Origin of the sequence: Stenotrophomonas sp. 364 (assembly GCF_009832905.1) — a bacterium.
In the GTDB taxonomy this organism is placed as follows: domain Bacteria; phylum Pseudomonadota; class Gammaproteobacteria; order Xanthomonadales; family Xanthomonadaceae; genus Stenotrophomonas; species Stenotrophomonas maltophilia_AP.
In genome coordinates, this window is sequence record NZ_CP047135.1 from 2,599,082 (window position 1) to 2,714,424 (window position 115,343).

General features: G+C 67.5%; 96 protein-coding genes and 2 tRNA genes (1 of these 98 cut by a window edge). 47 read left to right on the forward strand and 51 right to left on the reverse strand.

Annotation, left to right across the window (positions count from 1 at the left end; genetic code table 11):
• Positions 1-52: 52 nt before the first annotated feature.
• Positions 53-991: an RluA family pseudouridine synthase gene (locus GQ674_RS11835; RefSeq protein WP_159497237.1), complete on the reverse strand. Its 939-nt coding sequence runs from the start codon at positions 989-991 to the stop codon at positions 53-55.
• A 444-nt stretch (positions 992-1,435) separates the two neighbouring features.
• On the opposite strand from GQ674_RS11835, the gene GQ674_RS11840 reads away from it, so the two are divergent.
• Together GQ674_RS11840 and GQ674_RS11845 are read left to right on the forward strand one after the other, a co-directional pair.
• Complete coding sequence (locus GQ674_RS11840; protein ID WP_159497238.1) at positions 1,436-4,978, forward strand: Rne/Rng family ribonuclease; 3,543 nt, start codon at positions 1,436-1,438, stop codon at positions 4,976-4,978.
• Positions 4,979-5,069: 91 nt separating this feature from the next.
• Positions 5,070-5,501 (forward strand): hypothetical protein, encoded by a 432-nt coding sequence (locus GQ674_RS11845; protein WP_159497239.1) that lies wholly within the window; start codon positions 5,070-5,072, stop codon positions 5,499-5,501.
• Between the two features lie 62 nt (positions 5,502-5,563).
• Here the strand turns inward: GQ674_RS11845 and GQ674_RS11850 are convergent, their stop codons facing one another.
• The 10 genes from GQ674_RS11850 to GQ674_RS11895 all read right to left on the reverse strand — a co-directional run bounded on the left by GQ674_RS11850 (position 5,564) and on the right by GQ674_RS11895 (position 19,510).
• Positions 5,564-6,445 (reverse strand): endonuclease/exonuclease/phosphatase family protein, encoded by an 882-nt coding sequence (locus GQ674_RS11850; protein WP_159499422.1) that lies wholly within the window; start codon positions 6,443-6,445, stop codon positions 5,564-5,566.
• Positions 6,446-6,483: 38 nt separating this feature from the next.
• Positions 6,484-9,618, reverse strand: a complete 3,135-nt coding sequence (locus tag GQ674_RS11855) for a discoidin domain-containing protein (protein WP_236546301.1) — start codon at positions 9,616-9,618, stop codon at positions 6,484-6,486.
• A 47-nt stretch (positions 9,619-9,665) separates the two neighbouring features.
• A complete protein-coding gene (locus tag GQ674_RS11860; RefSeq protein WP_159497241.1) occupies positions 9,666-10,502 on the reverse strand; it encodes a carbohydrate ABC transporter permease in 837 nt (278 codons plus the stop codon).
• On the reverse strand, positions 10,499-11,380 hold the full coding sequence (locus tag GQ674_RS11865; protein WP_038687498.1) for a sugar ABC transporter permease: 882 nt from the start codon (positions 11,378-11,380) through the stop codon (positions 10,499-10,501). Before GQ674_RS11865 ends, GQ674_RS11860 begins: the two co-directional genes overlap by 4 nt.
• Positions 11,377-12,690, reverse strand: coding sequence for a sugar ABC transporter substrate-binding protein (locus GQ674_RS11870; protein WP_159497242.1), 1,314 nt, complete (start codon positions 12,688-12,690; stop codon positions 11,377-11,379). The genes GQ674_RS11865 and GQ674_RS11870 overlap by 4 nt, the downstream gene beginning before the upstream one ends.
• 33 nt (positions 12,691-12,723) lie before the next feature.
• Positions 12,724-14,337, reverse strand: coding sequence for a glucoamylase family protein (locus tag GQ674_RS11875; RefSeq protein WP_159497243.1), 1,614 nt, complete (start codon positions 14,335-14,337; stop codon positions 12,724-12,726).
• A gap of 255 nt (positions 14,338-14,592) precedes the next feature.
• On the reverse strand, positions 14,593-17,652 hold the full coding sequence (locus tag GQ674_RS11880; protein WP_159497244.1) for a TonB-dependent receptor: 3,060 nt from the start codon (positions 17,650-17,652) through the stop codon (positions 14,593-14,595).
• Positions 17,653-17,742: 90 nt separating this feature from the next.
• Entirely contained in the window at positions 17,743-18,795 is a 1,053-nt protein-coding gene (locus GQ674_RS11885) for a LacI family DNA-binding transcriptional regulator (RefSeq protein WP_159497245.1), read from the reverse strand.
• A 149-nt stretch (positions 18,796-18,944) separates the two neighbouring features.
• Positions 18,945-19,214, reverse strand: a complete 270-nt coding sequence (locus tag GQ674_RS11890; protein ID WP_038687490.1) for a BolA family protein — start codon at positions 19,212-19,214, stop codon at positions 18,945-18,947.
• Positions 19,211-19,510 (reverse strand): YciI family protein, encoded by a 300-nt coding sequence (locus tag GQ674_RS11895; RefSeq protein WP_128097741.1) that lies wholly within the window; start codon positions 19,508-19,510, stop codon positions 19,211-19,213. Before GQ674_RS11895 ends, GQ674_RS11890 begins: the two co-directional genes overlap by 4 nt.
• 345 nt (positions 19,511-19,855) lie before the next feature.
• On the opposite strand from GQ674_RS11895, the gene GQ674_RS11900 reads away from it, so the two are divergent.
• The 3 genes from GQ674_RS11900 to GQ674_RS11910 are packed head-to-tail and all read left to right on the forward strand — an operon-like array spanning position 19,856 to position 23,534.
• Entirely contained in the window at positions 19,856-20,761 is a 906-nt protein-coding gene (locus GQ674_RS11900) for a ScpA family protein (RefSeq protein WP_159497246.1), read from the forward strand.
• 15 nt (positions 20,762-20,776) lie between these two features.
• Entirely contained in the window at positions 20,777-21,712 is a 936-nt protein-coding gene (scpB, locus tag GQ674_RS11905) for an SMC-Scp complex subunit ScpB (protein WP_159497247.1), read from the forward strand.
• Positions 21,705-23,534 carry a pseudouridine synthase gene (locus tag GQ674_RS11910; protein ID WP_159497248.1) on the forward strand — a complete coding sequence of 610 codons (1,830 nt, stop codon included), beginning with the start codon at positions 21,705-21,707 and terminating at the stop codon, positions 23,532-23,534. The genes scpB and GQ674_RS11910 overlap by 8 nt, the downstream gene beginning before the upstream one ends.
• 158 nt (positions 23,535-23,692) lie before the next feature.
• Here GQ674_RS11910 and GQ674_RS11915 read toward each other — a convergent pair whose 3' ends face one another.
• The 3 genes from GQ674_RS11915 to GQ674_RS11925 form a co-directional block, all read right to left on the reverse strand.
• Positions 23,693-24,127, reverse strand: coding sequence for a hypothetical protein (locus GQ674_RS11915; protein WP_038687479.1), 435 nt, complete (start codon positions 24,125-24,127; stop codon positions 23,693-23,695).
• A 92-nt stretch (positions 24,128-24,219) separates the two neighbouring features.
• Positions 24,220-25,053 (reverse strand): amidohydrolase, encoded by an 834-nt coding sequence (locus GQ674_RS11920; protein WP_159497249.1) that lies wholly within the window; start codon positions 25,051-25,053, stop codon positions 24,220-24,222.
• Positions 25,053-26,201, reverse strand: coding sequence for a pyridoxal phosphate-dependent aminotransferase (locus GQ674_RS11925; RefSeq protein ID WP_159497250.1), 1,149 nt, complete (start codon positions 26,199-26,201; stop codon positions 25,053-25,055). The genes GQ674_RS11920 and GQ674_RS11925 overlap by 1 nt, the downstream gene beginning before the upstream one ends.
• A gap of 86 nt (positions 26,202-26,287) precedes the next feature.
• Between GQ674_RS11925 and ccmA the strand changes: the two genes are divergently transcribed.
• The 12 genes from ccmA to GQ674_RS11985 all read left to right on the forward strand — a co-directional run bounded on the left by ccmA (position 26,288) and on the right by GQ674_RS11985 (position 35,888).
• Positions 26,288-26,968 (forward strand): heme ABC exporter ATP-binding protein CcmA, encoded by a 681-nt coding sequence (ccmA, locus tag GQ674_RS11930; RefSeq protein ID WP_236546067.1) that lies wholly within the window; start codon positions 26,288-26,290, stop codon positions 26,966-26,968.
• Complete coding sequence (gene ccmB / locus GQ674_RS11935; RefSeq protein ID WP_038687473.1) at positions 26,965-27,660, forward strand: heme exporter protein CcmB; 696 nt, start codon at positions 26,965-26,967, stop codon at positions 27,658-27,660. The genes ccmA and ccmB overlap by 4 nt, the downstream gene beginning before the upstream one ends.
• Positions 27,661-27,756: 96 nt before the next feature.
• Positions 27,757-28,533, forward strand: a complete 777-nt coding sequence (ccmC, locus tag GQ674_RS11940; protein WP_159497251.1) for a heme ABC transporter permease CcmC — start codon at positions 27,757-27,759, stop codon at positions 28,531-28,533.
• The gene (gene ccmD, locus GQ674_RS11945) at positions 28,530-28,715 is read left to right on the forward strand and encodes a heme exporter protein CcmD (RefSeq protein ID WP_159497252.1); all 186 of its coding nucleotides are present in this window, start codon (positions 28,530-28,532) and stop codon (positions 28,713-28,715) included. Before ccmC ends, ccmD begins: the two co-directional genes overlap by 4 nt.
• The gene (gene ccmE, locus GQ674_RS11950) at positions 28,712-29,173 is read left to right on the forward strand and encodes a cytochrome c maturation protein CcmE (RefSeq protein ID WP_159497253.1); all 462 of its coding nucleotides are present in this window, start codon (positions 28,712-28,714) and stop codon (positions 29,171-29,173) included. The genes ccmD and ccmE overlap by 4 nt, the downstream gene beginning before the upstream one ends.
• On the forward strand, positions 29,174-31,087 hold the full coding sequence (locus tag GQ674_RS11955; RefSeq protein ID WP_159497254.1) for a heme lyase CcmF/NrfE family subunit: 1,914 nt from the start codon (positions 29,174-29,176) through the stop codon (positions 31,085-31,087).
• 16 nt (positions 31,088-31,103) lie between these two features.
• A complete protein-coding gene (locus GQ674_RS11960; RefSeq protein ID WP_159497255.1) occupies positions 31,104-31,715 on the forward strand; it encodes a DsbE family thiol:disulfide interchange protein in 612 nt (203 codons plus the stop codon).
• Positions 31,678-32,163 (forward strand): cytochrome c-type biogenesis protein, encoded by a 486-nt coding sequence (locus GQ674_RS11965; protein WP_236546068.1) that lies wholly within the window; start codon positions 31,678-31,680, stop codon positions 32,161-32,163. Before GQ674_RS11960 ends, GQ674_RS11965 begins: the two co-directional genes overlap by 38 nt.
• A complete protein-coding gene (locus tag GQ674_RS11970) occupies positions 32,160-33,176 on the forward strand; it encodes a tetratricopeptide repeat protein (protein ID WP_159497256.1) in 1,017 nt (338 codons plus the stop codon). The genes GQ674_RS11965 and GQ674_RS11970 overlap by 4 nt, the downstream gene beginning before the upstream one ends.
• 70 nt (positions 33,177-33,246) lie before the next feature.
• Positions 33,247-34,359: a homoserine O-acetyltransferase gene (locus tag GQ674_RS11975; protein ID WP_159497257.1), complete on the forward strand. Its 1,113-nt coding sequence runs from the start codon at positions 33,247-33,249 to the stop codon at positions 34,357-34,359.
• An 8-nt stretch (positions 34,360-34,367) separates the two neighbouring features.
• Positions 34,368-34,970: a cold shock and DUF1294 domain-containing protein gene (locus GQ674_RS11980; RefSeq protein WP_159497258.1), complete on the forward strand. Its 603-nt coding sequence runs from the start codon at positions 34,368-34,370 to the stop codon at positions 34,968-34,970.
• Between the two features lie 9 nt (positions 34,971-34,979).
• A complete protein-coding gene (locus GQ674_RS11985) occupies positions 34,980-35,888 on the forward strand; it encodes a hypothetical protein (protein WP_159497259.1) in 909 nt (302 codons plus the stop codon).
• Positions 35,889-36,241: 353 nt separating this feature from the next.
• On the opposite strand, the gene GQ674_RS11990 is transcribed toward GQ674_RS11985, so the two are convergent.
• The 3 genes from GQ674_RS11990 to GQ674_RS12000 all read right to left on the reverse strand — a co-directional run bounded on the left by GQ674_RS11990 (position 36,242) and on the right by GQ674_RS12000 (position 38,676).
• Positions 36,242-37,090: a trypsin-like serine protease gene (locus tag GQ674_RS11990; protein ID WP_159497260.1), complete on the reverse strand. Its 849-nt coding sequence runs from the start codon at positions 37,088-37,090 to the stop codon at positions 36,242-36,244.
• Positions 37,091-37,579: 489 nt separating this feature from the next.
• Complete coding sequence (locus GQ674_RS11995) at positions 37,580-37,948, reverse strand: antibiotic biosynthesis monooxygenase family protein (RefSeq protein ID WP_159499426.1); 369 nt, start codon at positions 37,946-37,948, stop codon at positions 37,580-37,582.
• 59 nt (positions 37,949-38,007) lie between these two features.
• On the reverse strand, positions 38,008-38,676 hold the full coding sequence (locus GQ674_RS12000; protein ID WP_159497261.1) for a carboxymuconolactone decarboxylase family protein: 669 nt from the start codon (positions 38,674-38,676) through the stop codon (positions 38,008-38,010).
• Between the two features lie 196 nt (positions 38,677-38,872).
• Between GQ674_RS12000 and GQ674_RS12005 the strand changes: the two genes are divergently transcribed.
• The 3 genes from GQ674_RS12005 (at position 38,873) to GQ674_RS12015 (ending at position 41,180) form a co-directional block, all read left to right on the forward strand.
• Positions 38,873-39,763 carry a LysR family transcriptional regulator gene (locus tag GQ674_RS12005; RefSeq protein WP_159497262.1) on the forward strand — a complete coding sequence of 297 codons (891 nt, stop codon included), beginning with the start codon at positions 38,873-38,875 and terminating at the stop codon, positions 39,761-39,763.
• A gap of 930 nt (positions 39,764-40,693) precedes the next feature.
• The gene (locus GQ674_RS12010; protein WP_159497263.1) at positions 40,694-40,855 is read left to right on the forward strand and encodes a hypothetical protein; all 162 of its coding nucleotides are present in this window, start codon (positions 40,694-40,696) and stop codon (positions 40,853-40,855) included.
• A 13-nt stretch (positions 40,856-40,868) separates the two neighbouring features.
• The gene (locus tag GQ674_RS12015; protein WP_159497264.1) at positions 40,869-41,180 is read left to right on the forward strand and encodes a CPBP family intramembrane glutamic endopeptidase; all 312 of its coding nucleotides are present in this window, start codon (positions 40,869-40,871) and stop codon (positions 41,178-41,180) included.
• Between the two features lie 50 nt (positions 41,181-41,230).
• On the opposite strand, the gene cydC is transcribed toward GQ674_RS12015, so the two are convergent.
• Positions 41,231-42,901: a thiol reductant ABC exporter subunit CydC gene (gene cydC / locus GQ674_RS12020; RefSeq protein ID WP_159497265.1), complete on the reverse strand. Its 1,671-nt coding sequence runs from the start codon at positions 42,899-42,901 to the stop codon at positions 41,231-41,233.
• Complete coding sequence (gene cydD, locus GQ674_RS12025; protein ID WP_236546303.1) at positions 42,898-44,586, reverse strand: thiol reductant ABC exporter subunit CydD; 1,689 nt, start codon at positions 44,584-44,586, stop codon at positions 42,898-42,900. The genes cydC and cydD overlap by 4 nt, the downstream gene beginning before the upstream one ends.
• Before the next feature lie 271 nt (positions 44,587-44,857).
• Between cydD and GQ674_RS12030 the strand changes: the two genes are divergently transcribed.
• From GQ674_RS12030 to pgaD, 10 genes are all read left to right on the forward strand, one after another.
• Positions 44,858-46,441: a cytochrome ubiquinol oxidase subunit I gene (locus GQ674_RS12030; RefSeq protein ID WP_159497267.1), complete on the forward strand. Its 1,584-nt coding sequence runs from the start codon at positions 44,858-44,860 to the stop codon at positions 46,439-46,441.
• Positions 46,442-46,456: 15 nt separating this feature from the next.
• Entirely contained in the window at positions 46,457-47,611 is a 1,155-nt protein-coding gene (gene cydB, locus GQ674_RS12035; RefSeq protein ID WP_128097677.1) for a cytochrome d ubiquinol oxidase subunit II, read from the forward strand.
• 58 nt (positions 47,612-47,669) lie between these two features.
• A complete protein-coding gene (cydX, locus tag GQ674_RS12040) occupies positions 47,670-47,783 on the forward strand; it encodes a cytochrome bd-I oxidase subunit CydX (protein ID WP_038687448.1) in 114 nt (37 codons plus the stop codon).
• Positions 47,784-47,839: 56 nt separating this feature from the next.
• Positions 47,840-47,916 (forward strand) — tRNA-Pro (locus GQ674_RS12045).
• 138 nt (positions 47,917-48,054) lie between these two features.
• Positions 48,055-48,131, forward strand: a tRNA-Pro gene (locus tag GQ674_RS12050).
• 504 nt (positions 48,132-48,635) lie between these two features.
• A complete protein-coding gene (locus tag GQ674_RS12055) occupies positions 48,636-49,847 on the forward strand; it encodes an MFS transporter (protein ID WP_159497268.1) in 1,212 nt (403 codons plus the stop codon).
• Between the two features lie 335 nt (positions 49,848-50,182).
• Entirely contained in the window at positions 50,183-52,216 is a 2,034-nt protein-coding gene (gene pgaA, locus GQ674_RS12060) for a poly-beta-1,6 N-acetyl-D-glucosamine export porin PgaA (RefSeq protein WP_159497269.1), read from the forward strand.
• 10 nt (positions 52,217-52,226) lie between these two features.
• Positions 52,227-54,122, forward strand: a complete 1,896-nt coding sequence (gene pgaB / locus GQ674_RS12065) for a poly-beta-1,6-N-acetyl-D-glucosamine N-deacetylase PgaB (protein WP_159497270.1) — start codon at positions 52,227-52,229, stop codon at positions 54,120-54,122.
• Positions 54,123-54,129: 7 nt separating this feature from the next.
• Positions 54,130-55,377, forward strand: coding sequence for a poly-beta-1,6-N-acetyl-D-glucosamine synthase (gene pgaC / locus GQ674_RS12070; protein WP_128097680.1), 1,248 nt, complete (start codon positions 54,130-54,132; stop codon positions 55,375-55,377).
• Entirely contained in the window at positions 55,374-55,844 is a 471-nt protein-coding gene (gene pgaD / locus GQ674_RS12075; protein ID WP_159497271.1) for a poly-beta-1,6-N-acetyl-D-glucosamine biosynthesis protein PgaD, read from the forward strand. The genes pgaC and pgaD overlap by 4 nt, the downstream gene beginning before the upstream one ends.
• 543 nt (positions 55,845-56,387) lie before the next feature.
• Here the strand turns inward: pgaD and GQ674_RS12080 are convergent.
• From GQ674_RS12080 to GQ674_RS12130, 11 genes are all read right to left on the reverse strand, one after another.
• Positions 56,388-57,689, reverse strand: a complete 1,302-nt coding sequence (locus GQ674_RS12080) for a glutamate-5-semialdehyde dehydrogenase (RefSeq protein WP_159497272.1) — start codon at positions 57,687-57,689, stop codon at positions 56,388-56,390.
• A 73-nt stretch (positions 57,690-57,762) separates the two neighbouring features.
• Positions 57,763-58,914: a glutamate 5-kinase gene (proB, locus tag GQ674_RS12085; RefSeq protein ID WP_159497273.1), complete on the reverse strand. Its 1,152-nt coding sequence runs from the start codon at positions 58,912-58,914 to the stop codon at positions 57,763-57,765.
• 11 nt (positions 58,915-58,925) lie between these two features.
• Entirely contained in the window at positions 58,926-59,234 is a 309-nt protein-coding gene (locus GQ674_RS12090) for a YciI family protein (RefSeq protein ID WP_328803775.1), read from the reverse strand.
• 29 nt (positions 59,235-59,263) lie between these two features.
• On the reverse strand, positions 59,264-60,559 hold the full coding sequence (locus GQ674_RS12095; RefSeq protein ID WP_159497274.1) for an argininosuccinate lyase: 1,296 nt from the start codon (positions 60,557-60,559) through the stop codon (positions 59,264-59,266).
• Between the two features lie 71 nt (positions 60,560-60,630).
• A complete protein-coding gene (gene argC, locus GQ674_RS12100; RefSeq protein WP_128097837.1) occupies positions 60,631-61,587 on the reverse strand; it encodes an N-acetyl-gamma-glutamyl-phosphate reductase in 957 nt (318 codons plus the stop codon).
• The gene (locus GQ674_RS12105) at positions 61,584-62,183 is read right to left on the reverse strand and encodes a GNAT family protein (RefSeq protein WP_159497275.1); all 600 of its coding nucleotides are present in this window, start codon (positions 62,181-62,183) and stop codon (positions 61,584-61,586) included. The genes argC and GQ674_RS12105 overlap by 4 nt, the downstream gene beginning before the upstream one ends.
• 5 nt (positions 62,184-62,188) lie before the next feature.
• Complete coding sequence (locus tag GQ674_RS12110; protein ID WP_159497276.1) at positions 62,189-63,514, reverse strand: acetylglutamate kinase; 1,326 nt, start codon at positions 63,512-63,514, stop codon at positions 62,189-62,191.
• 73 nt (positions 63,515-63,587) lie between these two features.
• Entirely contained in the window at positions 63,588-64,676 is a 1,089-nt protein-coding gene (locus GQ674_RS12115; protein WP_159497277.1) for an acetylornithine deacetylase, read from the reverse strand.
• Positions 64,677-64,819: 143 nt separating this feature from the next.
• A complete protein-coding gene (locus GQ674_RS12120; protein WP_141059262.1) occupies positions 64,820-66,013 on the reverse strand; it encodes an argininosuccinate synthase in 1,194 nt (397 codons plus the stop codon).
• A gap of 83 nt (positions 66,014-66,096) precedes the next feature.
• Positions 66,097-67,107, reverse strand: a complete 1,011-nt coding sequence (locus GQ674_RS12125; RefSeq protein WP_159497278.1) for an N-acetylornithine carbamoyltransferase — start codon at positions 67,105-67,107, stop codon at positions 66,097-66,099.
• 394 nt (positions 67,108-67,501) lie between these two features.
• Complete coding sequence (locus GQ674_RS12130) at positions 67,502-68,065, reverse strand: hypothetical protein (protein WP_159497279.1); 564 nt, start codon at positions 68,063-68,065, stop codon at positions 67,502-67,504.
• Between the two features lie 190 nt (positions 68,066-68,255).
• Here GQ674_RS12130 and cysS point away from each other — a divergent pair, with 190 nt between their 5' ends.
• From cysS to GQ674_RS12145, 3 genes are all read left to right on the forward strand, one after another.
• Positions 68,256-69,626, forward strand: a complete 1,371-nt coding sequence (cysS, locus tag GQ674_RS12135; protein WP_159497280.1) for a cysteine--tRNA ligase — start codon at positions 68,256-68,258, stop codon at positions 69,624-69,626.
• Between the two features lie 122 nt (positions 69,627-69,748).
• On the forward strand, positions 69,749-70,198 hold the full coding sequence (locus GQ674_RS12140; RefSeq protein WP_128096867.1) for a SufE family protein: 450 nt from the start codon (positions 69,749-69,751) through the stop codon (positions 70,196-70,198).
• On the forward strand, positions 70,195-71,448 hold the full coding sequence (locus GQ674_RS12145; protein WP_159497281.1) for an MFS transporter: 1,254 nt from the start codon (positions 70,195-70,197) through the stop codon (positions 71,446-71,448). The genes GQ674_RS12140 and GQ674_RS12145 overlap by 4 nt, the downstream gene beginning before the upstream one ends.
• Positions 71,449-71,674: 226 nt before the next feature.
• Here the strand turns inward: GQ674_RS12145 and dksA are convergent, their stop codons facing one another.
• Positions 71,675-72,913: an RNA polymerase-binding protein DksA gene (dksA, locus tag GQ674_RS12150; protein WP_159497282.1), complete on the reverse strand. Its 1,239-nt coding sequence runs from the start codon at positions 72,911-72,913 to the stop codon at positions 71,675-71,677.
• A gap of 271 nt (positions 72,914-73,184) precedes the next feature.
• Between dksA and yidD the strand changes: the two genes are divergently transcribed.
• The 3 genes from yidD to GQ674_RS12165 are packed head-to-tail and all read left to right on the forward strand — an operon-like array spanning position 73,185 to position 75,635.
• Complete coding sequence (yidD, locus tag GQ674_RS12155; RefSeq protein ID WP_159497283.1) at positions 73,185-73,442, forward strand: membrane protein insertion efficiency factor YidD; 258 nt, start codon at positions 73,185-73,187, stop codon at positions 73,440-73,442.
• Between the two features lies 1 nt (position 73,443).
• The gene (locus tag GQ674_RS12160) at positions 73,444-74,790 is read left to right on the forward strand and encodes a dihydroorotase (protein ID WP_159497284.1); all 1,347 of its coding nucleotides are present in this window, start codon (positions 73,444-73,446) and stop codon (positions 74,788-74,790) included.
• Positions 74,790-75,635, forward strand: a complete 846-nt coding sequence (locus GQ674_RS12165; RefSeq protein WP_201290154.1) for a M23 family metallopeptidase — start codon at positions 74,790-74,792, stop codon at positions 75,633-75,635. The genes GQ674_RS12160 and GQ674_RS12165 overlap by 1 nt, the downstream gene beginning before the upstream one ends.
• A gap of 89 nt (positions 75,636-75,724) precedes the next feature.
• On the opposite strand, the gene GQ674_RS12170 is transcribed toward GQ674_RS12165, so the two are convergent.
• The 5 genes from GQ674_RS12170 to efp form a co-directional block, all read right to left on the reverse strand.
• Positions 75,725-76,432, reverse strand: a complete 708-nt coding sequence (locus tag GQ674_RS12170; protein ID WP_159497286.1) for a squalene/phytoene synthase family protein — start codon at positions 76,430-76,432, stop codon at positions 75,725-75,727.
• A 125-nt stretch (positions 76,433-76,557) separates the two neighbouring features.
• Positions 76,558-77,238 carry a phosphoglycolate phosphatase gene (locus tag GQ674_RS12175; RefSeq protein ID WP_236546070.1) on the reverse strand — a complete coding sequence of 227 codons (681 nt, stop codon included), beginning with the start codon at positions 77,236-77,238 and terminating at the stop codon, positions 76,558-76,560.
• The gene (ubiG, locus tag GQ674_RS12180) at positions 77,231-77,962 is read right to left on the reverse strand and encodes a bifunctional 2-polyprenyl-6-hydroxyphenol methylase/3-demethylubiquinol 3-O-methyltransferase UbiG (RefSeq protein ID WP_159497288.1); all 732 of its coding nucleotides are present in this window, start codon (positions 77,960-77,962) and stop codon (positions 77,231-77,233) included. Before ubiG ends, GQ674_RS12175 begins: the two co-directional genes overlap by 8 nt.
• Before the next feature lie 16 nt (positions 77,963-77,978).
• Positions 77,979-79,322: a TRZ/ATZ family hydrolase gene (locus GQ674_RS12185; RefSeq protein WP_159497289.1), complete on the reverse strand. Its 1,344-nt coding sequence runs from the start codon at positions 79,320-79,322 to the stop codon at positions 77,979-77,981.
• Positions 79,323-79,643: 321 nt separating this feature from the next.
• On the reverse strand, positions 79,644-80,213 hold the full coding sequence (gene efp, locus GQ674_RS12190) for an elongation factor P (protein ID WP_128097720.1): 570 nt from the start codon (positions 80,211-80,213) through the stop codon (positions 79,644-79,646).
• Positions 80,214-80,313: 100 nt separating this feature from the next.
• Here efp and epmB point away from each other — a divergent pair, with 100 nt between their 5' ends.
• Positions 80,314-81,342 carry an EF-P beta-lysylation protein EpmB gene (epmB, locus tag GQ674_RS12195; protein ID WP_159497290.1) on the forward strand — a complete coding sequence of 343 codons (1,029 nt, stop codon included), beginning with the start codon at positions 80,314-80,316 and terminating at the stop codon, positions 81,340-81,342.
• A gap of 184 nt (positions 81,343-81,526) precedes the next feature.
• Here the strand turns inward: epmB and GQ674_RS12200 are convergent, their stop codons facing one another.
• From GQ674_RS12200 to GQ674_RS12210, 3 genes are read right to left on the reverse strand one after another with little or no spacing between them, the layout of a single operon-like run.
• Positions 81,527-83,653 carry an EAL domain-containing protein gene (locus GQ674_RS12200; RefSeq protein ID WP_159497291.1) on the reverse strand — a complete coding sequence of 709 codons (2,127 nt, stop codon included), beginning with the start codon at positions 83,651-83,653 and terminating at the stop codon, positions 81,527-81,529.
• Entirely contained in the window at positions 83,650-84,582 is a 933-nt protein-coding gene (locus GQ674_RS12205) for a phosphate/phosphite/phosphonate ABC transporter substrate-binding protein (protein WP_159497292.1), read from the reverse strand. The genes GQ674_RS12200 and GQ674_RS12205 overlap by 4 nt, the downstream gene beginning before the upstream one ends.
• 52 nt (positions 84,583-84,634) lie before the next feature.
• Complete coding sequence (locus GQ674_RS12210; protein WP_159497293.1) at positions 84,635-85,402, reverse strand: RNA methyltransferase; 768 nt, start codon at positions 85,400-85,402, stop codon at positions 84,635-84,637.
• A gap of 122 nt (positions 85,403-85,524) precedes the next feature.
• Between GQ674_RS12210 and GQ674_RS12215 the strand changes: the two genes are divergently transcribed.
• The gene (locus GQ674_RS12215; protein WP_038687391.1) at positions 85,525-86,352 is read left to right on the forward strand and encodes an inositol monophosphatase family protein; all 828 of its coding nucleotides are present in this window, start codon (positions 85,525-85,527) and stop codon (positions 86,350-86,352) included.
• Positions 86,353-86,766: 414 nt separating this feature from the next.
• Here the strand turns inward: GQ674_RS12215 and htpX are convergent, their stop codons facing one another.
• The gene (htpX, locus tag GQ674_RS12220; RefSeq protein WP_159497294.1) at positions 86,767-87,633 is read right to left on the reverse strand and encodes a protease HtpX; all 867 of its coding nucleotides are present in this window, start codon (positions 87,631-87,633) and stop codon (positions 86,767-86,769) included.
• A gap of 93 nt (positions 87,634-87,726) precedes the next feature.
• Here htpX and gluQRS point away from each other — a divergent pair, with 93 nt between their 5' ends.
• The 3 genes from gluQRS (at position 87,727) to phaR (ending at position 90,366) form a co-directional block, all read left to right on the forward strand.
• The gene (gluQRS, locus tag GQ674_RS12225; protein ID WP_159497295.1) at positions 87,727-88,611 is read left to right on the forward strand and encodes a tRNA glutamyl-Q(34) synthetase GluQRS; all 885 of its coding nucleotides are present in this window, start codon (positions 87,727-87,729) and stop codon (positions 88,609-88,611) included.
• A gap of 73 nt (positions 88,612-88,684) precedes the next feature.
• Positions 88,685-89,425, forward strand: a complete 741-nt coding sequence (gene phbB, locus GQ674_RS12230; protein ID WP_159497296.1) for an acetoacetyl-CoA reductase — start codon at positions 88,685-88,687, stop codon at positions 89,423-89,425.
• Between the two features lie 422 nt (positions 89,426-89,847).
• A complete protein-coding gene (gene phaR, locus GQ674_RS12235; protein WP_159497297.1) occupies positions 89,848-90,366 on the forward strand; it encodes a polyhydroxyalkanoate synthesis repressor PhaR in 519 nt (172 codons plus the stop codon).
• A gap of 74 nt (positions 90,367-90,440) precedes the next feature.
• On the opposite strand, the gene GQ674_RS12240 is transcribed toward phaR, so the two are convergent.
• From GQ674_RS12240 to GQ674_RS12265, 6 genes are all read right to left on the reverse strand, one after another.
• Entirely contained in the window at positions 90,441-91,352 is a 912-nt protein-coding gene (locus GQ674_RS12240; protein WP_236546305.1) for a TraB/GumN family protein, read from the reverse strand.
• 39 nt (positions 91,353-91,391) lie between these two features.
• A complete protein-coding gene (locus GQ674_RS12245; RefSeq protein ID WP_159497299.1) occupies positions 91,392-92,330 on the reverse strand; it encodes a DUF1684 domain-containing protein in 939 nt (312 codons plus the stop codon).
• A gap of 11 nt (positions 92,331-92,341) precedes the next feature.
• Positions 92,342-94,207, reverse strand: a complete 1,866-nt coding sequence (gene mutL / locus GQ674_RS12250) for a DNA mismatch repair endonuclease MutL (RefSeq protein WP_159497300.1) — start codon at positions 94,205-94,207, stop codon at positions 92,342-92,344.
• 826 nt (positions 94,208-95,033) lie between these two features.
• A complete protein-coding gene (locus GQ674_RS12255) occupies positions 95,034-96,596 on the reverse strand; it encodes an N-acetylmuramoyl-L-alanine amidase (RefSeq protein ID WP_159497301.1) in 1,563 nt (520 codons plus the stop codon).
• Positions 96,597-96,684: 88 nt separating this feature from the next.
• The gene (tsaE, locus tag GQ674_RS12260; RefSeq protein WP_159497302.1) at positions 96,685-97,167 is read right to left on the reverse strand and encodes a tRNA (adenosine(37)-N6)-threonylcarbamoyltransferase complex ATPase subunit type 1 TsaE; all 483 of its coding nucleotides are present in this window, start codon (positions 97,165-97,167) and stop codon (positions 96,685-96,687) included.
• On the reverse strand, positions 97,164-98,651 hold the full coding sequence (locus tag GQ674_RS12265; RefSeq protein WP_159497303.1) for an NAD(P)H-hydrate dehydratase: 1,488 nt from the start codon (positions 98,649-98,651) through the stop codon (positions 97,164-97,166). The genes tsaE and GQ674_RS12265 overlap by 4 nt, the downstream gene beginning before the upstream one ends.
• 23 nt (positions 98,652-98,674) lie before the next feature.
• On the opposite strand from GQ674_RS12265, the gene queG reads away from it, so the two are divergent.
• Positions 98,675-99,763: a tRNA epoxyqueuosine(34) reductase QueG gene (gene queG, locus GQ674_RS12270; protein WP_159497304.1), complete on the forward strand. Its 1,089-nt coding sequence runs from the start codon at positions 98,675-98,677 to the stop codon at positions 99,761-99,763.
• A 45-nt stretch (positions 99,764-99,808) separates the two neighbouring features.
• Entirely contained in the window at positions 99,809-101,146 is a 1,338-nt protein-coding gene (gene xseA, locus GQ674_RS12275; protein WP_159497305.1) for an exodeoxyribonuclease VII large subunit, read from the forward strand.
• Between the two features lie 613 nt (positions 101,147-101,759).
• Here xseA and GQ674_RS12280 read toward each other — a convergent pair.
• Together GQ674_RS12280 and GQ674_RS12285 are read right to left on the reverse strand one after the other, a co-directional pair.
• Positions 101,760-102,662 carry a M48 family metallopeptidase gene (locus GQ674_RS12280; protein ID WP_038687367.1) on the reverse strand — a complete coding sequence of 301 codons (903 nt, stop codon included), beginning with the start codon at positions 102,660-102,662 and terminating at the stop codon, positions 101,760-101,762.
• A 103-nt stretch (positions 102,663-102,765) separates the two neighbouring features.
• The gene (locus tag GQ674_RS12285; protein WP_159497306.1) at positions 102,766-104,637 is read right to left on the reverse strand and encodes a formylglycine-generating enzyme family protein; all 1,872 of its coding nucleotides are present in this window, start codon (positions 104,635-104,637) and stop codon (positions 102,766-102,768) included.
• A 164-nt stretch (positions 104,638-104,801) separates the two neighbouring features.
• On the opposite strand from GQ674_RS12285, the gene rnd reads away from it, so the two are divergent.
• The 4 genes from rnd to GQ674_RS12305 all read left to right on the forward strand — a co-directional run bounded on the left by rnd (position 104,802) and on the right by GQ674_RS12305 (position 110,103).
• Positions 104,802-105,881, forward strand: coding sequence for a ribonuclease D (rnd, locus tag GQ674_RS12290; protein WP_159497307.1), 1,080 nt, complete (start codon positions 104,802-104,804; stop codon positions 105,879-105,881).
• A 138-nt stretch (positions 105,882-106,019) separates the two neighbouring features.
• A complete protein-coding gene (locus tag GQ674_RS12295) occupies positions 106,020-106,592 on the forward strand; it encodes a hypothetical protein (protein ID WP_159497308.1) in 573 nt (190 codons plus the stop codon).
• A 150-nt stretch (positions 106,593-106,742) separates the two neighbouring features.
• A complete protein-coding gene (locus GQ674_RS12300) occupies positions 106,743-107,918 on the forward strand; it encodes a serine hydrolase domain-containing protein (protein ID WP_159497309.1) in 1,176 nt (391 codons plus the stop codon).
• A gap of 118 nt (positions 107,919-108,036) precedes the next feature.
• Positions 108,037-110,103, forward strand: coding sequence for a DUF4034 domain-containing protein (locus GQ674_RS12305; protein ID WP_159497310.1), 2,067 nt, complete (start codon positions 108,037-108,039; stop codon positions 110,101-110,103).
• Positions 110,104-110,148: 45 nt separating this feature from the next.
• Here GQ674_RS12305 and GQ674_RS12310 read toward each other — a convergent pair whose 3' ends face one another.
• From GQ674_RS12310 to GQ674_RS12320, 3 genes are all read right to left on the reverse strand, one after another.
• Positions 110,149-111,282: a hypothetical protein gene (locus tag GQ674_RS12310; RefSeq protein ID WP_159497311.1), complete on the reverse strand. Its 1,134-nt coding sequence runs from the start codon at positions 111,280-111,282 to the stop codon at positions 110,149-110,151.
• A gap of 162 nt (positions 111,283-111,444) precedes the next feature.
• Positions 111,445-113,772 carry a TonB-dependent receptor gene (locus tag GQ674_RS12315; RefSeq protein WP_159497312.1) on the reverse strand — a complete coding sequence of 776 codons (2,328 nt, stop codon included), beginning with the start codon at positions 113,770-113,772 and terminating at the stop codon, positions 111,445-111,447.
• A gap of 289 nt (positions 113,773-114,061) precedes the next feature.
• A protein-coding gene (locus GQ674_RS12320; protein ID WP_159497313.1) for a Cache 3/Cache 2 fusion domain-containing protein crosses the window boundary here: on the reverse strand, positions 114,062-115,343 show its 3' portion. Its footprint extends 1,268 nt past the window's final position; only the last 1,282 of its 2,550 coding nucleotides appear in the window; its start codon lies off the right edge, out of view — the gene reads right to left on this strand; it ends in the stop codon at positions 114,062-114,064.

Consider the following 115,343-nt stretch of genomic DNA (forward strand, 5'->3'; position numbering starts at 1 on the left):
GCCATGACCGTCGGTCATGGCCCCCGGAGGACCTGCCGGGAGGTGCGCCGGTTTACTTCAACCGGTTCAGCACCTCGGTCAGCTCCTCGGCCAGCGGCGCGTTGAGCAGGTACGGGGTCTTGCCGGCATCCAGGGCGAACTCCAGCGAGGCGGCGTGCAGGAACAGGCGCTTGAGCCCGATCTGCTCACGAAGCCGCTTGTTGACGTCCGGATCGCCGTACTTGTCGTCACCGGCGACCGGATGACCCAGGTGCTGTGCATGCACGCGGATCTGGTGGGTGCGTCCGGTTTCGATGCGGACCTCGCAGTACGAATGCCCGCCCTTGCGTTCCAGCACCCTGAAGTGACTGATCGACTCCTTGCCGATCGGGTTGACCTGCACATGCCGCTCCCCGCCCTGGCGCAGCCCCACATGCAGCGGCGCATCCACGGTCATGGTGCCGTCGGGCATGCGCCCGACCAGCAGCGTCAGGTAGTGCTTGCGGATGCCCGAGCCGTGGTCTTCGCGCAGCAGCGCCTGCAGCTCGCTCAGCGCCGAACGCTTCTTGGCCACGATCAGCAGGCCCGACGTGTCGCGGTCCAGCCGGTGCACCAGTTCCAGGGTCTTGCCTGGGCGCAGCGCCCGCAGCGTCTCGATCGCGCCGAAGCTGATCCCACTGCCGCCGTGGCTGGCCACGCCCGACGGCTTGTTCAGCGCCAGCAACCGATCGTCTTCGAACACGATGGCATCTTCCAGCCGTTTCATGAACGCGGCGGGCGGGCCTGCCTTGTCGCCCTCCTCGGTGAGACGGACCGGCGGCACCCGGACCTCATCGCCCGGCTCCAGCTTGCGCTCGGCCTTGGCGCGGCCGCCGTTGATCCGGACCTGGCCACTGCGCACCAGCTTGTAGATCAGGCTGCGGGGCGCACCCTTGAGCTGGCCGAGCAGGAAGTTGTCCAGGCGCTGCCCGGCGCGGTCGGCCGGGACGGTGATGATACGTACGCTGGTCATGGCTTCAGCGGCTTTGGGGGTGGGCTCGGTAACGGTCATTGGCCTTTTATTCTGTTACACTCGGCATGCGAGATAAGGGATTGATTTCGTTGGAAGTTGCTCTGGGCCAGAAGCCCGACTTCCCGCGATTCCGGCACAGTGCGCAGCCACCGCCCCCGGGGCGGCCATGTTAGCGGCTCACCGGCGGTCCCGGCCATCGCCGGATGCCTGACAAGCGTCTGTGCTGAAAAACATGTCCCTGTGGCGCTCCAGCCTGGCTGACAGCTGCCTCCGGCCCGTAACACCCAAACCAAAACAAATGAAGCGCTCCCGCGGGCTGCCGTGGTGTTGTAGCGCTGGAAACCCAAGCCGCCCTCCCCGCGCCTGCGCGATGGGCGTCGAAGCGTGACCAGAAGCGAAACCCCATGGTGTTCCGCGCGGTAGCAGCGCGCGAGGAACCCAACAATGAAGCGAATGCTGATCAATGCCACGCAGGCTGAAGAGCTGCGGGTAGCCATCGTGGATGGCCAGACGCTGTACGACATCGACATCGAACAGCCGTCCAAGGAACAGAAGAAGTCGAACATCTACAAGGGTCGCATCACGCGCCTTGAACCGTCGCTGGAAGCGGCCTTCGTCGAATACGGCGGTGAACGCCACGGCTTCCTGCCGCTGAAGGAAATCTCGCGCGATTACTTCGCTGCGGGCGTGGACCACAACAAGGCCGGCATCCGCGAACTGCTGCGTGAAGGCCAGGAAGTGGTTGTCCAGGTCGACAAGGAAGAGCGTGGCAACAAGGGCGCCGCCCTGACCACGTTCATCTCCCTGGCGGGCCGCTACATGGTCCTGATGCCGAACTCGCCCACCGCCGGCGGCGTGTCGCGTCGCATCGAGGGCGAAGACCGTGCCGCGCTGAAGGAAGCGCTGGACAAGCTGAACATCCCCGACGACATGGGCGTGATCATCCGCACCGCCGGCGTCGGCCGCGATGCCGAAGAGCTGCAGTGGGATCTGGATTACCTGCTGCAGGTGTGGAAGTCGATCGCCGAAGCGGCGCTGACCAAGCCGGCCTCCTTCCTGATCTACCAGGAGTCGCGCCTGATCGTGCGCGCCCTGCGTGACTACCTGCGCGCCGACGTCGGCGAGATCCTGGTGGACACCCAGGAACTGTACGAGACCGCCCGCGAGTTCATGCAGCAGGTGATGCCGCAGACCCTGCGCAAGCTCAAGCACTACACCGACGACATCCCGCTGTTCAACCGCTTCCAGATCGAATCGCAGATCGAAGGCGCGTATGAGCGCAACGTGCGCCTGCCCTCCGGCGGCTCGATCGTGGTCGACCAGACCGAAGCGCTGACCGCCATCGACGTCAACTCCTCGCGCGCCACCAAGGGCAGCGATATCGAGGACACCGCGTTCCAGACCAACCTGGAAGCGGCCGAAGAAGTGGCCCGCCAGCTGCGCCTGCGCGACCTGGGCGGCCTGGTGGTCATCGATTTCATCGACATGGCCTCCAACAAGCACCAGCGCGAAGTTGAAAACCGCCTGCAGAACGCGCTCAAGTACGACCGTGCGCGCGTGCAGCTGGGCCGCATCTCGCGCTTTGGCCTGATGGAAATGAGCCGCCAGCGCCTGCGCCCGAGCCTGGGCGAATCCAGCCAGATCGTGTGCCCGCGTTGCGACGGCCATGGCCGCATGCGCAGCGTCGAGTCGCTGTCGCTGTCGATCATCCGCGTGGCTGAAGAGCATGCGATGAAGGAGAACACCGGGCAGGTGCTGGTCCAGGCCCCGGTCGAGATCGCCAACTACCTGCTCAATGAAAAGCGCAGCGCCCTGCGCGAAATCGAACAGCGCCATGACGCGCCGATCGTGATCGTCGCCGACGAACAGCTGCACACCCCGCATTACGAAGTGACCCGCCTGCGCGACAACGAGCTGGGCGAAGAAAGCGGCAAGCCGAGCTACCAGCGCGGCACCCCGCGCAAGCTGCCGGTGCATGCGCTGACCAAGGCCCAGCTGAACATTCCGGTGGCCCCGGCGGTGACCCAGGTCAAGCACAGCCAGCCGGCGCCGATCCGCGAAGCCCCGGAACCGGAAGCCGCACCCGCACCGGTCGCTGCCCCGGCCCCGGTGGCCGCACCGGCCGCCACTGGCGTGGTGGGCTGGCTCAAGCGCATCTTCGGTGGCGAGCCGGCCCCGGCCACTGCCCCGCCGGCGAACGCACGCCCGGCCCAGGACGGCAACCGCACCAACCGCAACAAGGATCGCAACAAGGACCGCACTGGCGGCCGCCGCGATGAACGCGGTGGCGAGCGCAACGGCAATGGCGGCGCACAGGCGCAGGGCCAGGGTCGTGGCAAGGACCGCGGTGAACGTGGCGAGCGTGGCGAACGCGGTGGCAAGAACGAGCGTCGTGACGAGCGCCGCCAGGACGTCGCCGCACCGGTGGCCGGCAATGCCGCACAGGTGCAGGCACCGGGCCAGGCCAAGCCGCGCAACGAACAGCAGCCCAAGCAGCCGCGCAATGAGCAGCAGCCGAAGCTGAAGCAGAAGCAGAACCCGCAGCAGCCCAAGCCGCAGCAGGGCGATGCCGACAAGGCCGGGGCCAGCGACAAGCCGGCACGCCAGCCGCAGGCCGATGCGCCGAAGCCGGGCAACACGACCGCGCCGGTTGCCGATGCCGCACTGGTGGCCGCCGCTGCCGTGGGCGTGGCCGACGCCGCCGCCCCGTACGCCGCCGCGCAGGACAGCGCACACACCGCGGCCGCCGTGGACGAGGCGCAGGTTGCCACCGGCGAGAACGGTGAACAGGCCGATGCCCCGGGCACCGGCGATGACGCCAATGGCGAAGGCGGCTCGCGCCGTCGTCGCGGCCGTCGCGGTGGCCGTCGTCGTCGTCGTGGCAATGGCGAGCAGGCTGCCGGCAGCGATGGCCTGAACGATGACGCCGGTCTGGATGATGACGGCGACAGCGATGACCAGGAGGGCGACCAGGAGGGTGGCGACACCGCCCAGGCCCCGCGTCCGGCGGCCGGCAATGGCCAGCCGCAGCCGGAGTTCGAGTTCGACGACGAAACCGCTGCTGCGCCCGCCGCGGCACCGGTCCGTGCGCCGCGCCCGGCACCCGTCGCTGCGCCGGTGGCCGCTGTGGCCGCCGCCGAACCGGTGGCCGTGGTCAGCAGCCCGGTCGTGACCGCCGGTCACAGCGAGGCCGCCCCGGTGGCCCCGCAGGTGCCGGCCGAGAAGCCTGCCCCGTCCTACACCGACCGCGTGCCGTTCGTGGAATCGCCGATGCCGGCACCGCCGGTGGTCGACGTTGCCAAGCCGACCCAGGTTGCGCCGGTGGTCGAGGCACCGAAGGCAGTTGAAGCGGCTCCGGTGGTTGAAGCACCGAAGGCTGTGGAAGCCGCTCCGGTCGCAGCAGCACCGAAGGCTGTTGAAGCTGCCCCGGTGGTCGAAGCACCGAAGGCCGTTGAAGCCGCTCCGGTCGCCGCAGCGCCGAAGGCTGCTGAAGCTGCCCCGGTGGTTGAAGCACCGAAGGCCGTTGAAGCCGCTCCGGTCGCCGCAGCGCCGAAGGCTGTTGAAGCTGCCCCGGTGGTTGAAGCACCGAAGGCCGTTGAGGCCGCCCCGGTTGCCGCGGCACCGAAGGCGGTTGAAGCTGCCCCGGTGGTCGAAGCACCGAAGCCGGTGGACACCGCTCCGGCCGCCGTGACCGCCGATGAACGCCAGGACGCGCGTCCGGTGCAGTCCAGCATGCTGGAGGTCGACCCGACCCAGCCGGCACCGGAGAAGGCCGCACCGGCCCCGGTCGCCCGCGTCGAGGCCGCCCCGGCGGCCCCGGTCGTGCATAACGGCCAGCTGTTCGGCAATGCGGGCAGCGACACCCCCGCCAGCACCGACGCTGCCGCACAGGCTGCCCAGGCCGAAGCCCGCGAGGACATCCCCACCGATGTCGCGCAGGCCGAAGAAGCCGGCACGCCGGATCAGGACAAGCACGACAAGGCCTGATCCCGCGCCAGTGGGACCGTAGTAAACAGACAGCGGCCTTCGGGCCGCTGTCTGCATTTGGGCCCTCGGTGGGCTGTGGCATGCTCGGCGCATGAATCGACGCCCTCGCCTCACACCCTGCGCCGCGCTGCTGGTGCTGCTGGTGCTGCTGTCGGCCTGCCAGCCCGCCCCGCCTGCTCCGCTCAGCAAGGCCGCCATCGCGGTCCGCGATGCCGCGCCGGAGGACCTGTTCGTGGGCCGGCTGCAGGGCGTGGACATCGAACTGCTGGTGCAGGACTGCAAGGTCTTCCAGGTCACGCGTGGGCCCGAACAGGCCGTCGCCCTCACCGAAGTGCTGGCACCGCCGCCCTACCCGTTCTTCACCGACTGCCAGCGGCAATCACTGCGCCACGAAGAGGACGCGGTGATTGCGGTGCTGGGGCGCATGGCGTTGGGTGCCGGCGGGTGCTGCGCCACCGGCGGCACCTGGCGCACGCGCGACGGCCAGACGTGGGAGAAGATCAGCGAGCAGGCCATTCCGTAGCGGCAGGTACCCACCGTTGGTGGGTATGGGGCAGCCACGCATGGCGTGGCTCCACCTTCCGCTCAGGGCGTGGTGGCGGCCGGGCTGCCCGGGCTGGGCGCGAACTGCAGGCGCGTCCATACGCCGTAATGGTCCGAGGCCCAGCGCCCTTCGGCGTACGGCTGGTCGAACAGGATCCGCGCCTCACGCGCGAGCAGGCGGTCCTGCTGGAAGAAGATATGGTCGATGCGCAGCGGCGCGTCGAAGTAGTGCCGGTTGAGGGTACTGACCTGCGCCAGTTCGTTGTTGACGTGCACGCTGCCGAAGCTGTCACCGTAGTGATTGCGCAATGCACTGAGGTCGCCCGCATCCACCAGTGCGTTGAAGTCGCCGGCGATCACCACCGGGGCGTCGCCAGCGGTGTCGGCGATGAACTTCAGCAGGTCGGCCACCTGCTCGCCACGGATGCGACTGCCACTCTCGTCCGCGCGCTCGTTCAGGTGCGTGGCATAGACGTTCACCGGCTGGCCGTCCACATCGATGCGCAGGTGCGCCACCGTGCGGTAGTCGCCCAACGGCGCCAGCAGGTGGTCATTGCGCGCCAGCACCGGGCGCCGGGTCAACAGTGCGTTGCCATAGCGCTTGAAGCGACCGGGCGGGTCGGTGGAGACGAACTGGTAGTCGTAGCCGAGCTTGCGCGCCAGCCACGCGGCCTGGTTGCGCACGTGCGGCTTCTGGATCACTTCCTGCAGCGCGATCGCATCGGGGTGCAGCGACCGCAGCTCGCGCAGGATCACCTTGCGCCGCGCCGGCCAGTCTTCGCGGTCGTGGTGCAGGTTGAAGGTGACCATGCTCATGCCCGGCGCGGCGCTGGCCGAGGACACGGGTATTGGGGCGACGGCAACGGGTTCGGCGGCGAGGGCGACGCCGGCCAGCAACGCCGCCGATGCCAGCAGCCCGGCCATGCCACGGCGAAGCCACGCGCGATACCGATGCCTGCCCATCACTGTGCCTTGCGCTCGGCGCGGCGCACCGACGACGGCACGTCGATCTCGACCCGCGCCGGTACCTGGGTAATGCGCAGCTCGCCGTTCAGCCACTGCGCCGGTTCGCCGTTGACGGTGGTGCCGCCGGGTTCGCCACTGTAGGGCCACGGCAGGATCACCCCGCCATGTGGCGGCACCAGCCCGGCCGACAGGTCCAGCACCAGCTGCTTGTCGCTGCGGCTGAGCGCGTAGCTCAGCTGGCCGTTCGGGGTGCGCAGGCCGTTGATCGCCACGCCCTTGCCTTCCAGCCATCGGGTCGGCACGCCGGCCGCCAGCACCAGGCTGTCGTCGACGTCGCGGCTGTAGGCAAACATGTCCAGTGCCGAGCGCACGAAGTCCGAGGCCACCCACGCATGCGGCAGGTCACCGACGAAGAACGGCTTGCGCGGCGTGTGCGAGACCACCTCGGCCCATTGGTTCCAGGCCTGCGGGGCACGGTCCTTGAAGAAGAACTCGGTGGCCTGCCAGGCGCGGTCGCGCCAGCCCAGGCGCACGAACGCGGCCACGTTGCGCCACTCATACGGGGTGTAGTCCTTCCACTCACGCTTGCCGTCGCGGCGTTCCTCGAACTGCTTCCAGTAGCGCTCGAAGGTGTTGTCCAGGTACGGCTGCGGCAGCCTGCCCTGCTCGCCGCCCGGGGCCAGCGCGATGGTGGTGGAGGTGGCGTCGAAGTCGCCCAGCTCGGCCGCGCCGGGCAGGTAGTCGATCTTGTGCAGGGCCACCGCAGCCAGCAGCGAGGCCTGCAGGTCGTCACGGAACTGGTCGCGCGACTCGCTGATCTGCAGGGCGTCCATCTTGCCCAGCGTGGTGGCGATGGTGGCCGCGTCCTTGTAGCCGCGCAGCGCCCAGAAGTTGTCCCAGTACGAATGCATCGGCTTGGCCGAATAGCCTTCGTGGCTGATCGACACCGGCATCATCCCGTAGAAGGCCGGGTTGCGCGCGCGGTTCTCCTCGGTGCGCTCGCTCAGGCGCAGCTGCTCCATGTAGGTATAGGCGCCCTGCACGTGCGGCCACATCACCTCCAGGAAGGTGCTGTCGCCGGTGTAGCGCCAGTACTCGGCGATATTGAAGATCAACTCGCCGTGGCTGTCGTTTTCCGGCACCGGGTCGCTGCCGCGCGGATCGACGCAGCACGGCACCTTGCCGTTGTCGAACTGGTGCGGGGCATACCAGGTAACGTACTCGCGCACCGCGTCGCTGCGGCCCATGCGCAGCAGGCCTTCGGAAATCATCGCGCCGTCCCGGATCCAGCTGCGCGAGTACGAGCGCGTGCCCGGCTGGATGCTCGGCCCGATCCGCGAGATCAGCATGTGGGCCAGGGCGGTGCGCAGGGTATCGGCCAGCGGCTTGCCCGCGGCGGGCACCTGCAGGGTCACCTGGTCCAGCTTGGTCCGCCACATCGAGGCCACGGCCTGCTGGGCCTTGGCCGCATCGAAGTCCTTGGGCATCGTCCAGCTGCCGGTCTGCGGCAGCACGATGGCCACCTCGCGGCTCTGGCCCGGCTCCAGCCGCCAGCGGTACAGCAGCGCACCGCTGGCCAGTCCGGTCGGGTCGCGCACTTCGGTGGTGCCCGGCAGCTTGCCGCTGGCCAGGTGGACCACGTCCAGCTTGCCGTCGAAGGTGGTGGCGAACGTGCTGTCGGGAGCCTGCGCCGGGTACAGGCGCGGGCTGCCGTTGACCTCCACGTCGGTGGCCTCCACCGACAGGTTGTCGATCCGGCTGACGCCGCCGACGGTATTGAGGAACTGGGTGGGCGGGTTCACCTGCCACGGGCGTACGGCCAGCGCCAGGGTGTAGTCGTGGGCCACCTTGTCGGGGTTGTGCAGGGTGTAGCGCCCCACCAGCTGCGCCTTGTCCGGAGTGCCCTGCACGAACCCGGTGACCTTCAGCGCGGCCGTGTCGTGGCGCCAGTCGACGCTGGCGATGGGCAGGTAGTCGTCCTGCAGCGACTGGGTGCTGGCCACGTCGGCCCAGCTCAGCAGCTTCTTGCCATCCACCTGCACGAACGGCTCCACGCTGAAGCTGGCCTTGGCCACTTCCAGCGCGCCGTCTTCGCCGATCAACGCCTGCTCGCGGCCGCCGTCCAGACCCAACAGGGTCCAGTACGGCTGCTCGCCACTGAATCCGCGTGGTACCGAACCGCGCGGCAGATCGGCACCTACCGAACGGACGAAATCGTTGGGAGTCGCCGCAAAATCCAGCGGTTTCAGGCTGATGTCACGGATACCGTAGCGCCAGCTGGGGCCGCCCTTGAGATCGAAGCGCAGGTAGCGCGCTTCGGTGTCGGGCAGCGCCAGCCAGTCGCGGTCGCCGCCGCCGCCGACCACTTCGCGCACTTCCTTCCAGCTGCGTCCGTCCTGCGAAGTGCGCACCACGTAGCGGGTGGCCTCCAGGCCAGGCAACCACTGGATCACCGCACCGCCGAACTCGCGCACCTTGTGCAGGTCCAGGCTGATGGTCTGGTCGGCCACGCCGCCGCTGATCCACACCGTGTCCGGCTTGCCGTCGGCAATGCGGCTCTGCAGCGCGGTGGCGGTATCGGCGATCACCGACGGGGTCAGCGCCGAGGTATCCATTGGCGGCAGGCCCTGCAGTGTGAGGCGGTCAAAACAGACCGTGCCCTTGCCGCCGACCTTGCTGTAGAGGGTGAACTCGACCGCGGCGCTGCGGGTCAGCGTTGTTTCCTTGCCCGGGCCCCAGGCCTTGTCGATCTGGCGGGCACGGTACTGCACCGTGCTCCACGCCTTGGGGAAGGCGTAGCCGGGCCGGTTGACCCACCACACGTTGTCGCCGCTGGCGTCGATCAGCTTGAACTGCAGGTCGTTGGCCGGCGAGTCGCCGCGCAGCTGCACGCCGAACCGGTAGTTGGCCGGGTACTCGATGCCCAGCTCGCGGCGGATGCCCACGTAGCCCGACACGTCGTGGAAGTCGTAGTCCACGCACAGCGCACGCCCGCCGCCACTGCCGACCACGCTGCGCAGCGAGCCGCTGACCTGGTCGGACACCACCAGCTTCCAGGGCGTCATGTCGTCGAAGCTGTCCAGCACCTTCGGTGCCGGCAACGGGGCCGGCGCGGCGGCCGGGGCCGCCAGCGACCACAACAGCCCAAGACCCAGACCCACCGCGACGACGGCATGTTTCACCCTTTGACACTCCCCAGCAGCAGACCTTGGATGTAGTAACGCTGCAATGCCAGGAACAGCAGCAGCACCGGAACCACCGTGACCACCGCGCCGGCCATCATCATTTCCACGTCCATGATGTGTTCGCGCGACAGGGTGGCCAGGGCGACCGGCAAAGTGTAGTGCTCCTGGTCGGTCAACACGATCAACGGCCACATGAAATCGTTCCACGCGCCCATGAAGGTGAAGATCGACAGGGTCACCAGCACCGGCTTGAGCATCGGCAGCACGATCTGGAAGAAGATCCGCATCTCCCCTGCCCCGTCGATGCGCGCCGCTTCCAGCAGCTCATCGGGAATCGAGCGCGCGTACTGGCGCACCAGGAAGATGCCGAACACGCTGGCCAGCGCCGGCACGATCACCCCGCCGAAGCTGTTGACCAGGCCCAGCTGCTTCATCAGCAGGAACAGCGGCAGCATCGCCACCTGCGCCGGGATCACCAGCGCGGCCAGCAGCAACTGGAAGATGCGCTCGCGGCCGGCGAAACGCAGCTTGGCGAACGCATAGCCGGCCATGGTGTTGAGCAGCAGCGAGCCCAGCGTGATGGCCAGCGACACGCCCAGGCTGTTGACGAAGTTGTTGCCCATGCCGGTGCGCGCGAACAACTCGTGATAGTTCGCAGTGGTCACCGAGGACGGCAGCAGCGGCGGCGGGAAATGTGCCGCCTCGCCGGTGGGCATGAACGACACCGACAGCATCCACAGCAGCGGCGCCAGGCTGACCAGCGCCAGTACCGTCAAGCCACCGTTGACCCACCATGCATGCCAGCGCGACTGGCCGATTTCACGACTCATACCAACTGCCTCTTGCGGCCGAAACGCAGCATGACGCTGGTTACCGCCAGGATGATCAGGAACAGCAGGAACGCCACCGCGGAGGCACGGCCCAGGTTCCACCACTTGAAGCCTTCCTCAAACATGAAGTACAGCACGCTGACGGTGCTCTGCAGTGGGTCGCCGCGGGTCATCACGTAGGGTTCGGCGAACAGCTGGAAGTAGCCGGACACGGTAATCACGCCCACCACCAGCAGCACCGGGCCGAGCATCGGCAGGGTGATGTGCAGGAACTGCTTCCAGCGCGACGCGCCGTCGATGCGCGCCGCCTCGTACAGGTCATGCGGGATCGCCTGCAGGCCGGCCAGGAAGATCACCATGTTGTAGCCGAAGTTCTTCCACACCGCGAACAGCATGATGGTCGGCATGGCCCAGTTGGGATCGCCCAGCCAGTCGATCGGGTTGATCCCGATGTGGCCCAGCCCGTAGTTCACCAGGCCGTAGCTGGTGTGGAACAGGTAGCGCCAGATCACCGCCACCGCCACCAGGGTGGTCACCACCGGGGCGAACAAGGCGGTGCGGAACAGCGCCTTGAAGCGCGCCGCCGGGGCGTTGAGCAGGATCGCCGCGCCCAGCGATACGCCGATCGACATCGGCACGCCGACGATCACGAAGTAGGTGGTGTTCCACAGCGACTTCCAGAACATCGGGGTCTGCAACAGGTCGATGTAGTTGCCCAGCCCGACAAAGCGCAGGTTGCCACCGTCGGCCAGGGCATACAGGTCGAAGTCGGTGATGCTCAGGGCCAGCGCCGAGAACACCGGCAGGCCGAAGAACACGCCGATCACCAGGATGGCCGGGCCGGCGAACAGCCACCCGGCAAGCGAACGCTGCTTCATTGCGCCGCTCCCGTGGCCACTGCGCTGGAATGCACGCCCGAACCGGCGGCCTTCTCCTGTGCATTGCGCTCATGCATCCAACGGCGCTTGGCGAGGACCTTGTCCACGCGCTTGTCCAGTTCCTTCACTGCCACATCCTGATCAAGGCCACCACGCACCACCTGTTCGGTGATGATCCGCATTTCCTGCACGATACGTTCCCACTCCAGCACCTTGGGCGTGGGCTTCACGCGTTCCAGCTGGTCGCGGAACGGCTGCGCCAGCGGGTCGTTGGCCAGCGAGGGATACTCCCAGGTGCTGCGCCGCGGCGGCAGGTCACCGATGATGGAATGGAAACGCTCCTGGATCGCCGGGCGCGACAGGAACTCGATCAGCTTCCACGACGCCTCCTTCTGCTGCGAGGAGCGGAAGATCACCAGGCTGGTGCCGCCGGCGATACCGGCACCCGGGCCGTCCGGGCCCGGCAGTGCGGCGGTGCCCCACTTGCCTTCCAGTTCCTTGGGCTGCAGCTTCTTGAACTCGCGGATGTTCCACGGGCCGGACAGATAGAACACGTTGAAGCCGCGGAAGAACTCGTCCCAGACGTTGGAGATCTGGGTTTCGGACATGCGCGGCGCCCAGCCCTGGGCGAACATGTTTTCGTAGAAGCCCAGGGTCCTGCGGAAGCCGGGGCTGCTGAAATTGCCACGGGTATCGGCATCGCGCAGCAGGGGGTCGGGCTGCTGCAAGGCGAAGGACAACTGCTGCTCGAACTCGTTGATCGGCATCAGCACCGCGTAGCGCTTGGGCCCCTGCATCTTCTTGATGGCGGCCATCATCTCGTTCCACTCCGCCCAGGTACGCGGGGGGTGGTCGTAGCCGGCCTGGGCCAACAGGTCCTTGCGGTAGTACAGCAGGCGGGTGTCCACGTACCACGGCACGCCGACCAGCTCGTCATGCACCACGTTGGTGTCCCAGATGCCCTGGAAGTAGTCGGCCGGATCCACCACCTTGGACTGCGCCACGTAGGGCTGCAGCGGCACCAGGGTGTTGAGCTCGGCGAACTCGGGGATCCAGGTGTTGCCCAGCTGGCACACATCGGGCAGGCCGTCGGCGGCGAACGCGGTGAGCAGCTTCTCGTGCGCGGCCGTCCACGGGATGTTCTGCACATCAACGTGGATGCCCGGGTTTTCCGCCTCGAACTCCTTGATCAGGCCGGTGACCACTTCGGCCTCGCGACCCATCGCCCAGAAACGCACGGTGACGCCTTCCGGCTCCTTGCGACATCCCGACAACAACACGCTGCCGACCAGCAGCAGCAACAGACTCAAACCCAGTTTGGGGCGCGACGACAATGGCACTGCTTACTTCCCCTGCTGCTGGTTGCGGTTCGTATTGGAATTGTTCTTCTGTTCCTGGGCGGCTGCCGCGCGCGATTCGGCGATGCCGACCGAGCGCGCCGAAGCGGCCTTTTCATCTTTCTGCAGTTCCATCGGCTGGTCCTGGCCTTCGGGCGTCAACCAGCCACCGCTGAAACCGGCGCGCTCCAGACCCTTGCGGATGTGCGCGTTCTTCTTCATCACGTCCCAGACGAAATCGTTCCGGTAGTTGGCGATCATGGTCAGGATCGGGCCCTGGTCGATGCCGATGTAGTCGCTGGCCACCCAGCCACGATCAGGCACCAGCCGGCCGGTCTTGATCGGGATGTCGTAGTTGAAGCTGGGGTTGAACGAATCCAGGAACCCGTAGCTGGAATAGATGTAGTCGCCGTAGCGCTTGTGCATCTCTTCGGTGGCCGGGATCACTTCTTCCGGGGCGAACACCACCGAGGCGATGGCCGCGGTCGGGGCGATGGTGCCGTCGTCGAAGTTCTCGCGCAGACCGGCGCCGCGCGAGGAGTAATGGCGGAACTGGCGCTGCTCGCCGCGGTATTCCTGGGTGGTGTTCTGCGGGCCATCGCTGGCGGTCAGGCCCCACACGTTCTCGCCGTAGTCCTTCCAGTTCATCGGGTTGGCGATGGCGTATTCGCGCTGCGCCAGGGCAGCCGAACGGCTGTTGAGGAAGTAGGTGCTGCCACGCTCGCGCATGTAGGCATCCTGGATGTCGCGGAAGTCCACCCACACATGCGTGTACTGGTGCCCGAACAGCGGGCCGAAGGACAGGTATTCCTGGCCCTGGTACACGCCCCAGTCGTTGTCGTAGGTACGCGTCCAGACCGTCCATGCGTCCGGGCTGACCGGGTGGGTCGGCGAGCCGAGCGCGAGGATGTAGACCATCATCGCCTCGTTGTAGCCCATCCAGTCGTGGTCGATGAAGCCGCTTTCGGGGAACCAGCCCATCGAGATCAGCGGCGCACGCTGCTGCAGCCACGGCCAGTCCACGCGCTTGTAGAGCGTGTCGGCAATCTCGCGGATCTCTTTTTCGCGGGCATCGTCCCCGCTGTAGTACGACTGGGCAAACAGCACGCCCATCATCAGCAGCGCGGTATCCACGCTGGACAGTTCCACCCAGCTGTCGTAACGACGGCCCTGCTGCATGTCCAGGAAGTGGTAGTAGAAGCCCTTGTAGCCGCCCTTGCCGGTGCGCTGCGGGCCCATCGGCAGGTCGCGGAAGAACTTCAGCGTGAGCAGGGTGCGGTCCACGGCCTGGGTACGGCTGACCCAGCCGTTTTCCACGCCGATCGGATAGGCGGTGAGCGCGTAGCCGACCGAAGCAATGCTGGCAAACGGGCGCGACGGGTAGCGGTCGGGGCTGAGGCCGTTGACCTCGTTGGTGGTATCCCAGAAGAACTGGAAGGTGCGGCGTTCGATATCGTCAAACAGCGGCGGCAGCTCCGGCTTCATCGGGCGCGGCGGCGCATCGGCCTCGACCAGGATCACCGGCGGCTTCGGCTTTGCCGGTTTGTCCGGCGCCTGCTGCTGGCAACCGGCGATGGCCACGGACAGCAACGCCAGCGACACCATCCGAGATGCATTCATCGACCACCACCTTTTGCGCATGTTCGTGCTGGAGAGCATAGCCTCAACCAAGCTGAAATCGTTTACAGATCACGATCCAAAAAAATCCGCCGGGGCGGACCGTCTGCGTACCGACCAACGGTCGATACCTACCACCGCACACGCGCTTGCCCATCCTTGGACGGCAAGCGCCTGTACAGTCCCGCCGGCGGACCCAAGCCGACCGGCGGTGCTGCCCCGACACCGCCCAGAGGGCGGTGTCGGGTAACGCGGTCATCAGAAGCGGAAACCGACTTCCGCCTTGACCTGGCGCGGCGTACCGACGATATCGCCGGTCTCGTTGTAGCTGGCCAGCAACTTGCCGTTGGACTTGGTGTAGTTGTAGTTGGAGAAGTTGTCGAAGTTGAAGACGTTGATGATGTCGATACGCGCATACAGCTCGGTATCGCCCGGCATCTTGAACGTCTTGGTGGCCTGCAGGTCGACCGAACGGTAGCCGAAGATCTTGCCACCGACCAGGAACTTGCCGTTGCCGTTGGGCACCGCGGCGCCCGGGGTCGGCAGGTCGTAGCCGGTCGACTGGGTGACCGGGTACCAGTCATTCACCGCGGTCGGGGTGGCCAGGGTGATCTTGCCGCCGAAGGTGATGTCCCAGAAGCCCGCATAGGAACCGGTCAGCACCAGGCGGTGACGCGGGGCACCGTTGGAGCGGATGGTCGGGTAGTCCTCGATCAGGCCGCGGTCAAAGGCGTACTTCTCGTTGATGTCGCGGTTGTGGCGCGCGGTGGTCCAGGTGTAGGCGATCGAGGTGCCCCAGCCGCTTTCCTTGGTGAACGGCTTCTGCGCCGACAGCAGCACCTGCGTGGCACGGGTCTTGATGCCCTGCTGGCCGATGATCAGGCTGCCGAAGCCCGGCACGTTGCAGCTCCAGGCCTGGCTCAGGCCCGGGTCGGTGCCACCGCACAGACGCGGGTCATCGAAGAACTGGCCGGTCGGGTAACGGTTGCCCAGGGTGAAGGCGAAGCCGTCGTAGCTCAGGGTGCGGGCGATGGTGGCATCGGTCAGCCAGTCACCGACCTGGTTGCTCATGCCCAGGCTGAACTGATCCGAGTACGGCGCCTTCAGGTTGTTGTTCAACAGGTCCACTTCCAGACCGGAATTGCTGGTCGAGCCGACCAGCGCCTGCAGGTTGCCGATGCCGTTGAGCAGGTTCGGATCCCAGTTGTAGCAGGCGGCCTGGCCGTTGATGCAGGTGCCGGTGGCCGGGTTGCGGAAGTAGATGGTCGGCTGCGGCAGGGCCAGCTTGGTGGTTTCCAGCTGCAGGTTGTCGAACAGGTCGCGGTCATACGAACGGCCGGCACCACCGTGGATCACGTGCTGCTCGTCGGCGTTGATGTCATACGAGAAGCCCAGACGCGGCTGCCAGGCATCCTTGAACGCCTTGCGGTTGTGGCCGTTGCTGATGTAGTTGCTGATGTCCAGCCCACCCAGCGCCAGCGTATCGGCGAAGGTCTGGCCAGCGGCAGCGCGCGGGTCCTGCGAGTAGATCGCATCGACCACGGCCTGCGGGGTCACGAAGTCCAGGTAGGCCGGGGTCTTTTCGTAGTCCCAGCGCAGGCCGATGTTCAGCTGCAGGTGGTCGTTGACCTGCCAGTCGTCCTGGATGAACAGGCCGATCTGCTTGGACTTCGAACGCACTTCGCCGGACACGCCCGACACACCGTTCACCGGCTTGACGAACTGCGCCTTGTACGGGATGTCCGACGGGAAGTCCGCGTCACCCAGGGTATAGGTGAAGGTCGGGTTGATCTGCGCCGCATCGGAGGCGTACAGATCGATTTCCTTGTACTTGGCACCCATCTTGATGGTGTGGTCGCCCATCCACTGGATGCCGTCCAGGGTCAGGTTGTCTTCGATCGCCCAGCCCTTCTGGCCCTTCACCTGCGAATCCAGTGCCGAGGCGCCACCGATCTTCACCAGGGTGCGGTCGTCGGTGCCGTCCGGTGCGGTGTAGGTGATGCCGTTGGCCAGGGTCAGCGGGGTCGGGTTGTTGAACGAATCTTCATGGGTGACCATCAATTCGTTGTAGTAACGCTCGCCGCTGTGGTTCCAGCGCAGCGCGTAACGACGGTCGGTGTTGACCACTTCGCGGCCGGCTTCCGGCGCGGTCTGGCCACTGAACTGCTGCTGGGTCTCGTCGCGGTCCTGGAAGGTCAGCTCGATGCGATCGTTGTCGGTCGGTTCGAAGTCGATCTTGGCGAAGATCAGGTCCTGCTCGAACGGCTGGCTGGCCGGGCCGAGGCCGGCAGCGGCGTCGCCCGGCAGCAGGCCGATGCGGTTGGTGACCGAACCTTCCGGCGCGATGGTGACCGGCAGATCGAAGCGCTTGGCTTCGTAGGTCACGAAGAAGTGGGCCTTGTCCTGGATGATCGGGCCACCCAACGCGAAGCCGTATTCCTTCTCGGCCGAGGCTTCCTTGGTCTGGCCGTACTGACGCTCGGCCGGGGTCTTGGCGCGCATGTCTTCGTTGGTGTAACGGTAGAAGGTTTCACCCTTGAACTCGTTGGTACCGGACTTGGTGGCCGCGGTCACGGCCGCGCTCGACACCTGGCCGTACTCGGCCTTGTAGTTGCCGCTGATGACCTTGTATTCGCCAATGGCCAGCTGCGGGAACGGGTTGCCGGCGCTGCCGGACTGGCCGGCCACGCCGCCGCCCTTGACGTAGCTCTTCTGGCCCACGCCGTCGATGTAGACGTTGGTGCCGTCGGCATTGGTGGCACCGCCGCGCAGCGAGGTGTTGCCCTTGGCATCGCGGGTGAAGATCATGCCCGGCACCGCGTCGGCGAACTCCAGGAAGTTGCGCGACACCTGCGGGGTGGTCTGGATCTGCTGCAGGCTCACCGTCTTGCCCACTTCGGACGTACGCACTTCCTGCAGCAGGGTCGGGGCCACGACGTTGACGGTGTCAAGGTTGGTGGCGTTGGCAGTGCCGCCGTTGGCCGGCGCGCCGCTGAAGTTCAGCGTCGCGGTCGAAGCCACGGTCACCGTCACTTTCTGCGTCTGGCCATTGGCCACCACGTCATAGGTGCCCGGGTCCAGGCCCATCAGCGAGTAGCTGCCGTCGGCGCGGGTGGTGGCACGGCGCACGGTGCCGCTGGCCAGGTTGGTGGCGGTCACTTCGGTGCCGGCCTCGGCCTGGGCCACCTGGCCGCGCAGCGAGGAGGTGGCCGACTGCGCCATCAGGGACGGTGCAGCGCCCAGCATCAGGCAGGTAACCAGTGCACTGGTCAGCAGGCTGCGCGCCGGTGCACGGTTGCGGTGATTGGAATACGTCATGTAAATCTCCGGGTGGTGGTGGCCGTCTTTGCGGCCCCTGTCGTTTTTTTTACAGCGTGGTTTGAATGCGTCACGACCAACGGTCGTGATTTACAGCAAAGGCGTCACGACCATCGGTCGTGACCTACACGAATCACGCACGATCAGGCGCGGCACAAGCGTCTGCTTGTCACCGGCCGCTTCCGTGTTGTTGCCGTCCATCAACTGCAACAGACGCGTCATCGCCTTATCGCCGAGGTCGGCGATACTCACCTGCATCGTCGTCAAGGAGGGGTGAACGAAACGCGCCAGCGGAATGTCATCGAAGCCCGCCAGGGCGACATCGGCCGGCACCCGCACGCCTGCCTGCGCGAACGCATACAGGCAGCCCAGCGCCATCATGTCGTTGGCGGCGAACACCGCATCGGGCAGCGCGCCGGCTGCCAGCAACTCCTGTCCAGCGCGATGGCCGGAGGCTTCGTCAAAGTCACCGGGCAACTCGATGCCCACCGCGTCGGTACCGGACGCGGCCAGCGCATCGCGGAAACCGCGCAGGCGCTCACGCGCGTCGAAGTTGAGGTCCGGACCGGAAATGAAGGCAATGCGGCGGTGGCCGACATCGAGCAGATGGCGGGTCATCGCCATCGCGCCGGCATGGTCATCGATGCTGAGCACCGGATGATCCTGCTCGGGCAGGTAGGTATTGATCAGGACCGTAGGCAGCGCCTGCGGCAGGTTGTCGGTGAGGAAGCCGGGGCTTTCCGCATACGGCGACAACACCAGCAGCCCGTCCACACGACCGCGCATGGCACGCAGTGCCGCGCCCTGCTGCTCCTGGTCGCCGTGGTAGCTGGACACCAGCAGATGCTGGCGGCGCTCGCGGGCGACCCCGTCGATGCCACGCATCAGCTCGGAGAAGAATTCGCCGTACAGGTCAGGCAGCACCACACCGATGGTGTTGGTGCGCCGGCTGCTCAGGCTCCGCGCGGCGGCATGCGGGGTGTAGCGCAGGCGCGCAGCGACCTCCAGCACCAGCTTGCGGACCGGTTCGGCGACATTTTCATGTCCATTGAGCGCACGCGACACCGTGGCCACGGAGACCCGGGCTTCGCGGGCTACATCTTTGATTGTGATGGCTGCCTTGTTCACTTCGCCGCCCTCCACGGCTTAGAGATCTGGGGCTTGGCGCGGAATGTAAGCGTTTTCAATCCTGAATGTAAACACTACGTTAGGCCAATGTCGTCCGCCGGTAACATGAGCGTGTCTTCAGGGGCCCTGTCCTGGACTGACCAGGACAAGGCAGGACAAGGCTTTCAGCCGTTTTTGGCCGGTGCCTCGGCGCGGATGGACAGCGCGTGGATATCGGTGTCCATCAGGGTGCCCAAGGCGGCATAGACCGCCCGGTGGCGCGCAAGTGGCAGCTTGCCTTCGAAGGCGGCGCTGACAATGTGCACATTGAAATGGCCGCGGCCATCGCGCGCGCCCTCATGGCCGGCGTGGCGGTGGCTGTCGTCCTCCACCTCCAGCAGCTGCGGGTCCAGGGCCTGCTGCAGGGCCGCGCGGATCTGCTCGACCCGGGTCACGGCAGGACCTTGCGGAACGGGCGCACCTGCACGCGGGTGTAGACCCCGGCGTCCACGTAGGGGTCGGCGTCGGCCCAGGCCTGGGCCTGCGCCAGCGAATCGAACTGGGCGATCACCACGCTGCCGCTGAACCCGGCCGGGCCCGGGTCTTCGCTGTCGATCGCCGGGCACGGCCCGGCCAGCAGCAGCCGGCCCTCATCGCGCAGGGCGGTCAAACGGGCCAGATGCGCGCCGCGCACCGCCATCCGGGCTGCCAACACGTCGGCACCGTCATAGCCTTCAATCACATACCACACAGGCAACTCCCAAGGCTCAGCTAAACGAACCGGACGATTCTAGCCCGGCTCGCTGGACACTGCCGGGCTGAACCCGTACTCTTGACTCCATTGCACGTGGCTGGACGCAGCAGCCCCGCCGGTAGACGGCTTCACCGCCACCCGACGATCGACCCGCTGCCCCACACCAGTACACGTAGACGACCTCCCCGTAGTTCTGTCGCTGCCCGTCGCGGCGCGCCTTGCTGTTTGAAGTGTGGAACCGCGCCGACCCAGGCGTGTCATGGCTTGCCATCCTGCCGCCGGGCGTTCCGGAACGGCTGAGGGTGCGGCGACCGGTCCGTTGCAATACTGACATCACTCTTGATGACCTCCGAACTCGCGCTCGACGCGAACCCGCAAATCCGGCCGACCGCCCCACAGCAGCAGGAAATGCCGCTGGCCGTGGTGCATGGTCAACCGGTCCTGCAGATTCCGCAGGACCTGTACATTCCGCCGGACGCGCTGGAAGTCATCCTCGATGCCTTCGAAGGCCCGCTGGACCTGCTGCTGTACCTGATCCGCCGGCAGAACCTGGACATTCTGGACATCCCGGTGGCCGAGATCACCCGCCAGTACGTCGAGTACATCAACGTCATGCAGGAGCTGCGCTTCGAACTGGCGGCCGAGTACCTGGTGATGGCGGCGATCCTGGCCGAAGTGAAGTCGCGGATGCTGCTGCCGCGACCGCCCAGCGTCGAGGGCGAGGAAGCCGACCCGCGCGCCGAGCTGGTGCGCCGGCTGCAGGAGTACGAACGCTTCAAACAGGCTGCCGAAGATATCGACGCCCTGCCCCGGCAGGACCGCGACACCACCCCGGTACATGCCTTCGTGCCCGACCGCGCCGCAGTGAAGCTGCCGCCGCCGGTGGACCTGAAGGAAATGCTGATGGCGCTGCACGACGTGCTCAAGCGCGCCGAGCTGTTCACCGGCCACGCGATCAAGCGCGAGGCCCTGAGCGTGCGCCAGCGCATGGGCGACGTGCTGGGGCGGCTGGAAGATGGCCAGTTTTACCGGTTTGAATCGCTGTTCACCGCCGAAGAAGGCAAGCTGGGCGTCCTGGTGACCTTCCTGGCCCTGCTGGAACTGGCCAAGGAGCAGCTGCTGGACATCGTCCAGGAAGCGCCGCTGGCGCCGATCTACGTCAAATCCCTGGCTGCCGGCAACACCAACGAACCGCTGCAGTTCAACAGCGAATTCGATGACGCCGACGCCGCCAACGCATCCGACTGAGCACCCGACCCACGCATGGATCAATCGCTGATCAACCGTATTGTCGAAGGGGCGCTGCTGGCCTCCAGCCAGCCGCTGACCCTGGCGCAGCTGCAGGGCCTGTTCCCGGAAGAGGAACCGGCGCCGCCGGGCAGCATCGAGCGCGCACTGGAACTGCTGCGCGACGGCTGCGCCGAGCGCGGCGTGGAACTGGTGGAGGTGGCCTCCGGCTTCCGCTTCCAGGTCACCAATGAAGTGCACGGCTACATCGCCCGGCTGTGGACAGAACGCAAGACCCGCTACACCCGCGCCACCCTGGAAACCCTGGCGTTGATCGCCTACCGCCAGCCGATCACCCGCGGCGAAATTGAGCAGGTGCGTGGCGTGGCGGTCAGCAGCAACATCATCCAGGCGCTGGAAGAGCGCGAGTGGATCCGCGTGATCGGCCACCGCGACGTACCCGGCAAGCCGGCCCTGTTCGGCACCACCAAGGGCTTCCTGGACTACTTCGGGCTCAAGCGCCTGGACGAACTGCCGCCGCTGTCCGAGCTGCGCGACCTGGGCGAGCTGGAACCGCAGCTGCCGCTGGACCGCGATGGCCAGCCGGCCGGTCGCCTGGCCGCTGGCGCCGCCACCCCCGACGCCGAGCTGGACGGGGACGCAGCAAACGACGACACCCCGCCACTGGCAGGTGAAGACGAATCGCAGGACAATTCACCCGATGGCGGGCGCGCGCCCACCACCGATACCGCTGCAGACACCGAATCCAAAGCGCCGTTGCCGCCCCGCGACGACGACGCTGGAATGACCGCCCCTGATGGCGAACCCGATACCGCGCCGGGCGAGCGCGCGGCGCCCCAGAACGAAACCGAAAACAACGCCGTCGCGAAGACGACCGTGGCTGTTGACGAAGCCGATCCCGAACCAGAGGCCGACGCACCCGTTGCCGGCCGGAGCCAAGTAAATGAGTGACACCCCCCGCAAGCCGTCTTTGAACAAGCTTTCGCTCAAGCGCGAAACCGCCACCGACCAGCCCAAGCTGGAAGAACGCCTGCACAAGGTGCTGGCCCAGGCCGGGCTCGGTTCGCGCCGCGCGCTGGAGCAGCGCATCGCCGATGGCCTGGTCAAGGTCAACGGCGAAGTCGCGCAGACCGGCCAGTCGATCAAGAGCGGCGACAAGGTCGAGCTGGACGGCCGCGGCTTCGTGGCTACCGCGCTGACCGAAACCTCGCGCGTGCTGGCCTACAACAAGCCGGAAGGCGAAGTAACCACCCGCGAAGACCCCGAAGGTCGCCCGACCGTGTTCGAAGCGCTGCCTGCCCTCAAGGGCGCGCGCTGGATCGCGATCGGCCGCCTGGACATCAACACCACCGGCCTGCTGCTGGCAACCACCGACGGTGAGCTGGCCAACGCGATGATGCACCCCTCCTACGAGGTCGAGCGCGAGTACGTGGTGCGCGTGCGCGCCCCGGAAGGCGAAGAGAAGGTGCCCGACAACATCGTCGACCGCCTCGCCCGTGGCGTGGCGCTGGAAGACGGCCCGGCCAAGTTCGACGAGATCGAACGCATCGGCGGCACCGACTCGCACGACTGGTTCCGCGTGGTTGTCAAGGAAGGCCGCAACCGCGAAGTGCGCCGCCTGTGGGAATCGCAGGGCTGCCAGGTCAGCCGCCTGAAGCGCACCCGCTACGGCAAGGTCAGCCTGCCGCGCGAACTGCTGCGCGGCCAGTCGGTGGAACTGCCGGCCAAGCAGGTTGAAGCGCTGCGCGCAGAACTGAAGCTGGAAGAAGGCGCGCCGTCGGCACTGACCCTGCAGCCGGTGATCGGCCAGCGTCGCGCCGCCAAGACCACCGTGCGCGTGTCGCGCGAGGGTGGCCGTGGCAATGCCTACGTCAACGGCCACAACTCGGCCGACGAAGGCCGCGAGCTGCGTCGTTTCGACAACGTGCGCGAAGAGCGCGGCCGTGGTCGCGGCGGCAAGGGCGGCGGCTTCAAGGGTGGCCTGACGGTCAGCGGTGAAGCGGCGGCCAAGCAGTCGCAGCGTCCGTTCAAGGCGCGCCCGGACAAGGGCAACCGTGCCCTGCCCGAAGGCAACCCGGCCGCGTTCCGCAGCTGGTACGTGCCGGACGGTGTCAGCACCGGCCCGAGCAACCACCGCAATGCAGGCCCGGGCGCAGCCCGTGGTCCGGGTGCGCGGGGTCCGGGTGCCGGCGCAGGTGCCGGTGGCCAGGGCCGTCCGTACGGCAAGCCGAAGGGTCCGGGCGGCGCAGGCGGCCCGGGTCGCGGCAGCTACGGCGGCGGCGCTGAAGGCCGTGGCGGCTACGGCGGCGGTGGCGGTGGTTACGGCGGCGACAACCGCGGTGGCGAAAGCCGTGGCGGCTACGGTGGCCAGGGCCGTCCGGCCGGCGCCGGTGCCGGTGGCAACCGCGGTGGCCAGAGCGGCCAGGGCCCGTCGCGTCATCCGTACGGCCATCCGGGCAATGCCCCGAGCTTCCCGTCCGACCACGCCAATCCGGGCAGCAGCCCGTACGGCAGCGCGCGTCCGGCGGGTAACCGCAGTCCGGGTGGTCCAGGTGGCAATCGTGGTCCGGGCGGTCCCGGTGCGCGTGGTCCCGGCGCCAATGCGCGCGGCCCCGGTGGTCCCGGCGGCAATCGCGGTCCGGGTGGCCCGGGCGGCAACCGTGGCCCGGGCGGTCCCGGTGGTCGGGGTCCCGGCGGCCCGGGCGGTCGGCCCGGCGGCAGCCGCGGTCCGGGCGGCGGCGGTCACCGTGGCGGCGGCCCGCGCGGCGGCTGATCACTGACACCCTGAGATCAAAAAACCCCGGCTTCGGCCGGGGTTTTTTTATGGGGTCTGACCGCGCGTCATGCCGCTCGCCTCCGGTAGAGCCACCTCACCGGGGGCTGCACGTAATGCCGAACAGTGATGCAGCCACCCATGGGGTGGCTCTACCGTCAGCGGCGCTCGATAGTGAACTTGCCCAGGCCCACGCCCAGGTCCCAGCCCTTGCCGGTACCGGCCAGCGCGAGCGACACATCGCCCTTGGTCATGACCTGCGCATTGCTGGATTTGTCGGCGCCCGCATGGGCTTCCACCGAGGCGTAGGAGCCGATCAGGTCGTTGACCGAATACGCGCCGGAGAACTTGCCCTTGCCGTCGACGATCTTGGATTTGCCCACGGTCAGCCCGCCGCCCTTGACGGTGATCTTCACCGGAATGCGCGCGCCGTTGTCGCAGCTGATGGTGCCGGTGCCCGATGCGGTCTTGTACAGCACCGACCAGCCGGCCAGGTTGTAGTGCAGCTCGCAGTCGATGTTGCCGGCTGCCTGGGCGGCCGAGGCCGTCGAGAGGCCGGCCAGCGCGATCAAAACCAGGGAGAACTTCTTCATGCGATCCGCTCGTACTCAGTGGGTGACGAGGCGAATCTAGCAGTGGCCGCGTGTGACCCGGATGAGGCCACACGCCGCCGTCAGGCCATCGTTCAGCCAGCGTCGACCGGGCCGTCCAGAGTGAACGCATCGGCATCGAGCATCGCCGGGAAGCGTGCGCGGTGCGCGGCCAATGCCGCCGCCGAGATGGTGGTGGTGACCACCTGCTGGACCTCGCGCACTTCCACCTGCGGCTGGCCGAGGAAGTCGATCACCGCACTGTCGCCGGCATAGTGCAGGTCGTTGCCATCCACGCCCACCCGGTTGACCGCCGCCACGAAGCACAGGTTTTCGATCGCACGTGCACGCAGCAGCGTACGCCACGGATACGCGCGTGCCGACGGCCAGTTGGCCACGAAGATCTGCAGGTCGAAGTCCAGCTCGCCCGGGCGCTCCACATCGAAGCGGTTGCGGCAGAACACCGGGAAACGCAGGTCGTAGCAGACCTGCGGATTGATCCGCCAGCCCTTCCATTCCACGCTCAGGCGCTCGTTGCCGGCCGCGTAGCGCAGGTGCTCGTTGCCGTAACGGAACAGATGGCGCTTGTCGTAATGCTGCAGCTCGCCGTCGGGCGTGGCCCACAGCAAACGGTTGTACACGCCCTGCCCCACCCGCAGCTGCACGCTGCCGGTGACCGCCGCGCCCAGCAATACCGCCTGCTCGCGGATCCAGGCCACGGTCGGGCCGTCCATGCCTTCGGCCTTGTCGATGGCCTCGTTGGAGAAGCCACTGGTAAAGGTCTCCGGCAGGATCACCAGGTCGGTCTGCCCGGCCAGCGGGGCCAGCAGCGCGCCGTAGTACGCGCGGTTGCCAGCCGGGTCGTGCCAGCGGGTATCGCCCTGGACCAGGGAGACGCGCAGGTCACCACGTTCGACGGGGGTAGCCATCACAGCACCTGCAGGCGTTCGATCGCCGCATCCAGCGTGGCGTCGTTCTTGGCAAAGCACAGCCGCACCAGGCGCTGCCCGACCGGTGCGGTTTCATAGAACGGCGACAACGGGATCGCGGCCACGCCTTTTTCGATCGTCAGCCACTTCACGAACTCGTGGTCGGGCAGATCGCTGATCGCCGAGTAATCCACCAGCTGGAAGTAACCGCCCGGCACCGGCAGCGGGGTCAGGCGGGTGGTCAGCAGCTGGTCGCGGAAGCGGTCGCGCTTGGCCTGGTAGAACGCGCCCAGTTCCAGATGGTGCTCGGGCTCGTCACGGATCATCGCGGCAAAGCCGTACTGGGCCGGACCGAAGCTGGTGAAGGTGTTGTACTGGTGGACCTTGCGGAACTCGGCGCTCATCGCCGGCGGTGCGATCGCATAGCCGATCTTCCAGCCGGTGCAGTGGTAGGTCTTGCCGAAGCTGGAGATCACGAACGCGCGTTCGCGCAGTTCCGGGTAGCGCAGTGCCGATTCGTGGCGGCGGCCGTCGTAGATGATGTGCTCGTACACCTCATCGGAAATCAGGTAAATGCCGGTGCCGCGCAACACATCGGCCAGCGCCTGCATGTCGTCGGCACTCAGCATCGCACCGGACGGATTGTGCGGGGTGTTGACCATCAGCAGGCGGGTACGCGAGGTAATCGCCGCGCGCACGCGGTCCCAGTCCACCGCGAAGGTCTGCGGGTCCAGCGGCACGTGCACCGCGCGCGCGCCGGCCAGGTCGATGGCCGGCTCGTAGCAGTCGTACGCCGGGTCCAGCACGATCACTTCCTCGCCCGGGCGCACCACGGCGTGGATGGCGTTGAAGATCGCCTCGGTGGCGCCGCTGGTCACGGTGATTTCCGCGTCCGGGTCCACCTGCGCGCCGTACAGATCCAGCGACTTCTGCGCGATGGCCTGGCGCAGCGGCGCCACCCCGGTCATCGGCGGGTACTGGTTCAAGCCGCCCTGCATGGCCTTGATGGTTTCATCCAGCAGGCGCTGCGGCGCGGAGAAATCCGGAAACCCCTGCCCCAGGTTCACGGCGCCATGCTCGGCAGCCAGCTGGGACATCACGGTGAAAATGGTGGTGCCCACCTTGGGCAGCTTGGTTTGCGGTTGCATCGGCCGGAAAGAAGAAAAGGGGGAAAGGCCAGTGTACGCAAAACCCCCGATACAATGACCGCCCCTTCCGCCGCAAAGACCGCCCTTTGAACGCTCCTCCGTTGCTGGCCGCCCAAGGCCTTGCCTTCAGTCGCAACGATGAGCCGGTGTTCGGCCCGCTCGATTTCCACATCGACGCCGGTGAAGCGCTGCTGGTGCAGGGCGACAACGGGTCCGGCAAGACCACCCTGCTGCGGGTGCTGGCCGGCCTGCTGCGCGCCGATGCCGGGCAGGTGCAGATCGACGGGCGGGCCGCCGGGCACAAGGAGCGCGCGCGGTTCGTGGCCTACCTGAGCCACCTGCCGGCGCTGAAGGCCGATCTGGACACGCTGGAGAACCTGCATTTCCTGTGCGGCCTGCACGGGCGGCGCACGCGCCAGATGCCGGGCAACGCGCTGGCCATCGTCGGACTGGCCGGCTATGAAGACACCTTGGTGCGCCAGCTCTCGGCCGGGCAGAAGCGGCGCCTGGCGCTGGCCCGGATCTGGCTGTCGCCGGCCCCGCTGTGGCTGCTCGACGAACCCTACGCCAACCTCGACCTGGACGGCATCAACCTGGTGAACCGGATGATTTCCGCGCACCTGCGCAGCGGTGGTGCTGCCCTGGTGACCACCCACGGCGCCTACGCCGCGCCGCCGGTACAGACGCGGCTGCTGCGGCTGTCGCCTGCGGGGGAGGTTTCAGCGTCTGCCGGGCAGAGCCCGGCACCACAAGGGGGTGCCGCATGATCGCGCCGGGTACCGAACCGGGCCTGTGGCAGACCGCGCGGGCGCTGGCCCGGCGCGACCTGCGCCTGCTGTGGCGGCGCCGCGGCGATGCCCTGCAGCCGCTGATGTTCGCCGTGCTGGTGGTGGTGCTGTTCGCCCTGGCGCTGGGCCGCGAGCCGCAGCTGATGGCGCAGGTGGGCGCGGCGGTGCTGTGGCTGGCGGTGCTGCTGGCCGGCCAGCTGGCGCTGGATTCCATGTTCCGCAGCGACGCCGAGGACGGCTCGCTGGAGCAGTGGCTTCTGGCGCCGGTGCCGCTGGCCTGGCTGGTGCTGGTGCGGGTGCTGCTGCATTGGGCCACCACCGCCCTGCCGCTGATCGTGGTCAGCCCGTTGCTGGCGGAAATGCTGCATCTGCCGCATGACCAACTGCCCATCCTGCTGGCATCGTTGCTGCTGGGAACACCGTTGCTCAGCCTGATCGGCGGCGTGGTTGCCGCGCTGACCGTGGGCATCCGGCGCTCTGGTATTCTCGTGGCGTTGCTGGCCTTGCCGCTGTACGTACCGGTGCTGGTGTTCGGTGCAGGCAGTGTCGGGGCCGCCGCACGCGGTCAGGATCCGGTGGGGGCGCTGCTGTTGCTGGGCGCCGGGCTGGTGGTGGCGCTGGTGCTTGCACCGCTGGCCACCGCCGCGGCCATCCGGATATCGTTGAATTGAGCAGTCGTCCACCGCCACACCGTTTACAGCGTCACCGTTCAACACGCCGCTCCACGTCCGTTGAATCGTCGCCCTAGGCTGGATAGCTACCGCTGCATGCACACTCTCGTCCGCTGGTTCCACCACGTCGCATCGCCGCCCATCTTCGACCGCTTCGCCGCGCGCTGGTCGCGCGTGTTCTACGTGGCCGCCCTGCCGGTGCTGCTGATCGGACTGTGGCAGGGTCTGTTCGTCGTACCGCCGGAGCAGAGCCAGGGCGACGCCTTCCGCATCATCTACATCCATGTGCCCAGCGCGTGGATGAGCCTGTTCGTGTTCGCCTTGATGGCACTGTATTCGGCCATCGCGCTGGTCTGGCGGATCAAGGTCTGCGAGATCCTGGCCATGGCCTGCGCGCCGATGGGCGCCGGTTTCACCCTGATCACCCTGCTCACCGGCAGCATCTGGGGCAAGTCCACCTGGGGCACCTGGTGGGACTGGGACCCGCGCATGACCAGTGAACTGATCCTGCTGTTCCTGTACCTGGGCGTGATCGGGCTGTACCACGCCATCGAAGACCGCCGCAGCGCCGCGCGTGCGGCCGGGCTGCTGGCGATCGTGGGGGTGGCACTGCTGCCGGTGATCCGCTATTCGGTGGACTGGTGGGGCGGCCTGCACCAGCGCCAGTCGATCAACGTGTTCGGTGACAACGCCGTCCGCGCCGAGCTGATTGCGCCGCTGTGGTGGATGGTGGTGGGCACCAAGCTGTGGTTCGCCGGCTCGCTGCTGGCCAAGGCGCGTGCCGACAACCTGGCCCGCGAGGCAGGCAAGGCGTGGGTGGGCGAGCGTTTCGCGCCGCTCGACGCCGGCACAGTACAGGAGCTTCCGCGATGACCCACCTGCCCTTCATCATTGGCGCCTTCGCGGTGTTCGTGCTGGTCCTGGCCTGCGACGCGTTCGGGTCCTGGCTGCGCCTTCGCCTGGCCCGGCGCCAGGCCACGCGCCGCCAGCAACGGCTGCACGCACGCGCCAAGCCACAGCCCGACGCCCCGCTGGCCACGGAGCTCAGCCGATGACCCCGGCGCAGCGCCGCCGGATGGTGTGGGTGTTGCTGCTGTTGCTGGCCTCCGGCCTGGCCACCACGCTGGTGGCCTTCGCCCTGCAGCGCAATATCGCCTACCTGTACACGCCGGCCGAAGTGCTGCGTGGCGACGTGGATCCGCAGTCGCGGTTCCGCCTGGGCGGGATGGTGGTCAAGGGGTCGTTCCAGCGCGCGGAAGGCTCGCTGGAAGCACACTTCGTGGTCACCGATGGCGATGCCACGCTGCCGGTGAGCACCTCGCGGATCCTGCCGGACATGTTCCGCGAAGGCACCTCGGTGGTGGCCAGCGGCCGCCTGCAGGACGGCCGCTTCATTGCCGATGAAGTGCTGGCCAAGCACGACGAAAACTACATTCCCAAGGAAGTAGCCGACAAGATGGGCCAGGCGCATACCAAGCACGATGTACCGGTGACCGCACCGGCGGTGCGCTGAGTGCTGCCCGAACTGGGGCAGATCCTGCTGGTAACGGCGCTGGTGGTGGCGGTGCTGCAGGCGGTGCTGCCGCTGTGGGGCGCCCAGCGTGGCTACGCGGCGTGGATGGCGGTGGCCCGGCCGGCCGCGTACGCGCAGCTGGCGCTGCTGCTGGGCGCGTTCGGCGTGCTCACCGCGGCGTTCGTCACCCAGGATTTCTCGGTGCGCTACGTCGCCGAAAACTCCAACTCGCTGCTGCCACTGGCCTACCGTTACTCCGCCGTGTGGGGCGCCCATGAAGGCTCGCTGCTGCTGTGGGCGCTGGTGCTGGCGCTGTGGAATGGCGCCGTTGCGCGGTGGTCGCGGCAATTGCCGGTGCAGGTGCTGGCGCGCGTCCTGGGCGTGCTGGGCATCATCAGCGTCGGCTTCCTGGCCTTCCTGATCTTCACCTCCAACCCGTTCGCGCGGCTGCTGCCGGCGCCCCTGGAAGGCCACGACCTCAATCCGTTGCTGCAGGACCCGGGCCTGATCATCCACCCGCCGATGCTGTACCTGGGCTACGTGGGCTTCGCAGTGCCGTTCGCCTTCGCCATCGCCGCGCTGCTGGAAGGCCGCGTGGATGCGCGCTGGCTGCGCTGGACCCGGCCGTGGACCAACGTGGCGTGGGGCTTCCTCACTCTCGGCATCGCGCTGGGCAGCTGGTGGGCGTACTACGAACTGGGCTGGGGCGGCTGGTGGTTCTGGGACCCGGTGGAAAACGCCAGCTTCCTGCCGTGGCTGGCCGGCGCGGCCTTGATCCACTCGCAGGCAGTCACGGAAAAGCGCGGCAGCTTCGCCAGCTGGACGCTGCTGTTGGCCATCGCCGCCTTCGCGCTGTCGCTGCTGGGCACCTTCCTGGTCCGCTCGGGCGTGCTTACCAGCGTGCATTCGTTTGCCGCCGATCCCACGCGCGGCACCTTCATCCTGATTTTCCTGGCCCTGGTGATCGGCGGCGCACTGCTGCTGTACGCGCTGCGCGCCGGTGCGCTGGGCAACGACGACCCGCGCCGCGGCTTCATGGCCACCTCGCGCGAAACCCTGCTGCTGGCCAACAACCTGCTGCTGGCCGCGGCGTGCGCGATGGTGCTGCTGGGCACGCTGTACCCCCTGCTGGCCGATGCGCTGGGGCTGGGCAAGGTGTCGGTCGGCCCGCCCTACTTCGGCACCCTGTTCCTGCTGCTGATGGCGCCGCTGGTGGCGCTGCTGCCGTTCGGCCCGCTGGTGAACTGGCAACGCGACCAGGCTTCGCGCGCGCTGGCGATGCTGGCGCCGTGGGCGGCGCTGGCGCTGCTGCTGGGCGCCATCGCCTACTTCATGGCCCCGCAGGGCGCGCTGAAGACCGCGGCCGGTGTGACCGCCGCCGCCTGGGTCGCCTTCGGGACCGCGCGCTTTGTGTGGAGCCGGCTGCGTGGCAATGGCCGCTTCACCGCCGAAATGGTCGGCATGCTGCTGGCCCATGGCGGCGTGGCGGTGTTCCTGGCCGGTGCCCTGCTGGTGGAAGCGCTGAACGTGCAGCGCGAGGTAGCGCTGTCGCCGGGCCAATCGCTGCAGCTGTCCGGGTATGAAGTGCGCTTCGAGGGCGTGGACCATCAACAGGGCCCCAACTACACCGCCGACCGCGGCCATATGCGCGTTCTGCGCAACGACCGCGAGCTGGCCCTGCTGCACCCGGAAAAACGCGCCTACGCCAGTGGCGGCCAGATGATGACCGAGGCCGGCATCCATGCACGCCTCACTGGCGATGTGTACGTGGCGCTGGGCGAGCCGCTGGGCAACAATGCCTGGGCGGTGCGCGTGCACATCAAACCGTTCGTCCGCTGGATCTGGCTGGGCGCACTGCTGATGGCCCTGGGCGGTTTCGTCACAGCCGCCGACCGCCGTTTCCGCCGTCCCTGAGTCCTGGAGTTCCCCCGTGTCCGATCCGCGTCCCGTTTCCCGCCCCCTGCCGCCCGTGGCCATCGTCATCGGCGTGCTGTTCTTCTTCGGGCTGTTGGGGCTGATGGTGTACGGGGTGATGAAGTCCGGCGCGCCCGACCGCGACGTGCTGCCGTCGGCCTTGATCGGCAAGCCCGCCCCGGCCTTCACCCTGCCGGTGCTGCACGACCCCACCATCAAGGTCAGCAGCAATGAACTGCGCGGCGCGCCGTACGTACTGAATGTGTGGGGCAGCTGGTGCGCGGCCTGCCGGGAAGAACACCCGGTGCTGACCCGCTTTGCCGAAACCAAGCGCGTACGCGTGATCGGCTACAACTGGAAAGATGAACCGGCCGACGCCCTGCGCTGGCTGGAACAGCTGGGCAACCCGTTCGTGCTGGTGCTGGCCGACATCGAAGGCCGCACCGCGATCGACTGGGGCGTCACCGCCGCGCCGGAAACCTTCCTGGTGGACGCCAGTGGCGTGGTGCGCTGGAAGTACAGCGGCGCCCTCACCCAGCGGGTGGTGGACACCCAGCTGATTCCCGAACTGGACAAGGTGGAGCGCAGCCATGCCAATGCCCAGACCACGCTGCCTGCCGCGCCGTAAGCTGCCCGCGCTGCTGCTCGGTGGCCTGCTGGCCGCTGCGGCACTGCTACCGGCCATAGCCAGCGCGCAGGCGGTGTCCGACCCGACGCCGCTGCACTACCGCGACGCCGCCGAAGAGGCGCGCTTCCATGCACTGGCGGCCGAACTGCGCTGCGTGCAGTGCCAAAACCAGTCGCTGGCCGATTCCAACGCGCAGATCGCGCACGACCTGCGCCGTGAAGTGCTCACCCTGATGCAGCAGGGCCGCGACGACGCGCAGATCAAGCAGTTCCTGGTCGACCGCTACGGCGCGTTCGTGCTGTACCGCCCACCGATGGACGCCCGCAACAGCCTGTTGTGGTTCGGCCCGGCCGTGCTGCTGCTGGGCGGCGCTGGCGTACTGGTGTGGGTGGTGCGCCGACGCAGCCGCCAGCTGCAGCCGATGGACAACAGCGAGGAGCGCTGGTGAGCGGATCGTGGTTCCCGACAATCGCCGCCATGGTCGCCACGGCCGTCGGCCTGGTGATGCTGTGGCCGCTGCGCGCCACGGGCCGGCGCGCGCCCTTCATCGTGATGGTGGTGGCCGTGGGCGTGGCCGGTTCGGCGCTGTATTACCTGGTCGGCACGCCAGAGGCTGCCGCGCCGACCGCGCGCACGGGCGAACCAGCCAGCCTGCGCGAGGGCGTGGTGGAACTGCAGCGCGCGCTGGAGCGCGACCCGCAGCGCGCCGACGGCTGGGCCCTGCTGGGCCGCTCGCAACAGGCCCTGGGTAACCTGGCCGAGGCCAACCGCGCCTTCGCCCGCGCCGTGCAGTTGGCCCCGGATGAGCCCGAGCTGCTGGTGGAGGCCGCACAGACCCGCGCACAGGCCGACCCGGCCAAGCAGTTCGACGACACCGCGCTGCAGTGGCTGCGCCATGCGCAGCGGTTGGCGCCGGGCAGCGAGCGTGCCGGCTGGCTGATCGGCATTGCGCAGCGCCAGCGCGGCCAGGACGCCGAGGCAGCGGCCACCTGGGAGGCACTGTTGCCGCGCCTGGATCCGGGCGCCGCTACCGCGCTGCGCGAACAGATCGCCATTGCCCGCGAGAAGGCCGGGCTGCCCGCCGCAGCGGCGCCGTCTGCGGCGGCCACCGCCGCACCCGCACTCACCGTCACCGTCGCGCTGGATCCCGCGTTCGCCGCCCGCGCACGCCTGCGTGACGATGCCAGTATCTTCGTGATCGCCCGTATTCCCGGCGGCCCGCCGATGCCGGTGGCCGTGGAAAAACACCGGCTGGCCGACCTGCCGCTGCGGGTCACGCTGGACGACGCCGACAGCCCGATGCCCACCCAGCCATTGTCGGCGCTCAAGGAGGTGGAGGTGTTCGCGCGGTTGTCTGCCTCCGGCCAGGCCAACCGCCAGGAGGGCGACATCGATTCGCCGGCGGTACGCGTGCCGCTGCCGCGTGCCGAACCGGTGCCCCTGCTGATCGCCGGACCATGAGCCGAGCCGGCGCGATGCTGCGTGCCGCCACTGGCACGGCACGTTGACCCGACCCGGCTAAAATGCGCGCATGACTGAATTCATCCCGCCCGGTACGCGTTACCACGCCCTGCCCTCGCCCTTTCGGTTCAAGCGCGGTGGCCAGCTGCTGGACGCGCACGTGGCCTATGAAACCTGGGGCACCCTCGATGCGCAGGCCAGCAACGCGGTGCTCATCGTCACTGGTCTGTCGCCCGATGCGCACGCCGCCGCCAACGCCGACAACCCGGCCGCTGGCTGGTGGGAAGGCATGCTCGGCCCGGGCAAGGCGATCGATACCGACCGCTGGTTCGTGATCTGCGTGAACTCGCTGGGCAGCTGCAAGGGCTCCACCGGCCCGGCCACGATCAACCCGGCCACTGGCGCACTGTACCGGCTGCAGTTCCCGGAGCTGTCCATCGAAGACGGCGCCCGCGCGGCCGTCGAGGTGGTGCGCGCGCTGGGCGTGACGCAGCTGGCCTGCGTGATCGGCAACTCGATGGGCGGCATGACCGCGCTGGCGCTGCTGTTGCTGCACCCGGGCATCGCGCGCAGCCACATCAACATTTCCGGCAGCGCGCAGGCGTTGCCCTTCTCGATCGCCATCCGCTCGCTGCAGCGCGAAGCGATCCGCCTGGACCCGAAGTGGGACGCCGGCCAATACACCGAAGACAGCTATCCCGAATCGGGCATGCGCATGGCGCGCAAGCTGGGCGTGATCACCTACCGCTCGGCGCTGGAATGGGACGGCCGGTTCGGCCGCGTGCGGCTGGATTCGGACCAGGCCGACGACGACCCGTTCGGCCTGGAGTTCCAGGTGGAAAGCTACCTGGAAGGCCACGCGCGCCGCTTCGTGCGCTTCTTCGACCCCAACTGCTACCTGTACCTGAGCCGGTCGATGGACTGGTTCGACCTGGCCGAATACGCCGACGGCGACGTGCTGGCCGGGTTGGCCAAGATCCAGGTGGACAAGGCGCTGGCGATCGGCGCCAACACCGACATCCTGTTCCCGGTCCAGCAGCAACAGCAGATCGCCGATGGCCTGCGGGCCGGTGGCGCCGACGCGCGCTTCATCGGGCTGGATTCGCCGCAGGGGCATGATGCGTTCCTAGTGGATTTCGCGCGGTTCGGGCCGGCCGTGGGCGAGTTCCTTTCCGCACTCTAAGGACAGACATGCGACTGCAGGGAAAGCTCAGCGAATGGGACGACGCGCGCGGCTTCGGCTTCGTGCAGCCCAATGGTGGGGGCGAACGTTGCTTCGTGCATATCCGTGCGTTTGCGGCGCGTGACCGGCGGCCGGCACTTGGCGACGTGGTTACCTATGCGGTTGAACGCGATGCCCAGGGACGCCGCAACGCCGTGCAGGTGCGCTTTGCGCTGCAGCGGGGCGGCGCGCGCAACACGCCTGCCACCGAGCGGAAGGGCCGCGACGTTTTCCCTCGCAAGACCATCGCACTGCTGTTCCTCGCCGGACTAGCCGGGCTGACCGCGTGGATGCACTGGCCGATGTGGCTGCCAGCGGCGTATCTGGGTGCGAGCGCCGTGACCTTCCTGTTCTACTGGTTCGACAAGAGCGCTGCGCAGAACGACCAGCAACGCACGCCCGAAAAAATCCTGCAACTGCTTGCGTTGTTCGGCGGTTGGCCCGGCGCCCTGGTCGCGCAATCTGTGCTGCGCCACAAGAATCGCAAAGCCTCCTTCCAGCAGGTGTTCTGGGTAGTGGTCGTGATCAACCTAGGCGCCCTCGCCTGGTTGCTGCACCAGATTCCCCGGTAGAGCCACGCCATGCCGTTCACCAGCTTTTTCCAAGGCTGGTTAGCCAACAATGGCGTGGTTCTTGCTGACCTAGGAATTCCGCAAACAATGATCAACTGGTTCGCGCCAGTGAATTCCCTCACGGTGAAATACGAGAAGATCACAGCCCACGCGCAGTGCAACGTGTGGTTCAGCGAGGTGAGAACAATGACTGCTAATTCAAAATGGGTAGTGGCAGGAGCTGCGGCGGTCGTAATGCTCGGGGCATCTTTCTGGTACTTGGGCTCATCGCACCAGGAAGAAGCGCATGATCAAACCTCAGCATCATCGCCATCCGATGGGCAACCTCCGCCCAGCTTGGGGAGTGCAACCAAAACCGGTGTAGCCCAAGCCCCTAGCGATCTTGGCGACCTGCGTGAGAATGCTCTTCTGCAGCACTACTCTTGCAAGGGAGACTCATCGACGTGCGCCAACGACCCGCTTGTCGCCTCTACGGAAGAAGAGGCAGTTTGGCTTCAGGCGCGCGGGTATCCGACGCCTGACCAGGTCCAGAACGCCCGCAGCTTCAGCGCGGATCAACTGAAGGCCGCTGCCGAGAAGAGCGGGTCAGCCGTTGACGCAAGTCTGTATGCTCAAGGTCTATTGCGCGAACAACGGCACCGTGAGGCACTGGGTGTTGCACTTGAAGGCGCCAAGCAAGGAAACCTCTACGGCCTCTATCTCGCTTCAGACATCTACTTGAGCTCAGATGCCCTAAAGAACTTGCCGCTCTCCATGTCGTATTTGCGGCTTGCATATCTTGCTGGTGACTCAAAGGCCGGTCCGACCTTTGCAGCAAGATTCCCCAGTGTGGCTGCGCCGGAGCTAGCTAGTGCGGACAAGCGTGCGGCTGAGCTCAAGAGTGAGTTAATTTCGCTGGGGAATTGGCCGCGACCATAATCCCGGAAGCTAAACCTGGCCATGCACTCAGAGATAGCGGCGTAACTTCGTTTGACGGTGACGGCATCTACCTGATCCACATGGGAAACGCCCAGCAAATAAAGCGCTTGATCGACAGGGAGATTATTCACGTTGCCAGCGACAATAAAAGCTACGGCGAACCCTTAACCATCCCAGAGGGGATCGTGATTGGGGGAAAGGTCCTTCTCCGCAATCGGATCGAACGATTTAACTATCGCGCCGGTACCCAACAAAAAGCCCTGCCAATGCAGGGCTTTTTCGTGCCAGTCTTCATCAGCTGGCGGCCGCCTTCGGCCAGTAGCGGCCTCGCGATGGGCTTGGCGCGACACTCTCTAATGGTCAGGGCGCTGGATGGCCTCTATGCACGCACTGCCATCCGCAGCGCATATCACGCTGTCGATCCAAGCGACATACCGCGAAATGCGAACGTTGTAGACCATCTGTCCATAGAAGCCCGCCTCCAAGGCGTGCTCCGGAACCGCGGTGATCCACGATCCCAGCCCAATGAGTTGCCACGCACCCTGCTTACGCACAACGAGGGGGCCGCCGCTGTCCCCGCTTCCCAACGCCCCCTCAAGCGGCAGGCCTTCTGCGGGCGGATCGAATCGATACCAGACATAGCGATCATTGGCGCCCGTGATGGAGTTGTAGGCCCGCCTCAGCACGCCACGATGCGGGGCGCTGGCGCTTTGCCCGTCAACGCCGTTGCCGGTTGCCCCTTTCCCCACAAACATGGCGACTTCGGTAACTTCATCGCTGCCTTGGTAAAGAGCTACCGGTGCAACGTGCTCCACCGGCGCATCCAGCTCGATCAACGCTATGTCATCCGACCCGGCCAGAAACGCGTGAATCCTGGATGGATCGCCCGTCTTCAACGCTTCCTGACCCAGCGCGTCGGGCATGCGCTTGAAGCCAGGGTGGACGATAACCCTGGCAACCCTATATCCCTCGCCGTTGATCATCACCTCGGCGTCCATGCCTTCCATCGGAGCGGCGTGTGCGGCGGTGACGACCCACTTCGGCGCAATGAGAACGCCGTGTCCCTCGCCGGGCATATCTGCCAGCGAAGGAGACTCCGATCGGTCTATCCGGTAATTCGAATCGTCAACATCGCCACGGATGACAATGGCGTTCGCTGCGAACGGCAGGATGGAGAGAGCAAGTAGAAGCCGGAACTTCATATGTCGAAACGTCCTTTCAGGCAGTGGTCTGAGGTTCACCCGTGGCGTTCGTGCGCGCCTCGCCCCAGTATGGCGGGGCAATCTCAATGCCGGGCAAGATTTCCGACAAGACGACGTCAGGTACGACGAACGCCGGGAAATGAGGCTTGTGTCCGGGAGGATCCATACCCGCGCGGCCCATCCCACGCCTCACTGGGACAAATCACCGGTCCGAGCGGCGTTTCCGCTCAGGCTCACGTTTGGGCTAGCATCACTTAGGCTGGCTCGGCGACGGGCGTCTGCTTCCGACCAGAAGCGGACGTTGGCCTGCTAGCTGTCGGACGGCGGCTTAGCCGCCCCATCAAGTTCTCGAAGCCCGGCTCGGACTTTCTCCGCGACCCGCTTGGCCGATTCTGGCCAACCAAGCTCCATGCCCCCCCACGCAGCCCCGGCAATCTCCGCCGCAATCGGCTTCCTGGCCTATTGCACTTCCCGACGCCAAGCTGACCGCTACTTGATCTTCAGTTCCGGCAAGAGAGGATCAACATCAACCAACTCCAGCGACTTGACCATGTGCAGGGTCCCGTTCTTGTACTTCAGGAAATGCGAACTCTTCACATGCTGTTCGTAAGCCTGCCGGCTCGCATAGATCTCAAGGATTGTCAGCCGCGTGGGTTCTTCTTTGTCAAACACCGCATACAACGACAGCACGCCTGGCTCAAGCGCCATGGAGGCGCGAACTTCTTCAGCCAGAGCAGCTCGATACGCGGGGAGATGGTCTGCATCGACGGTGATCTTTGAGAGCCTCGTCATCTGTGCCTCCTCAGCGCCAGCACTGAAGGCGCATGTCAGCATGCTGATGAAAGTGCCGATGAGCATCTTGTTCACTTAACCCTCCAGTTGATGCATGCCACTCGAGGAAACCCCTCGCCTGAATATCATTCGCGCCCGGCTTCCCGGTGACGTTGAATGGCGAGACGGACGCGCTCCGCGGCCTCCAGGCCGAAGCGCGCTTCGAGAACATCCGCCAGCCCATACAGCTGCTCTGGGCGCAGCCCTATGTTCATGCTGATACCGATGTGCGACTGCAACTGGGGCCCTACCCCGGACATGGCCGCCAGCATGCTGACCGTCGCCAACTCACGGCTTTGCCAATCGAGGTTGTCGCGCTCGAAGATGTCGCCAAACAGGTGCGTACGCAAATACTCATTTGCCTGCGGTGCGAAATCGAACAATGGCCCGGAGACCGGTCGCCCAGCCAGCTTGGTCTGATTGGCCGTGCCTGCAGCGAGCAACGCGTCGCCTTTGGGGATCGGCCGGCCCGGCTCGCGGCCGATTTCATCCTGAAGGCCGCGCTGCCTCCGGGCCTCTGCCACCTTCATCAGTTCGCTCAACGCATTGAGACTGCGCGGAAATCCCGCATAGGCGTAGACCTGCACGAGGATCTCTCGCGCTTCGGCCACGCTCAATCCCGCGTCCAACGCCTGATTCACGGCATCCCGGAGGCGTGCCATGTCGCCGGCCGCCGCGGAGGCGCTCATCGGGACGATGGCTTGCTGACGGAGATCCAATACGGTGGCAGACACCACGTGCAACTCAGTATTCATGGCGCTTCCTTCCTGAGCATGGCCCCTCTGTACCGGCACGCCGACAAGTATCGCCGCGACCATCAGACAAGCAGGACGGTTCGGTTTCATGCGCCGGAGGCCTCGGGGGACTAAGGTCACCACGATAGTCGCCGGCCGCCACCTCGATAAGCGGGCTGAAAGTTGATGCATTACTGAATTCAGCTCACAATTGGCCATGAGCGCTGTGAAGACCAACGACCTCCAGGCCTTTCTGGCAGTGGCACAGGAGCAGAGCTTCACCAAGGCGGCCGTTCGCCTGGGAGTGACTCCCTCTGCGCTCAGCCACTCGATGCGGTTACTCGAAGAACGCCTGGGCATCCGACTGCTGGCACGCACTACACGCAACGTCTCCCCTACCGAGGCGGGCGAGCGGCTGATGCACTCCATCGCACCGCACTTCGAGGCCATCGGCGCCAGCGTCGAGGCACTGGGGGATTTGCGCGACCGTCCGGCCGGAACCCTACGGATCTCCTGCACGGACGACTCCATGGAGACCATCATCCGTCCGCGGCTAGCCGGGTTCCTCGCCGAGTACCCGGATATCACGCTTGAGTTCTACGTGGACTACGGGTTCACCAACGTGGTGGAACAACGATTCGACGCCGGCATCCGGCTGGGCGAGGCGCTCAGCAAGGACATGATCGCGGTCAGGGTTGGGCCGGATTGGCGTTTGGTCGTGGTTGCATCTCCCGATTACTTCAAGAAGCATCCGAAGCCGCGGAAGCCCGCCGACATCATGCAACACAGATGCGTGCACATCCGGCATCGTCCAAACGGTGCCATCTACGCCTGGGAGTTCGAGGAGGGCGGCAAAGAGTTCACCGTACGCGGCGAAGGCCAACTGGTGTTCAACAGCATGACCCACGTCGTCAACGCCGCCGTGGACGGACTAGGCTTGGCCTATGCGCCCGAACCGATGCTCACCGAGCATATCGCGGCGGGCAGGCTGGTTCCCGTATTGGATAAATGGTGCTTACCTTTCCCAGGCTACCACCTCTACTATCCCAACCGCCGGCAGCCCTCGCCTGCATTTACGGCGCTGGTCGCTTGGCTGAAGCGGGATTAGCAAAAATGGAAGGAGCGCGTGAGAGATTACGACGATCTCTTTCGAGGAACTGGCCAGATTTTGAGACTTACCGCCCTAGGAATAGCGCATTTATCACTGCCACAGCCTTCTCTCATTGGTCCCCTGACCGCTACCGGCCAAGAAGCGGAGGCTCGAGTTACACCTTCCAGACTTTGCTGCCCATCGGTACGTAAGCCGTATCGATTCCAGGGAGATAGATGATCAGTGTGTCGCCGCCACGTCGAACGTGGTGAAGACGGAGCTCCGCCTCTACGGGCAACCTAGTACCGTACGGATGCTCGACGCTGACGGAAAACGGGGTTGTGCTCTCCATGCGGGATCGGAAAATCAGACGCCAGGGCCAACCCTCGACCGGTGAGCGTGAAGCGGTCCTCAACACTCAGCAGAAGCTCGACTAGTGCTCCACTTCGAGAGATCGCGCCAGTTCATCCAGGGCCAGACCAACACAGGATTGATCAACTAGAAAGCTGGACGTTATTGCCATGGCCAAGCCGGACACGTATTGGATGGTGAAGACTCGCTTCCCCGCGCTTTGAATGAATCGAGGATTGTCTTCAATCGATAAGCGCAGCATTTGACCTCCAGAGCCTGCAGCCTGGAGATCTCGGGAAAAAAGCTCGCCCATCTCCCTCCATCGGAAAAGATCCATATAGAGGCCACGCAATGATTGCCTGCTCAGAAGAGTCTGCGGAAGCGATACCTTAAAGTCAGGAACGACGAGGTCCCCATTTGACTCGGGTTGTGACCGGTCCAGGTATTCGCCATTCAGAGTAAGGCGGCAGAGCAAATCGTCGCCGTGGTCATTCAAAAGCTCACACTCGAATGACTCCCAGCCACGATTCGACGAGATCGACCAACTTCGCTCCGTCATCGCGACCTCGCTGTTGGATTGCCCTTAGGACGCCTGGAGTGGTCTTCATCTCCATTCACATTTTTCTCTCCGGTTTCATGAGGCGTTTTTCCACGGGCGGCATGCCCGCCTTTGATCCTTGGCCGGCCATCGATCAGGAATCGGATCGTGATGAGGGCAACCTCTCCCTCCTCCGGGACGGCGTTTCCGGCGGCACGTGAGTACCTGCTTCCGATGTTCATTGCCATCGTGCTGGTGGCACCGGTGCTGGAAGAGTTGCTTCACCGTGGCCTTATTTTCGACCTGCTCAGCCGACGCGTAGGTGCAATTGCAGCGTCAGGCATCGGAACGGTGCTGTTTGTGGGCATGCATTTCGTGGGCGCGTCCGGACAGGTGGAGCCCATCCGCCTGGTGTCGCTCGTGACCTTTTCGCTGGCGATGTACGTGGTCCGGGTGCGCTGGAACTCACTGATCCTCTGTGTGTTGGCGCACATGGTGCTCAACCTCATCGGGTTTGCGGCGATTGCGTTCGCTGCTTCGGCGTGAGCGGCCGACGGGCCAAGGCGACCCAACCTGATCACGGTGGCGCTACCCACCTACTGCAACTGCCCATCCCGCAACCGGTAGCTCCGATGCACGATGCCCTCCGGCAACACATCATGCGTAATCATCACCAGACTCCGGTTGCCCAGCGCCCCTACCATGTCATGCAACAGCGCATGCGCGGTGTCCACGTCCAGCCCTTCCGTAGGCTCGTCCAACAACAGAATCGGTGAACCGCGCAGCAGCGCCCGCGCCAGCGCCAGTCGCCGCGCCTGCCCGGCCGACATGGTGGCACCGTTCTCGCCCACCCACGCCTGCAACCCGCCAATCTGTTCGGCCCAGGCCCGCAGGCGCACATCCGCCAGCACCTGCCACAGCTGCGCATCCGTCGCCTGCGGATCACCCAGCCGCAGATTGTCGGCCACGCTGCCCGCAAACACCGGCGCGTTCTGCGGCAGCCATGCCACCTGCCGGTGCCAGTCGGCCTGGGCGAACTGGCGGATGTCGACGCCGCCGTAGCGCACGTACCCCGCGTCGGGGTCCCACAGGCGCAGCAGCAGTGACGACAACGTGGTTTTGCCACAGCCGCTGTCGCCCTGGATGGCGATGCGATCACCCGGGCGCAGCTGCAACTGCAGCCCGTCCAGCAATGCCCGCTCCTGCCCCGGCCAGCGGAACGCCACGTGCTCCACACTGAGCGTGGCCGGTTCGGCGGGCACCGGCACCGGGTTCACCGGCTCGGCGACACCGGCGGGCTGATCGACGATCTGCTCCAGCCGCACCGCCGCCACCCGTCCGGACAACCACGACTGCCACGCCAGCCCGATGGCCGCCCACAGTTCCAGCAGCGCCACGGTGAGGAACACCAGGCCCGCAGCCAAGGCGGCATCGATGGCGCCGCGCTCGAAGCCGCGCAACGCCAGCCACAGCATGGCCACCAGTCCAGCGGCCGCGCACACGCCATGCAGCGCATTGCCGCCGATCAACCGCACGCGGCGCCGGCGGTCGCGCGACTTCAGCTGTTTGGCCGCCACCAGCACGCGCAGGTTCCAGTGCTCACGCGCCTGCAGGGCGGTCAGGTCGGCCGCGCCTTCCAGGCCTTCGAAGGACTGCGCACGCAGCTGTGCGCGATGCAGCGCGCGGTCGCGCTCCTGGTCACCGGCACCGCGCACGGTGAGCCACGGCACGCCTACGCCGATCACCAGTGCCAGCACGCCCAGCAGCACCGCTGCAGGCGGATGGATGATGCCGGCGGCGATCACGCCCACCAGCGAGATGCCGCCCAGCGCCAGCAGCGGGCCGATGGCGCGCACCAGCAGGCCATCCACTTCGCCGATGTCCGACATCAGACGCGCCAGCAGCTCGCCAGTGCGCACGCCGGCCAGTCGCGCCGGCGCCAACGGCAGCGCGCGGCGGAAGAACCACACGCGCAGGTCGCGGGCGATGCGCAGGGTGACGTCGTGGCCCACCAGCTTTTCAAAATAGCGCGAGGCGATCCGCGCCATGGTCAGCCCGCGGATGCCCGCCGAGGGTGAGAAGAAGTTGAAGCCGCTGCCCAGCCCGGCCGCTCCGGCCAGCGCGGCCGCTGTCAGGAAGCCACCGGACAGCCCAAGCAATGCGGTGCCGGCCAGCATGGTGGTCCACAGCAGCAGTACGGTCAGTACCAGGCGACCGCGATGGCGGGTAAATACCTGCTTCAACGAGTCGATGCGCGGCGCACTCATGCCGACACCTCCCGCGTGTTGCCGGTGCCGCTGGCGGTAAGCGTGAGGCGTGTATCGGCCCAGGCCATGGCGGTCTCGCTGTGGGTGGCGATGATGACGCTGCGGCCGCGCGCGAACGCGGCCAGCGTGCGCAGCAGGTCGGCCTCGGTGTCCGGATCGAGGAAGGCGGTGGGTTCATCGAGCAGCAGCAGCTGCGGGTCGCGCAGCAACAGTCGCGCCAGGCCGATGCGGCGTGCTTCTCCGCCGGACAGACCAAAGCCACGCTCGCCGATCACCGTATCCAGGCCGTCCGGCAGGGCGGACGCGAAGCGCATCACCTGCGCCGCCTCGGCAACCGCGCGCAGGTGCGCGTCGGTGGCGCCCGGGTCGGCCAGGCGCAGGTTGTCGGCGATGCTGCCGTGGAACAGGTAGGGGCGTTGCCCGGCATAACCGATTTCCAGCCCGGGGCGCAGCACGATGCTGCCCGACTGCGGCGGCAGCCAGCCGGCCAGCGCTTCCAGCAGGGTGCTCTTGCCACTGCCGCTGGGGCCGACCAGCGCCAGGCGCTGACCGGGCTCGATCTGGAACGACAGCCCCTGGATCACGTCGTGCTGCGCGCCCAGCGGGCGCAACACCAGGTCGCGCACCTGCACCGGCGGGGCATGTTGTTCCAGCAGTTCGGGCGCACGCGCAACGGCGGCAGGGGCGTCGCCGCCCGCCTCCGCATCCGGCAGCTCACCGAGCAGGCGCTCCACCTCGGCGGCGGCGGCCAGCGCGTTGGCACGGTCGTGGTAATGCGCGGCCAGGCGCCGCAGCGGCGCGTAGAACTCCGGCGCCAGCAACAGGCAGAACATGCCCACGCCCAGTGTGGGCACCTGCGCGTGCAACGACATCAGGCCCAGGTAGCTCAGCCCGAAATACAGCGCGACCATGGCCACGCTGACCGAGGCGAAGAATTCCAGCACGGTGGACGACAGGAAGGCGATGCGCAGCACCTTCATGGTGCGCTCGCGCACGCCTTCGGCGGCGGCGGCCACGCCCTCCAGTTCGGCCTCGCCCCGCCCGTACAGGCGCAGCAGGCCCAGGCCCTTGATGCGGTCGGCGAAATGCCCGCTCATGCGGGCCAGCTCGCCCAGCTGCGCGCGCCCGGCCGCTTCTGCGCCCCAGCCCACCAGCATCATGAAGAACGGCACCAGCGGCGCGGTGAACACCAGGATCAGCGCGACCACCCAGTCGGTCCACGCCACCGCCAGCGCGATCAGCAGCGGCACCACCACCACTTCGATACGGACCGGCTGATACCCGGCGTAATAGTTCTCGATTGCATCTGCATGGGCCAGCATCAGCTCGCCGAGCTCGCCGGTACGCTGCTGGCGCAGCCACAAGGGCCCGCGCCCCAGCAGGCGCCGGTAGACCCGCTCACGCAGGGCCAGCCGCGCGGCATCGGCCACATCGCCGGCGGCAGCCTGGGTGGCGCTGCCCAGCAGCGCGCGCGCCACCAGCACCACCAGCAGGCCCAGCAGCACCGGGGTGGCGTCGGCCAGCGGCCGGTGCTGCACCAGCACGGCCTGGATCAACCAGGCAATGGCCGCGGCCTGGCCGATCAACAGCGCCCCGGACACGCAGATGCACAGCGCGGCCATGCGCTGGCGCCCCCGCGCAGCCATGCCCAGCCCGCCCAGCCAGTGCAGGCGGCGACGGCGCAGGGCCGTGGTTTCAACAACAGTGGCGTCGGGGGGTATGCTCAAGGCAGATCACGCAGGGACACAGGGAGGTTTCCGTCGATTGTAGTGGGTGCCTGCATGGCCCCCGTGCGGCAAGCGGTCGCAGGTTGCCAGGAACGCATACGATTCCTTGCAAAGACCGCTCGTACATTGATCTGAATCAAGGCTATTTGAAGTTGCAGGTCACAGAATTCATCCCGTAGACCCCCCTTCCCGCCACCTGAAACGCTAAACCCAACGAGGTAGCCAGGCCATGATTGATCAGACAGTCGTAGAACTGTCGCGGCTGCAATTCGCTCTGACCGCGATGTACCACTTCCTATTCGTCCCCCTCACGCTCGGGCTGTCCTTCATGGTGGCCATCATGGAGAGCGTGTACGTCATGACCCGCAAACAGGTCTGGCGGCAGATGACCCTGTTCTGGGGCACGCTGTTCGGCATCAACTTCGCCATCGGCGTGGCCACCGGCCTGGTGATGGAATTCCAGTTCGGTATGAACTGGTCGTACTACAGCCATTACGTGGGTGACATCTTCGGCGCACCGCTGGCCATCGAAGGGCTGATGGCGTTCTTCCTGGAAGCCACCTTCATCGGCCTGTTCTTCTTTGGCTGGAAGCGGCTGAGCGCGGTCAAGCACCTTACCGTGACCTGGCTGATGGCGCTGGGCACCAACCTGTCGGCGGTATGGATCCTGATCGCCAACGGCTGGATGCAGAACCCGACCGGTGCGGTGTTCAACCCCGAAACGATGCGCATGGAAGTGGTGGATTTCGCCGCGGTGCTGTTCAACCCGGTGGCCCAGGCCAAGTTCGTGCACACCGTCAGTGCCGGCTACGTGACCGGCGCGGTCTTCGTGATGTCCATCAGTGCGCTGTACCTGCTGCGGGGCAAGTACAAGGACATGGCCCGTCGTTCGTTCGCGGTGGCGGCGGCCTTCGGCCTGCTGTCGTCGCTGTCGGTGGTGGTGCTGGGTGACGAAAGCGGGTATGCCGCCAGCGAACACCAGAAGATGAAGCTGGCTGCGATTGAAGCGATGTGGGAAACCGAGCGTGCCCCGGCCGACTTCACCGCCTTCGGCATTCCCAACCAGACCACCCACACCAACGACTACGCGATCAAGATTCCGTACCTGATGGGCCTGATCGCCACCCGTTCGCTGGACCAGCCGATCCCGGGCATCCTGGAACTGGTGGGCCGCGCCGAGAACCGCATCCGCGGCGGCCAGCTGGCGTACGGTGCGCTGGAACGGGTGCGCAAGGACAAGAACGACGTCGAAGCGCGCGAGATGTTCGACCGTCATTGGCAGGATCTGGGCCACGGTCTGCTGCTGAAGCGTTACCGCGAGGACATCCTCAACGCCACCCCGGAAGAAATTTCCAAGGCGGCGATGGACACGGTACCGCGCGTGGCACCGCTGTTCTGGACCTTCCGCATCATGGCCGGCCTGGGCTTCTACCTGATCGCCTTCTTCGCCCTGGCGTTCTACTTCTCGTGCCGCAACAGCTTCCAGGACAAGCGCTGGTTCCTGCGCCTGGCCGTGTGGTCGCTGCCGGCCCCGTGGATCGCGATCGAATGCGGTTGGTTCGTGGCCGAATACGGTCGCCAGCCGTGGGCGGTGGATGGCGTGCTGCCCACCTTCTACGCCGCGTCGGGCCTGGCCCTGCATGAAATCCTGACCACGCTGGCGGTGTTCACCGGGTTGTACACGGTGCTGCTGGTGATCGAGGTCAAGCTGATGCTGAAGGCGATCCGCAAGGGTCCGGAAGAGATCCTGCCCACGCTGCAGGCCGACATCCGCCCCGTTTCCCCCGTTGCCGCCGCCCCCGGCCAAGCCTGAGGCAGGAGAATCCAGATGGAATTCATTGCACTTGATTACACCACGCTCCGCGTGATCTGGTGGCTGCTGCTCGGCATCCTGCTGGTCGGCTGGGCCGTCATGGACGGGTTCGACCTGGGCGTTGGCACCCTGCTGCCGTTCGTGGCCCGCACCGATGACGAACGCCGGCTGGTGATCAACACCGTCGGCCCGGTCTGGGAAGGCAACCAGGTCTGGTTGGTGCTCGGCGGCGGCGCGATCTTCGCCGCGTGGCCGCCGCTGTACGCGGTGAGCTTCTCCGGCTTCTACCTGGCCGTGTTCCTGATGCTGTTCGGGCTGATCCTGCGCCCGGTCGCCTTCAAGTACCGCAGCAAGATGCCCGGCAAGCGCTGGCGCCAGAACTGGGACCGGGCATTGTTTGTCGGCGGCCTGTTGCCGGCACTGATCGCAGGCGTGGCGGTGGGCAACGTGCTGGTGGGCGTGCCGTTCCATTTCGATGACAGCATGCGCATCTTCTACACCGGCACCCTGATCGGCCTGCTCAACCCGTTCGCCCTGGTGGCGGGCCTGGTCAGCGTGGCGATGGTGGTGGCCCACGGTGCGGCGATGCTGGTGCTCAAGACCGACGGTCCGGTGGCCGAGCGTTCGGCCCGCTATGGCAGCGTGGCTGCACTGGCGAGCTTCGTGTTGTTTGCCGCCGCCGGCGCCTGGGTGGCCTTCGGCCTGCCGGGCTACCAGATCACCTCGCAGGTGGTCACCGACGGCCCGACCAACCCGCTGTTGAAGACCGTTGAACTGGGCAGCGTCGCCGGCGGCTGGCTGCGCAACTACAGCAGCATGCCCGCCACGGTGGTGTTCCCGCTGATCGGCCTGCTCGGTGCCCTAGCCAGTGCAGTGCTGCTGCGTGCCCGCCGTGGCGGCCTGGCCTTCCTCGCCTCGGGTGCGTCCATCGCCGGCATCATCCTCACCGTCGGCTTTGCGATCTTCCCGTTCCTGCTGCCGTCCTCCAGCCAGCCCATCTCCAGCCTGACCGTCTGGGACAGTTCGTCCAGCCACCTCACGCTGTGGATCATGCTGCTGGCCACGGCCATCTTCCTGCCGATCATCATCGCGTATACCAGCTGGGTGTACCGCGTCATGAAGGGCAAGACGACCGCCGAGGACATGGGCGACAACCCCAACGCGTATTGAGTGGTTTCATGCGTGCCGACCACCGGTCGGCACCACCCCCGAATGAAGGAGAGTGAACATGTGGTATTTCGCCTGGATCCTCGGCGCCGGCCTTGCATCGGTCGTGGCCATCCTCAACGGCATGTGGTTCGAAGCCCGCGAAACCAGCCGGCTAGACAACGAGCAACGCTGAAAGTGTAAAAAAGAGTTGCCGATACGGCCTTCACACCGTATTCTTGGCGGCTCCTTCGGGGTGTAGCTCAGTCTGGTAGAGCGCTACGTTCGGGACGTAGAGGTCGCAGGTTCGAATCCTGTCTCCCCGACCACTCAGGTGGTCGCATTGAAGCCTGGAAACACGATTTCCAGGCTTTTGTGTCTAAGCCGTGGCAACACGGCACCGAAGGAAAGCAACACGGTCCCCCTTGCCGCCGAAGGGTGGGATCGATACAATAGGCGGCTCCTTACGGGGTGTAGCTCAGTCTGGTAGAGCGCTACGTTCGGGACGTAGAGGTCGCAGGTTCGAATCCTGTCTCCCCGACCATTTGATGGTCACATTGAAGCCTGGAAGACATATGTCCTCCGGGCTTTTTTGTGCCTGACGTTCAGGGCACGCATCCACGGCGTGTGGCCATGCCGGACACGCCGGTTGAGCCGACCGTTGGTCGGCTGCACTTCCATACGATGGAGGGATCCGCGTACCCACACGCCGCGGCCCGGCCTGACGACATCGGCATACGGGGGATTTGGCGCTGGCGTCAAAGCGCAGCCGACCAACGGTCGACTCTACCGGGGTGGTTTGCACATCCACATGCCCCGGCCCCGTGTTTGGCATAGCCACATGCCCGGCGCGGTGTTTTGTATGGCCAGACGCCCGGCCGTTGGCACGACCCATTCATTTGGCGCAGGTACAATGCCCCGCTTCGGGACGCGCGCGGCGCGCGCCATTCCTTTTCGACCCCACGCAGCCCCGGCCATGCGCCCGTGGCGGCGTTTCCGCACATCCGGCCCCCACCGTGATCGCGCCACCTGCACGAGATCCACGTCCATGACTCCTACCGACCCACACGCCTCCTCTTTGCTGCGCGGACGCGTGCTCGCCTTTGCGGCCATCCTGCTGGCTGCGCTCAACCTGCGCACCGCCGTCACCTCGGTCACCCCGCTGCTCGACCTGCTCGGCCAGACCTTCGGCTTCGGCACCACCATGACCGGCGTGCTCGGCATGCTGCCCACCGCATCGTTCGCCCTGTTCGGCGTCACCACCCCCATGGTGGCCCGCCGCATCGGCCTGGAACGCACCGCCCTGCTCGCCATGGGCCTGGCCACTGTCGGCCTGCTGCTGCGCTCCATGGCCGGCGGCATCGGCAGCCTGCTGTTCGGCTCCATCGTCGCCCTCGCCGGCATGGGCATCGGCAACGTCGTCGTGCCCCCGCTGGTCAAGCGCTACTTCGCCAACCGCGTCGGCACCGTCAGCACCCTCTACATCACCGTCCTGCAGGTCGGCACCATGATGCCGGCCCTGCTCGCCGTGCCCCTGGCCCAAAGCGCCGGCTGGCGCGTATCACTGGGCATCTGGGCCATCCTCGCCCTGGCCGCCGCGCTGCCCTGGATGGCGCTCGCCCGCCGCCGCCCGCATCCAGACCCGCTCGACACCGCCGCCAACCCGGCCGCGCAGCCGCATGGCAAGGTCTGGCGCACCCCGCTCGGCTGGGGCATGACCCTGATGTTCGGCATGACCTCGCTCATGACCTACTCCATGTTCACCTGGCTGCCGCGCATCGTCGTCGAAGCTGGCGCCACCCCCGCGTTCGGCGGCATCATGGTGGCCATCTTCGCCGCCTGCGGCCTGCTGCCCTCGCTCACCATGCCCGCCCTGGCGGTGCGCCTGCGCAACCCGTTCCCGCTGGTCCTGATCGGGTTCTCGGCCTTCCTCATCGCGTTCGCCGGCCTGCTCTTCGCCCCCATGAAGGCACCGTGGCTGTGGGCGGTCCTGCTCGGCATCGGCCCGTCCACGTTCCCGCTCGCGCTGACCCTGATCAACCTGCGCACCCGCACCCCCGCGGGCTCGGCCGCGCTGTCCGGCTTCATGCAGGGCGTCGGCTACGCCTTCAGCTGCCTGGGCCCGTTCCTGTTCGGCTGGCTGCACGAAATGAGCGGTGGCTGGCACCTGCCGTTCGGCTTCCTGGTGATCTGCGCACTCGTCCTGCTCACCGCCTCGTGGGTGGCCTGCAAGCCGCAGAAACTGGAAGACCAGTGGTGAAGGTCGCTTCTACACACCGCATGCGCACCTACTGACGTAGCGTGTCCAACAGTGACCTGCCGGCAACGGCAGGCGATGTGGACTGGACCGTACCCAGCGCGCCTCACTGAACGGCTTCAGTGCGCAGCACCCCCGGGGACATTGCCGTGGCGGCGGCCTGTGGGGGCTTTGGGATCAGTACGTTACGACGTGTTTAACATCTACCGCGACAACGGTGGAGAGTGACGCGTGCTTTAACGAATTGTAAACAAATGCGTAGTAAGGCAGGATTGGCATGTGATGTGCGTCACATTTTGAGCACAGCATATTCTCTGAAGGGACGCTCTGGGGGTTCCATGTACAACCATCGGCCGCTGGCGCTTTGCGTCGGCCTGGCATGCGCCACACTCTGTCTGACCAGCACCGGCGCCCGCGCCGCCGCCACTGCGGACCAACTGGGTCAGATCAGCCAGTTCCGCGACCACGCCCAATGGCTGGATGCGCTGGCCGCGATCGAGCGGGCCCAGCTGCAGTCGCCCAACGACGAACTGTTGTACAAGCTGCAGGTGCTCACCCTGTCCGACATCGGCAACGCGCACCGCGCCTGGCAGCTGTACCAGGCCCGCCCGCAGCTGTTCGACGACGGCCAGAAGCAGCGTTTTGAAGCCAACTACCTGGCCAAGCTGGTCGGCTGGAGCCTGGCCTACGGCGCCAGCGAAGACACCCGGCTGGACGAAGCCGAGGGCGCGCTGGCCCAGATGCAGCAGTACCTCGACCGCGATGGCAGCACCGTGCAGGCCGCGCCGCTGCGCATCCGTTACGACCGCCTGATTCTGCTCAACCGGCTGGGCCGGCACAGCCAGGTCCGCGACGAATACCGCAGCCTGCTGGCCGAAGGCCATCCCGTGCCGAACTACCTGATGGCCCCGATCGGCGATTCGCTGATGGCCACCCAGCATCCGAAGGAAGCCATTCCGGTGCTCGAAGCGGCCATGAAAGCCGACCCCTCGCAGCCGCAGGTGCGCTCTGAACTGGCCTACGCCTACCTGGAAAGCGAACAGGCCGACACCGCCATCGCGCTGCTCAAGAAATGGCAGGCCGACGAACCGGCCTGGCGCTGGACCAACGGCGCCAAGGCCCCCCACGCCAACTGGCCGCGTTACGAAGCCGACCTCAACCTGGCCATGGTGCGCGCCTACAGCGGCGACCTGCCCACCGCCCAGCGCGACCTGGAGAAGATGGTGGACATCGGCCCGGGCAACACCGGCACGCAATCTTCGCTGGGCAATGTGTACCTGATGCGCGGCTGGCCGCGTCGGGCACTGGAGCGCTACAGCATGGCCAACACGCTGGACCCGCGCGACGTCCCGGCCCGGCTGGGCCAGTACGACGCCTACGTGGAGCTGCAGCGCGACGATCTCGCCCGCCCCATCCACGACACCCTGCTGGAACGCTACCCCGGCCAGCCGTCGGTGCAGCGGCTGGACCGCAGCTGGCGTGCCCACCGCGGCTGGCAGCTGCATGCCTACGCCGAGGGCGGGCGCAGTTCCGGTGGCGGCGGCGCATCGCCGCTGGGCAACGATGACGGCCGTTACGGCGTGGAAGTGCAGTCGCCGATCCTCGACGACCGCTGGCGCGTGGTGGCCTTTGCCGACCGCCGCAATGTCGATTTCCAGGAACAGACCATCAACCCGTTGCGGGTCGGCGTTGGTACGCGCTACCGCTATGGCCGCGCCGATGCCGAAGCTTTCGTCAACCGCGCCAACGACCACATCGGCGATACCGGCCTGAGCGCCGGCCTCGGCTGGCAGTTCAGCGACCAGTGGCACGTGGGCGTCACCGCCGCGCGCAACGACGCCGATGCCTCGATGCAGGCGCGCGTGTCGGGCATCACCGCCGACAGCGTGGCCGTGGCCGCGGACTACCGCCGCAACGAACGCACCCATTGGAGCATCGGCGCCAGCCAGTTCCGCTACGACGATGGCAACCGCCGCGACACCGTCACCACCGCCATCGAACAGCGCCTGCTGACCCGTCCCACGCTGATCCTGGACGGCCTCGGCAGCCTCTACGCCAGCCAGGGCAGCCGCGACGACGTGCCCTACTTCAATCCGTCCGAGGACCACTCGGTGGAACTGGGGCTGCGCGTGGACCAGCAGTTGTGGCGCCACTACGAACGCCACTTCCGGCACCGCCTGACCGTCTCGGTGGGGCAGTACTGGCAGCAGGGCTTTGGCAGCGCGATCGTGCCGTCGGCCGAGTACCGCCACGAATGGCAGCTCGGCGAAGGCCGGATCTTCGAGTACGGCGTGAGCTGGTCGCGACCGGTCTACGACGGACAACGCGAACGACACGTCGGCCTGGATGTCGGCCTGCGCTGGGGAGAATGAGATGGGACATATGGATCTGAAACGCTGGACCCTGGGCCTGCTGCTGGCGATGCTGGCCGTGGTCGTCCCCGCGCACGCGCAGCCGCAGCCGGCCCTGCTGGATTCGGCCGACAACGGCCTGCTGGTGCTCAGCTACCACGACATCCGCGATGACGTGGCCACCACCAGCGACCTGGACGCCTATGCGGTCAGCACCCAGAACTTCGCGGCCCACCTGGACTGGCTGTCCGCGCACGGCTACCACCCGGTGTCGCTGTCGCAGCTCATCACCGCCTCCCAGGGCGGTACCCCGCTGCCGTCCAAGCCGGTGCTGCTGACCTTCGATGACGGCCTGCGCAGCGTGTACAGCAAGGTGTTCCCGCTGCTGCGCGCCTACAACTACCCGGCGCTGGTAGCGGTGATCACTGATTACGTGGACATGCCCGCCGGTCGCCAGATCGATTACGGCTACCGCCCCTTCACCCGCGATGATTTCCTGACCTGGGAACAACTGCGCGAGATGCAGAAGAGCGGGCTGATCGAACTGGCCAGCCACACCGACAACCTGCACCACGGCGTGCAGTCCAACCCGCAGGGCAACTCCACCCCGGCGGTGATCACCCGCATCTACGACCCGACCGCCAAACGCTACGAAACCGCCGCCGAGTACGAAGCCCGCCTGCGCGCGGACCTGCAGCTGAGCGTGGACCGGATCCGCAACAACGTGGGCGTGTCGCCCAAGGCGATCGTGTGGCCGTACGCCGCCTACAACGCGCTGAGCAACGACATCGCCCAGCAGCTCGGCATGCCGGTGTCCTTCGACCTGGAAGGCCGCAGCACGCCGGTGACGCGCGACCTGCACGGCCTGGCCCGGTTGCTGGTGACCAACAACCCGACCGTGATCCAGCTGGCCTACGAACTGCGCCGCGACGTCGAGCGCGATGGCATGCGCGCCCTGCAGATCGACCTGGACGCGGTGTACGACGCCAACCCGGCGCAGCTGGCCAAAAACCTGGATGCGCTGATCGAGCGGGTCAAGAAGATCGGCCCCACCCACGTGTTTCTGCAGGCCTTCGCCGACCCGGACGGCAACGGTTCGGCCGACGCGCTGTACTTCCCAAACCGGCACCTGCCGATGCGAGCGGACCTGTTCAACCGCGTGGCATGGCAGCTGAAAACGCGGGCCGGGGTGAAGGTCTTCGCGTGGCTGCCGGTGCTGGGCTACGAGCTCAAGGACCCGGCCATCCGCAAGGCGTTGGCGATCGAGAGCCCCGAGCGCGACGGCATCTTCCGGCTGGACTTCACCAACCCGAAGGTGCGCCGGATCATCGATGACATCTACGAAGACCTGGCGATCAACTCCTACTTCGAGGGGCTGCTGTTCCACGACGATGCCTACCTGCGCGACACCGAGCTGAGCCAGCTGCCGCCCGAAGGCGATGACGGCGCACGCACCCAGGCATTGATCGACTTCACTTTGGAGCTGCGCCGCGCCGCGCAGCGCTGGAGGCCCAAGCTGGCCACGGTGCGCAACCTGTACGCGCAGCCGGTGCTGCAGCCGCAGAGTGCCAGCTGGTTCGCCCAGCGCCTGGACCTGTTCAACAAGGCCTACGACCACACCGCGCTGATGGCGATGCCGTGGATGGAAGGCAGCCGCAACCCGGAAAAATGGCTGGACAAGCTGGTGGTGGCGGTGCGTGCGCACGACCCGCAGCTGTCCCAGACCATGTTCGAACTGCAGACGGTGGACTGGCGTACCCAGACCCCGATTCCCGGTGAGCGCCTGCGTGCGCAGATCCGTCGCCTGCAGGCGCAGGGCGTGCGCCATTTCGCCTGGTACCCCGACGACTTCATCGCCGGCCGTCCGTCCACCTACGATGCCCGCGCGGGCATGTCCTCGCGCAGCTTCCCGTACGAGGAAAAGTGAGGCTGCCATGCATCCTTTCCTGTTCGCCCTGTTCCAGTTCGCCTTCTTCTATCCGATGGTGATGGCGTTCTTCTGGATGTCTGGTGGCCTGTACTACTTCTTCCGACGCGAACGCAAGGCGCGTGATCGCGACGATCCGCCGCCCATGGCCAGCTACCCGTTCGCCTCGATCCTGATTCCCTGCCACAACGAAGCCGACAACCTGACCGATACACTCGGCTCGGCGCTGCGCCAGAACTACCCGGACTTCGAAGTGATCGCCATCAACGATGGCAGCAGCGACGACACCGGTGCCCGCCTGGACGCGATGGCCGCCCTGCACCCGCGGCTGCGCGTGGTGCACCTGGACCGCAACCTGGGCAAGGCCAACGCGCTGCGGATGGGCGCGCTGGCCGCACGGTCGGAGTACCTGGTGTGCATCGACGGCGATGCGATGCTGGAGGAGTACGCCACCCACTGGATGGTCTGGCACCTGACCAGCGGCCCGCGCGTGGGGGCGGTGACCGGCAACCCGCGTATCCGCAACCGTTCCACCCTGCTGGGGCGCCTGCAGGTGGCCGAGTTCTCTTCGATCATCGGCATGATCAAGCGCGCCCAGCGCGTGTACGGGCGCATCTTCACCATCTCCGGGGTCATCGCTGCATTCCGCCGCACCGCCCTGCACCGCATCGGCTACTGGGCCGATGACATGGTCACCGAGGACATCGACATCAGCTGGCGCCTGCAGCTGGACCATTGGGACATCCGCTACGAGCCCAACGCGCTGTGCTTCATCCTGATGCCGGAAACGCTCAAGGGCCTGTGGCGGCAGCGACTGCGCTGGGCGCAGGGCGGCGTGGAAGTGCTGCTGCGGCATGGCGGCTCGCTGTTCAACTGGCGCAAGCGGCGCATGTGGGGCGTGCTGCTGGAGTACATCCTGAGCGTGCTGTGGGCCTACACCATGCTGGCCATCATCGTGCTCTGGGTGCTGGGCAAGTTCATTGCCATGCCGCAGGACCTGTATATCGCCACGCTGCTGCCGCAATGGCACGGGGTGATCCTGGCGCTGGTGTGCCTGCTGCAGTTCGCCAGCAGCCTGATCATCGACCGCCGTTACGAAACCCACATTGGACGCAACTACTTCTGGGTGATCTGGTACCCGATGGCGTACTGGCTCATCAGCCTGTTCACGACCCTGGTGGCCCTGCCCAAGACGCTGTTCAAGCGCCGTGGCAAGCGGGCGGTCTGGGTCAGTCCCGACCGGGGAATCCGATGAACACTGTCAAATCCACCCGCCGCTTCGACTCGCGCCTGATCCAGAAACCGCGCCAGCAACCCCGCCTGCAACGCACCGCCTGGGGCTTTGTGACACTGGCCTTCTGGGGCTTTTACTTCTACCTGTGGGCCCCGCTGGTCACGCTGATTTCCTGGCTGCTCGGCGGGCGTCTGGCCTGGCTGCAGCTGTACGAGTACAAGCAGACCATCGACCCGTTCATCATCATCGCGTTGCCGGTGATGCTGGTCTGCACCGCCGTGCTGCTGATCGCCTGGGCCGAATACAACCGTCTGCGGTTTGCCGGCAAGGAGCGCCGTACGCCGCACGAAGACACCAGCCGCGAAGAGATTGCGCGCGACCTGGGCGCCAGCCCGGAGCTGGCTGCGCAGCTGGCCAGCGGGAAGGCGGTTACGTTGCATATGGACGACCACGCACGGCCGGTGGGCGTGACCCACCAGCTGCTGTAGGAGGGTTCGGCAGGGCTGCGCCCTGCACCTGCTGAAGCCGGAGCCGGAGCCGGAGCCGGAGCAACGTCAACGGCCAACGCGGCTCTGGATTACTTGTGGTTGGGCGGGGCGGTGTGGGTGGGCAGGACACGCCGTGAACCCGTCCTTGGGGGCTCGATGGCGCCATCCATGGCGCCAACGGTCCTGCCCACCCACACCGCCCCACCCCCGACAGTTTCCTGGTGACGGTGGGGAGAGCCGTGCCATGCGGGAATCAACTCCGATCGAAATCGATATCGATATCGATATCGAGTAATTCAAATTGAAGTAAAAGAGGTTCACGCACGCCGTGGATCTACTGTCAGCCGCAGGAATCTGTCGAAGGCGGGGTGGGTCCGGTTGCGGGGGTGTCCGCGGCATGGATGCCGCGGCCAAGCCCCCAGGGACGGGTTTACGGCGTCCCCCGCAACCGGACCCACCCCGCCGTCCCACGGATGGCAAGCTTCTGCCGTGGCGGTTGCGTGTAGCGGGTGCAGGGCGGCAGCCCTGCAAGCAAAAACACACCTACCGCGTCTGCCCTTCCCCGCGCACCACGAACCGTTCGACCGTGAGCGCCTCCAGGCCCATCGGGCCGTAGGCATGCAGGCGCGTGGTCGAAATGCCGATCTCCGCGCCCAGGCCCAGTTCGCCGCCGTCGGAGAACCGCGACGATGCGTTGACCATCACCACCGCCGAGCGCAAGGCGTGCACGAACTGTTCGGCCGCCTGTGGATCCTCGGTGGCGATCACCTCGGTGTGGTCCGAGCTATACTGCTGGATATGGGCCAGCGCCTGGTCGAGGTCATCGACCACGCGCACGGCAATGATCAGGTCCAGGTACTCGGCAGCGTAGTCGGCCTCGGTGGCCGGCTGCGCATCGGTGAGCCACTGGCGCGCACGGTCATCGGCGCGCAACTGCACCCCGCGCGCGCGCAGTGCCGTGTCGGCCAGTGGCAGGAAGGCGGCCGCGATGTCGGCATGCACCAGCAGCGTTTCCAGTGAATTGCAGGCGGACGGCCGGCTGCACTTGCCGTCCACCAGCAGCGCCAGTGCCCGTTCGAGGTTTGCCGCGCGGTCCACATACAGGTGGCACACGCCCTTGTAATGCTTGATCACCGGCACCCGCGCATGCTCGGCCACGAAGCGGATCAGGCCTTCGCCGCCGCGCGGGATCGCCAGGTCGACCAGGTCGTTGAGCTGCAGCAGTTCGAGCATGGTCTCGCGGCGCAGATCCTCGACCAGCGTCAACGCCGCGTCGGCCACGCCTGCCTCGCGCAGCGCGCGCTTGAGCGCGGCGGCAATGGCGGTATTGGAGTGGATGGCCTCCGAGCCACCGCGCAGGATCACGCCGTTGCCCGCCTTGATGCACAGCGCGGCGGCATCGGCGGTCACGTTCGGGCGGGCTTCGTAGATCATCACGATCACACCCAGCGGCACGCGCACTTTCTGCACGCGGATGCCGTTGGGGCGCACGTCGTCACGGGTGACCAGGCCCACCGGATCGGGCAGCGCGGCCACTTCACGCAGGGCCGCGGTGATGCCGGCCAGGCGCGCGGCGTCCAGCGCCAGGCGGTCGAGCATGGCGCTGCCGGTGCCTTTGTCGCGCGCGGCGGCCAGGTCGCGCGCGTTGGCCGCCAGGATGAGCGCGGCATCGGCCTCCAGCGCGGCCGCCATCGCGTCCAGCAGCGCGGTCTTGGCACTGGTCGACAGCTGCGCCAGCTGCTGCGCCGCGGTGCGGCAGGCCAGAGCGTGGGCGCGGATGTCGGTGGGGGAGCTGGCAACCATCTCAATATCCTCTGAAGTACAGGGTAGAGCCACGCCATGCATGGCTGCGGGACGTCCAACGGGCCAGGCTGCGCAGCCCTGCATGGCGTGGCTCTACCGTGGATGTTCCTACGCGTTACAGCACCACCAGGTCATCGCGGTGGATCACGTTGCCACCGTAGTTGTAACCGAGCACGCGCTCGATGTCGCGCGAGTGGTGGCCGGCGATGCGGCGGATGTCACTGGCCGAGTACTGGCTGACGCCGCGCGCCAGGCATACCTCGCCCTGCTCATTCCGCAGGCGCACTTCGATCATGTCGCCGCGGCGGAAATCGCCGTCGGCACCGCGCACGCCACCGGGCAACAGCGAGGCGCCCTTGTCGCGCAGCGCGGCGGCCGCACCATCGTCGATGAGGATCGCCCCGGGTTCCAGCGGGGCGTGCCGCAGCCAGTACTTGCGGGCGGCCACACGGGTCTGCCCGGCGTGGATGCGGGTGCCAAACAGCCGGCCCTGGGCCAGTGCGCGCACCACGTCGCTGTCGCGGCCATTGAACAGGCAGGTGTCGATGCCGACCCGCCCGGCCTTGGCCGCCGCTTCGAGCTTGGTGCGCATGCCGCCGGTACCGGCCCCGCTGCCGGCGCCGCCGGCCATGGCCAGCACCTCGCCGGTGAGCTCGGGCACGTCGTGGATCGGGCGGGCCTGCGGGTGACGGCGCGGGTCGGCGCTGTACAGGCCATCGATGTCGGTGGCAATGAACAGCACGTCGGCATCGATCAGCGCGGCGACCGTGGCGGCCAGGTTGTCGTTGTCGCCCAGCTTGAGTTCGTCCACCGACACGGTGTCGTTTTCGTTCACCACCGGCAACGCGCCCAGGCGCAGCAGCTCGTTGAGGGTGGCGCGTGCGTTGAGGTAGCGGCGGCGGTTGCGCAGGTCGTCGTGGGTGAGCAGCACCTGCGCCACTGGGCGCTCGAAGAAGCGCTGCCACAGGCCGATCAGCTGCGCCTGGCCGAGCGCGGCCAGCGCCTGGCGCGCGGCCATCGCCGCACCGGCTTCCAGCGCACGCGGCACGATCGCTCGGCCCGCGGCCACCGCGCCGGACGACACGATCACCACCTCGCGCCCGGCCAGCACGTTGGCCGAGACGAACTGGGCCAGGCCCAGCGCATGACGCGGCGACAGCCCGCCGCCGTCGGCAGCGAGCAGGCTGCTGCCGACCTTGAGCACGGCGCGCTTCCACGGCGGCAGGGTCTGTTCGGGAAACGGCGAGTGCACGGTCGGGCTCATCACGGGTGCATGCCTCAGCGGGTGGCCCATTCGTGGATGCTGGCGGTGGCACTGCCGTGCACCAGCAGCGGATCGGTGTCCACCAGCGCCTGCGCGGCAGCGAGGTCGGCCATGTCCTGGAGCACATAGGCGCCCCCGCTCTTGTCGGTGAAGCCGCCGGTGAGCAGCAGCTGGCCGCGCGCGCGCACGTCATCGAGGAAGCGGGCGTGCTCGGCGCCGACCTCGTCGCGGAAGGCCGGGGTGCGGGTGACCAGTACCAGGTAGCAGATGTTCATCGGGTGTTCCTTCGGGTTGCCGGGCAGCGCCTGGCAGTACAGTTGCAAAAACGGCGACCTCGCGGCCGCCGTCCTGATCACACCAGCGCGGCCCAGCGGGCGCGCAGTTCGTCCAGCCGCAGGTCGGCGGCCGCGCCGGGCGACACGCGCGCAGCCAGGCTGCCTTCGGGCGTGCGCCCCTGCCCTGCACTGTCGGCCCCGGCCGCAGCAGCCTTGTAGGCCTCGCGGAACGGAACGCCGGCCACGGCCGCTTCAACCGCCACGTCGGTGGCATACATGCCCGAGTCGATCGCCGCGCGCAGCTTGTCGTCGCGCCATTCCAGGTTGGCCAGCAATGCCGGCAGCAGTTCCAGCGCGGCCAGGCCACGGCCGAAGCCGTGGAAGATGGCGCCCTTGCTGCTCTGCAGGTCGCGGTGATAGCCGGACGGCAGCGACAGCAGCTGCTCGATTTCGGTACGGGCGGCCGCCACGCTGGCGTGGGTGGCACGCATCAGTTCGATCACGTCCGGGTTGCGTTTGTTGGGCATGATCGAGCTGCCGGTGGTGTACTGCGCCGGCAGCGCCACGAAGCCGAATTCCCCGCTGGTGAACAGCGACAGGTCCCAGGCGATGCGGCGCAGGTCCAGAGTGGCACTGCCCAGCGCTTCCAGCGCGGCCAGTTCGAACTTGCCGCGCGACAGCTGCGCGTAGATCGGCGACACCTGCATGCGCGCAAAGCCAAGCGCAGCGGTGGTGTGGGCGCGGTCCAGCGGCAGGTTCACGCCGTAGCCGGCGGCGGTGCCGAGCGGGTTGGCGTCGATCAGCGCGAAGGTGTCGTGGGCACGGATCGCGTTGTCGATGAAGGCCTCGGCCCACCCGGCCCACCACATGCCCGCCGAGGACACCACGGCGCGCTGGATGTGGGTGTAACCCGGTACCGGCAGGTCCTTCTCGGCCTCGGCGCGGTCCAGCGCCACCTTGGCGATCTCCCGGCTCAGGCCGGCCACCTGCAGCAGCTTGTCCTTCAACCACAGGCGGGTCGCCACCAGGATCTGGTCGTTGCGGCTGCGGCCGGTGTGGATCTTGCGGCCGGCATCGCCCAGGCGCTCGGTCAGGCGGGCTTCGATCGCCGAATGGCAATCCTCGAAGCGCTCATCCAGCACGAACGCACCGCTGCTGAAATGGGAGCCCAGCACGTCCAGCTCGCGCAGCAGGCCATCCAGCTCGTCGCCGGACAGGATGCCGATGTGCTGCAGGCCCTGCGCGTGCGCCTTGCTGGCGGCCACGTCATACAGGAAGAACTCGCGATCCAGGATCACGTCATCGCCGGCCAGGAAGGTCTGGATCTTGGCGTCGACGGCGACGCCCGGCTTCTGCCACAGAAGGTCTGCCATGTCTTGCTCCGTTGGCGGAATCGCTCCGCCGGGTTGTGCGCGCACCGCTGCCGGTGCGCGCCGGAAAGGGTTCAGTGCGGGATCGCGGCCAGTTCGTCCAGGCCCAGCGCCAGGTTGAGGTTCTGGATGGCCTGGGTGGCCGCGCCCTTGAGCAGGTTGTCCAGGGTAGCCACCACCACCACGCGCTTCCCGCCCGGGGCCACGTCGAAGCCGCCGATCTGCACGCCATGGCGGCCGGCGATCTGGCTGACCCAAGGCGCCTCGTCGATCACCTCGATCAGCGCTTCGTTGGCGTAGTACTGCCGGTACTGCGCGATCACGTCCTCGCGCTTGACCGGGGTGTTCAGCCACAGGTTGACGGTCATGGTGATGCCGCGGAAATGCGGTGCCACGTGCGGCATGAACTCCACCGGCACGCGCAGGTGCGCGGTAACTTCGCGCTCGTGCATGTGGTTGGTGAGCGCGTACGGCATCAGGTTGTCGCGCAGCAGTTCCGGGTTGTTCTTGTCCGACGGGGTAGTGCCGGCGCCGGAGTACCCGGACACGCCGAAGCACTGCGGCGGGCCCGCCAGCTGCGTCAGCAACGGGCTGATCGCCAGCTGCATCGCGGTGGCGTAGCAGCCCGGGTTGCTGATGTGCTTCTGGCCCAGGTAGTCGCCCCGGGTCAGTTCGGGCAGGCCGTAGTACCAGCTGGGCTCGAAGCGATGGTCGGCCGACAGGTCCACGATCACCGTGTCTGGCCGGGCCGCGTCCAGCGCGGTGACGAACGGCGCGGCCAGCCCGTTGGGCAGCGCCAGGATCACCGCGTCCATGCCCTTGGCGGCGACCGCGTCGGCATCGAGGTTTTCGAAGTGCAGGTCACCGTGCCAGTCGGCGTGGTGATCGCTCACCCGCTGCCCGGCCAGTTCGCGCGAGGACACAAAGCCCAGTTGCAGGTTCGGGTGCGCGGCAATCAGCTTGATCAGCTCGGCGCCGGTATGGCCACGAGCGCCGACGATGCCGACGGTGTACGAGGGGGAACTGCTCATGCGTGTGCGTCCAGGCGGTGCTGCAGGTGGCGCTTCACGCCCTGCCATTCCGCGTCGATGATGGAGAAGATGACGGTGTCGCGCGGGGTGCCGTCGGGATGGCGCTTGTGGTTGCGCAGCACGCCGTCCTGCTTGGCGCCCAGCCGCGCGATCGCGGTGCGCGAGGCGAAGTTGAACCAGCTGGTTTCGAACACCACGCTCAGGCACGCCAGCCGTTCGAAGGCATGGGTGAGCAGCATCAGTTTGGTTTCGGTGTTGATGCCGGTGCGCTGCGCGTCCTGCCCGTACCAGGTGTAGCCGATGCTCAGGCGCGGCACCTCTTCTTCCATCGCGTAGTAGCGGGTGGTGCCCACGACCTCATCGGCCGCGTTGAGCACCACGAACGGCAGCACCTTGCCGTCGGCCTGGGCCTGCAGCGCGGCCTGCACGTAGCCCGTCATGGTCTTGGCGCTGGGCACCTGGGTGTACCAGAGGCTGGACAGCGTGCCGTCGCCCAGCGCGCCGCGCAGACCGTCGATGTGCGCCATCTGCAGCGGCTCCAGCCGGGCGTGGGTGCCGGCCAGGGTGGGCACCTTGGTCCAATCGGCGTGATTCATCGGGTTCAGCCCTCCAGGCTCGGGGTGCGCAGGGCGCAGTGTTCAACGTAGGTACGGATGCGCTCGAAGCCGTCGGCGCCAAACCAGAACACCTTCCAGGTGCCCTGCTTGTAGCAGCCATCGGACTCGGCGTAGTAGAAGTGGTTGATCGGGTTGCCGTTGCGCGAGCGCCAGAACAGCTGCGGGGTTTCCTCCAGCATCACGTTCCACACCGCGCGGCCCAGGCCTTCACCCTGCGCGTCGTCGAGCACCGCGAACTTGTCCAGGTACACGCCTTCGGCTTCGTCGGTGAGGATCACCGCGGCGCGGTAGTTCTCGCTGACATAGGCGCGCAGCAGCTTGGTCTTTTCAAAATAATCCGGCACCAGGGTGCGGCCGAAGCTGGATTCGATCAGGCCTTTCAGGCGCGGCAGGTCCAGTGCATCCCAGGCGGTGGCGCGCAGCACCTTTTCGCCCTTGCGTACCAGCGTGCCCGAGCCCTTGTGGGTGAACAGTTCCTTGGCCAGGTCCGACGGCCGCGTGATCGACACCGACGACTCCAGCGGCAACCGGTCCAGCAGGTCCTTGATCTGTTCGATCTTCACCCGCATGCCGCCGTGGATCCACGGCTGCTGCATCAGCTGGTCGTACTCGGTGGACAGGTTGATCGAGTCGATCACCTTGCCCTCTTCGTCGAGCAGGCCGCCGGTGCCGGTGAGGAAGATGATCTTGTACGGCTGCAGTTCCTGCACCAGCTCGTTGGCGGCAAAATCAGCGTTGACGTTGAGGATCTGCCCGCAGCGGGTTTCACCCAGGCTGGTGATCACCGGAATCGAGCCGGCACGCAGGCTGGCTTCGATCGGCGCGAGATTGACCTTCTTCACCTCGCCCACCAGGCCATAGGTGGCCTGGTCCATGTACTCGGCTTCGAACACGCCGCCGGTGATCGAGGTGGCGCGCGCGCCGTTCTGCTGCAGCGCTTCCACCAGCTGCAGGTTGGAGGCCTGGAACACCCGGCGCACGATCGCCAGGCCTTCCGGCGAGGTGACGCGCAGGCCGTTGACGGTTTCCTTGACGATGCCGGCCGCCGACAGTTCGGCGTCCAGCTGCGGGCCGGCGCCGTGCAGCACTATCGGGGTGAGCCCGACTTCCTGCAGGAACGACAGCGAGGAGGTCAGCGCGTCCAGGTCATCGCGCAGCACCGCGCCGCCGACCTTGACCACGGCGAAGCGCTTGGCATCCAGCTGCGAGAAACGCTTGAGGTACTGGCTGATCTCCTTCGCACTGGCCATGCTGGAAAGCAGGCGCACAATGGTCTGGCGGGTCTGGCGGTGGGGCTGGGAAGAAGGCATTTCGGTATCGTCACAGGCGGCCGGGGCCGCGATGGGAGGTCCGTCAGTGGGAGGCCACGACGGCGTCATTCGATCAGGCGCCGCGCGCGATGATGCGGTGCACGGATTCGGTGTAACGCTGCAGCTGCTCCAGCGTCACGAACTCATCGGCGGTGTGGGCCTGGGCGATGTCACCCGGGCCGTACACCAGCGTGGTGTAGCCGCCGGCCGAGAACAGCGAGGCCTCGGTCCAGAAGTCCACCGCGTTGCCAATCGGAATATCCAGCGCGTCGGCCACGTCGCGCGCGGCCAGGCGGCGGCTTTCCGCTTCGGCGATGTCGCCGGCCGGGAAACTGGGGCCGCGGAAGGTTTCGGTGAACTGCGCGGCCTCCGGCTCGGCGAACCCGGCGAAGGTCGCCAGCAGCGCATCGATGTCCATCGACGGCAACGGGCGGAAGCCGAACCGCAGTTCGGCGGCGGGCGCGATCATGTTGGCCTTGATCCCGCCTTCGACCCGGCCGATGTTGAAGCGCAGTCCGGTCAGCCCACCGAAGCGTGCATGGGCCAGCGATTCCACATGGTCCAGCGCGCGGTTTCCCCAGCGCATGGCCTGGTGAAGCGCGCTGGCCGCCGCATCCTGCTTGCCCGAGGCATGCCCGGCGCGGCCGGTGAACTGCATCAGCACCGAGCTGATCCCACGGTGCGCGAGCACTGCTTCGCTCATCGTCGGCTCGGCGACCAGCACCGCCTCGTATGGAATGCCACGAGCGAGGAAGGCGGCGATGCAACGCGGATCGTTGGCCTCCTCGTCACTGGAGAACAGGAACGCGGCGTCGCCATTGCTGGCGTTCGCAGCCGCTACCAACGCCGCCGCGGCGCCCTTGATATCGCACACGCCCAGGCCGATCACACGGTCGTCCGCGCGCCGCATCACGTGCGGGTCGGCCGTCCAATGCGGCGAGTCCGGCACGGTATCCAGGTGCACGTTGAACAGGTACTTCGGGGTGCCACGCACCGCATACAGGCTGACCGCACCGTCGCCATGGTCGATCACCTCCACGTTGAACCCGGGCAGGTTCGCACGCAGGTAATCGAAGATGCCGCCGGTGGTGATCGCACGCGGCGGGTTGCGCGTGTCGAAGGACACGAGCTGCTGCAGGTGGGTAAGCGTCTGTTCCAACATGTGTCGAAGATCCATGTAGTGCCGGGCTCTGCCCGGCAACGATGTCTGGTGCCGCGTGGTGCCGGGGTGTGCCCGGCAGCCACAGGTTCCGCCGGGCAGCGCCCGGCAGCCACGGATTCAGCCGGGCAGAGCCCGGCGTTACGTCAGCGGTTGACCTGTGCGTACAAGGTCGAGCTCATGCCAAACAGCTTGATGAAGCCTTCGGCTTCTTCCACGCCCCAGTCGGCCGACTGTGCATACGTGGCGCCCTTGGTGTTGAGCAGGTGCGGCGACTTCACCGCCACCGCATCAACACGGCCACCGCGGGTTTCCAGCACCACTTCGCCGTTGACCTTGGCCTGCGAGGACTTCAGGAAGGCTTCGATGTCGGTCTTCAGCGGGTCGTGGTAGAAGCCTTCGTACACCAGCTCCACCCACTTGCGCGCCACGTCCGGCTTGAAGCGATTCTGCTGCTTGGTCAGCACGGCGTCTTCCAGCGCGCGGTGCGCGGCCAGCAGCGAAACCAGGCCCGGCGCTTCGAACACGATGCGGCCCTTCAGGCCGATCACGGTGTCGCCGGTGTAGACGCCACGGCCCACGCCGTACGGGGCGAACAGCTTGTTGAGCTTGGCCAGGATCTGCTCACCCGGCAGCGCCTTGCCGTCCAGCTCGACCGCTTCGCCTTCGACGAACTTCAGAGTGACCGTCAGTGCCTGTTCCGGCCATTCGCTGCGCGGGGCGCACCAGCCACGAGCACCCTCACCCGGCGCTTCCCAACGGTCGATCTCGCCGCCGGACATGGTCAGGCCCAGCAGGTTCTCGTTGATGGTGTAGGCCTGCTGCTTGGCGCGCACGCCGAAGCCGCGCTCTTCCAGGTACTTCTGCTCGTAGGCGCGGGTCTGGGTGTGTTCCTTCTGGATTTCGCGGATCGGCGCGACGATCTGGTAGTCGCCCAGCGCCTTCACGGCCAGGTCGAAGCGGACCTGGTCGTTACCCATGCCGGTGCAGCCGTGGGCGATGATGTTGGTGCCCAGCTCGGCGGCGCGCTTGAGCGCGGCGTCCACGATCAGGTACCGGTCGGAGACCAGCAGCGGGTACTGGCCCTGGTAGCCTTCGCCGGCCCACACGAACGGCTTGACGAAGCCGCTCCAGATTGCCGGACCACCGTCGACGGTGACGTGGCTGGTGACGCCCAGTTCGGCGGCACGCTTCTCGATGAAATCGCGCTCTTCGTCATCCACGCCGCCGGTGTCGGCGAACACGGTATGTACGTTGTAGCCACGCTCCTGCAGGTACGGCACGCAGAAGCTGGTGTCGAGTCCACCGGAGAAAGCCAGGACGATGTCTTTGTTGCTCATGGGGGTCAGGTCCAATTGGGGGATAAAGATGCGGTGTAGAGCCGAACGTTGGTCGGCTGAAATGTTCGATGCCCGTGTCGGCTTTACCGGCCGATCAACGCCGACATGATTGCCTTCTGCACGTGCAGGCGGTTTTCAGCTTCGTTGATCGCGATGCACTGCGCCGAATCCATCACGCCGTCGGTGGCCTTCACGTTGCGGCGCAGCGGCAGGCAGTGGCTGAACACCCCGTTGTTGGTCAGCGCCATCTTGGCTTCGTCCACGATGAAGTGCTGGTACTGATCGCGGATCGGCTTTTCCGGTTCCCAGTTGCCGAAGAACGGCAGCGCGCCCCAGCTTTTGGCGTACACCACGTCGGCGCCGGCGTAGGCGCTGGCGATATCGTGGCTGACCTGCAGCGACCCACCGCTCTCGGCCACGTTCTGCTCGGCCCAGCCCATGTAGCGCTCGTCCAGGATGTAGTCCGGGGTCGGGCACAGCAGGGTCACGTCCATGCCCATGCGGGTAGCGATGGTCAGCGCCGAGTTGGCCACCGCGGTGTTCAGCGGCTTGGGGTGGTAGGTCCAGGTCAGCACGTACTTCTTGCCGCGCAGGTCCTGGGTGCCGAAATGCTCCTGCAGCGCCATCACGTGGGCCAGTTCCTGGCACGGATGGGTGATGGTTTCCATGTTGATCACCGGCACCGGCGAGTACTTGGCGAAGCTCTTGAGCACGATGTCTTCGCGGTCCTTGGACCAGTCGATGAACTTCGGGAAGGCACGCACCGCGATCAGGTCGCAGTAGCGGCCCAGCACCTTGGCCACTTCGGCGATGTGCTCCTCGGTGTCCCCGTCCATCACCGTGCCCAGGTTGAACTCGATCGGCCATGCGTCCTTGCCGGGCTGCAGCACGATGGCGTGCCCACCCAGCTGGAAGGCGCCCAGCTCGAAGCTGGTGCGGGTGCGCATGGACGGATTGAAGAACACCAGGGCAATCGACTTGCCCTTGAGCTCGTCGCCCAGCTTGTTGCGCTTGAACAGCGCGGCCTGGGTCAGCAGGGCATCCAGGTCGGTGCGGCTCCAGTCCTGGGTGTTCAGGAAGTGCTTCAGGGACATCGATCGATCCTTTGCGGCTGGTTTTCCACCGTTTCCGGCGGAGGTTGGGGGCGCCGGGGCGCGGTCAGGGCTCAACAAAACGTATACAGATGAAACTTTTCAGATCGTAGAAACGAAAAAACCCAGCGCGGGGGCTGGGTTTTCCGAACAGACAGCACGAAGCTCCGGTTACCCAGCGAAAATGTGGGGTTCCGGTCGGCGGGCACGCGACGTCATGCCCGTAGCCATACGGGCGGCGCTGGTGTCGTGCTGGAAGTCGGTGAGTTTCATGGCCGCCCATCTTTGCATGCACCCCGGGTGGGTGCAAGGCCTGGATGTCAATTGGGGGGGCTGAGGTGGACGGGGAAGGCCCCATCCCACGGTGGGGATACCTCCCGGGGGCGGTCAACCCGCCTCAGGGGTTGGCCGCGCTGCCCTGCTCTGCGCCGATCCACGGGGTGATCGAGACGCGGATCTTGAGCCGGTTGCCCGGATCTTCGGGCAGGCGCGAGCGGTACTTGGTGCCCTTGTAGACGTAATCCACGTCGTAGGCGATCGGCCGGCGGAACTCGCGGCCCACCGGGATGATCCGGCATTCACGGGTCAGCAGCGGGCCGTTGTTGGCTGCCGGTGCAGGCGCTTCGGCCACCGGTGCCACTTCCTCGGTGCCGTCTTCGCGGCGGAAGATCGAGCGCACCGAGTCCATGAAACGGCCGAACCGGCCTTTGTCTTCCTGCGGCTCTTCGCCGGTGACGTTGACCGGGGCCAGCGTGCGCGTGGAGACCGGCTCGCAGTGTTCTTCGGTGCGGGTGGCGCGCAGGGTCTGGAACACCGGCTCGACGTTGAGCACCTGGGCGTAATCGAACTTCACGTTCTCCACGATCACCACCCGGTTCCGGACCTCGCCGTCCTGGGCGCAGGCCACGGAGGCAGCACCGCCAAGCAGGCAGGTCAGGGTCAGCAACGAAGCGGATTTCATTGGCAACAGGGAAGTGGACAAGGTGGATAGTTTAGGCAGTGCCAGGCACAAGGGGCTGAACATTACCCTTCCGCGATGATTCTGCCCATAGCCCCCTGCCCGGAGCCGGTTGCCGCGCGCCCCCGGCGCTGGACGCCGATGTGATCTAAAATCGCGGACTCGCCCCCTTTTGCCCCCAACCACCGCCCCCATGACCCTGCGCCTGCACAACAACCTGACACGCCAGCTCGAACCGTTCACCCCGCTCGATCCGACCTGTCCGACCCTGTATGTGTGTGGCCCCACGGTCTACAACTATGTGCACATCGGCAACGCCCGCGGCCCGGTGGTGTTCGGGGTGCTGGCGGACCTGCTGCGGCGCCGCTTCGGCGGCCTGCGCTACGCCCGCAACATCACCGACGTGGACGACAAGATCAACACCGCCGCGCGTGAACAGGGCGTGCCGATCTCGGCCATCACCGACCGGTTTGCCGCGGCCTACCGGGAAGACATGGCCGCGCTGGGCGTAGTGCCGCCGGACATCGAGCCGGAGGCGACCGCGCACATCCCGCAGATCGTGGCGATGATCGAGCAGCTGATCGCCTTCGGCCACGCCTATGCGGCCGAAGGCCACGTGCTGTTTTCGGTCGGTTCCTATGCCGGGTATGGCAAGTTGTCGCGCCGCGACCCGGAGGAAATGCTGGCAGGCGCGCGCGTGGACGTGGCCCCGTACAAGCGCGACCCGGGCGACTTCGTCCTGTGGAAGCCCTCCAGCGACGACCTGCCCGGCTGGGAATCGCCGTGGGGCCGGGGTCGTCCGGGCTGGCACATCGAATGCTCGGCGATGGCCGCCGCGCACCTGGGCCCGACCATCGACATCCATGCCGGTGGCGTGGACCTGCAGTTCCCGCACCACGAAAACGAGATCGCGCAGAGCGAGTGCGCCCACGGCGGGCAGACCTTCGCCCGGTTCTGGCTGCACAACGGCATGCTCAATTTTGGCGGCGCCAAGATGAGCAAGTCGATCGGCAACATCGAGCGCGTGCACGACCTGGTGCGCAAGCACGCCCCCGAGGCGCTGCGCTACGCGCTGTTGTCGGCCCACTACCGTCAGCCGCTGGACTGGTCCGACGCGCTGATCGAACAATCCGCGCGCACGCTGGACCGGCTGTACGGCACCCTGCGCGACATGGCAGCCGTGGAGGCCACCGCGGTCATCCCCGCCGAGATGGAGGCCGCGCTGGACGACGACCTCAACACGCCACAGGCCCTGGCCGAACTGGCCCGCATCGCCGGCGAAGCGCGCAAGGCCGCGCCGGCCGAGCAGGCGCGCTGGAAGACCGCGCTGTTGGGGGCTGGCCTGGCGCTGGGCCTGCTGCAGCAGGATCCGGCCGCCTGGTTTGGCAATGCACCGGGCGACGCCGATGACGATGCGCGCATCCAGTCGCTGATCGACGCCCGCACCGCCGCCAAGCAGGGCCGCGACTTCGCCCGCGCCGACGCCATCCGCGACCAGCTGGCCGCCGAGGGCATCGCGCTGGAAGACACCGCTCAGGGCGTGCGCTGGGTGCGCAAGCGTTGATCCGTCGCCCGGCCAACCGCCGGGCGCTACCGCGACACAGATCCGGCCACGGATGGCCGGGTGTTCCCCCCCGAACCATGACGGCCTGACCACGGAAGGCAGCTACCGGCCCGGAGTCCCCCATGACCCTTGCTTCCCCGTTCCCGCTTGAACCCACCGCTGCCGAGGCACAGGCGGCCATCGCCGATGAATTCGCCTTCTTCGGCGACTGGTCCGAGCGCTACCAGTACCTGATCGATCTCGGCCGCAAGCTGCCCACCTTCCCCGACGCGTGGAAGACCGAAGAGCACCGCCTGCTCGGCTGCCAGTCGATGGTGTGGATCGTGCCCGAGGGCAACGCGCAGCAGCTGCGCTTCCACGCCATCAGCGACTCGGCGATCGTCTCCGGGCTGATCTACCTGGCCCTGCGGGTGTATTCGGGCCGTTCGGCCGCCGAGATCCTGGCCACCGAACCGAGCTACATCCAGGACATCGGGCTGTCCCGCCACCTGTCGCCGACCCGTAGCAACGGCGTTGCGGCGATGCTGGCCTTCATCCGCGAGACCGCGCAGTCACAGCACGCCCAGTCGTGAGTACCGACGCCCCTGCCGAACCCGCCGAAAGCGCGCTGACCCTGCTGGCCCGGCCCGGCTTCTCGCTGCTGCTGGCCTACCGCATCTGCGCGATGCTGTCCTACCAGATCGTGGCGGTGACGGTGGGCTGGCACATCTACGAAGTGACCCGCAATCCGTTCTCGCTGGGTCTGGTGGGGCTGGCCGAGGTGCTGCCGTTCTTCTGCGTGGCCCCGTTCGCCGGCTACCTGGTGGACCACCTGCCCCGCCGCCGGCTGGGCATGGTCGCCGCCAGCGGACTGGTGCTCACCGCCGTGGTGCTCACCGCCGTTGCCCAGGGCTGGCTGCCGTTCCACGGGGTGTGGCCGATCTACGCGGCCATCGCCATGACCGGCATGGTCCGCGCGTTCCTGTCGCCGATCTACAACGCCCTGTTCGCCCGCGTGCTCGAGCGCCAGCAGTACGCGCGCGGTGCAGGCCTGGGCGCGGTGGTGTTCCAGGCCGGCATGGTGGCCGGCCCGGCACTGGGTGGCCTGCTGGTGGCGTGGGGCGGCAAGGGCGTGGCCTATGGCGTGGCCGTGGCCGTGGCGCTGATCGCGGTCGGCTGCCTGGCCGTGCTGCGTGTCTCCGAACCGGTGCGCACCGGTCCGGCCGCGCCGATCTTCAAGAGCATCGCCGAAGGCGGTCGCTTCGTGCTCGGCAACCGGATCATGGTCGGGGCGATGGCGCTGGACATGTTCTCGGTGCTGCTCGGCGGCGTGGTGGCGATGCTGCCGGCGTTCCTGCATGAAATCCTGCACCACGGACCGGAAGGCCTGGGCATCCTGCGCGCGGCCCCTGCGCTGGGGTCGGTCTGCGTGGGCCTGTGGCTGGCCCGCCGGCCGCTGCAGCGCAACGCCGGCCGCGTGCTGCTGTTCGCGGTGGCCGGCTTCGGCCTGTGCGTGATCGGCTTCGGGCTGTCGCACAGCTTCTGGCTGTCGGCGATGATCCTGTTGTTCTACGGTGCGTTCGACGGCGTGTCGGTGGTGGTCCGCTCGACCATCCTGCAGCTGGCCACGCCGGAGGAGATGCGCGGCCGGGTGTCGTCCATCAACGGCATCTTCATCAGCTCGTCCAACGAACTGGGCGCGTTCTATGCGGGCACGATGGCCAAGCTGCTCGGCCTGGCCCCGGCCGTGGTGCTGGGCGGTTTCGCCGTGCTCAGCGTGGCCGGCATCATTGCCTGGAAGAATCCGACGCTGCGCCGGTTGAACCTGCGGGATCTGCAGTAGGCACCGACCGTTGGTCGGTGCGCCGTTGTTGCACCGCCGTGGCGACGGCAGCCGACCAACGGTCGGCTGTACCCCGGTGCGGCCCGCGATGAGTTCCTACCCGCACATGCGACGCTCCGTCAAGGCGCTGGCGGGATAGCAATGGGGCGCCGGGCACCCTCGCCACCGAACCACAAAAAAGCCCGGCCGAAGCCGGGCTTTTCACTATCCATCAACCGCCAGAAAATCAGTCGCCCTGCTGCTTCTGCAGGTGCTCCCAACGTTCCTGGGCGTCGATGGTGCGCTCAGCGGTGAGGCGCGCTTCCAGACGGTCCAGGCCGATCTCTTCGCCGGTGTCCACGCAGTAGCCGTAGTCACCGTCTTCCAGACGCTTCAGCGTGCTGTTGATCTTGCCGATCAGCTTGCGGTAACGATCGCGGGTACGCAGTTCCAGCGAGTTCTCGGTCTCGCGGGTGGCGCGCTCGGCTTCATCGCCGATGTCACGCACTTCTTCCTGCAGATTGGCGATGGTCTGCTTGGATTCCTCCACCAGATCATTGCGCCAGTGCTGCAGGCGCTGGCGGAAATACTCCAGCTGCAGCGGGCTCATGTATTCCTCTTCCGCACTCGGCTTGTAGCCTTCGGGCAGGATCGGACGACCGGTGGCTTCGTCAGTCTTGTATTCCACCACCTTGACCTTGGTGCGCGGCGCCGGGGCGGACGAGCGCGCTGCCACGGCAACGGCGACCTTGCCGACCGGACGCGACACGGGCTTGGGGGCGGACTCGGACTTGGCGGGGGTTTTTGCAGGCGATTTCGAAACGGGCACGGGATTCTTGTTTTGCGGGGCCTTGGAGGCGGGGGCTGCTGCTGCCGGCACCGACGCGGACGCCGGCGGGGTAACAGGTTTGGCCGCGCTCTTGGCCGGGACAGACTTGGCCGGCGCCGGCGATGCCGGCTTCGGTGCGGACTTCACTACGGGTGCTGCAACCGGCTTGGTGGCCGGCTTGGGTGCCACGGGCTTGCTGGCGGTTTTACTGGCCTTCACCGGCTTGGCCGGCGGCTGCTTGGCCGCCACCTTCTTCACCGGTGCAGGCTTGGAGGCCGGCGTGACAGCTGCCGGCTTCACGGATTTTTTCGCGACGGTCTTCGCCGGTGCGGCCTTCTTCACCGGCGCCTTGGCGACCGGCTTGGTCACCGCGGCCTTCTTGGCCACGACCTTCTTGGCGGGCGCGGCCTTCTTCACCGGGGCCTTGCTCACCACCGGCTTTTTGGCGACGGCTTTCTTCACCGCCTTGGCCGGGGTCTTGGCGACAGCTTTTTTCACGGGTGCCGTCCTGGCCGCCGGTTGTTTGGATGCAGGCTTGCCAGCCGGCTTGGGGGCCGGTTTTTTGGCAACGGACTTGGCCGCCAACTTCTTAGCAACAGGCTTGGCGGTTTTCTTGGCGGCCTTGACGGCCTTCTTTGCAGTTTTTTTAGCAGCCACGAAACGCTCTTCCTTGGTTTCCCCGGGGCCCGGGAAAGCGGGCCTTTATAGCCTACCCGACCAGCAGCAGCAACCACACCGCCTACTCCGTTCAGCCCCGGAGTCGCAAGGCGTGCGGCCGTTCCGCCCGGTGGGCGGACCGACCTGCGCCGATCGGTACCTGGCCCGGCCAACGGCCGGGGCGGCCCGCCACGCGCGTGGGCGCGGAGGGGACCAACGCCCCATCCTGCGACAAATGCGCCCTTCATGCCAACTGCCTTAAGATTGGCGGGTGATCTCACGCCTGCTCATTGCCCTGCTGCGCTTCTACAAGCGCTTCATCAGCCCGCTGCTGGGGCCGCGTTGCCGCTTCATGCCCAGCTGTTCTGAATACGCCATGCAAGCCATCGCCACGCATGGGCCCGCGCGCGGCAGCTGGCTCGCCGCGCGCCGCCTGGGCCGCTGCCATCCCTTCCATCCCGGTGGCATCGACGAGGTGCCCCCGCGCGCCGCGCACGATGCCCCCTGCCGCTGCACAGGAAAACACTGAAATGTCCTCCACGCTCATCGTCAACGCCCGCCTGGTCAACGAAGGTCGCATCAGCGACGGCGACCTGCGCATCGAAAACGGCCGCATCGCGCAGATCGGCGCCGGCCTGGAGGCCCGCCCGGGTGAAACCGTGGTCGACGCCGCCGGCCGTTGGCTGCTGCCGGGCATGATCGACGACCAGGTCCACTTCCGCGAGCCGGGCCTGACCCACAAGGGTGACATCGCCACCGAGTCGGCCGCGGCCGTGGCCGGCGGGCTGACCAGCTTCATGGACATGCCCAACACCAACCCACCCACGCTCAGCGCCGACATCCTGCAGGCCAAATACGACGCCGCCGCCGGCCGCGCGCGCGCCAACTACGGCTTCTACATGGGCGCCAGCAACGACAACCTGGAACACATCCAGTCACTGGACCCCAAGACCGCGCCGGGTATCAAGGTATTCATGGGGGCTTCCACCGGCAACATGCTGGTGGACAACCCGGAGACCCTGGACGCGATCTTCCGCGACGCGCCCACCCCGATCATCACGCATTGCGAAGACACGCCGATGATCGATGCCAAGGCCAAGGAGTACGCCGAGAAATACGGCGATGCCCTCAGCGCCGAGCAGCACCCGGACATCCGCTCGCGCGAGGCCTGCCTGAAGTCCTCCGAGCTGGCGGTGTCGCTGGCGAAGAAGCACGGCACCCGCCTGCACGTGCTGCACATCTCCACCGCCGACGAGCTCAAGCTGTTCGAGCGCGGCCCGCTGATCCGCGCCGATGGCAGCCGCAAGCAGATCACCGCCGAAACCTGCATCCACTTCCTGCGCTTCGACCGCAGCGACTACGCGCGGCTGGGCAACCTGATCAAGTGCAACCCGGCGATCAAGGAAGCCAGCGACCGCGAAGCACTCACCCGCGCCGTGGCCGAGGACGTGATCGACGTACTGGCCACCGACCACGCCCCGCACACCTGGGAAGAAAAGCAGAAGCCCTACCCGCAGGCGCCGTCGGGCCTGCCGCTGGTGCAGTACGCGCTGGTGGCGGCGCTGGAGCTGGTGCACGAAGGCAAGCTGGAGATCACCCAGGTGGTGCAGAAGTTCGCCCATGCCCCGGCGCAGCTGTTCGATGTGAGCCAGCGCGGCTACCTGCGCGAAGGCTATTTCGCCGACCTGGTGCTGGTGGAGGACGTGCCGTTCACCGTGAAGCGCGAGGACGTGCTGTCCAAGTGCGGCTGGTCGCCGTTCGAGGGCATAACCTTCCGCTCGCGCATTGCCTCGACCTGGGTCAACGGCGAGCTGGCGTGGGACGGCGAGAAGCTGGTGGGCGCGCCGAACGGCCAGCGCATGAGCTTCGACCGCTGATGCGGGCACGTGTGTTGGGCCTGGGCCTGCTCGCGGCGGGCGTCGTGGGCGTGGCCGCATTGCTGCCCTCCTCCGCCGTGGCGCAGGCCGACAGCCGGGTGGTGTTTCCGGCCAGCGCCTCGCAGGGCGCCATGGTGATCGGCAAGGTGCCGGCGGGCAGCGTGGTGCAGTACGCCGGCCGCACGCTGCGGGTGAGCGGCTACGGCAGCGTGGTGTTCGGCATCGGCCGCGATGAGAAGGGCCCGCTGCAGGTCCAGGTGCAGCGTCCCGACGGCGGCAGTGAGACGGTGAGCATCGCGGTGACCCCGCGCGACTGGCCGACCGAACGCGTCAACGGCGTGCCACCCAAAACGGTCAACCCGCCCCCGGCGATTGCCGAGCGGATCAAACGCGAGCAGGCCCAGGTGACGGCGGCGCGTGCGCGCGACGACGATCGCGCCGACTTCGCCAAGCCCTTCATCTGGCCGGTGCAGGGGCGCATCAGCGGCCGCTTCGGCAATGCCCGGGTATACAACGGCCAGCCCGGTGCGGGCCATTCGGGCATGGACATCGCCGTTCCCACCGGCACGCCGGTCAAGGCTCCGGCTGCCGGCGTGGTCACCTTCGCCGGCCCGGACCTGTACCTCACCGGCGGCACCTTGCTGCTGGACCACGGGTTCGGGATCAGCTCGAACTTCCTGCACCTGTCGCGGATCGACGTGAAGCTGGGCGACCGCGTCGAGCAGGGCCAGGTGATTGCCGCGGTCGGGGCCACCGGCCGTGCCACCGGCCCGCACCTGCATTGGGGCATGAACTGGTTCGACACGCGGATCGACCCGCTGCTGGTGCTCGAGCGGGGCAAGTAACCGGTAGTGCCGGCCGCTGGCCGGCTCCCCGCCATCCGTGCATCGCGCGAAAAGCAGCCGGGCAGAACCCGGCGCTACGGGTGGCCCGATCAGCCGCGGCCGGCCCACCAGGTGCGCAGCAGCGTGCGCATCGGCGTGACCTCCAGTTCGCGGCCCTGCGCACTGGCCTGCAGCCGCGCGCGCGCCAGCGAGGCGTACATGCGCCGTGCGCGCGGGCCGGGCACGCGGGCCGGCCACCGCGCCAGCAGCTGCTGCCCCCAGCGTTGCGCGGCATCGCCATCGCCGGCGGCCAGCAGCGAACGCGGCACGGCCGCCACACCTGCGGCATTGAGCCGCTGGGCCAGCGTCTGCACCAGCACCGGGGTGGCCACATCGCCGCGCGTCGGCGTATCAAACATCACCGCTTCCACCGCGGCCACTGCGGCCGCGTACGGCTGCAGCACCTTGAGTGCCTGCGCCGGGTCCGGCGCGGCCGCGCGGGCCTCGACCAGGTCCGGCAGTGCATCGGCCAGCGCGGTCCACGGCGCGCGCACCGGCTCCAGCAGGCGGCCCAACGGGTGGCGCGAGCGCTGCCCGGCCCAGCTGCGCAGTTCCTCGCCCCACCACGCCAGCTTGGCGTCGGCCGGCATCGGATCGCCACTGGTGTTGAGGATGTCGTCGAACTCCTGCAGCAGCGTGAACCACGCCACCACCAGGGTGCGCTGCGCCTCGGGCACGAACGGTTCGGCCACCGACCATTCCGGCCAGCGGGTGCGCCACTTGTCCAGGAAACTGTCGAGGGCACTGGAAGTTGTCACGGGGTGTTCCTTGCAAAGGGGCGGTACCCACCAACGGAGGGTCCCTACCGGGGGTGCGCAGCGGCTCGGCGCCGCTGCGTGCCTGGGTTGCGGTATGTCCCCACCAACGGTGGGTACCTGCCGGGTCAGCCGCGTGCGGGTGGCCAGGCGTCGGCGCGCTGCAATTGCGCGGGGTGCTCGATCATGCGCTCGGCACCCCAGGCCAGCGGGTCGTCAGCGTCCAGCCGGTAGCCCCACAGGGCAGCCACCGAAGCCATGCCCGCTGCGTTGGCGGCCACGATGTCGCGCTCGTCGTCGCCCACGTAGATGCAGGTGGCCGGATCGATGTGCATGCGTTCGGCCGCAGCCAGCAGCGGCAGCGGGTGCGGCTTGCGCTGGGCCAGGGTGTCGCCACCGATCAACACCTTGCAACGCGTGTCCCAACCCAGCTGCGGCACGATCAGCCGCGCCAGGTACTCGGGCTTGTTGGTGACGATGCCCCAGGCGCAGCCCGCCGCATCCAGCGCATCGAGCATGCCGGCCACGCCGTCGAACAGCACCGCGTGCTGGCCGATCAGGGCTTCATAACGCTGCAGGAACTCGGGCACCAGCGCGTCGCGCTCGGCCTGGGCCAGCTCCGGGAAGGCCACCGACACCATCGCCCGCGAGCCCTTGGACACCACCGGGCGCAACGCGTCCAGGCGGATCGGGGCACGCTCTCGCGCGGCCAGCATCGCATTGGCGGTGGCCAGCATGTCCGGCGCGCTGTCCAGCAGCGTGCCGTCCAGGTCGAACAGAACCGCGTGCGGAAAACCGGACTCAGACACCTGCGGCATCGTCCGGCTTGACCGCATGGGCCAGGTAGTTGATGTCGGTGCGGGTGCTCAGCCGCGCGCGGTTGCGCCACGGCTCGTAGGCCATGCCGCTGACATCGCGCAGGCCGAGGTCGGCTTCGCGCAGCCACTTGCCCAGCTCGGCGGGCTTGATGAAATCCTGGTAGTGGTGGGTGCCCTTGGGCAGCAGCCGCGCCACGTACTCGGCACCCACGATGGCCACCGCGAAGGCGGCCGGGGTGCGGTTGACCGTGGACAGGAACAGCTGGCCGCCCGGCTTCAGCAGTCGGTGGCAGGCGGCGATGATCGCGCCCGGGTCCGGCACGTGCTCCAGCATTTCCATGCAGGTGACCACATCGAAACTGCCCGGCTGTTCGGCGGCCAGGTCCTCGGCGGCCTGCACGCGGTAGTCCACCGTCACGCCCGACTCCAGGCTGTGCAGGCGCGCCACCTTGACCAGTTCCGGCGCCAGGTCGATCGCGGTGACGTCGGCGCCTTCCTTGGCCAATGCCTCACTGAGCAGGCCGCCGCCGCAGCCGATATCCAGCACGCGGGCGCCGCGCAGGGCGACCCGCTGGGCGACGTACTGCAGGCGGACCGGGTTCAGGGCATGCAGCGGCTTCTGCGGGCCGTCGACGTCCCACCAGCGGTTGGCAAGGGCGGCGAACTTGTCCAGTTCGGCCTGGTCGAAATTGGTGGACGCGTGGGGGGTGTTCATGGGGATCCTTGGTGCATCAAGCACGGATGTGTCGGATGCGCTCGCGCCACTGGCGCGCGTTGGCGACGATCGCCGCGGTGTCCATGCCGACCAGTTCGCGCTGCACCAGCTTGGGCTGGCCGGCAATCCAGACATCGCTGACCTGGTGGCGGCCGGCGGCGTAGACAAGCTGCGAGAGCACATGGTGCAGCGGTTGGGTTTCCAGCGCGGACAGGTCCACGCAGACCAGATCGGCCTGCTTGCCCACTTCGATCGAGCCGATGCGGTCGCCAAAGCCCAGCGCGCGTGCGCCGCCCAGGGTGGCCGCGCGCAGCGTGGTGGCCGCGTCGAGCGCGGTGGCATCGTTGGCCACGGCCTTGGCCAGGATCGCCGCGGTGCGGTTCTCGCTGAACATGTCCAGATCGTTGTTGCTGGCGCAGCCGTCGGTGCCGATGGCCAGGTTCACACCCGCACGCTGCAGCGCGCACGCCGGGCAGAAGCCGGAGGCCAGTTTGAGGTTGGATTCGGGGCAATGCACCACGCTGACGCCGCGCTCGGCGCACAGGTGGATTTCCGCTTCGGTCAGCTGGGTCATGTGCACCGCGATCAGGCGGTCGTTGACCAGGCCCAAGCGGTCCAGTCGCGCCAGCGGGCGCTGGCCGTGCAGCTTGATCGAGTCGGTGATTTCCTGCGCGGTTTCATGCGTGTGCAGGTGGACCTGCATGTCCAGCTGGTCGGACAGCATGCGCACGCGTTCGAAATTGGCATCGTTGACGGTGTACGGCGCGTGCGGCGCGAACGAGGTGCCGATCAGCGGGTCGTTGCGCCACTGGTCGTGCAGCTCGCCGGCCTTGGCGAAGTACTCGTCGTCGGTCTTGGCCCAGGCGGTCGGGAAATCGATGATCACCGCGCCGACCAGCGCACGGAAGCCGTGCTGCTTGTAGACGGCGGCCTGGACGTCGGAGAAGAAGTAGTTTTCGTTGGCGCAGGTGGTGCCGCCGCGCAGCATCTCCGCGATGGCCAGGGTGGTGCCGTCGGCCACGAACTCCGGCCCGATCACCGCCGCTTCCACCGGCCAGATGTGCTGCTGCAACCAGACCATCAGCGGCAGGTCGTCGGCGAGGCCCCGCAGCAGGGTCATGGGATTGTGGGTATGTGCGTTGACCAGGCCCGGCATCAGCGCCGCCTCCGGGCGCGAGACGGTCTGCTTCGGCGCAAAGCGTTCGCGTGCTTCGGCACGCGGCAGGATCGCGATGATCTCGCTGCCACGCACAGCCACGGCATGGTCTTCCAGCACCACCGCATGCGGTTCGATCGGGACAACGTAACCGGCTTCGATCAACAGGTCACAGGCTTCGGGAATGCGGGCGGTGTCGGTCATGCGGACTCACTTGTCTGGGCGGACGACCCGAGGGTGTGGGCGACCGGGACGCTCTGGAACGGGACGCTCTTGACGTAGAGCCGACCGTTGGTCGGCTGCGCGTGGCATCGGCAGCCGACCAACGGTCGGCTCTACGGGATGCTGCAGCCGACCGACGGTCGGCTCTACGGGATGCTGCAGCCGACCAACGGTCGGCTCTACCGTGATCCGGCCTTGGTCGCCAACAGCAGCCGACCAACGGTCGGCTCTACCGTGATACGGCCTTGATCGCCAACAGCAGCCGACCAACGGTCGGCTCTACCGTAATCCGGCTTCGCCGGATTACTTGCCTGCGCGGGCGGAGTATTCGCCCGAACGGGTGTCGACCTTGATGATTTCATCCTGGTTGACGAACAGCGGCACGCGGACCACGGCACCGGTTTCCAGGGTGGCCGGCTTGCCGCCGCCGCCGGAGGTGTCACCACGGACGCCCGGGTCGGTTTCGACGATCTTCAATTCGACGAAGTTCGGCGGCTGGACGAAGATCGGCTCGCCGTTCCACAGGGTGACGATGCAGGACTCTTCGCCCTTCAGCCACTTTTCGGCACCGCCCATGCCGGACTTGACGGCCTGGACCTGCTCGAAGGATTCCGGGTCCATGAAGTGCCAGTACTCGCCGTCGCTGTACATGAAGTCCATGTTGGTGTCGACCACGTCCGCCTTCTCCACGTCGTCGGTCGCCTTCATGGTCATTTCGACCACGCGGCCCGACTTGATGAAGCGGTACTTCATGCGGGTGAAGGCCTGGCCCTTGCCCGGCTTGACGTATTCGGTCTCGGTGATGACCGCCGGTTCATTGTTGACCAGGATCTTCATCCCGTTCTTGACATCGTTCATGCCCACAGTGGCCATGCTGAAACTCCTGAATGGGCAAACGCCGCGCAGGCGCGGCGAGCCGGATAGAATGGAAAACCCACCGGCACCGGTGGGGTGACTCGTTTTTCTGACCGACATGATAACCGCAGGCCCCCATTCCATGCAGCTTTCCGCCACGCCCCTGCCCACCCCCGTGCGCTGGCAACAGCTGTGGCGCCAGGCGGTACGCGACCCACGGGTGCTGCTGCAGCAGCTGGGCCTGGACCCGGATGCCCTGCCCGTATCGGCCGAAGCGGCCAGCCAGTTCGCGGTGCGCGTACCGCAGGGCTTCATCGCCCGCATGCGGCACGGCGACCGCCACGACCCGCTGCTGCGCCAGGTGCTGCCGATCAGCGATGAAATGCAGGTGGTACCGGGCTTCAGCCTAGACGCGGTCGGCGACGGCCTGGCCAAGAAGGCCACCGGGGTCATCCAGAAGTACCGCGGCCGCGCCCTGCTGGTGACCACCGGCAGCTGCGCGATCAACTGCCGCTACTGCTTCCGCCGCCACTTCGACTACGGCACCGAGAACGCGGCCAAGGAAGGCTGGCGCGAGGCGGTGGATGCCATCGCCCAGGACCCGGACATCGACGAGGTGATCCTGTCTGGCGGCGACCCGTTGTCCCTGGCCACCCACAAGCTGGTCGAGCTGACCGATGCGCTGCGGCAGATCCCGCATCTGCGCCGCCTGCGCATCCACAGCCGCCTGCCGGTGGTGCTGCCCGAACGCGTGGACGAGGACCTGGTGCAGTGGCTGGCCAGCCTGCCCTGGCCGCTGGCGTTCGTGATCCACGCCAACCATGCCAATGAATTCGACGCCAGCGTGGACGCGGCGATGGCCCGCCTGCGCGGTGCCGGGGCCACCCTGCTCAACCAGGCGGTACTGCTGCGCGGGGTCAACGACTCGCTGCAGGCCCTGCAGGACCTGAGCGAGCGCAGCTTCGCCGCCGGCGTGCTGCCGTACTACCTCTACCAGGTGGACCGGGTGGAGGGCGTGGCCCACTTCGAGGTCAGTGACGAGACGGCCAAGGCGCTGCACGCGCAGCTGACGACGCGGCTGTCGGGCTACCTGGTGCCCAAGCTGGTCCGCGAGATTTCCGGCGACGGCAGCAAGCGCCCGGTTTAAGGCGAGCGCCCCCCAACGGTGGCCGCCACGTAGAGCCGGGCTCTGCCCGGCTGATCCGCCAACGCACGTAGAGCCGGGCTCTGCCCGGCTGATCCGCCAACGTAAATCCAGCCGGGCAGAGCCCGGCTCTACGGGGTCTTGCCGGTGCGCAGCCGGGCAGAGCCCGGCTCTACGGGCTTGCGCCCTACACGCCGGACTCGATCATTTCCACGACGTCGGTGGCGCTGACCGGGTGGCTCAGCCAGTAGCCCTGGCCCAGGTCGCAGCCGCGCTGGCAGAGCAGGTCGAACTGCACTTCCTGCTCGATACCCTCGGCCACCACGGTGATGCCCAGCGCATGGGCCATGGCGATGATCGCCGTGGTCAGGGCCAGGTCGTCCGGGTCGCGCTGCATGTCGGCCACGAAGCTCTTGTCGATCTTGACCCCGTCCACCGGCACCTGGCGCAGGTGGCTCAGGCCGGAGAAGCCGGTGCCGAAGTCATCCAGCCACACCTTCACCCCGGTGCGGTGCAGCTTGTCCAGCAGCGCCGCGGCCAGCATTTCATCGCCGATCACCGCCGTTTCGGTCAGCTCCAGGTGCAGCCGCGAGGCCGGCAGGCCGGTGTCGCGCAGGCACTCGGCCACCAGGTTGGGCAGCTCGCCGCCCCGCAGCTGGCGCGGCGATACGTTGACCGAGACAAACAGGCCGTCCCCGTCCACGCCATGCGGCCACTGCACCGCTTCCATGCAGGCCGCGCGCAGCACCTTCGGGCCGATCACCTCGATCAGGCCACTCTGCTCGGCCACTTCGATGAACACCGACGGCGGGATCGTGCCCAGCGTGGGGTGCTGCCAGCGCAGCAGCACTTCCACACCGACCATGCGCCGGTCGCGGGTGCGGAAGATCGGCTGGTAGACCAGCCGCAGTTCGCCGCGCTCCCAGGCGCCCCGCAGCTCCTGCTCCATGTGCACGCGGCGCTCCACCGCATGGTCCATCGCGCGGCTGTAATAGCGGTAGCAGTTCTTGCCGGCCACCTTGGCCTGGTACATCGCGATGTCGCCATTCTTCAACAGCGTGGTCGCATCGGCCGCATCGTCGGGGAACAGGGTCACGCCGATGGACGTACCCAGGAACAACTCGCGGCCCTGCACGAACAGCGGCTTGCCCAGTTCGCGGACCAGGATCTCGGCCAGTTGGCGGGCGTGGGCGGCCACATCGCCGTCACCCAGCAGGATCACAAACTCATCGCCACCAAAGCGGGCCAGCAGCGCCTCGTCGCCCCCGGCCTGCGCCACGGCGGTGCTGATGCGCTGGGCGAACTGCAGCAGCGCCTCATCGCCGGCTTCATGGCCCAGGGTGTCGTTGACCCGCTTGAAGTCATCCATGTCGGCGAACAGCAGCGCCAGGCGGTGGCCAGAGGCGCGCGCGGCCATCAGCCGGTGGTCCAGCGCCTCACGGAACGCCAGGCGGTTGGTCAGCCCCGTCAGCGCATCGGTGTAGGCCATGTGCCGCACTTCGCGGTCGTGGCGGGCGATCGACTCGCTCATCCGGCCGAACGCACGTACCAGCTCGCCCACCTCGTCCTTGCGCGGGCTTTCATGCAGCGTCAGCTGGTAATCGCCCGCCTCGATCTGGCGCGCGGCCCCGGCCAGCCAGCGGATCGGGGCCACCAGGGTGCGCTGCACATAGATGATCATGCCCACGCCGATGCCGACCAGCAGCCCCAGCATCAGCAGCAGCCAGCCCAGATGGCGCTTGCCCACCTGCTGGAGGCGCTCGCCCAGGGTCTGGTTGGCGCGCTGTTCCATCGCCTGCACGTCATCCAGCGCCATGCCCACCCGGACCCCGCCGATGCGCTGGTTGCCGATCATGATCGGCATCGCGTTGTCGAGCACCTTGGGCGACTGCTGCACCACCAGCGCCCGCGCAGCGACCGCGCCGGGCGCCAGCGGGTCGCTCATCGGCCGGCCGAAGTCGATCACCTCGGCCGAGCCGTCGTGGATGAGCTTGCCGTCCTCGTCGAACACCAGCACGTAGCGCACCACCTGCTGCCGCGAAGTGTTGCGCACCAGCGCGCCGACCTGCTCCAGGTCGTTGTAGTACAGCGGATTGGCCAGCGCGTCGGACAGCTCGCGCGCCAGCGCTTCACCGCGGCTGCGCACGCTGCGGTCGAAGAGGTCATGGATGACGTTGCCACTGAGGTGCTGGACCTCATCCTGCATGGTCGCCTGGCGCCCAAGCACCACCGCGACGATGGCGATCACCACCAGCATCGCACCGCTCATCGCCAGCACGAAGCGTGCCTGCATTCCGGAACCCAACAGCCTCATTCCACTTCCATCCGCACGCGAGCCAAGCCTTGTTTGAGTTCATCCAACCGGTGCTGCATCTGCGCATCCACCCGATGGAATCCGGACGTACCAAAAAATGTCTGCAGCGCATCCTGCGCCTTGGGATCCGATGCCGCCTCCAGCAGCACCGCCTGCAACCGGTCGCGCACCCGTTCATCCAGGCCGGCGCGCACCATTTCCACCGCGCGCGGGTACGGCTCGGTACGATGGATGACACGGAAATCACGCCGGAAGGTGGCCGGAATGCGATGGCCATCGGTCCAGTCCACGCTGCTGACCGCCCCGGCGTCCACCACGCCCTTGTGGACCAGGGTGGCGATATTGCCCTCGGTGCGTGCAAACACATAGCCCACCGTATCGGGGGCGGCAGCATCCCGCGCGGACAGCAGGATCTCGGGGGTCAGCCCCTGCTGCAACAGGGTCATCACCGGCACCAGGTAGGCACTGGTGGAGGCCACGTTCTGCAGCGCCAGGGTGTGCCCCTTGAGGTCGGCCAGCGTCGCAATGGTGCTGTCCCGGCGCACGAAGAACACGGTGTGGTAGTCGCGTACGCCGCTGCGCTCGGTCAGCAGCAGGGGCTTGGCGCCACTGCGCAGGCCCAGCGCCACCGCGGTACCGGAGGTTTCAGTGACCCAGTCCACCCGGCCACGGCGCAGGTAGCTGGCCATCTGCTGGGCGTCGGGTGCCATCAGGATGCGGCCTTCGGTGATGCCGACGTCGCGCATGCGCGGAACCACGTAATCGAGCAGGGGTTGCAGCTGCGCATAGTGTGACTTGGGGTTGTCGCTGATCCGGCCCAGCACCAGCACATTGTCCGATGCCGCTGACGCAGGTCCGGCCATCAGCACGATAGCCAGACACAGCAGACCTCCCTGCAGCAGCCATCGCAGACCCGGCACTCCCATCACTCCCCCCAAGGAATCCGAACAGCCTACCCGAAAAAGTGAGAACTGCGTCAGCTCATTCGGGCTTGGTGGTGGCCAGCCGTGCCATCCGCTGTGCGTCGGACAGGATGCCGCGCAGCAGGCGGACTTCCTGTTCGCTCAAGCCCGTACGCAGGAACAGGCGGCGCAGTTTGCGCATGGCCGATTCCGGCGCACGGCCCTTATGGAAGTCGATGTCGTCCAGGGTCTGGCCAAGCTGGGCGAACATCCCTTCGACCTGGGCATGGCTGGCCGGCTGCTCGCGGAACTCCGGGTCGGCCGGGGCGGCGCCGGCAACGCCGCCGAGCACGGCCATGCGCGTTTCATAGGCCAGCACCTGCACGGCGGCGGCCAGGTTCAACGAGCTGAAGTCGGGGTTGGACGGGATATGCACGGCCAGGTGGCACAGCTGCAGTTCTTCGTTGGTCAGGCCGGTGCGCTCGCGGCCAAACACGAAGGCCACTTCGGCCGGTTCGGCGGCCTTGGCCAAGGCGCGCTGGGCGGCAACGGCCGGCAGCAGTTCCTCAAGCTGGACCCGGCGGGCGCGGGCGGTGCAGCCCAGGACCAGGGTGCAGTCGGCGACGGCCTCGGCCAGGGTGGCCACGACCGGTGCATCGCCGAGCACGTCCTCGGCGCCGGCCGAGCGCCGGAACGCTTCATCATCCAGCGGCTTTTCCGGAGCCACCAGGACCAGCCGGGACAGGCCCATGGTCTTCATGGCGCGCGCCGCAGCGCCCATGTTGCCGGGGTGCTGGGTGCCGACCAGGACGAATCGGATACGGGTAGGAGCGGTTTCAACGGACATGAACAGGCCAAACGCGAGCAGGACAGCCACAGATGGTAAACTGTGCGACCGGCCTCTGCGCCGGGACCGCTCTTTTCCCCCGCCAGTACCCCCCCACTCTGCCTTTCCGGGAGCTTTTCGCCATGCAGAAACCCGCCGTCACCGTCATGGTCAAGGCCGCCCGCCTCGCCGGCAACGTCCTGTTGCGCAACATCAACAAGCTCGAGGCGTTGAACGTCGTGCAGAAGGGGCGCATGGACTATGCCAGTGAAGTCGATGCGGATGCGGAAAAGGTCATCGTCAAGGAACTCAAGCGCGCCTATCCCGAGTACGGGATCATGGGCGAGGAAGGTGGCGTGCAGGGTGTGAACCGTTATATGTGGGTGATCGACCCGCTGGACGGCACCAGCAACTACCTGCGCGGCTTTCCGCACTACTGTGTGTCCATCGCGCTGGTCGAGAACGGCGAGCCTATCGATGCGGTGATCTTCGATCCGCTCCGCAATGAACTGTTCACCGCCAGCCGTGGCGCTGGTGCGGTGCTGAACGACCGTCGCATCCGCGTGGCCGACCGCAAGGACATGGGCGGCGCGATGATCCACACCGGTTTCGCCCCGCGTGAGCGCCAGCGCGCCAGTTCGCAGCTGAAGGCTGTGGATGCGCTGCTGGTGCACGCCGAAGACGTGCGCCGTACCGGTTCGGCCGCGCTGGATCTGGCCTACGTGGCCTGCGGCCGCGCCGACGCCTACTTCGAAGCCGGGCTGAAGGCCTGGGACATCGCCGCCGGCGTGCTGCTGGTCCGCGAGGCCGGTGGCCGGGTCTGTGACTACAAGGGCGCCACCCCGGCCCGCATGGACAGCCGCGGCCCGGAGACCCAGCAGATCGTGGCCGGCAACGTGAAGAACACCGACGTGCTGCAGAAGGTGCTGGTCAACACCGGCTACGCAGCCGAGTTCGACGCCAAGTTCTGATCCACTCGACACCTTGCCCCCCCGACAACGGCGCCCCAGGGCGCCGTTGTTGTTTGCGCCGTACGTGTAGAGCCGGGCTCTGCCCGGCTGCTCTTGGGGCAAATGCAATGTCAAAGGCCCCATTGGCCCTGCATGCCGGGGCTGGGCAAGGACCGTGTGGGTGCGGGACCCTGAGCCGCATGGATGCGGCGACGGAGCTCACAGGGACGTACTTGCAGCGTGTCCCGCCCCCCCCCCACCCGTACCAGCCAGCCCACAACACGCGATGGGCGTGGCGCTTGGCCGTGGCATTCGCCTTTGATACTGCTCTTGCCTCAACGGCAGCCGGGCAGAGCCCGGCTCTACCAGGGAACAACGCAGACACAAAAACGCCCGGCCGAAGCCGGGCGTTCCAAGGTTTCAGCGCACCGTGGATCAGGCTGCGGCGCTGGCCTTCAGGGCGGCGATGCGCTCTTCCAGCGGCGGGTGGCTCATGAACAGCTTGCGGGCCGTCGAACCGGCGATGCCGAAGGCGGCGATCTGGGTCGGCAGCGTGCTCTGGCCGTGGTTGAGCTTCAACCGCTCCAGCGCCGCGATCATCTTCTGGCGGCCGGCCAGGTGTGCACCGCCCGCATCGGCGCGGAACTCGCGGTGGCGCGAGAACCACATCGAAATCATCGTCGCGAACACACCGAACACCATCTCCAGCACGAACACGATGATGTAGTACGCAAAGCCCCGGCCGCCGCCTTCGCGGTTGCCCGACAGCGCGCTGTCGATGAAACCACCCACGATGCGGGCCAGCACGATCACGAACGTATTCAACACGCCCTGCAGCAGCGCCATCGTGATCATGTCACCGTTGGCCACGTGCGCGATCTCGTGGCCCAGCACCGCCTCGGCCTCGTCCTCGCTCATGTTGTGCAGCAGGCCCGTGGACACCGCCACCAACGCCTTGTTGCGGTTGGCACCGGTCGCGAACGCGTTGATTTCCGGGCCGTCGTACACCGCCACCTCCGGCATCCCGATGCCGGCCTCGCGGGCCTGCCGCTCGACCGTGGCCAGCAGCCAGCGCTCGGTCGGATTGCGCGGCTCGGTGATCACCACCGCGCCCGTGGAACGCTTGGCCATCCATTTGGACAGCAACAGCGAAATGAAGGAACCACCGAAGCCGAAGATGGCCGCCATCACCAGCAGGCCGCTCATCTGGTTGGGGTTCACGCCCAACAGCGACATCACGATGCCCGCCAGGACCAGCACGGCAAGGTTGGTCAGAAGGAAGAGAGCAATGCGACTGAACATGGGAAAATGACGCTCACTGGAGGTTGATGACTGCAAATCTGCGGGGACTTCAGGTTGAATTCAAGTCGCAAACTGACCGACGATTCATAGTTCATGTCCATGACCCCCTACCGCGGCCGCTTCGCGCCCTCGCCCACCGGCCCCCTGCACCCCGGCTCGCTGCTCGCCGCACTGGGCAGCTGGCTGCTCGCCCGGCACGCCGGCGGGCAGTGGTGGGTGCGCATCGAAGACGTCGACCCCCCGCGCACCGTTCCCGGCGCCATCGACCAGCAACTGGACTGCCTGGCCGCGCTTGGACTGGCCAGCGACGGCCCGATCGTGCGCCAGAGCCAGCGCGACGCCCTCTACCAGCGCGCCCTCGAGCGCCTGCTCGACGAAGGTACCGCGTTTGCCTGCCACTGCAGCCGCAGCGAGCTGGCCGACCAGCACGGCATCCACCACCATTGCGTGGCACGCGGCCTGCGCGCGCAACCGGCCATCCGCCTGCGGGTGCCGCCCGGCACCCGGATTGCCATCCACGACGGCCTGCGCGGCCCGCTGGAACAGGACGTCCACGCCGACGTCGGCGACTTCGTGCTGCGCCGTGCCGATGGCTACTGGGCCTACCAGCTGGCCGTGGTTGTAGACGACGGCGCCCAGGCCATCAGCCACATCGTGCGCGGCGCCGACCTCCTCGACTCCACCCCGCGCCAGATCCTGCTGCAGCGCGCGCTTGGCCTGCCTACCCCGGCCTACCTGCACCTGCCCCTGCTGCTGGACGCGCACGGCCGCAAGCTGTCCAAGTCCGACGCTGCCCGCCCGCTCGACCCGGCCCACCCCCTGCCTGCCCTGCGCCAGGCCTGGGCGGCGCTGGGCCAGGACCCGGCCGTGCTGCGCAACGCTGCCAGCGTGGACGCGTTGCTTGCCGACGCCCGTGCAGGCTTCGATCCGGCCCGCCTGCCGGCCCACGATATCCCTGCACCGGCCACGCCCGGCTGACGCCCCATTTGCCGCGGCGATGTTGCAGAATCCCCTTCCCCCTTGTTCGCCCAGCCTTTCGGAGTAGCAGCCCATGACATCTCGCGTCGCACTGGTCACCGGCGGTACCGGCGGTATCGGTACTGCCATCTGCCAACGCCTGGCCGACCAGGGCCATCGGGTCGCCACCAATTACCGTGACCACGCCAAGGCGTTGGCCTGGCGCGAGATGATGCTGGCGCGCGGCTGCGACGTGGCGATCTTCCCCGGCGACGTCGCCGACCCGGACACCGCCGAAGCCATGGTCCACGCGGTGGAAGCAGCACTCGGCCCGATCGAGATCCTGGTCAACAACGCCGGCATCACCCGCGACACCACCTTCCACCGCATGCGCGCCGACCAGTGGCACGACGTCATCAACACCAACCTCAACTCGGTGTTCAACGTCACCCGCCCGGTCATCGAAGGCATGCGCCGCCGCGGCTGGGGCCGGGTCATCCAGATCAGCTCGATCAACGGCCTGAAGGGCCAGTACGGCCAGGCCAACTACGCCGCCGCCAAGGCCGGCATGCACGGCTTCACCATCTCCCTGGCGCGCGAGAATGCCGGCTTCGGCATCACCGTGAACACCATTTCGCCCGGCTACGTGGCCACCGACATGGTGATGGCCGTGCCCGACGAAGTGCGCGCCAAAATCATCGCCGACATCCCCACCGGCCGCCTCGGCAAGCCCGAGGAAATCGCCTACGCGGTCGCCTTCCTGGTCAACGAAGAAGCCTCGTGGATCACCGGGTCCAACCTGGACATCAACGGCGGCCACCACATGGGCTGGTAGAGCCGACCGTTGGTCGGCTCCACGCAATCCCGGTAGAACCGACCGTCGGTCGGCTCCACGCAATCCCGGTAGAGCCGACCGTTGGTCGGCTGCACACAGTCCCGGTAGAGCCAACCGTTGGTCGGCTGCACACAGTCCCGGTAGAGCCGACCGTTGGTCGGCTCCACGCAATCCATCCAGAAAGGTAGGCGATCAAAGGCAGCCGACCAACGGTCGGCTCTACCGGGGTTTCTTCAAGAAAACGTTTGCAGGACTTTTTTACGCCTGCACACATTTACCCATTTGCAAATGCTGCACTCCGCGCAAATCCATGCTGCGCAACATAAAACCGGCCCTATACCCCGCCGCATGGGCCTTCCGGCGGTTGCATGTGCTGCTGCACTGCGCCATGCTGCCCGCCTACTGTGATGAGTGACCGCTTCATGGCTGCGAACCGCATTATCAAGAAATACCCGAACCGCCGGCTCTACGACACCGAAATTTCCAGTTACATCACCATCGAAGACGTGCGCCAGCTCATCCTCGACGGCGAAGATTTCGAAGTGCGCGATGCCAAGAGCGGCGACGACCTGACACGTTCAGTGCTGCTGCAGATCATCGCCGACCAGGAACAGGACGGTGAGCCGATGCTGTCCACCCAGCTGCTCAGCCAGCTGATCCGCTTCTACGGCGACTCCCTGCAGGGCTTCATGGGCAACTACCTGGAGCGCAGCATGCAGGTCTTCCTGGACCAGCAGCAGCAGTTCCGCCAGCAGATGGGCAATCTGCTCGGCCAGACCCCGTGGGCCATGATGAACCAGCTGACCGAGCGCAACCTGGAGCTCTGGCAGGACTTCCAGCGCAACATGGGCCCCGGCTTCGGCCCGCGCCCCGGTGGCACCTCCACCGGCACCGGCAAGCCGGACACCCCGGCCCCCGGCGCAGGCAAGACCCGCCGCTGAGGCAACGCCCGGCTCGGGGCAATGAAAAAGGCGCAGCCCCACGGCCGCGCCTTTTTCGTATCCGCCGCGCGCGATCAGCGCTTCGGCTTGGCACACCCGGTGCACACGCGCTCGACCGTGAAGCCCTTGGCCTTGAGCTTGTCCACCACGCCATCGTCGCCCAGCAGGTGCAGCGTGCCCACCACCACCAGCGTGCCGCCCTGCCCGGCCTGCAGGTACTGCTGCAGCTTGGGCACCCAGGCGTCATTGCGATCGGTATTGATGCGCTTGTACAGCTGCGGGTACTGACCACGCATCTGCGCGGCCATCGAGGTCCACAGCAGCTTGTCATCGCCGCGGCGCCACGCGTCGTGCAGCTTGCGCCCTTCCGCGTCGGCCTTGTCGGCCTGGTCCAGCGCCTCGGCCACCATCTGCTGCTGCTCTGCCGCCGACATTCCCGACAGCACCCCGACCTGCGTGTCGATGTCCTCCAGGCCGGAGGTCGGCTTGCCGGCCGTCGCGGCGCGCTGCATGAAGTGCCGATCCAGCCCGAGGTTCGGGTCCAGGCCCATCTTGGTGAACTGCCCCAGCGTGATGGTCAGCCCCACGAACCAGGGCTTCATGCCCTGCAGCTGCGCCAAAGGCAGATTGTTCGCGGTGGCGTAGGCCTGCAGCTTGCTCCACGTCGCCGGGTCCAGGTCACGCTTGAGCTCGGTACCGTCGGTGCGCACCGCCGCCTGCAGCATCTTCTGGGTCAGCTGCGGCGACTGCATGTCCTGCGGCGACAGCTCGAACACCACCCGCTTGGACGCCGCGAAGGCCTGGTCCACATCGGCCGCCAGCGGATAGTCCTGCGCACGCAGCAGGTGGAACGAACCCAGCAGGTACAGCCGGCTGTCGCCGGGGCCGGTCACCTTCCACAACAGCGGCACTGGCGGCGTGGCCTTGGCCGCCGGGGCGTCACCGCGCGCCTGCACCACGCCACTGCCCAACAGCAGGCTGATCATCAACACCGGGGACAGCATTCGCGACAACATCGACATGGTTCAGGCCTCTCCTTCAGGGGCATGGTAGGCCTGCTCGCCCGCGTCAATGCGCAGGTCCAGGCGGTTTTCCTGTGGCGCCAAGGGGCACGTTGCAAACGGGGTGAACGCGCACGGAGGATTGTAGGCGTGGTTGAAATCCACCTGCACCTGGCCGTTCGCATCCGGTGCAGGCACGTCCAGATAGCGCCCGGCCGGGTAGCTGCCGTGCCCGCTGGTGCGGTCGGCGAAGATCACGAACAGCTCGCGCCCGGGTTCGCCCAGCGCTTCCAGCCGCCAGGTGCGGCCGTCCCGCTCGAACTCCAGTGCGCCGGCATTGGGCATCTGCGTGGTCAGCCCGGTGATGTCCACGATGGGCAGGGTTTTGCCCGGCGCGTGCGGCACGAAGCGCGCGTTCACCCGCCACGACGGGCCGCCCGGCCAGTACTGCAGCCCGGTGAAATTGGCGCGGCTGGCCGCGTCGGCATGTTTCACCCGCAGCGCGTAGCGCTCGCCGCGATGGATCAGGCTCAACTGGCCCTTGCCGTCGTCGAAGGAAATCAACGTCGGGGCGGCGTCGCGGTCACTGGCAAAGCGGATGCGACCGGTAAGCGGCGTGTCGCCCACGCGCAGGGCAGCGCCACGCTCGGGCGTGAACCATACCGTGTCGCCGTCGCGCGCCACCATGCCCAACTTGGCCGGCCCGACCGCCAGGCGGATGCCACTGCCCGGCCCGCTGCCGATGTAGTGCGCCTTGTACTCCAGCCAATGCAGGCCCACCAGGCTGGTCCAGCCGTCGGCGGCGTGCAGTTCTTCGTAGCGCTTCTGGCGCCACTGCTGCTGTTCGGCGGCGAATGCCGGATCCTCCGCGGCAGCCACCGTGGGTGCCGCGTCTTTGTCGCCGCACGCGGCCAGCCCCACCGCCAGCATGATCGCGCCCAGCGCCCTTCCCCACCTTCGCATGATTGTCCCCTTCAACGTCCGCGCAGGAACCAGCGGTCGATTTCCGCCAGTGAAAAACGCGCCCAGGTCGGTCGGCCGTGATTGCACTGACCCGAGCGTTCGGTGATTTCCATGTCGCGCAACAGCGCGTTCATTTCCGGCACGGTCAGGCGCCGGTTGGCGCGCACGGCGCCGTGGCAGGCCATCGTGGACAGCAGTTCGTCGCGGGCGCTGGCGATGCGGCGGCTTTGACCGTGCTCGCGCAGGTCGGTGAGCACGTCACGCAGCAGGCCTTCCGGTTCGGCGTTGGCCAGCAGCGCGGGAATGCTGCGCACGTGCAACGACCCTGGACCGGAGCGGGTGATCTCAAAGCCCAGTGCCACCAGCGTGTCGGCTTCGCGCTCGGCGGTGTCGGCATCACGTTCGCCCACTGCCAGGGTGATCGGCACCAGCAGCGGCTGCGCGTGCAGGCCCATGCCATCGTGCGCGGTCTTCAGCCGCTCGTAGCCGATGCGCTCGTGCGCGGCGTGCATGTCGACCACGATCAGGCCTTCGGCGTTCTCGGCCAGGATGTAGATGCCGTGCAACTGCGCCACGGCGTAGCCCAGCGGCGGCACGCCACTGTCGGCCGCGGTGGCGGGCAGGCCGTTGTAGCTGGGTATCGGCGGCAGCGCAGCGGAAACGCCACCGGCAGGCGTGGCATACAGCGCGGCATAGGCCGACGGTGCATCGGCCACCTGCAGGCCCAGCGGTGACTGCTGTGGGCGCCACTGGCCGGCCATGCTGCCACCCCCGCCGCCACCCAGCGCGTAGCCGCCGCCGGGCGTGCCGTAACCGGCCGCACTGCCCGGCGCAGTGCCGGGCAACGCGTCCGCATCGGCGGCACCTGCGGTGGCGGTCATGCCGGCGCGCGTTTCGGCCAGCGCTTCCTTCAGCGTGCGGTAGACGAAGTCATGGATCAGGCGCGAGTCACGGAAACGCACCTCGTGCTTGGCCGGGTGCACGTTGACGTCGACCCGGGTCGGGTCCAGTTCCAGGAACAGCACGTAGGCCGGCTGGCGGCCGTGGAACAGCACATCGCCATAGGCCATCTTCACTGCGTGGGCCACGCTGCGGTCACGTACCGAACGGCCATTGACGTAGAGGTATTGCTGGTCGGTGCTGGCACGCGAATAGTGCGGCTGCGCGATCCAGCCATGCAGCCGCAGGCCTGCCCCGCTGTGGTCCACGCGCAGCGCCTGCGCGGCGAAATCCTCGCCCAGGGTTTCGCCCAGGCGCGTATCGGAATACAGATCGCCGGGCTTATAGCGGCGCGAGGGCTTGCCGTTGTGCGACACCCGCAGTTCCACGTCCGGGCGGGCCAGCGCCAGCGACCGCAGCCACTCTTCGATATGGCCCAGCTCGGTGCGTTCGGCGCGCAGGAACTTGCGCCGCGCCGGCACGTTGTAGAACAGCTCGCGCACTTCCACCGTGGTGCCCGGCGCATGCGCGCGCGGGGTGACCTCGCCGAGCTTGCCGCCTTCGATCTGCAGTGCCGAACCGTGCGCATCGCCAGGACGGCGCGAGGCCAGGGTGAAGCGGCTGACCGAAGCGATCGAGGGCAGCGCTTCGCCACGGAAGCCGAGCGTGGCCACCGCTTCGAGGTCGTCCAGGCTGGCGATCTTGCTGGTGGCGTGGCGGGACACCGCCAGCGGCAGTTCCTCCGGCGCGATGCCCCCGCCATCGTCACGGATCCGGATCAGGCGCACGCCGCCCTCTTCCAGGTCGATGTCCACGCGGGTGGCACCGGCGTCCAGTGCGTTTTCGACCAGTTCCTTGACCACCGACGCCGGGCGCTCCACCACCTCGCCGGCTGCGATCTGGTTGATCAGGATCTCGGGCAGCTGGCGGATGCTCATGCGTCGCTCCCGCAGCGGGAACAGGCGACGGCGGAAGCGAGGGGGAATCGGGGGCTGTACGTCATCGACAGATGATAGCGTAGGCCGGTAGAGCCGACCGTTGGTCGGCTGCTCTGCGATGGGGCAACACCGGCGCGGAACCAGACGCGGGCGCGCTTCGCGCGATAGCCGACCAACGGTCGGCTCCACGTGGCGGGGATCATCGCCCCGGACCGGCCCCATACCCGGTAGAGCCGACCGTTGGTCGGCTGCTCTGCGATGGGGCAACACCGGCGCGGAACCGGATGCGGGCGCGCTTCGCGCGATAGCCGACCAACGGTCGGCTCTACGTGGCGGGGATCGTCGCCCCGGACCGGACCCATACCCGGTAGAGCCGACCGTTGGTCGGCTGCTCTGCGACGGGGCAACGCGGGCGCGGAACCTGACGCGGGCGCGCTTCGCGCGATAGCCGACCAACGGTCGGCTCCACGTGGCGGGGATCGTCGCCCCGAATCGGACACATACCCGGTAGAGCCGACCGTTGGTCGGCTGCTCTGCGATGGGGCAACACCGGCGCGGAACCGGATGCGGGCGCGCTTCGCGCGATAGCCGACCAACGGTCGGCTCTACGTGGCGGGGATCGTCGCCCCGGACCGGACCCAGACCCGGTAGAGCCGACCGTTGGTCGGCTGCTCTGCGACGGGGCAACGCGGGCGCGGAACCGGACGCGGGCGCGCTTCGCCCGATAGCCGACCAACGGTCGGCTCTACCCGGTTCATCCGGATGGTTACGTGTGGGGCCAGCCAACCAACGGTCGGCTCTACCCGCAGATAATCCGCGTTGCGGATTATTTGCTGCCGCCGGCTACTGTGCTGGCGGCCTGGATCTCGGCTTCGGCGCGGGCGGCGTAGAGCGTGCCCGGCGGCGGTTGGCGGCTGAAGAAGGTGTGCACGCCATCGAGCACCGCACCGGCGATCTGGCGCTGGTAGGCCGGGTCGATCAGGCGACGCTCTTCATCCGGGTTGGAGATGAAGGCGGTTTCGACCAGCATCGCCGGCATGTCCGAGGTGCGCAGCACCGCGAAGTTGGCACGTTCGATGTTGGGCTTGTGGTTCTTGCCAATCCGCTTGAGCCCGCCCAGCACGTGGCCGGCGGCATCTTCGGATGCCTTCATGTACCCGCTCTGGGCCAGGTCCAGCAGCACGTTGGCCAAGGTGCCCTCGGTCTGCTGCAGGCGCACGCCACCGACCAGATCGGCGGCGTTCTCCTTGTCGGCCAGCCAGCGTGCACGCTGCGACGAGGCGCCCTTGGTCGACAGCACGTACACCGACGACCCCGTGGCGGCACGGTTTTCAGCCGCGTCGGCATGGATCGAAATGAAGATGTCGGCCTTGGCCGAACGGGCCTTCTGCGCGCGCATCGGCAGCGGAATGAACACGTCGGTGTCGCGGGTCAGGAAGGCTTTCAGGCCGGGCGTGGCATTGACCTGGCGCGCCAGTTCACGCGCCACTGCCAAAGTGATGTCCTTTTCCCGCTTGCCGGTGGGGCCCACCGCACCGGGATCCTGGCCACCATGGCCGGGATCGATCGCCACCACCAGCTGGCGCATGCCCGGTCGCATCTTGATCCGCGAGATTTCGCTGGGCATCACCGGGCGCGGCGGCTCGGCAGGCACAACGACCGGCGTCGGCGCAGGCACCACCGCAGCAGTGGCCTGGCCAGCCAGGATCGCCGCCGGGGTGGCCGAGTTGCTGGCCGCATTGGCATTGCCGGCGGCCGCCACGTTCACCGCGGCAGCAGCCGGCGGCGCCGGCGTCGGCACCGGCGTGGCGGCCGTGGCGCTGGCCTGCTGGCGCACCGAGGCGGTCAGCAGTGCGGTGGCACGCGCTGCATCGCTGCGCGCCTGGGCTGCGTTGGCGGCCGTCTGTACCGGCGGCGTGGCGCCCGCGACCGTCCCTGCCGGGGCAGGTGCGGGCGCCGGGGCCTGTGCGGGGGCAGGCGTGCTGGCCACACTGGACGGCGCATCGCCCGGCCATTCGATCACCAGACGCGACTCGTCGCCCTGCTTGATCATCTGCGGCCGGAACGGCGCGACCGATTCGGCCAGGTCGAACACCACCCGGAACGTACCGGGCACCGGCTGACCAGTGCGCACGGCCGTGACCACGCCCTTGGGCACAGGCAGCTTGAGATTGCGTACCGCGCTGGAGTCCGGGAAATCCACCACCAGACGGTTCGGGCCGGCCAGGGTCAGGGTCTTGTAGCCACCGCTGCCGGACAGCGCGATTTCCGCGCGCGTGCCGGTGGCACCGGTCTCCAGACCCACCTGGCGCACTTCGCCGGCCCACGCCAGGGCGCTCGCCAGACAGAGTCCGACGGCGGCACAGATGGCGGTGAGTGGTTTCCCCATTGGCATAGGTCAGGATTCAATCACCGCCCTGAATGAAATGCAACTCCTTTTCCCTTAATAATCCGTAACCTGCCGGTGTTTCCTAGTGTCAGCCGACAGAAAGGGCCTGCAAGTCGCCCCCTTGTGGCAACCGGCCGAGCCATTCGCGACCCGCGTCGCTGGTCGCATTGAGACGCACCCGACGTCCCTGCCCCTCGATCTCCAGCGCCACGATCAGGTCGGTGGGGGGCAGCGCGCCCGCGCCGCGCTCGGGCCATTCGATCAGCCACAGCGAGGCGCTGCCCTCGTCCAGCCCCAGGAAATCCAGCTCATCGGCCTGGCCGATGCGGTATAGATCCAGGTGCCAGGCTTCGTGACCGTCGGCCAGCGGATAGCGCTCCACCAGCGTGTAGGTGGGACTGCGGATGGCCCCCTGTACGCCCAGCGCGCGCAGCAGCGCACGCGCCAGCGTCGACTTGCCCGCGCCGAGGTCGCCCTGCAGCTGCATCACCGCCTGGGGCGGACGGGTCGCGGCCAGCCACTGCCCAAGCAGATCGGTGTCGTCGGTCTGGGCGAGGAAAAACGTGATCATGCGGGTCGAGGTTCCGGATTCACCAGCCGGCGCAGCGGCACCAGCAGGTCGGTGGGGAGCAGGCCACGCTGGCCCTCGCTGGCGGCGGCGTCGCCGGCCAGCCCATGCAGCAGTGCACCACTGGCGGCCGCATCGAAGGCGTCCAGCCCCTGTGCGCGCAGCGCGGCGATGATGCCGGTCAGCAGGTCGCCCATGCCACCCACGGCCATGCCCGGATTGCCCGCCGCGATCACCCGTGGCAGTTGGCCGGGGGCGGCGATGATGCTGCCGGCGCCCTTGAGCACCACCACGGCGTGGAAGCGCTCGGACAGGGCCTGGGCGGCCGCAAAACGGTCGGCCTGGATCGTGGCCGTGTCCACCGCGAGCAGGCGCGCCGCCTCGCCCGGGTGCGGTGTCAGGATGGCGTCGTGCAGCGGCTGTGGCGCGGCCGCGAGCAGGTTCAGCGCATCGGCGTCGACCACCAGCGGCCTGCCACTGCCCAGCACCTGCCGCCACAGCTCGCGCGCCCAGTCGTCCTGGCCCAGTCCCGGCCCGATCGCGATCACGCCGGCCCGCGCCAGCAGGGCCTGCAGGGCCTGCGCGTCTTCCACCGCGTGCGCCATGGCCTCGGGCAGGCGCGCCAGCAGCGGAGCCACGTGCAGCGCCTGGGTGGCAATGCTGACCAGCCCCGCGCCGGCACGCAACGCTGCCTCGCCGGCCAGCATCACCGCGCCGCCACTGCCGCGGTTGCCGCCCACGCACAGCACGTGGCCCGATTCGCCCTTGTGGGTATTGGCACGCCGCGCCGGGAGTTGCCCGGCCAGCCGGGGCGCCTGCCATGGCACGGCGCTGGCGGTCACCTGCGCGTCCGCGCCGTCGGGCAGCTGCAACGGTGCCAGACGCCGCGCACCCACGTGTTCCAGCGCCGCGCCGGTATACAGGCCCTGGTGGCAGACGATGAACTGCAGGGTCACGCGGGCGCGCACCGCACTGCCTGGCACCGCGCCGGTGTTGGCGTCCACGCCGCTGGGTACGTCCAGCGCCAGGACCGGCACGCCGGCCTGGTTGATGGCCTCGATCAGCGCCGCTGCCTCGCCGTCCGGCGCGCGGTTCAGGCCCAGCCCGTACAGCGCATCCACCACGACATCGGCCGGGGGCAATGCACCGTCAAACACCGCCACCTGCCCGCCGTCGTCCTGCCAGGCCTGCTGGGCCGCACGGGCCAACGCGGTGCCCGCGTCATCGGTGGCCAGGCGCAGCACATGGACCGCGCGCCCGGCCTGCCGGGCCAACCGGGCCAGCACATAGCCATCGCCGCCGTTGTTGCCGGGCCCCACCACCACGCACAGGCGCTGGGCCTGCGGCCATTGTTCCAGCAGGCACTGCCAGGCGGCCTGCCCGGCCTGGTCCATCAGCGCGGCACCGCCATCGCCGAGCAGGGCGCTGGCACGCGCATCGATCTGGCGCGCGGCAGGTATATCGAACAGTTCAGCAAGCTTGGGCATGCCGGGATTCTATACTTCCCCCCATGTCTGCTGTGCCCCTCCCCGCCCCCGTCAACCTGGCCCGCGCCACCGAGCGCGTGCGCGAGATCGCGCGTGCGCATGGCTTCCAGCGCTGCGGCGTGTCCGGCATCGAACTGGGCGAGGACGAAGCGCACCTGGCCGACTGGCTGGGCAAGGGCCTGTACGGCACCATGGACTGGATGGCCCGGCACGGCACGATGCGCGCGCGCCCGGCCGAGCTGCTGCCCGGCACCGTGCGGGTAATCTCGGTCGGCATGGACTACGGCCACAAGGACGACGCACAGGCGTGGGACACCCTGCACGATGGCGACCGTGCCTACGTGGCGCGGTACGCGCTGGGCCGCGATTACCACAAGCTGATGCGCAACCGCCTGCAGAAGTTCGCCGATGCGATCGCCGCCGAGATCGGCGCGTTCGGCTACCGGGTGTTCGTCGATTCGGCGCCGGTGCTGGAACGCGCCCTGGCGCGCAATGCCGGGCTGGGCTGGATCGGCAAGCACACCTGCCTGATCGACAAGCAGGGCGGCTCCTGGTTCTTCCTCGGCGAGATCTACATCGACCTGCCGCTGCCGGTGGACACGCCGGCCACGGCGCACTGCGGGACCTGCACGCGCTGCATCGACGTATGCCCCACCCAGGCCATCATCGGCCCGCAGCGGCTGGATGCGCGGCGCTGCATTTCCTACCTGACCATCGAGCACGACGGCGCCATTCCCGAAGACATGCGGCCGTTGATGGGCAACCGCATCTACGGCTGCGACGACTGCCAGCTGGTATGCCCCTGGAACAAGTTCGCGCGGCGCACCGACGAGCCGGACTTCCGCGCCCGCAACGATCTGGATACCGCCTCGCTGGCGCAGCTGTTCGCGTGGGAGGAAGACGAGTTCCTGCGCCGCACCGAAGGCAGCCCGATCCGGCGCAGCGGCCACGAGCGCTGGTTGCGCAACATCGCCGTGGCGCTGGGCAATGCGCCCACCAGTGCGCAGACGCTGACGGCGCTGGAGGCGCGCCGCGCGCATGCCTCGCCGATCGTGCGCGAACACGTGGCCTGGGCCCTGCAGCAGCACGCCGCGCGAAACCCCGGCGCATGACGCTTGTGCGACCATGGGCGCCCGTTCGTACCGTTTGACCTGTCCATGGACCGCAGCGCGCAGATCCTCACGCCCAGCCAGCTCAACATCCTGGCCCGCGACCTGCTGGAAGGCGCTTTCCCGCTGATCTGGGTGGAAGCCGAGCTGGGCAGCGTGACCCGCCCGGCCTCGGGGCACATGTACTTCACCCTGAAGGACGCACGCGCGCAGATCCGCGCGGCGTTGTTCAAGCCCAAGAGCCAGTGGCTGAAATTCGTGCCGCGCGATGGCATGCGCGTGCTCGCGCGCGGCCGGCTGACCCTGTACGAAGCGCGGGGCGAGTACCAGCTGGTGCTGGACCACATGGAAGAAGCCGGCGAAGGCGCCCTGCGCCGCGCCTATGAGCAGCTCAAGGCACGGCTGGAGGCCGAGGGCCTGTTTGCCGCCGAGCGCAAGCGGTCGATGCCGGCCCATGTCCGCCGGCTGGCGGTGATCACCTCGCCCACCGGCGCGGCGGTACGCGACGTGCTCAGCGTGCTGGAACGCCGCTATCCGCTGCTGGAAGTGGACCTGCTGCCCAGCCTGGTGCAGGGCGACAGCGCTGCCGCGCAGATCACCGCGCTGCTGCGCGCGGCCGATGCCAGCGGCCGCTACGACGTGATCCTGCTGACCCGCGGCGGTGGCTCGCTGGAAGACCTGTGGGCGTTCAACGACGAACACCTGGCCCGCGCGATTGCGGCCAGCAGCACCCCGGTGGTGTCTGCGGTGGGCCACGAAACCGACTTCAGCCTGGCCGATTTCGCCGCCGACCTGCGCGCGCCCACGCCGTCGGTGGCGGCCGAGCTGCTGGTACCCGACAAGCGCGACCTGCAAGTGCAGGTGCGCCGTCTGGCCGCCCGCATGGTGCAGCTGCAGCGCCACGGCCTGGGCCAGGCCATGCAGCGCGCCGACCGCGCCCTGCTGCGCTTGAATGCCCAGGGCCCGCAAGCGCGCCTGCAGTTGCTGCAGCGGCGCCAGCAGGACCTGGGCCGGCGCCTGGACGCGGTATGGCGGCAACAGCAGGAACGCCGGCAGGCGCAGCTGCGGCACGCCGCCGTGGTGCTGCGCAACGGCCATCCGCAGCGTCGCCTGGATGCACTGCGCGAGCGGCTGCAACGGTTGATGCCGCGCGCCGACGCGGCCATCGGGCGCCAGCTGCAACGCAACCAGCTGCACCTGCGCGGCCTGGCCCGCTCGATGGAGGCGGTGAGCCCCCTGGCCACCGTGGCCCGCGGCTACAGCATCCTCACCCGCGACGACGATGGCAGCCTGGTACGCTCCCCGCTGCAGGTACGCCCCGGCGACGCGCTCACCGCGCGCGTACAGGACGGCGCGATCAACGTCGTAGTGAAACAAACCCCGTAGAGCCGGGCTCTGCCCGGCTGCACGCGATCAATGATCACCACGACCTGACGGAAGCCGGACAGAGCCCGGCGCTACGTCAGCGTTCCGTCGATTACAACGTCCTGACCCGCCCGCGTCCCCGTAGAGCCGGGCTCTGCCCGGCTGCACGCGATCAATGATCGCCACGACCTGACAGAAGCCGGGCAGAGCCCGGCGCTACGTCAGCGTTCCGTCGGTTACACCGTCCTGACCCGCCCGCGATTTCGTAGAGCCGGGCTCTGCCCGGCTGCACGCGATCAATGATCACCACGACCTGACGGAAGCCGGGCAGAGCCCGGCGCTACGTCAGCGTTCCGTCGGTTACACCGTCGTGACCCGCCCGCGATTTCGTAGAGCCGGGCTCTGCCCGGCTGCACGCGATCAACGATCACCACGACCTGACGGAAGCCGGACAGAGCCCGGCGCTACGTCAGCGTTCCGTCGGTTACACCGTCCTGACCCGCCCGCGATTTCGTAGAGCCGGGCTCTGCCCGGCTGCACGCGATCAATGATCACCACAACCTGACGGAAGCCGGGCAGAGCCCGGCGTACGTTATCGGTCCCCCGTTTACGCCTTCCGCCGGTCGGATCGCCCTTACCCGCCCGCGCTTTCGCAGAACTTCTGCCGGTACTCCATCGCCTTGGGCATCAGCGCCTGCAGGTTCTGGATGCGGGTGCCCGGGTTGGGGTGCGTCGAGGAAAACTCCGGCGGTGCCTGGCCGCCACTGGCCTGGCCCATGCGTTCCCACAGCGGCACCGCCTCGCGCGGATCAAAGCACGCCGCGGCGGCGAGCATCAGGCCCACTTCATCGGCCTGGGTTTCGTGGCTGCGCGCATACGGCAGCAGGTAGCCGTAGCCCATCGCCGACATCATCATCTGTTGCTGTTGCGGGTCCATGCCGCTGGCGGCCCCGGCCATCTGGCCGATCTGGGTCAGCTTCTGCTGGGCCATGCGCTGGGCACCATGGCGCAGCAGGGCATGGGCGATCTCGTGGCCCATCACCACGGCCATCGCATCCACCGTGCGCGCCACCGGAATCAGCCCGGTGTAGACCGCCATCTTGCCGCCGGGCAGGCAGAACGCGTTGGCCTGCTCGGACTGGATCACGTTGACTTCCCACTCGAAGTCGCGCGAGAAATGCGCCGGCTTCAGCCCGTGTTCTTCGGCCAACGCGGTTTCCACCACGTCCACCTTGGCAATCAGCCGCTGTGCAATCGCGCGGACATCGCGCGATACCTGCGCGTTGGGATCCACCGGCCGTTCCTGCGCCAGGATCTCCTGGTAGGCCTGCAGCCCGAGGGCTTTTTCCTGGTTGGCGTCCAGCGCACTGTCGATCAGCACGCTTTCACCGGTGTACGGGTCCACCGCGCGGTTGGAGAACCAGTAGAAGGCGGCATAACCGGCGAACGCCAGCAGCACCCACCAGCGGATGTTGCCGAACAGCCCTGGACGCCGGGCGCGGCCCTGTTGCTGGCCGCCGAATGGATCGTTGCGCATGGTGCAGGTTCCTCGCTGGACCGACGCCACCCTGGCCGGCACGGCGACATCTTAGTGGCTGCGGCGGGATTTGACGTGAGTGCCGGCTCGACGCCCTGGTCAGTCAGATGCCGCGCACCAGGCGAAACCCGATCCGGGCGCTGGTGGTGTCCGAATCCTGCGACTGCCGCCAGGCAGCGCGGGTCTGTTCGGGGGCATTGGCCCAGTTGCCGCCGCGGATGACCCGCTGCCGGCAGCCCGGGTTGAACCAGGCCGCGCCATCGGCCGGCGCGCGCCGGTAGCTGGCATGCCAGCAATCGGCCACCCACTCGCTGAGGTTGCCGGCCACATCGTGCACGCCCCAGGCATTGGGCTCGAAGCTGGCCACCGGCGCCGGGCCCCACCAGCCGTCGCCATAGCCGACGAAGGCGTTGTACCAGCGCCGGCCTGACGGCGAGACATCCTCGGCGCCGGTGAAGTTGCCCGAGCGCGGTGGCGGCGTACCCGCGTCGCCCCACGGGTAGCGGCCACTGCTGCCGGCGCGCAGCACGTATTCGAACTCGGCCTCGCTGGGCAGTCGGTATGAGCGGCCGGTCTGTTCGGACAGCCAGATCGCGTAGTGCTCGGCGTCGCGCACGCTGACGTGCATCACCGGCGAATTGGCCAGCGCCGGGGCACCGTTGTAATCCGATTGCCAGTCCACGCCACTGTGCCGCACGAAATTGCCGCTGCGTTCGTCGTACACGATCGAGTGGCCACGCCGCGTCGCGCGCGGACGGGCGTTGCTGGCCTGCACGTAGCGGCGGAAATCGGCGACGGTGACCTCGGTGATCGACAGGGCGAAGCCGCGCTCGAAACGCACGTAGTGCGAGGGTTTCTCCGCATCGCTGGCCCCCAGCTCGGCGTCCCCGGCGCCCATCTGGAAGCCGCCGTGCGGCACCACGATCATCTGCGGGCCACGGCCTCCATCGCGCAGGGCGTCGCTGAACACCTGGCGCGGCCGGAAACTGCCGTAGTGGGTCACCAGCTCGATGCGTTCGCGCAGCTGCCCCACCACCGGGTCACCGGGCAAGGCCATGCGCAGCGCGTCTTCGAGCTTCTCGCGCGCGGCCTTCAGCCCCTGCGGGGTGGCCAGGTCACGCAGCCCTTCGTCACGCAGGCGGGTCAGCGTATCGGCACGGATGCGCTCGATGCGCTCGAATGCGTCGGCGATGGTGATCGACGAATCCCGCACCTTGGCCGCCTCGGCCAGCCAGGTTCCCGCCGTGGCGAAATCGCTGGCACGCGCGGCGGTTTCAGCGCGGCCGATCAGACCGCTCTCGGCGGCGGCCAGACCTTGGCGGGCGCGGGCGTCGTCGGGATTGAGCGCCAGCGCCTCACGGAAGTTGGGAATGGCGCCATCGCCGTCTTCCCCGATCCGGCCGGCGCGCAGATCCTCTTCGCCGGCACGGTTGTAGGCGATCACCCGCTGCGCCATTTCCACCCGCGACTGCAGCTGGCGAACGCGCGGGTCGTCGGGGGCGATGGTCAGCAGCACCAGGGCCATGTCGCTGGCCTGCGCCACGGCCTCGCGCTGTTTCAACGGCCGGACCAGCAACGCGTTGGCATCCTCCAGCAGCTGCTGGCGTGCGCGCTTCAGCCCGGCCACGGCCTGACGGTCCTTGGCATCGCGCTGCAGCAGCGCGAGCCAGAGCGGAACCGCCGCCTGCGCATCCTCGTACAACCGGCCCTGCTCGAAGGCCTGCGCTGCCTGGCGCCGCGCCGCCGCAACGCCGTCGTCGGCAATCTCCACCGCGGGCGGCTGCCAGCGCTGCACGGTCTCGGCCGCGTCCTGGCCCCCGATGGTCACCCGCGCAGCCGGCGCCGTAGCGGCCGGCTGGGCACGCGCCTGCGGCTTGGCCGCCGCCGCAGGCGGCGGCGGTGCATCGGCCGAGCATGCGGCCAGGGCGACCAGCACACCGGCCAACAGCGACGCGGTAAGGACGAAGTTGCGCAAAATCAGGTTCCTTGCAGCCAGGCACGAGCATTGCTGAATCCGACCGGGTGAGGCAAGCCGCGCCGGCCGCCACGCGGTGACAGGTTCATGATACCGGCGCGCAGGCAGACCACGGCGCGTTATCCTGCTCCCCCTGTGCACCCCCTGCAGTAGATGGAACCCACGTGGCTTATTGGATCAAAACCCCGGCGGAACTGGACGAGCGCTACCGCCAGCGCCCCACCCGCATCGGGCTGGACACCGAATTCATCCGCGAACGCACTTACTGGCCGCAGCTGGCCCTGGTGCAGATGGCCGTTGGCGAGGAGATCCTGCTGATCGACCCGCTGATTCCCGGCATGAACGAGGCCCTGGCCACCTGGCTGGCCGACACCAGCATCCTGAAGATCATGCACAGCGCCAGCGAAGACCTGGTGACCTTCAAGGTCGCCTGCGGCGTGCTGCCACGGCCGCTGTTCGATACCCAGATCGGCGCGGCGCTGGCCGGCATCGGCGGCGGCATGGGCTACCAGAAGCTGGTCAACGCGATCACCGGGGTGACCCTGGCCAAGGGCGAGACGCGCTCGGACTGGATGCGTCGGCCGCTGTCGGAAGCGCAGCTGGACTACGCCGCCGATGACGTGGAGTACCTGTTCGCGATCCACGAGGCGATCGACGCCAGGCTGGACGAGCTGGACCGTCGCCAGTGGTTGCAGGACGACGCCGAACGCCTGCTGGCCAGCGTCGAGAACGACGAAGACCGCTGGCCGCACGTGGCGATGCGCTCGGCGCAGTTCATGGACGCCGCGGCACAGATGCGCCTGCTGCGTCTGCTGCGCTGGCGCGATGTGCAGGCGCGCAGCAGCGACAAGCCGCGCAGCTGGATCCTGGACAACGAACTGGCCGCCCTGCTCGCGCGCACGCCGCCGGCCGACATGGCCGCGCTGGACAAGCTCATGGAAGGGTTCCCGAAAGCACCGCGCAAGCTGCTCTCGCCGGTCTGGGAGGCATTGACCACACCGCTCGACGACGAAGCCGACGCACCGCTGGCCTTGCCCGGCACCGACAGCAACAAGCAGGCCCTGAAGCGTCTGCAGGATGCGGTCAGCGCACGCACCGCCGAACTGGGCCTGCCCGACGGCGTGCTGGCCTCGCGCAAGCATCTGGAAAGCTACCTGGAAAGCCGCCAGTGGCCGAACGCACTGGCCGGCTGGCGCCGCCAGCAGCTGGAGCCGGTGCTGGCACCGTTGCTGCCCGCCGCTTGAACGCACCGCCGCCCGCCGGGCGGCATGCGACACGGTATCGGGGCGTTGGCCCCCGGTACCGCCCGCAGTGAGACGCCGGTGGCGCACGCAGGGCGTGTGTCGCCCTACACTTGCCGCCCCCTTGCCCCGGTGGCGTGCATGATCCAGATTCTGTCCCGATGGCTGCTGCTGGTGCCGCTGGCAACCGCGCTGCTCCCGGCGCTTGCCGACGCATCGGCGTTGCGCGAGGACGACGCACCGGCCGGCAGTTGCCAACCCGACCCCGACAGTTGCCCGCCCTGGATGCCCTCGCAAGCAGATATCCGTGAGGTCATGTCCGACTACTTCTGCGAACTGATCGATAGCGGTGCGCTCGCATCGCCATCGGCCGGGCGGGTAGTGGTCGAGCCATCGCGCATGGCGTGCGCGGCGTTGCATCCCGAGGTCGGCGCCAATTTCGTCTGCGGCGGCGAGGTCCGCGTCGTCCATCCCGACGGCACGCAGCGCTACCACGGCGTCAGCCCCACCCTGCACCACGATGCCGACAACCGTATTGCGATCTACCTGGGCGACGATGACGCCGGCAACGAACGCTGGCACGTGCCTGTATCGCACAGCAGGTCGCGTTACTGCGCCGCGCCGGCAGCACCTTTACCCCAGCGCTGCGCCGCGGCCACCCCGCGATTCTGTACGGCGGGCAACAGCGCGCGCACCGCGCGGTCCCGGGCGTGACTGCAGGCACATCCGCGGCGGTTCAGCGCATGCAAGAGTGAATCGCACGCCGCCTTCCACGCCTGTGCAGGGTGCCGGTGGACGTCGCATTCCGCAGGACTACGCCGAGATGGCGCAGATCCTGCCCATGCTGCTGCGCAAAGGACTTCCATGCATACGATCACCGCCCGACGGACCGCAGCTTCCTCCCACTCCACCGTGCGCGGTCTGCGCCGGTGGCTGGGCCTGTTACTCCTGTGCGTTGCCGCCAGCGCCAGCGCCGCCGACGACCTGCAGACACGCATCGCCCAGGCGATGCAGGGCACCGCCACCCCGGCCATGGGCGTGCTCGTGATCCGCGAGGGCAAGGTCGCCGAACAGGCAGTCAGCGGCGTGCGTCGCAACGATGCCCGCACCGCCGCAACCCACAGCGATGCCTGGATGATCGGCTCCACCGGCAAGCCGATCACCGTGGCGATGATCGCGCGGCTGGTCGAACAGGGCGTGCTGACGTGGGACGCACCGTTGTCGGCGATGCTGCCCGACCTGGCCGCGCAGATGCAGCCGGCCTACCGCGGTGTCACGCTGGTCCAGCTGTTGTCGCACCGCGCCGGCCTGCCGGAGAACCTCAGCGATGGCGCCGCGCTGGATGCCTTCTTCACCGACATCCGCGCCCTGCCGGTGCAACGCGAGGCCTACATCAGGGCCGCCTTGTCCGAAGCACCGGTGCATCCGCCGGGCACGGAATTTGCCTACAGCAACAGCGGTTTCCTGGTCGCGGCGGTGATCGCCGAGCGCGCCACCGGCACGGACGTGGAGACGCTGATCCAGCGCGAGGTATTCCAGCCGCTGGGCATGACCGGGGCCGGGTTCGGCGCACCGCCGGCCGGGCAACTGCTGGGCCATCGTGCCGGCAAGCCCGTCACTGCCGCAGCGCAGAAGGCGGATGACGGCGTACCGCCGCTTTACACCGCGGCTGGCAACCTGCACATGCGTCTGCAGGACCTGGCGCTGTTTGCCATGGATCAGCTGGCCGGTAGCCGCGGCCAGGGCAAGCTACTCACCCCGGCGTCGTATGCGCTGATGCAGACCGCGCAGCCGGGCAGTCCCTCCGGACTGGATTGGGGCGTGCAGCCGTCCATCGCCGGCCGCCAGGGCCCGGTGTTGGTGCACGGCGGATCGGATGGCAACTGGCTGGCCTGGGTGGTGCTGTTCCCCGCGCAGAACAGCGGCGTGATTGCCATCGCCAACGCCGCCGAGGACATGGGCGCCGACAAGGCCAGCATGGGCCTGCTCGGTGGTCTGTTCGCCGAACTGGCGCCGGCCGCCACCCCGGCCGCGAAGTAGTCCACGCACGACGCCCTGTACGCGCAGGGCGTCGTTGCCTGTGTCACGGAAGGCCGTCACGGCAGGCGGCAGATTGCCTAGAATGCGCGTCCGATTCTCTGCAAGGACGCTGTTCCCCATGGCGCATTCCCCCCACGACGCGCTGACCCTACGCCGCAACGCGCGCGATGCCCTGCACCAGCACCGCTTCGATGACGTCGACCGGCTGCTGGGCGAGATGGAACAGCAGTGGCTCGACGGCAGCACCACGCGCTTCGGCTACGGTTGGCTGCTGGCCACCCTGCTTGATCCTGCGCAGGACCTGCCCACCCGGCTTGAGCAGGCGCGGCAGTGGTGTGCGCACCAGCCGCACAGCCCGCATCCCTGGGCCGTGCTGGGTGCGCTGTGGGATCGCGCCTGCGGGCGCATCCGTTCCAGCGAAACCATCGAAACCATCCGCCAGGTGCAATGGGACGCGGCCGGCCTGGCCCGCGACCACGCGATGGCTGCCTGGCTGCATACCATTGCACGGCATCCGCGCCCGGCCTTCGTGCTGGGTCGCATGCTGCGCATGTCCTGCTACCTGGGCGAACCGCGCTGGCTGCAGCAGCTGCAGCGCGGTGGCCGTGCCGATCTGTACAACGCGCAGCAGCACCAGGATCCGGATGGATTTGCGGCCGCCGTGGCGTTGTTGGCGCCGTATGGCCGCCCGTTGGAGGCCCTGCCCGCCCTGCCGCCGCTGCTGGCCGGGCGCGGCGAAGAAGCGTTCGAGTACGCCGCCGATTACTGGCTGCAGCAGGCCTTGGCGATCCGTGCCAACGACACCGACGCGCTGGAAACCTACCTGTACTACCTGTACCCGCGCTGGGGCGGCAGCCATGCGGTGATGCAGGACTTCATCGATGGCCCCGAGGCCTCGCGGTTGATGCTGCCGCAGCGCAACCGCCTGCGCGTGATCAAGGAACGCGACTGGCTCTATTTCCACCCCGACGCCGAGCATGCCGAGGACGTGGCCCAGCACGACCAGGCCTACGCTGCGCTGCTCGACCTGCACCTGGATGCATCGACGCGGGCCCAGGTGTTGTGCTGGTGGGCGATGCTGGACTACCACCTGGGCCGCGACGAACCGCAGGAAAACGAGGTGCACTGGGATCCGGCGCGGATGGCGCACGCGCGGGACTGCCTGGCCGAAGCACTCGCGCTGGACCCCGCCTGCGTGGTCGATGAAGGCTTAACCGTGCTGGAAGCCTGCGCCCTGTTTGCACACGTCGAAGGCGCCGACAGGCTCTTTGCGCAGGCGCTGGCCAGTGTCGAAGACTGGACCGACAGCGCGCATGCGCTGGCGTGGCTGGCGGCCGGACGCCAATCCGGCCTGTTCGGCTTCAGCGTCGACGCCGCGTTGGCCACCCAACACCTGCGCGGGGCGCTGGCCATGGCGCGGGAAGACGAGGTCGACCTGTCCACCGTGGCGGCCAACCTGTTCTGCGCAGTGTCCGCCCCGGCGGGTCTGCAGATGCTGCTGGAGCTCGGCGCGGCCGGTGATCCGCGCTCGATGGCGACCCTGGTGGACCTGTACCGCGGGCGTGTCGGCGGCCAGGACTTTCCTGCCTTCATCGATCCGGCGCAGGAAAGCGCGTGGACCGAACGGGCCATCGCCGCTGGCGACCTGGTGGTGATCTACAACCGCGCCTGGCAGCTGGGCGTCGCCTTCGAGCAGACCCCCGACCCGGCGCTCCAGCAACAGTCGCGCGCGCTCTATCGCCGCTGCGTCGATGAAGCCGCGCCCCACGACCGGGTCTGGCGGCCCGCGCACAAGAACCTGGCGGTGCTGCTGTACCAGGGCGAAGAGGACGCCGACAAGCAGGAAGCGGTATTCGACCTGCTCGGGCCGCTGTGGTGGCGCGGCGACAGCGCGACCCGGGCATGGGCGGCCGGCTTCCTGGCCGATGTCTTCCACTTCGGCAACGGCGTGCCTGCCAACGCATTCCTTGCCAAGACATGGCTGGAGCGCGCCGCCGAAGCCGACCCGGACAACGACGACGTGCTGCGCATGCGCCCGCTGATCGACGGCCAGGGCAAGCTGTTCGGGGCCAGCCGTGCCGCGCGCCAGCAGGCCCGCGACCGCGAGGCGGTGGACCTGCGCAGCTGGCAGCTCACTTTCGGCCAGCATGCCGTGCCGGACCGGCACGACGTCCAGCCGGTCTGAGACGGGGAAGCCGACCAACGGTCGGCTCTACCTGGGGGCGAAGAATCAAACGCAGCCGCGCGCCTTCAACACGGCCCAGCGGTCCGGGCCGATCGCCTTGCGCAGGCCAGGCAATGGATCGATGCTGCCGGTGTTGTCGGCCACCGCCACCACGAAATCGTCGGTGGTGTTCAGCAGGGCGCGGCGCTCGGGGGCATCCAGCCATGCCGCCACGTTCTTGAGCACACGCATGGCCGATGCGCTGCTTTGGCGCAGTTCCATGTACTGGCTGTGGCGTTGGCAGGCCTCGGTCAGTGCTGGCTCGGTGAACCAGTGCTCTTCGCCGTCGCCCTGCACCGCGCGGATCTCGTCGGGTGCCCACAGGTAGTACCGCGCCTCGTCGTCGCCACGGTCGAGCACCGCCTGCCGGTAAGGCTGCCGGCCCCACACCAGGAAGGGCGGCCAGGCCGCCGGCACGTCTTCCTCGGTGAAGCACAGCAGCAGGCAGTACAGCGGCTCGCCGGACCGAATACGTCGCAGCTGTGCGCTGATCGCCTCGATCAGCAACCGCTCCACCTCGGCAGTCACCTTGGCCAGGGTTTCGCCCGGACGCGGGCGCTGGTACTCCAGGCGGCGTTCGCCGCTGCGCCGGCCATTGGCATCGAGGTACTCCAGCACGATCGTGTCGAGCTGGCCGGCGGCGTTGTAGGTATAGACGTTCTGGCACCACCAGGTGCGCTCGCGCATGGACCAGTTTTCGATCACCACCCGCTGCAGCCGGTCGCCCTCCCAATGGTAGGTCTCGTTGAAACCGCGATCGTCGGTGATCAGGTCCAGCCCCTGCAGCTTGCCGTCGTGCTCGCGCCATTCCCAGCCCGATTCGATGTCACCGTCGTCAAACGACAGGCTGTGGCGCACACCGGGCGCATGCAGCCACGCCGTGATCGCGCCGCGCGTTCCGCATTCAATCACTACCCGCCCCTGCGCATCGAAGCCATGGCGTACGTGCTTGTCGGGGTCCGCCTTGTCATCGGTGACCCACCGCGCTTTTGGCCCGCCCTGCTTCTCCTGCAGGAACGGCGTGGCGAACGCCATCGACTCGGTCGCCCAGCGCCACTGCACCACTGCGGCCTTGCAGCTGGCCACCAGCGTCCTGGCCGCGACGGGATCGGAGTAGGTCGTGTAGAGCTGCCGGAGCATCGTCAAGGTCCTTTCCACGTGGGGCATCGGGGCAACCGCGCGTCCGATGCGGGCCGGGGACCATAGCACGCAACGCACAACGCCCTGCATGGGCAGGGCGTTGTGGAATTACCTCAGTGTCAGCGTCGGCAGCGCGCGAACGCGCCGCCGATGCAGCCGAACTCACCAGTTCATGTTGAGCGAAACGCCCACGGTGCGCGGTTCGTTGTACACCGCCGCCATGTAGTTCTCGATCACACCCTTGAGGTTCTTCTCATTGGTAATGTTGCGCGCGAACAGGGCCACTTCCCACGCACCGTAGTTGCCGGAGTAGCCCAGCTTCAGGCCACCTTCGAAGCTGCCCTTGGAGTTGAACTCGGCCGAGTCGTACAGCACGAAGCTGGTGTAACCCTGCTTGTTCCAGTCGGTGGACACGAAGAACACATCGCTGTCGTTGACCGGCACGTCGTAGCGTGCGGCCAGGTTGATGTTGTACTTCGGCGCATTCGGCAGCGGGTTGCCGTTGATCTGGGCAAACGTGTTCGCACCGACCTTGATGGTCGGGTCGTTCACGGTGCACACCACCGCGCCGTTCAGGGCACACACCTGGGCGTACACGCGGTCGTCCTGGATCTCGCTATGCAGCAGGCTCACGCCGGCGCTCAGGCTCAGGTTCGGAATCGGGCGCAGCTGCATGTCCGCTTCCAGGCCGTAGGCCTTGGCTTTGTCGGCGTTGAACAGCACGCCGTTGCCGTCCGAATCGTTGCCGTTGAGCTGGATGTCGTTAACCACGTAGGTGAACGCGGCTGCGTTCACGCGCAGGCGGTTGTCCCACAGGCTGCTCTTGATGCCCGCTTCCCAGGACAGGATGGTCTCCGAATCGGCGGTGGTGAAATCGGCGTTGAACACCGCCGAACGGCCCTGGATGGTCGGGCCACGGAAGCCACGGGCCACGCGCGCATACACGCTGAACTGCGGGTTGAACGCGTACATCGCGCTCACGTCCCAGCTCGGGGTGGTGTCGGCCATTTCCACGTCGGTGCGACCCTTGTAGGTCACCACGCCGGCGGCGGTGTCGGCGGTCTTGAGCAGGCGGGTGTGCTTCTCGTCGCGGGTCTGGCGCACGCCGGCGGTCAGGGTGAACTTGTCGGTCACGTCATAGCTGACCTGGCCGAAACCGGCCCAGGAGGTATTGACATTCCGCAGGCGCACCCAGTTGTTCGGGTTGCGCGCGTTGCCCTGCAGGAACCAGGCGCGCTGGTAGAAATCGGTGGTGTCGCGGCCGTCGAAGTAGAACGCGCCCACCTGCCACTTCAGGCGGTTGTCATCGCCATTGGCCAGGCGCACTTCCTGGGTCCACTGGTCCAGGTCGCGGATCTGACCCATCGACTGGCCATAGCCGTTCGGCAGGCCGTTGACCGGGTAGTTCACCGCCGCGCCGCCATCGGTGTCGCCGCGGCTGTAGCCGGAGGTGGTTTCGTAGGCGGTGATCGAGGTCAGCGACAGGTCGCCGAAGTCGTACACGGCCTTCACCGAACCGCCGTAGGTCTTGTACGACTGCGGGTTGTTGTCGGCTTCGTCGTAGGCCACGCGGTCACGCGCCACGTCGGTCTTGTTGGAGCCCTTGGTGATCGCACCACGCAGGAACAGGGTCGAGGTGCCGTCGTAGTCGCGCGCGTGGGCCGAAGCCAGCAGCGAGAAGTTGTCGGTCGGCTGCAGCAGCAGCTGGGCGCGCACGTTGCGGTCGTCGAAGCCGCCCATCGCATTCTTGCGCGGGGCCACGGTGCCGTCGGCGCTGGGGCCGGTGTAGGTGTTGTCGACGTAGTCATCGCGGTGCTGGTACAGCGCCGACACGCGGAACGAGGCGATGTCGTTGATCGCACCACCCACGCCGCCATCGATGGCCACGCTGCCGAAGCTGCCGTAGCTGGCCTGCACGCGCCCGCTGGATTCCTGGCTCGGCTTGATGGTGTCGAACTTGACGATGCCGGCGGTGGTGTTGCGGCCGAACAGCGTGCCCTGCGGGCCGCGCAGCACTTCGATCTGGTCCACGTCGTAGACCGGGTTGGATTTCAGCACCACGTGCTCCAGCACCACGTCGTCCTGGATGATCGAGACGGGCTGCGAGGCACCCAGGTAGAAGTCGATATTGCCCAGGCCACGGATGTAGAAGCGCGGGAAGATGCGCCCGGTGGTGGTTTCGGCGTAGAAGCTGGGTACCTTGCCTGACAGCGCCAGCAGGGTGTCGTCGCCGCCGGCGGTGTAGTCACGGATCTGCTCGCCCTGGACCACGCCCACCGACACCGGCACTTCCTGCAGGTTGCGCTCGCGGTGGTCGGCGTTGACGGTGATGGTGTCCAGCGAGGTCGGCGACGCGTCCTGTGCCATCGCGGTGCCGGCCAGGCCGAACAGCGAGGCGGTGGCGCAGGCCAGCGCCAGTGCATGGCGGCGCGGCAGCGCGGTGGAATGACGGGACGGCAGCGACACGGAGGTGGTGCGGAAGGCAGGCATGCAGGGGTCTCGGGGAGTACAGATCGGGTGGCGTGGGGTACACGCGGATGAACAACATCGGCACCGCTGTCTTCACAGCGATGGGGCACGGTATTGCGTGGATGTTGCAGGCTGGTTGCAGGGCGATGCGGGGGACGGCCGTCCATCCCCTACCCTGGTCTGCTGGCTGAGCCGCCGGGAATTCTGGCGCGGATTATGCCCGCTCGGCGCAGTGGCCGGTAGGCTTGACGCTGTGCCGGATCTGGTCAGCGGCGCGCGCGGCCGAAGCTGCGCGCGCCGCCGGACGGGCTCAGGCGGCCGCCGAACGGCGTACGGCGGCCGCCGGTTCGGCCAGACGGAAGCGGCCCACGGTGTGCTGCAGGTCGGCCGCTTGCGCGTTCAACGCCCGTGCCGCGGCCGAGGCTTCTTCCACCAGCGCCGCGTTCTGCTGGGTCACCCCGTCCATCTGCACGATGCCCTGGTTGACCTGCTCGATGCCCGCGGCCTGCTCCTGGCTGGCGCTGGCGATTTCCTCGATCAACCCGCCCAGTTCATTCACCGAGGCCACCACCCGCTGCAGCGTCTGCCCGGCCTGGCGGGCCAGCTGGCTGCCTTCGGCCACCTGGGTGCTGGAGGCCTCGATCAGCCCCTTGATCTCGCGCGCGGCCTGGGCCGAACGCTGCGCCAGCGCGCGTACTTCGGAGGCGACCACGGCAAACCCGCGCCCCTCCTCCCCGGCCCGCGCCGCTTCGACCGCCGCGTTCAAGGCCAGGATGTTGGTCTGGAAAGCGATCCCGTCGATGACCGTGGTGATGTCGGCGATGCGCAGTGACGACACTTCGATGCCGGCCATGGTCTGCACCACCTGCGTTACCGCGGCGCCGCCCTGCGCGGCCACCTCGGCCGCCTCGGCGGCCAGCCGGTCGGCACGGCGGGCATGGTCCGCATTCTGCTTCACCGCCGCGGTCAGCTCCTCCAGCGAGGCGGCCGACTCTTCCAGGCTGGCCGCCTGCTGTTCGGTGCGACGCGACAGGTCTTCGTTGCCGGCGGCAATTTCCGCAGACGCCGTGGACACCGACACCGCCGCCTGCTGGATGTCACCGACGATAGCGGTCAGCTGCGCCACCGTCGCATTGGCGTCGTCACGCATGGTGGCGAACACGCCGTTGAACTGGCCGTCGATGCGCCCGCGCAGGTCACCCTCGGCCAGTGCGCGCAGCAGCCCCGACAGCGCCGCCAGGTTGTGGTCGGCAGTGACCATCAGGGTATTGAGGCCCTGCACCATCACGCGGAAGTCGTACTGGTAGGCGTCGGCGTCGCCGCGCACACTGAAATCACCGTCGGCCGCCGCCGCGACCAGCCGCTTGATCTCGCCGTTGATGGCCTGCAGGCGGCCGCGCACCCCATTGACCGCCTCGGTGATCCGCGCCTTCTCGCCGGGCAATACCTCCATCGCGTCGGACAGGTCGCCGTCGGCGTAGGCGCGAACCAGTTCGACCATGCGCATCTTGGTGCTGATGTGGGCATCGACCAGGGCATTGGTGCCGCTCACCATCGTGCCGAACTCGCCCTCGAAGCGGCCGGCATCGATG

Excerpts from the sequence above, each read along its gene's own strand:
- GQ674_RS11835 (WP_159497237.1), bottom strand. The coding sequence starts at position 991 with ATGACCAGCGTACGTATCATCACCGTCCCGGCCGACCGCGCCGGGCAG.
- GQ674_RS11840 (WP_159497238.1), top strand. The coding sequence starts at position 1,436 with ATGAAGCGAATGCTGATCAATGCCACGCAGGCTGAAGAGCTGCGGGTA.
- GQ674_RS11845 (WP_159497239.1), top strand. The coding sequence starts at position 5,070 with ATGAATCGACGCCCTCGCCTCACACCCTGCGCCGCGCTGCTGGTGCTG.
- GQ674_RS11850 (WP_159499422.1), bottom strand. The coding sequence starts at position 6,445 with ATGGCCGGGCTGCTGGCATCGGCGGCGTTGCTGGCCGGCGTCGCCCTC.
- GQ674_RS11860 (WP_159497241.1), bottom strand. The coding sequence starts at position 10,502 with ATGAGTCGTGAAATCGGCCAGTCGCGCTGGCATGCATGGTGGGTCAAC.
- GQ674_RS11865 (WP_038687498.1), bottom strand. The coding sequence starts at position 11,380 with ATGAAGCAGCGTTCGCTTGCCGGGTGGCTGTTCGCCGGCCCGGCCATC.
- GQ674_RS11875 (WP_159497243.1), bottom strand. The coding sequence starts at position 14,337 with ATGAATGCATCTCGGATGGTGTCGCTGGCGTTGCTGTCCGTGGCCATC.
- GQ674_RS11880 (WP_159497244.1), bottom strand. The coding sequence starts at position 17,652 with ATGACGTATTCCAATCACCGCAACCGTGCACCGGCGCGCAGCCTGCTG.
- GQ674_RS11900 (WP_159497246.1), top strand. The coding sequence starts at position 19,856 with ATGACCTCCGAACTCGCGCTCGACGCGAACCCGCAAATCCGGCCGACC.
- scpB (WP_159497247.1), top strand. The coding sequence starts at position 20,777 with ATGGATCAATCGCTGATCAACCGTATTGTCGAAGGGGCGCTGCTGGCC.
- GQ674_RS11910 (WP_159497248.1), top strand. The coding sequence starts at position 21,705 with ATGAGTGACACCCCCCGCAAGCCGTCTTTGAACAAGCTTTCGCTCAAG.
- GQ674_RS11915 (WP_038687479.1), bottom strand. The coding sequence starts at position 24,127 with ATGAAGAAGTTCTCCCTGGTTTTGATCGCGCTGGCCGGCCTCTCGACG.
- GQ674_RS11920 (WP_159497249.1), bottom strand. The coding sequence starts at position 25,053 with ATGGCTACCCCCGTCGAACGTGGTGACCTGCGCGTCTCCCTGGTCCAG.
- GQ674_RS11925 (WP_159497250.1), bottom strand. The coding sequence starts at position 26,201 with ATGCAACCGCAAACCAAGCTGCCCAAGGTGGGCACCACCATTTTCACC.
- ccmB (WP_038687473.1), top strand. The coding sequence starts at position 26,965 with ATGATCGCGCCGGGTACCGAACCGGGCCTGTGGCAGACCGCGCGGGCG.
- ccmC (WP_159497251.1), top strand. The coding sequence starts at position 27,757 with ATGCACACTCTCGTCCGCTGGTTCCACCACGTCGCATCGCCGCCCATC.
- ccmD (WP_159497252.1), top strand. The coding sequence starts at position 28,530 with ATGACCCACCTGCCCTTCATCATTGGCGCCTTCGCGGTGTTCGTGCTG.
- ccmE (WP_159497253.1), top strand. The coding sequence starts at position 28,712 with ATGACCCCGGCGCAGCGCCGCCGGATGGTGTGGGTGTTGCTGCTGTTG.
- GQ674_RS11965 (WP_236546068.1), top strand. The coding sequence starts at position 31,678 with ATGCCAATGCCCAGACCACGCTGCCTGCCGCGCCGTAAGCTGCCCGCG.
- GQ674_RS11975 (WP_159497257.1), top strand. The coding sequence starts at position 33,247 with ATGACTGAATTCATCCCGCCCGGTACGCGTTACCACGCCCTGCCCTCG.
- GQ674_RS11980 (WP_159497258.1), top strand. The coding sequence starts at position 34,368 with ATGCGACTGCAGGGAAAGCTCAGCGAATGGGACGACGCGCGCGGCTTC.
- GQ674_RS11985 (WP_159497259.1), top strand. The coding sequence starts at position 34,980 with ATGCCGTTCACCAGCTTTTTCCAAGGCTGGTTAGCCAACAATGGCGTG.
- GQ674_RS11990 (WP_159497260.1), bottom strand. The coding sequence starts at position 37,090 with ATGAAGTTCCGGCTTCTACTTGCTCTCTCCATCCTGCCGTTCGCAGCG.
- GQ674_RS11995 (WP_159499426.1), bottom strand. The coding sequence starts at position 37,948 with ATGCTCATCGGCACTTTCATCAGCATGCTGACATGCGCCTTCAGTGCT.
- GQ674_RS12000 (WP_159497261.1), bottom strand. The coding sequence starts at position 38,676 with ATGAATACTGAGTTGCACGTGGTGTCTGCCACCGTATTGGATCTCCGT.
- GQ674_RS12005 (WP_159497262.1), top strand. The coding sequence starts at position 38,873 with ATGAGCGCTGTGAAGACCAACGACCTCCAGGCCTTTCTGGCAGTGGCA.
- GQ674_RS12015 (WP_159497264.1), top strand. The coding sequence starts at position 40,869 with ATGTTCATTGCCATCGTGCTGGTGGCACCGGTGCTGGAAGAGTTGCTT.
- cydC (WP_159497265.1), bottom strand. The coding sequence starts at position 42,901 with ATGAGTGCGCCGCGCATCGACTCGTTGAAGCAGGTATTTACCCGCCAT.
- GQ674_RS12030 (WP_159497267.1), top strand. The coding sequence starts at position 44,858 with ATGATTGATCAGACAGTCGTAGAACTGTCGCGGCTGCAATTCGCTCTG.
- cydB (WP_128097677.1), top strand. The coding sequence starts at position 46,457 with ATGGAATTCATTGCACTTGATTACACCACGCTCCGCGTGATCTGGTGG.
- cydX (WP_038687448.1), top strand. The coding sequence starts at position 47,670 with ATGTGGTATTTCGCCTGGATCCTCGGCGCCGGCCTTGCATCGGTCGTG.
- GQ674_RS12055 (WP_159497268.1), top strand. The coding sequence starts at position 48,636 with ATGACTCCTACCGACCCACACGCCTCCTCTTTGCTGCGCGGACGCGTG.
- pgaA (WP_159497269.1), top strand. The coding sequence starts at position 50,183 with ATGTACAACCATCGGCCGCTGGCGCTTTGCGTCGGCCTGGCATGCGCC.
- pgaB (WP_159497270.1), top strand. The coding sequence starts at position 52,227 with ATGGATCTGAAACGCTGGACCCTGGGCCTGCTGCTGGCGATGCTGGCC.
- pgaC (WP_128097680.1), top strand. The coding sequence starts at position 54,130 with ATGCATCCTTTCCTGTTCGCCCTGTTCCAGTTCGCCTTCTTCTATCCG.
- pgaD (WP_159497271.1), top strand. The coding sequence starts at position 55,374 with ATGAACACTGTCAAATCCACCCGCCGCTTCGACTCGCGCCTGATCCAG.
- GQ674_RS12080 (WP_159497272.1), bottom strand. The coding sequence starts at position 57,689 with ATGCATGGCGTGGCTCTACCCTGTACTTCAGAGGATATTGAGATGGTT.
- GQ674_RS12095 (WP_159497274.1), bottom strand. The coding sequence starts at position 60,559 with ATGGCAGACCTTCTGTGGCAGAAGCCGGGCGTCGCCGTCGACGCCAAG.
- argC (WP_128097837.1), bottom strand. The coding sequence starts at position 61,587 with ATGAGCAGTTCCCCCTCGTACACCGTCGGCATCGTCGGCGCTCGTGGC.
- GQ674_RS12105 (WP_159497275.1), bottom strand. The coding sequence starts at position 62,183 with ATGAATCACGCCGATTGGACCAAGGTGCCCACCCTGGCCGGCACCCAC.
- GQ674_RS12110 (WP_159497276.1), bottom strand. The coding sequence starts at position 63,514 with ATGCCTTCTTCCCAGCCCCACCGCCAGACCCGCCAGACCATTGTGCGC.
- GQ674_RS12115 (WP_159497277.1), bottom strand. The coding sequence starts at position 64,676 with ATGTTGGAACAGACGCTTACCCACCTGCAGCAGCTCGTGTCCTTCGAC.
- GQ674_RS12120 (WP_141059262.1), bottom strand. The coding sequence starts at position 66,013 with ATGAGCAACAAAGACATCGTCCTGGCTTTCTCCGGTGGACTCGACACC.
- GQ674_RS12125 (WP_159497278.1), bottom strand. The coding sequence starts at position 67,107 with ATGTCCCTGAAGCACTTCCTGAACACCCAGGACTGGAGCCGCACCGAC.
- GQ674_RS12130 (WP_159497279.1), bottom strand. The coding sequence starts at position 68,065 with ATGAAATCCGCTTCGTTGCTGACCCTGACCTGCCTGCTTGGCGGTGCT.
- cysS (WP_159497280.1), top strand. The coding sequence starts at position 68,256 with ATGACCCTGCGCCTGCACAACAACCTGACACGCCAGCTCGAACCGTTC.
- GQ674_RS12140 (WP_128096867.1), top strand. The coding sequence starts at position 69,749 with ATGACCCTTGCTTCCCCGTTCCCGCTTGAACCCACCGCTGCCGAGGCA.
- GQ674_RS12160 (WP_159497284.1), top strand. The coding sequence starts at position 73,444 with ATGTCCTCCACGCTCATCGTCAACGCCCGCCTGGTCAACGAAGGTCGC.
- GQ674_RS12165 (WP_201290154.1), top strand. The coding sequence starts at position 74,790 with ATGCGGGCACGTGTGTTGGGCCTGGGCCTGCTCGCGGCGGGCGTCGTG.
- ubiG (WP_159497288.1), bottom strand. The coding sequence starts at position 77,962 with ATGAACACCCCCCACGCGTCCACCAATTTCGACCAGGCCGAACTGGAC.
- GQ674_RS12185 (WP_159497289.1), bottom strand. The coding sequence starts at position 79,322 with ATGACCGACACCGCCCGCATTCCCGAAGCCTGTGACCTGTTGATCGAA.
- efp (WP_128097720.1), bottom strand. The coding sequence starts at position 80,213 with ATGGCCACTGTGGGCATGAACGATGTCAAGAACGGGATGAAGATCCTG.
- epmB (WP_159497290.1), top strand. The coding sequence starts at position 80,314 with ATGATAACCGCAGGCCCCCATTCCATGCAGCTTTCCGCCACGCCCCTG.
- GQ674_RS12200 (WP_159497291.1), bottom strand. The coding sequence starts at position 83,653 with ATGAGGCTGTTGGGTTCCGGAATGCAGGCACGCTTCGTGCTGGCGATG.
- GQ674_RS12210 (WP_159497293.1), bottom strand. The coding sequence starts at position 85,402 with ATGTCCGTTGAAACCGCTCCTACCCGTATCCGATTCGTCCTGGTCGGC.
- GQ674_RS12215 (WP_038687391.1), top strand. The coding sequence starts at position 85,525 with ATGCAGAAACCCGCCGTCACCGTCATGGTCAAGGCCGCCCGCCTCGCC.
- htpX (WP_159497294.1), bottom strand. The coding sequence starts at position 87,633 with ATGTTCAGTCGCATTGCTCTCTTCCTTCTGACCAACCTTGCCGTGCTG.
- gluQRS (WP_159497295.1), top strand. The coding sequence starts at position 87,727 with ATGTCCATGACCCCCTACCGCGGCCGCTTCGCGCCCTCGCCCACCGGC.
- phbB (WP_159497296.1), top strand. The coding sequence starts at position 88,685 with ATGACATCTCGCGTCGCACTGGTCACCGGCGGTACCGGCGGTATCGGT.
- phaR (WP_159497297.1), top strand. The coding sequence starts at position 89,848 with ATGGCTGCGAACCGCATTATCAAGAAATACCCGAACCGCCGGCTCTAC.
- GQ674_RS12240 (WP_236546305.1), bottom strand. The coding sequence starts at position 91,352 with ATGATCAGCCTGCTGTTGGGCAGTGGCGTGGTGCAGGCGCGCGGTGAC.
- GQ674_RS12245 (WP_159497299.1), bottom strand. The coding sequence starts at position 92,330 with ATGCGAAGGTGGGGAAGGGCGCTGGGCGCGATCATGCTGGCGGTGGGG.
- mutL (WP_159497300.1), bottom strand. The coding sequence starts at position 94,207 with ATGAGCATCCGCCAGCTGCCCGAGATCCTGATCAACCAGATCGCAGCC.
- GQ674_RS12255 (WP_159497301.1), bottom strand. The coding sequence starts at position 96,596 with ATGGGGAAACCACTCACCGCCATCTGTGCCGCCGTCGGACTCTGTCTG.
- tsaE (WP_159497302.1), bottom strand. The coding sequence starts at position 97,167 with ATGATCACGTTTTTCCTCGCCCAGACCGACGACACCGATCTGCTTGGG.
- GQ674_RS12265 (WP_159497303.1), bottom strand. The coding sequence starts at position 98,651 with ATGCCCAAGCTTGCTGAACTGTTCGATATACCTGCCGCGCGCCAGATC.
- queG (WP_159497304.1), top strand. The coding sequence starts at position 98,675 with ATGTCTGCTGTGCCCCTCCCCGCCCCCGTCAACCTGGCCCGCGCCACC.
- xseA (WP_159497305.1), top strand. The coding sequence starts at position 99,809 with ATGGACCGCAGCGCGCAGATCCTCACGCCCAGCCAGCTCAACATCCTG.
- GQ674_RS12280 (WP_038687367.1), bottom strand. The coding sequence starts at position 102,662 with ATGCGCAACGATCCATTCGGCGGCCAGCAACAGGGCCGCGCCCGGCGT.
- GQ674_RS12295 (WP_159497308.1), top strand. The coding sequence starts at position 106,020 with ATGATCCAGATTCTGTCCCGATGGCTGCTGCTGGTGCCGCTGGCAACC.
- GQ674_RS12300 (WP_159497309.1), top strand. The coding sequence starts at position 106,743 with ATGCATACGATCACCGCCCGACGGACCGCAGCTTCCTCCCACTCCACC.
- GQ674_RS12305 (WP_159497310.1), top strand. The coding sequence starts at position 108,037 with ATGGCGCATTCCCCCCACGACGCGCTGACCCTACGCCGCAACGCGCGC.
- GQ674_RS12310 (WP_159497311.1), bottom strand. The coding sequence starts at position 111,282 with ATGCTCCGGCAGCTCTACACGACCTACTCCGATCCCGTCGCGGCCAGG.
- GQ674_RS12315 (WP_159497312.1), bottom strand. The coding sequence starts at position 113,772 with ATGCCTGCCTTCCGCACCACCTCCGTGTCGCTGCCGTCCCGTCATTCC.